The organism is Sphingomonas faeni, assembly GCF_040407495.1.
Taxonomy (GTDB): domain Bacteria; phylum Pseudomonadota; class Alphaproteobacteria; order Sphingomonadales; family Sphingomonadaceae; genus Sphingomonas; species Sphingomonas faeni_D.
Window position 1 is genome coordinate 57,672 of record NZ_JAPZPP010000007.1, and the last position, 95,470, is coordinate 153,141.

The following is a 95,470-nucleotide window of genomic DNA, read 5'->3' on the forward strand; positions in this document are numbered from 1 at the left end:
GGATCGAAGCGGACCACCACTCCTTCTGCCCAGGCATCGTCGGGTGCGGTCGATTGCAGGAAGCCTTGATTGACCTGGGAGACGCCGCGCAGGATTTGAAACACGCCTTCGGTGCACCAATGACACCCGCCGCCGAAGCCCGCCGTTTCCATGCTCACCTTCTTCACCCGGTCCGGCGAGATGCCCTTCCGCTTTCTGCGTTTAATGGCGGCAACGTATAGCGCTGGTCGGATCGCGGCCTAGCATCGGCCTGGCCGTCTTTCCGACTGAGCTTACACGCCGACGGTGCTAACCGATACCGGCCGGATTAAACCGCTAGACAACACCTGAACGAACGGCTGGTTTCGAGATACGCTCAAGCCGCTCTGAACGTCCACGACTGAGTCTATCTGACCGGGCTTTCACCCTCAGATGCCTCTCCTCGTACGTTGGCCACAAATTTGAAAGCTTAGCGTGGGTCAGTTAATCACGCGCCCCGCGTCGTTGTAAGCCGCAACAACCGGCCGCCAGTGCCGTCCTCGAGTATCCAGAGCGCGCCGTCGGGGCCAGTCATCACCGCACGAATCCGCGCGCCCATGTCCCACCGCTCGGCCTCACGTGGCGTCGTGCCGTCGAAGGCGATGCGGATCAGCGCGGTGCTGGCCAACCCGCCGACAAAGGCCGACCCGCGCCACTGAGGAAACATGTTGCCGGAGTAGAACGTGAAGCCAGCGGGCGCGATAACCGGGTTCCAGTACAGTGCGGGTTCTTGGAACTCGCGCCGGCCGGCGGGCGACGTGATGGGCGTATCGTCGTAGTTTTTGCCGTAGGACACGATCGGCCAGCCGTAGTTTTTGCCGGGTTCGATGAGGTTCAGTTCGTCTCCGCCCTGTGGTCCCATCTCGATCTCCCACAGATGTCCTTGTGCGTCGAAGGCGAGACCGTAGGCGTTGCGATGACCCGTCGACCAGGTTTCTGCCGGAGTCAGATTGGGGGCGGGGATCGTCATATTATGGGTTGGAGCTGTAGCGACCGATCCGGTATTGGCCGGTGGATCAAAGACGGGAATAGTCGTTCTGCCGGTCTTGCCCGCACCGGGATTGCCCGGTGCGGGCTTGCCGTCGAGTGTCAGGCGCAGGATCTTGCCAAGCGCCTGGTCCGGGTCCTGCGCAGGACTGAAGCGCTGGCGCTCGCCCGAGGTGAGGAACAGATATTGGCCGTCGGGCGAGAAGGCGATGTACCCGCCGAACTGGCCGCCCGCACCGCGAGGAAGCTGGCGCCAGATCACCTGAAGTCCTTGCAACACCGGCTTGCCAGCAACAGTTCCGAGCGTCGCGCGCGCAAGAGCGAGGCCGTCCCCGCCTTCGCCCGGCTCGGAATAGGTAAGGTAGACGTGGCGGTCCTGTCCAAAGGTCGGGGCGGCAGCGACGAAGAGCAGCCCGCCTTGGCCTTCGGCATGCACCGCCGGTACGCCGCCGACTTCGGTTTTGGTACCGGTGGCCTGAACCAGCCAAAGGTTTCCGGGCTTCTCGGTGACGAGCATCGCGCCGGCGGGTAGGAAGGTGAGCGCCCAGGGAGTGTCGAAGGTCGCGACCGATGTTGCCTTGAACGGCTTGACCTTGGCCGGCGTCGACCCGCCATAATTTACCGGCGGGGCAACCCGCTGCGCTTCGGGCGTCGCGGTCGTGGCGGACGAGCCGCACCCCGCGAGCGATACCAGGGCGAGGCCGATCAGAGTAGGACGGAGCATTATCAGCCTTTCGATAGGGGAGCTGTTTTGGCGATCGGGTTCGAGTGACGGGCAGGGGGTTCCGCGTGTGTTGCAGTATGCGTTCGTCGGCTAGCAAATTCCGACCGGTTCAGGAAATCGTCGGCCGGTCAGTACAGACGGCCAGTCTTGCATGAACCGCTCAAATGCACCCTTCCAGGCCGAATGCCACCGCGACAACGCCCGACGGTTCTCGATCAGTTCGGCGGCCGCCCAGGTGATACGCTTCGCAACCTGTTTGGGCGTGGTCTCATTGTTTGGCACAGGATGTAGAAATCAGCTGCCGCGACCCGCTCGAACAGCAGCGCCACGACCGGCTCCGGCGTCCATACTGCGTCGGGTTTATGGGCGAAATGCTTGGTGGCGCCACGCACAGTCATGCCGGTTGAGGTGAAACCGGGGATGAGTAGATGTGTGCTGAGCGACCAACGATCTCTTCCGACGTACCGTCCGAGTAGACGTTGGCGGTGTCAGTAATGTTGACCCCGCGTTGACGGCTGCCGGTAGGACGGGGCGACTGGTTTCCTCGTCGAGTGTCCAGGCGATTGCCGCGGCCGGGGATGCTGAAAGGTCATGCACCCGAGCCGCAACCGCAATACGTCAAGGCCGGTGGTACCGAGTTTGGTGTAGTCCATGATTGCGTACCTCGAGAAGTTCATGTGCCGGACGAACGGCGCGGTGATGCAGTCCGATTGATTGTCGTCTCGCGCTTGTGTCAGTGCCGGTTCGCGGTCATCCTATTGTAATGAAACGTTTGCTTCCCCTCGTCCTCCTCCTCACCGCTGCGACCGATCCGGCACCACCGATCCTGTCCGCCGCCCGGATCAAGGCCGATGTCCGCGCGCTCAGCGCCGATGATTTCCATGGCCGTGGACCGACGCAGGTGGGCGAAACAGTAACGCTCGCGTTCCTTGATGCGCGGTTCAAGCAGCTTGGTCTGAAGCCGGGCGGCGATGAGGGATATCGCCAGACGGTACCGATGCTCCGCTGGACACGCGATCGTGCCAGTTTCACGCTTGATCTGGGGGGCGCCAAGCGGGCGCTCACACCCGGCACCGACGTCGCGGCCAGTTCCCGGATCGTCGGTACCGCCGGGTTGGACCACGCAGCCATCGTCTTCGTTGGCTATGGCGTTGTCGAACCGCGCCTCGGCTATGATCCGTACCGCGGCGTGGATGTGCGCGGTAAGGTGGTCGTGGCGCTCGCGGGCGATCCGGATGTCGAGGCGGGGCGCGATCTCGGCTTTGGTGGCCGGGCTTCATCTCCCGCGGTACGCACAAAGCTCGCCGAGGCGCAGAAACGCGGTGCGGCCGCGTTCTTTCAGATCCACGACACGTTCCCGTCGAGTTACCCATGGCTTCAACTTGCAAAGGGCGATGCCGTCCCGGGATATGCGCTCGACACCGGCAGCCTGCCCGCTGCATTCGGTTTGCGTGGAACCGTGCGCAATGACATCGGCATCGCGCTGCTCAAACAGGGTGGTCTCGACTATGCCGCTGCAAAGCTCGCCGCCCAGAAGGCCGATTTTGAGGCAGTCGAACTCAAGGGCGCGTATCTCACCGCGGCGACGACTGTCTCTCTTGACCATGTCGTCAGCCACAACATCGTCGGTATCCTGCCCGGCACTGATCCTGCCGCCGGCAGTGTGCTGTACGGCGCGCACTGGGATGCGTATGGCGAGAACGCGTTCGATCCGCCCGCGGACCGCATCCGCAACGGCGCGATCGACAATGGTACTGGGACCGCGACGCTGTTGGAGATCGCCCGCACCTTCGTGAGTGCGAAGCGACCCCGGCGTTCGGTAGTGTTCGCCCTGTGGACGGCAGAAGAGAAGGGACTGCTCGGCGCAAGCTGGTATGCCGATCACCCCGTACTGCCGCTCGCAATCACGGCGGCGCAGTTCAATCTCGATCCGCATGTCGTCTTGGGCCGGACGCGTGATCTCGAGCTGATAGGTGTCGGCAGGACGCCGCTGGAAATCGACCTAGTGCGCGTCGCTGCTGCACAAGGGCTCAAGATCGTGCCCGAGGAGAATACCGAGGCAGGCTGGTACTACCGGTCTGATCACTACGCCTTGGCGCAGAAGGGCGTGCCCGGTGTGTATTTCCGTGCGGGCCGCGATCTCATCAATGGTGGTCTCGTTGCCGGGGAGCGGGAGCGCGCGCGCTACAACGCGGCATGCTATCATCAGACTTGCGACGAATTCGATCCCCGCTGGGACATGACGGGCGCCGCGCAGGAGGGCAGCGTTGCCTATGGTCTCGGTCGCGAGATCGCCACGGGACGTAGTTGGCCCAGCTGGTCCGCGGCCGAGCCGTTCGCTGCGGAACGAGCAAAGTCGCAGGCGGCCCGACACCCTTAATTAAAATGGGACTTCTCGCAGCCACTCGTGCTCGCGACGCATAACTGGCAAAATGAACGAGTGTCGGATATCGGAAGTTGCGCGAAGTCGCGTTAACTTCCGGTATTGGGTCTGACCGCCACCGCGGCATCGCACAGGTCGGCGAGATAACAGCATTGCTGCTTGTCGGCGCTAATGTCCAATTTACAACAGCGGTCGGCGCAATGTGTAGCAGTTGGTCGTTGGCCGGCCCGCATCGATCGGCACCCTCAAATCAGGATGCGATCTAGGTCTCGGCGCTTGGAGGATCTACTAGAAAGTGACGGGCGAAGTCGCTTGCCGATACCGGCCTGCCGTAGAAATAGCCTTGGCCAGAAGCGCAACCCCATTCGCGCAGACGGGCAATTTGCTCCTTTGTCTCAATCCCCTCGGCGATAACGTCGAGTCCGAGGCTGTGGCCTATGGTGATGACCCCACGTACGATCGCAGCGCTGTGACGATTGCTGCATACGTCGCGTACGAAGCTTCGATCGATTTTGAGGCGCGTGAGCGGAAAGTCCTTGAGTGTGCTGAGCGACGCGAAGCCCGTGCCGAAATCGTCGAACGCGATGCCGACCCCACGCTCACGGAGCTTTCGCAATGGCGCCAGGTCCTCGTCGTCATGCCGGAGCGCAATCGTTTCAGTTATTTCGAGCTCCAGATCGCCCGGCACGAGGCCATGGCGAGCGAGCGCTGCCTCGACCACCTGGCTTAGCGTCCCGGCACGCAGCTGTGCCGCGAACAGGTTCACGCTCATGCGCAACGGCGGGAGACCCTGGTTGCGCCAAGCCACAAGGGTCTGGCAGCTTTTATCAAGCACCCAGCAGCCGATCTCATAAGCGAGCGGATGCGTCTCGAGCACGGTGATAAACGCCGCAGGAGGAAGAAGACCGCGCACCGGATGATTCCAGCGAAGGAGCGCTTCGGCACCGATAAGCACCCCATCTGCGAGCCGCACTTGTGGCTGGAAATGAAGTTCGAACTGCTGCTCGCTGATTGCGAAACGCAACTCATCCTGAAAGGCGCGCACCGCTCCAAGTTGATCTTCGAGACCAGTGTCGAACAGGCAATAGCGCCGTCCGCCTTCGCTTTTCGCCTTAAATAAAGCAAGGTCCGCGCGGACGAGCAGTTCCTCGCTGTCCTCGGCATGGAGCGGCGCTATGGCAATGCCCACGCTTCCCGAGAGATGCAACTCGTGGCCCGACACGGAAAACGGGCGGCGGATTGTCTCGATGAGGGCGTTAGCCCGCACCGCCACTTCGTCGACACCGATTTCGATGGGAAGCAGAGTCGCGAACTCGTCGCCCCCAAGCCGCGCCAGGATTTCAGCCGGGTCGCTGGTCGCCGACAGACGCAGCGCGAGCGCCTGTAGCAAAGTGTCGCCGACCGCGTGACCAAGGCTATCGTTGATGTTTTTAAAGCCATCGAGATCGAGCACGAAGACCGCAGCCTTGCCGTCGCGTTCCAGCCGTTCCTCGATCCGCTTAAGGAAACTGTGGCGGTTTAGCAGACCGGTGAGCCCGTCATGGTTGGCCATATGGTGGAGCCGTTCCTCGCCGGCTCGCCGCTCGGAAATGTCCTGGATCTGAGCGCCCATGCCAACCCCGTAGGGACCGCGCCATACCGAAAGTGATAATTCTGCGGGAAACTCCGAGCCATCGCTTCGCCTCGCCAGTACTTCGACCGCCCGGCCGGTCATATGCGACGGCGCCCCGGAAGCCACGCGCGCCAGTCCTTCGCGGTGCGCCGCGCGCAGCCGTTCTGGAACAATCATATCGACGGTGCAGCCGATCGCCTCAATCTGGGGGCACCCGAACATCCTCTCGGCGCCCTCATTCCAAAAGGTGATGCGGCCCGCCGCGTCCGTCGTGATCAGCGCCTGGTGCGCCACATGAGCGAAAGGCACCAAGATATCCGAGATGCGATTGACGAAGCGCCGCTCGATTCTGTCCATGGCTAGCGCCGCGACCTGCTGTAGGAACGAAAGGTCTTTGCCGGCGAAGCTGGGTCGGGGCGCTCGATCGAACACGCACAAGGTGCCGATGCTTAAACCGTCCGGCGCCGTCAGCGGAGCCCCGGCGTAAAAGCGCATCCCGAGATCACGCACTATGGGATGATCGCGAAACCGCAAATCGGCGCCTGCGTCGGGGACGACCAAGGGCGTGCCAGTCGCGACCACGGCCAGACAGAATGAGTCCGCCCGCGGAAGCGAGGCGATGTCCATGCCGACCTGCGACTTAAGCCAAATATCAGTTTCGCCGACGATACTGAGAAGGCAGATGGGAGTTTGCAAAACATCGGCAGTCAGACACGTGATCTTGTCGAGATCGTTTTCGGGAAGCGATCCGAAGACCGCGTAGCGCTCTACAGACGCCAGCCGGCGACTTTCGTTACCGAAAATGTGCGGTGACTCGACGAACGACACTATAGCGGGACCTCAAGACATTAATCCAAAGGACAGTCTCCCTCGGGCACGGTTAATATCTAGCTTTCATGAGGCCGTGGCCATCTGCATGAACGAATGGCAGAAACGGGGAAGCCGCCAGGCCGTCTCGAATCCCCGCAAGCGGGTCTGGCCGGAAGCTGTAAGGCAGGGCGTGCTCGCCTAATATCAGACGCTCGGATGCCGTATCGGGGCTTCCGAAACTGCCATTCGTTCAGGACGATCTTTCTCACTACAGCACCGGACTAAACGGAACGCGTGAACGCCCCGTCAAAGCCAACGGTCAGCTTGCCCTTTTCTGGAACGTTGAACCAAGCTGCGCTCAGCTCATCAATCCTGACGCGTATCGCCTCGATCTCTTGCGTCGATACGGGAGCGACCGCATGCCCGCTGGCCGCACAGCCATGCTCATACATTGCGATGGCGTCGGAGGCGCTGACCCTTCCGCTCCACATTTCGGCTTGGAAGGTCTCGACAAGCCGCTCGATCGCGTCAGCCACCTCATCGCCTTGGGGCGAGAAGCTCGCCGGCTGGCCTTCCCGTAACAAAGAAAGGAAGCCGCGATGCGGCACGACGCTCTCGACCGCATAGTGGATCATATCGTGGGGGATGATGCCCTGTTTCGGGCATTGAATCATCTCTAGGGGTAAGCCGCTGCGCTCGATATGCAGATTATCGTACTTCCCAGTGCCTTTTGTAAACGTAAGATGCACGCACTAGTCTCCTTGCGTTTGCAATCCAGCAAAGTCCCGCGCGGGTGGCAAGACCGGTGGCTAACGCCCAAACATGGACATTCAATCAGGCCATACCTGCCGTCGAAAGCGGCCGATCGGTTCGCCCGACCTCATCCAGTATTTACAAATCCTAGATAATTTTGGTCCAATTTCCAGAATCTAAAATCTAATTTAGGGAATTCAGATGCGAAAAGATATTCTAGGATTTTGCATCGTAGCGTTATTAGTTTCGACCAGTGCAAATGCACAACTTGCGGGCCTACTCGGAAAAAGATTTGGACTTCCATCAGAGGGCGAAGTCGGCGGATCGTATCAATCAAATAACCAGATAAGAACGTACATTACGTCAGAGCCATATGATAATTCATTGTTATACGAAAAACTTATAACCAAGGCGTCTGAAATGGCGGCAGACCGAGGTTTTTCGCATATTGGTGTCACGAAGAACAGCTGCACAACCGCTATAATTGGGGGAACCCCCCGCTCAACAAGCTGCTACCTGATAGCGGTTATGCTAAATGAGCAGGAAACCGCTAAATCTCGTGGGGGCCGTGAGGTTCGGTACTATTCTGTAAAAACCGTTAGTAGCGGTGTGATAGCGCCGCTACCCGCATCAAGGTAATAGCGCGACAACTTGACTCCCGATCAACGGCCCTTTTCTGAAAAGCGGCTGCGCCACGCAGTGTCTGCTAACACTGGCCGCCTACCCAATAACGGCCAGTCCGATTTCCTTCCCATCATGACATTCGCGAGCGGATAGACGGGCTTCAAAATCGGTCATTCGCAAAGATGAACCAACGTCTGAAGTTGGGAAGCGAGGGAAGGGGCGTGAACGTCCGGTTCTGGGTCCGATGCCGCCCGAGGCGGTCCGCTGTTCAAGGTGATGGGTTACGGACGAACGGTTAGGCGGCTCCTGAAAAGGAGCTGCTGCGCACGATGCCTCCGCTTATCGAGAGCCGAGATCGGCTGCCTGCCACTGCTCGTCAGTGGTCAAGCCGAGCCGGCTAGATTCTTCCACCTGAGCTTAGCCCGTCGGTATTCGGGTGCGGCGAGACGGTCGTATGCCCCGCGGTTCCGAAGCAACCGCTGGCGCGAGTTCCGGCGAAGGCGTCGATGAGCCGCTCTTGCATATCCGCATCGCCCGCAAAGGCTGCCATCCACACGCTAAAGCCGCCTGTTGCGTTCGCCATCCTGACCGTGGAACGTTTTACTCCCTGGTTGGAAGGGTCGGCGGCGATTTCTGCCACCTGATCCAATGCAATAGCCATGATCTCGGCTCTCCCGCTGACCCTGTCCACCACGATCTGCTTGCCGTTCTCGTCCAGTACCGAGTTTAACTTCCTGTCCAGCCCGGTAAGAGTGAGGAGTGCCTGGGCCTTCGTGGCTAGGGGAGGCGCCAGCCCCGGGGTCACGCGGACCCTGCCATCGATCGTGTACTCGTAGGCTAGAAAGGTGTTGTCGCGATCCGGCAACAGGACGTCGTCCAGCAGGACGGGCTGATGCCCTTTCGTAGAATTGCAGTTCACGCAGGCGAGCAGGAAGTTCGTCCAATCGGTCTCAAGATGCGCGAACGCAGGCAGGCCTTTGGGCTGGATGTGCTCGACCGCCAAATTCGTGACGATCTTGCGCTCGCAGTAGCTGCAATACGACCCCAGTCTTCCGAGCAGATGGTTCTTCGCCGTTTCATAAGGATCAAAGGGATCGGTTTGAGGCGACGGCTGCTTTTGGACCGGTCTCATTCTGCCCCTGGGGGCGCCTTGGCGTACAGCTTCATCTCAAGGTAGGCCTGGTATGCAGGATTGTCGGCGTACGGCGCCGTTGCCTCCGCCAAATGCCGCTTGAACTCGTAGAAGCGCTGCCGCTCTGAGAGATCGCGACGGTCCATGTCCTCCAGGAGCGAACGAGCCGTGTTCTTCATGGTTCGGTAGCGCTCACCCGTCTCAGCGTGTCGAACTCCCATCAGCCCCTCGGCAACTTCCTCGAGCGAGAGGTTGGCGGTCTGGTTTGTCGGCTCACCGTCAAGCACGATGAGTTCCTCGCCCGATCGAAGAGATTGGACGATGAAAGGAGAGTGTGAGGTGCAGATGAACTGCACTTCGGGGAACGTGCGCCGCAAGTCGTTGCAGACCCTTCGTTGCCAAGTGGGATGGAGATGCAGATCGATCTCGTCAATTAGGACGACGCCAGGAGTGCGGAGCAACGCTTCAGGACCGAGGTGCGGGTTGAGCATTGTCATCTTGATCGCGAGATCGGCGGCCAGTGCTATGACATTGCGGTAGCCGTCGCTCATGTCCTCGAAAGCGAGGCCAGGCCGGTCCTTGTATTCCAGCACCATGGTGGAACGGCGCAGGTCGTAACGGACGCCAGCGATCTCCGGCAGTAGCGAGCGTATGGCTTGGAAAACTAGGAAAAGGGCGTCTGAGTCCTCGTCGGTGTCCAACTCGTTCCGACGCTCCTCACCCATCCAGCGCATGAGATCGGCTGGATTTGCGCGTTTACCGACGCTCATCCTGTAGCCGTAGAAGGGGTCGGAGAGGTCCCGGAAGTCGTCGGAGCGGCCGCCTGTTTCGGCAATATGGCTCCTGGTTTGCTTCCGTTTATTCTCTGTGCTTCGGACGGACTCCCAGAGCCGCCCCGCGCCGAAATAGCGGACTACCGGCAGGGTCACGTCCCCGGAAGAACGCAGCGCGCTTGAGGCGAGGCGTGCGATGGATCTAAGCTCTCGTGTGCCGGCGTTCGTGGTTCTGCCCTTCTCGTTCTCCAAGCTCCTGTGCCATCGGACGGTTTGCCACTCCTCAAATCCGAGCAGGTTATCAAAGCGTACGCTGCCGATGGCATCCACAACTACGGGAAACTGCGGATGTGCGCGAAACCGGCCACTGACGTTCTGTTCCACCCGCCGAACGTCGCGAGCACGGATGTGGCGCTGGTCCGTCCGAGGAAAACTCTGCAGCCATCCACCGAGGGCGACTGCGATCGCTTCTAGGATGGATGTCTTGCCCGCGCCATTTTCGCCGATGATCAGGTTGAAGCCAGGGTTGAGCTGCACCGTGTGGTGCTCGAACCCGCGGAAGTTGATCAACTCTAATCGCTGAAGACGCATTCAGTCACCCAATCCATATGTCGGTTACCATAGTAGGTCGGCGTGGAATCTCAACGTGGGATGCTCGTGCGTCCTGCATTCACTCCGACGTCTTGGAAGGCAAGACGACGGTGCGCGCGCCGTCTCCGATCTATATGCGAGAATGACATAGGGGGGCACCGGCCGTCACGCCTGCCCGAGAGTGAACGAACGACCGGAGTTGGGAAACGGCGTCATAGCGCTGAATGGCTGGTTCTGGGTCTCTGTAGTTGGTATAACCCGGTTTTAGGTTTGGCAGTTCGAAGACGCTAACCACGAATGCGCTGGTTAAGTCTGAGGTCGTCAGACGCCGTCATTTGCTTCACGCAGCGAATTGTACATTTAGATCGCTGACTAGATAACGTCGACATCTCGTCCTTTCGTTTCGCGACCCAGCCACGCCACGAGCACGAGAGAGGCGGCCGTCGGTACCAGAACTAAGCCCGCTACCGTCGCCAGCGGCGGGACCGCGCCCGCGATCGCGAGCCCTTGTGCGCCCAGGCCACCGGCTTTGGAACAGGCCGCCACCCATCCCGTGGCGCGCCCCCGAATGCGCGCCGGGAAGCTCTCAGCGACGTAGGGCAACAAGATGGCGATGATGGCGTTCACGCCGACGATCAGTGCGGCGACCGGCAGTACGGGGCTGACGATGCCGGACTGCCGCTCGACCCACAATACTCCGATGAGTCCCAAGGCGAGCATCGCGATGGCCGCGACGAGCGCACCCTTGCTGCTCCAGCGGCTGTAGAGCAGCGCCGCGACGAAGATCGTGGGGACCGCGATCAGCGAGGCCTTGGCGAGCAGTCCGCTAGCCACGCCGACGCTATAACCGCGAGCGACGAGGTCGGCGGGCAGCCACAGCAATAGGCCGAAATTCGCGCAGCCCCAGGCCAGCGCGGCGATGCTGAAGGCGACGAGTGCTCCAGCGTTGCGCAGGGTCGGCCGTGCCGCAACGTCCGCCCCATCATTCGACAGCGCGTCCTGCCTCGTCACGCGCCCGCCACCGAAGCGCGCGAGCACCATCTCCGCCTCGTGCGTGCGCCCCTGAACGACCAGGAACCGTGGCGATTCCGGTATCAGCCGACCAAGAAGGATCAGCAGCAGTCCGGTCGGCAGATTGGCCAGCCAGAGGATCCTCCAGCCGAAGATCGGTTGGAGGAGCGCCGACAGGCCACTGGCAGCGAAATAGCCTCCCGCCGCGCCCAGGCCGCCGATGAGCACGAGGCTCCAGCCGCGGTGTCGGTTCGGCATCATCTCCGCAAGCAGCGCATAGGTGACCGGCAGCATTCCGCCGGCGGCCGCGCCCATCATGAAACACATGGCGATGTTCCAGGCGAGGCTCGGCATCGCGCCGCAGATCGACGTGCCGACGAACATCACCGCCGAGAGCAGGATCGACGCCTTGCGCCCGTATATGTCCGCAACGAAGCCCCACAGGATCGATCCCGCGACCGTCCCCGACAGCGCTGCAAACGGCACCAGCGAGGCGGTGGCACGCGACACGCCATATTCGCTCGTCATGCCCGACAGGGTGAAGCCAAGCGCGGCGGGCTTCATGACGTCGATCACCAACGCCACGATCAGTGCGCCCATCATGACCCAGTGCGATGCGCGCAACGGTGCATCCTGCAGCCCGGTGACGGTCATATGCGTCAATTGCCGCCGCAACCGCATCGCATCGCCCGGCAGCAACCCATAGGCGGCGAGGCCGGTCCCGCCGACGATCAGCGCCATGCCGATCAGCATGCCGACGTCCATCGGCATGCCGGCCATCCGGTAGCCCATGCTGCGGGCCATCAGGAACATCGGCAGATGAAGCGCGACCCCGATCGTCACCCCGATACAGCCGACCACGAAGGCCCAAAGACCCCGCCTACCGGTCACCATCGTTCGAATTCCCCCCTCGTTACCCAGCGCTTCTTTGCGCAACAGCCAGCCATCCGCGTTTGCGTTACCTGGCATTTTAGATCGCGTTACGACAGAACCTTCCCGGCCGATATCGATGTTTCACCCAAATCGATCGAGCATCTCCGTAAGCATGGGGCGGAGGCGGGCGATCTCGTCGCGGTGGACCGACGACAGGCCCTCGAGCATGGTTTCTCCCTCGGGTGTCAGGCGCAGGAGCGAGCGGCGCTTGTCGCCATCGGAATTATAGCGGACGACGAGGTTCGACGCCTCCAACCGGTCGATCAGTCCCGAGGCACTGTGCGGCTTGAGGACGAGCCGCGTCGCGACATAGCCGATCGTGATGTCGTCGACCGGCGCGGCCCGGATCGCGAGCAGCGCCTGATGCTGTTGCGGCGCAAGCCCAGCCGCCGCCGCCGCAGTCTCACTGAAGGTCGTGAACAGCCGCAGCGCATGGCGAAAATCCGCCAGTGCCTGGTAATCGGCGTCATTCAATGCGTCCGTATCACTCATCGCAATCAGCCCGTGTTGATATATATCGCACTACGATATAATCGCCTGCCTTCCTCGGAGGCGAAAGACTCTCATCATGATCGCAGCGGTACGAGCAATCGAAAACCACCAGCTCGCGGACCATAGCGCCGACCGGCGGATGCTGATGCTGGCGGCGATGGCGATCGTCGTCGGGACCGGCGGGGCGCTTGCGGCATGGATGCTCATCAAACTCATCGCGCTCGCGACCAACCTCTTCTGGTTCGGTCGACTTTCCACGCGGTCAGCCGCAATCGTCGACACGCTCGTCGGGCCGTGGATGGTCGCCATTCCCGTTATTGGCGGTCTCATCATCGGCCTGATGGCGCGCTACGGCTCCGACAAGATCCGGGGGCATGGCATACCCGAGGCGATCGAGACGATCCTGTTCGGCGAAAGCCGGATGTCGGCCAAGGTCGCTCTGCTCAAGCCGCTATCCGCCGCGGTATCTATCGGCAGTGGCGGGCCGTTCGGGGCGGAAGGGCCGATCATCATGACCGGCGGGGCGATCGGATCGCTGTTCGCGCAACGCTTCCACATGAGTGCCGCCGAGCGCAAGACACTGCTCGTCGCGGGCGCGGCGGCGGGCATGACCGCGATCTTCGGAACTCCGCTCGCGGCAATCCTGCTGGCGATCGAGGTGCTGCTGTTCGAATGGAAGCCGCGCAGTTTCGTACCGGTCGTGGTCGCCGTCCTGGTCGCGTTCGCGTGGCGGCCGGTGCTGCTCGACGGCGGTGCGATGTTCCCGTTCCCGAGCACGACCCCGTCCGGCGCCTGGCCGCTCGCGATGGCCGCAGGAGTAGGCCTCGTCACCGGCGTGCTGGCAGCGGCGCTGTCGGTCGCGCTGTATGCGGTTGAGGACGCGTTTCATCGCCTGCCGGTGCATTGGATGTGGTGGCCTGCAATCGGCGGGGTCGTCGTCGGACTTGGCGGACTGGTCGACGCGCATGTCCTGGGGGCCGGCTATCCCAATATCCAGGCGCTACTCGACGGGTCCCTCGCGGTGCGTGTCATCCTCGCGCTGCTGGTCGTAAAGGCGGTCGTCTGGCTGGTTGCCCTGGGATCGGGAACGTCGGGCGGCATCCTCGCGCCGTTGCTGATCCTTGGTGGCGCCGCGGGCGCGCTGACCGGGCAGGTCCTGCCCGGCGGTCCTGGGTTCTGGGCGATGATTGGCATGGCCGGGATCATGAGCGGGGCGATGCGGGCGCCGATCACCGGGGCGCTGTTCGCGGCCGAACTGACGCGGCATTTCGATGCCTTGCCGCTGACCATTGCAGCGGCAGCGGCGGCCTATGCGGTCAGCGTATTGCTGATGCGGCGGTCGATCCTGACCGAGAAGATCGCACGCCGCGGCCGGCATATCCTGCAGGAATATAGCGTCGATCCGCTCGACCTGATGCAGGCGGACCAGTTGATGTCACGCGCGCCCGCGACGCTGCCGGGTTCGATGACGACCGCAGACGCGGCGATTTTTTTCGCGGATCGCGCCGAACATCGGAGCTATCCGGTCGTCGACGATGCGGGTCGCATACTTGGCCTCGTGTCGCGGACCGACGCGTTGCGCTGGCGGACTATGCAACCGGGCACCGACGTATCGCTGACCGAGACCTTGTCGGACGCTTCGCTGCTCGTCGCGTATCCCGATACGCCGATCGGAGTCGTGGCCGACATGATGGTCGAATCCGGTGTCGGACGCGTGCCGATCGTCGCGCGCGATACGCGACAGGTTGTCGGCATCCTCTCGCGACAGGATCTGCTCAAGGCTCGCCGGACCCAACGGCAGTCTGAAACCGGCCGGGCCAGCGCTCGTAAAACCAGCCAGATGTCAGAACTCGCGAATGACGCGTAAGCCGACCCTTGGGCGGAACGGACCAGTCGCGCTCCGTTCGGTACCCGCGCCGATCTGCGCCGACACCTTCTGCCCGATCGCGCGGTGCAACTGCGGCATCAGCAGCCAATACCGGCTCGCCCCCGTCTGGCGGTTCACTTCGAAGCCAAGCACGGTGTCTGGACCGACGTCCCAGAACGTCGTGTGATTGACGATCAGCCCGGTACCCTTCGTGCTCTTGAGCGTCACGTCGCCCGCGCCGACCATCGTCATCGTACTCAGTCGCTCGCCGAAGCGGTTGCCGAGCAGGTACAACAGGCTGCTCGACCAGCCGCCGTCGCGGCGGTTGTGGAGTCCCAGATACTGGACACCGTGGATGCTGCGGCCGCCGCGGAACGTGCCGAATGTGCCTTGCAGGCCGATCTTGTAATCGGTCGGGCGACTATTGGTGAACGGCAGTTCGATCTCGACCGCGAAGCCGTCGGCAACGGCGTATTCGACTTCCGGTGCCCATTCGACATGCCGGCCGGGGCCGCTGAGATTGACCTGCGCGAGCGCGTTGACTTCGAGTTCGCCGCGACGGGCGCCAAGCGGGCGCACCATGTCGAAGATCATCGGTTCGGGAATGGCGGGGATCGCAGCGGACGTCGCGCCCGGAATTGACGTTGGTATCGCCGATTGCGCGTCCGCGCCGGTGGCGACGACTACACCGAGGACGACCGATGCGCAGAACAGGGCGCGAATGGACATGTGAGGGTTCCGATAGACCGAGCAGATGGACACGCCCTCATCGCGTCTCCGACTTACGCGGACCTTACACGTGCGCCGCGTAGCTCATGGATGCCGAACAGCAGCATGCCGATCGCCAGCGGGATCAGGTAATAGACCACGCGATAGGCGAGCAATGCGGCGAACAGGCTTGCGCGGTCGATATCGGGCAGGCTGACGAGCATCACCGCCTCGAACACGCCGACCCCGCCGGGCGCGTGCGTAATGAGACCGGTGACGATCGCGACGAGATACCCGAGCAGCAGGGCGGGAAAAAGCGTTGCCTCCGCACCCGGCAGCAGCACGAACAACGCGGTGGCTGCCAAAACGATGTCGACACTCGCCAGCATGATCTGAGCGAGCGCCTGCGACACGCTGGGCAGCGGTATGGAGCGGCCGAATAGGACGAGCGTCCGTCCTGCGCGACGTTTCAGTCCAACCAGAACCGCAGCGAGAATGGCAAAGCTCGACCCGCCGATCGCAGCGTGCACTGGATAGGACAGCGCTACGCCGGCGACAGCCACCGTCCCTGGCTGGACGATCAGTCCGAACCCCAGCAATAGCAGGACGCCGGACCAGAAGGTTACGCCAGTCAGAACCATGATATGCGCTACTTCGCCGATCGTCAGGCCCGCCGGCTGGTAGATCCGCAATCGCGCGGTGCCGCCGGTCAGCAGCGCGAACCCAAAATTGTGGCTGAAGACATAGCTGGTGAACGACGCGAGTGCCGCGCGCGTATAGCGGACGCGCTTCCCAACGATCCGCAGCGCGACCACGTCATATCCGGTCAGTACCCCGTAGCTGATCGCGGTCACGACAGCGGCGGCGAACAGGCGTGGCCAATTGATCCGCGACAAGGCCGTGCGGATGTCGCTCCCATTGACGCCGTCCAGCAGGTGCGACAACGCCGACACGGCGATGCCGACGATCGCGAGCATCGCCACCACGGCAACGCCGGTACGAACCGACCGCGAGGAGGTAGCGCGACGCAACCCCGACCATGCCGGACCACGCCACCGTGCGATCACCGTGGTCAGCCCGAGATCGACCGGGTCAGCGGCCTGGCAGTCGGTACGGTCTCCCCATGCTCCTGGTTCAGGAGCGCGCGATACGCGTCCATGACCATCTTCGACGCCTTGTCCCAGCTATACTCTTCGCTCGCGGCACGCGCGGCGCGCGCCATGGTCGACCGCAGATCGGAGAAGACCGCGAGGCGGCGGACGGCCGCGACCGCGCCGTCGATATCGTCGGGGGCGTAGAACATGCCCGTTCCCTTGCGCAGGAGGTTGCGGCCGCTCGGGATGTCGACGCACACGCTGGGCAGGCCCGACGCCATCGCCTCCAGCGTGACGTTTCCGAACGCTTCGGTGATGCTCGGGTTGACGAAGATGTCCGCGCTGGCGACCGCGCGGCCGAGCTCGTCGCCCGACAGGCTGCCGGTCAGCCGCGCATTCGCCAGTCGCTTCGCGAGCCAGCGGCGTTCGGGACCGTCGCCGACGATCAGCGGCCGGATCGCGACGCCCGAGGTGGTGATCCGGTCGACGATATCGGCGAACAATGCGGTGCCCTTCTCGCGAACGAGGCGGCCGAAGAAGAGGACGACCACGTCGTCGTCCTGGAAGCCGTGCGATCGCCGCCAGGCGAGATTGCGATGGCGGCCCGAGAACTGGTCGCGGTCGACGCCGCGCCCCCATAGGCGCGTGCGGTCGGCAAAGCCCTGCTCGGCGAATTCGTCCGCAATTGGCGCGGTCGGAACGAGGATCATGTCGCTGCTCCGGTAGAAGCGATCGAGGTGTCGCTCCATCGCCGGCCGGATCAGCCCTGCGCCATAAAACTGCGCATAGGTCTCGAACCGCGTATGGAGGCTGGCAACGACCGGAACATCGATCGTCCTCGCGAGCCGCTGTGCTGCGACGCCGGTCCAGTCCGGAGCGGACACATGGACGATATCGGGCCGGAATGCCTGCACGTCGCGACGCAGTTCAGCGGACAATCCCAGGCCCAGTCGATACTCGCCGCGACCCGGGATGCGCACCGACGGAACAGAAACGAGCGTTCCCGCAGGCTCGAACGCCGGCGTATCCGAGGTCGGCGAATAGACCCGGACGTCGGTGCCGCGGCGTTCGAGATACGCCACCAAGCGGTTCAGCGCCTGGTTGGCGCCGTCGCGAAGATAGTTGTAGTTGCCGGAAAACAGCGCGACCCGTCGTGGCACATCGAATATCGCCGGGGCGGAAAGCGTAGCGGGTCGCCGGAACGGGCGAAGGGTATCGAACATGGAGACACTCTGATTTTTGCTGAGGGCGCATCGTGCGACATCGATTGGGATCAAGATCTGGATCGTGGATCGACCGGGCTACGCGGCCTGGCTTACGTGAGCCTTACAGACCGATCGCCCCGTGAAGCGCCGCGCAATCGGCGCGCCCAGAGCCGGGCCGAGCGATGAGAATCCTGATCGTTGAGGACCATGCCGAGCTGGTCACGATGCTGGTCCGTCTGCTCGATACGGCGGGCTATGCGTCAGATTGCACGACCACGGCCGAGGATGCGCTGATCGTGCTGTCCTACACGCGCTACGCCGTCGTTATCCTCGATCTGGGACTCCCGGATGCCGATGGGCTATCGGTCGTGCGTGCGATGCGCGAGCGGGACGATCGCACGCCGGTGATCGCCCTGACCGCACGGGCGAGCGTCGCACACCGGGTGACGGGTCTCGAAGCGGGCGCCGACGATTATCTCGCCAAGCCGTTCGCGCCCGAGGAACTGCTCGCCCGGATCCAGGCGCTGCTCCGGCGTAGCGGGACGATTGTCGATCGGACGATCGATTGCGGCAATGTAAGCTTCGATCCCGCCACGCGCGAGGTTGCGATCGGCGGCGTGCCGACGGTGCTGTCCGCGCGCGAACTGGAGGTGCTCGCCGCGCTGATCCGCCGGTCGAGCCGGGTCGTGACGAAGGCGCATATCGAGCAACTGCTGTTCGGGCTCGCTGACGATCTCGGCTCGAATGCGGTCGAGGTGTATATCCACCGGTTGCGAAGGCGGCTGACGTTGGCCGAGGCGGATGTCGAGATCGTCACCGTCCGCGGGGTGGGGTATATGATTATGGAGCGTGCCGCATGACAAGCCAGCCGCGGTCGCTGATGGCGCAGATCCTGCGGTGGCATGCGATCGCGGTGTTGATCACTGCCATCGCGGTCGCCGGCAGCGTGTACCTGTTCCTCGACACGACCGCGGCGCGGATTCAGCACCAGACGCTCCACGTCCACGCGCAAGCCTTGCGGCAGGCGCTATCGCACGACGGGACCGGCCGGCTCCGGTTGACGCAGGACAATACCAGCGCGGCGGTGTTCGCGCCCAGTGCAGGCTTCTCGTTCCGCATTCTCGATCAACGCGGCACGGTCCTGTTCCAATCGGCGTCAAAGATGGTCCTGCCGACCGCGGATATTCCGCTGGAGGACGAGGAAAGCTTCTTTCGTCGCCAGTCGCGCCGCACCTTCTATGCAGGGACGAGTAGCCCGGCTCAGGTTGGTAACGAACGGGTGTGGATCGCCGTGCTCCAGAACCTCACGCATCCGGATTATATCCTCGACGATCTGCTCGCGCAGTTCCTGCTCTACGGAATGGCGATCGTGGCGCCGCTGCTGTTGCTATTGCTCGCGATCGACGTGCTGATCATCCGCCGCGCGGTTTTGCCAGTGCGTAGGGCGTCGGCTTCGCTGGAGACCGCGGAAGGCGTGCCGCTTGATCTTCGATTGCATGACGAGCGGCTTCCTGCCGAAGTTCGCCCGCTCGCGCTAGCCGTCAACGCGCTGCTCGAACGGCTGACGTCGAGTTACCGCATGCAACGCGATTTCATCGCCGATGCCGCCCACGAGCTACGTACGCCGATCGCCGTCGCCCGGCTGCGTGTCGAGGCGGTCGACGACGCGGCGTTGCGGGCAAGGCTTTGCAGCGACCTGGACGCGCTCGGCCGGATCGTCGAGCAGGTCTTGGAACTCGCCGAGTTGGAGACCGTGGCACTGGATACCGCAGCATCGGTCGATCTCGTCCAGATCGCGACGGACGGCGTGGCATCGATCGCACCGCTGGCCTTCCGCTCGGACAAGTCGATCGCGTTGTCACCCGGTGCGGACAGCGTGATGGTCGCGGGGCACGCGGCCTGGATCGCCAAGGCGCTGGGGTGCCTGTTGGAGAATGCGGTCAAGCATAGCGGTACCAGCAGCAGGATCGACGTTTCGGTCGGCACGGACGGGACGCTGGCCGTCTGCGACGACGGCCCCGGGATCCGCGAACAGGACCATGCGGCGATCTTCCATCGGTTCTGGAAACGGGACCGTTCGGCAGGTAGCAGCGGTCTCGGCCTCGCGATCGTAGCGCAGGTTGCCGAAGCGCACGCTACGCAGGTGACACTGACATCGCACCCGGGACATACCAGGTTCGCGATCGCTTTTCGACTGCGGCCGGTTTCCTAGGAAAGACTATGCGGCAAGCGGTCGTTACTGATGGCCTATAAAAATTTTGGGCCAACAATTGACACTGAATGAACGACCGAAGCTGGGAAGCGAGCAGGGCGGCCTGAGCGTCCGCTTGTGGGTCAGTGCTACCCAACCCACCGGGAGCACATACTCCAACCACCTGCCGAGCAGGAAGCAGAGTACTACGCCGGCTCGTGATAGATCCCCCAATTCCGGAAGTGCCAGTCGCCAAGAGAGATCGTCAGTTCTCAGTGCAAACTGCCCTCGGGCAAGATTTGATCCGCACGATCTGCCACCGTTGATAGCAAGCCGGAATACCCCGTACGTTCGTCGCGTGCCGCGGCGACGGCTTCGCCGATCAGCAGCAGCGATGGATCGCTATCGCTTATCGTCTCGACCAGGAAGGCGAGCGCGGACAATCGGCCTCGGATGATGCGTTCGTCGGGGAGAGAGACGTTGACCGCGACCATTACCGCGGTGTCGGGCGCCCGACCGGCTGCGATCAGGTTGCGCGCGATCTCGCCGGCGGCCGCGCGGCCCATGTAGATGGCGAGCGTGGCATCGGGCGCCGCGAGGGCGGTCCAGTCGAGGTCGAGCGCTTCGCCGGCGCGGGCGTGGGCGGTAACGAAGGTGAGTTTGCGTGCGAGGCCGCGGAGCGTCAGCGAGGCGCCACCCGATGCTGCGGCGGCGCTAGCGGCGGTGATGCCGGGGCATATCTTCACCGCTATGTCGTTGGCCGCGAGATGTTCCATTTCCTCGGTCGAGCGGCCGAAGATCGAGGGGTCGCCGCCCTTGAGCCGCACGACGCGCTTGCCTGCGAGCGCTGCCCTGGCGAGCAAGACGTTGATCGAGACCTGGTCCTTCGAATGGCGGCCAGATCGCTTGCCGACGCTCACGCGCTCCGTGTCGTCAGGAATAAGCGCCAGAATGCCCGCACCGACCAGGGCGTCGTAAAACACGACGTCCGCTGCCGCGATCAGCCGCTCGGCCTTGCGCGTGAGAAGGTCGGGATCGCCGGGGCCGGCACCGACCAGCCAGACCGAACCGGGCGGGAAATCATGCGACATGAGCTGATCCTTTGGTGACGAGAAGCTTGGCGAGGGCAGGGCGGCACGATCCGCAATTGGTGCCGGCCTTCAACGCAGCCCCGATCGCCGGGACGTCGGCGAGATGCTGGTCGGCGATCGCAGCGAGGATGGTCTTCAGCCCGACGTCGAAGCACGCGCAGACGATCGGCCCGCGATCGACCTGAACGCCCGGCGCGCGGCCGGCGAGCAGGGTCGGCGCCGCGATGGTCTCGCTCAGTTGCGCGACGAGCCAGTCGCGGGGCGGGAGCATGCCGTCGCGGGTGACGAAGAGGACGGCGGCGAGCCTGCCGCTCTCCAATATCGCGATCCGGCGCGAGCCCCGAGCCGCATCGACCGCCTCGATCCGTTGCCCCTTGGGCAGTAGCGCGTCGAGTGCGGCGTCGGCGCCGTTGCCTGCCATGTCCCACGCCGTTCCACCCGGTACCGCGACGCGCGCCGCCCAGAGGCAGTCCGGGCGGCGCGTCAGTTCGCCGCGGACAACGACGAAGCCGCGCCACTCGGTCGCTACCGGCTCGATCCGCACGGGGGTCGATTTGAACCCCGGCTGGCCCGATATCGGATCGGCAAGCGGGCGAGGCAGCAGCCCGGCGCGGCCGCCGGTGGCGGTGCGGTCAGTCCAGTGGATCGGCACGAACAGTTCGCCCGCCCGCTGCGTCGCGACGACGGTCGCGCGGAACAGTGTGTCGCCCTGCGGCGTCGTCACGCGGGCCAAGCCACCATCGACGACTCCCAGTCTGGCCGCGTCGTCGGGATGGATCTCAACCAGCGGTTCCTCGCGGTGGCGCGCGAGCTTGGGCGACAGGCCGGTGCGGGTCATCGTATGCCACTGGTCGCGGTAACGCCCGGTATTGAGCGTCATCGGCCATTTGGCGAGCGGTGCTGCAACCGGTTTTTGCGCCACTGGCACGAGGCGCGCACGGCCATCGGGTGTCGAGAACCGACCCTCCGCGAAGGGTGCGCCACCCCAACGGAACGGCGTCATCGCATCGTATTCCGCATTGCCCTTAGCGGCATGACCGGGAAGCGCGAACAGCCGCGTGCCGTCGTTTTCATAGGCCGACAACCGGCAATGCTCGCGCCAGATCTCGGCCGGACGGTCGTAGGAGAACGCGGTCTTCCACCCCATCCGCCGCCCGACTTCGGAGACGATCCACCAATCCGACTTCGCCTCGCCGGGCGCGGCCATGAACGCGCGCTGGCGGCTGATCGTGCGGTCCGAATTGGTGACGGTGCCGTCCTTTTCGCCCCACGCGGCGGCCGGCAGGCGGACATGCGCGTGGACCGAAGTGTCGGTCGTCTTGATCACGTCGGAGACGACGACGAACGGGCAACCGGCCAGCGCCTCGCGCACGCGGCCGGCGTCGGGCATCGACACCGCGGGGTTGGTCGCCATTACCCACAGCGCCTTGATCCAGCCGTTGCCGAGTTCGCGGAACAGGTCGACCGCCTTCAACCCCGGCTTGGTCGCCATGTTGGGCGCGGCCCAGAACCGGCCGACACGCGCGACGTTCTCGGGCGCGAAGTCCATGTGCGCGGCGAGTGACGAAGCGAGCCCGCCGACCTCGCGCCCGCCCATCGCGTTGGGCTGGCCGGTGATCGAGAAGGGAGCCGCACCCAGCTTGCCGATGCGGCCAGTGGCGAGGTGCAGATTGGTGATCGCATTGACCTGATCGGTACCCGACAGCGACTGGTTCACGCCCTGGCTGAACATCGTCACCGTCTTCGGCGTCGCGACGAACAGTTCATAGAAGCGCCGAAGGTCCTGCGGCGGGACGTCGCAAATGCGCGCCACCGACCACAGATCTCCGCCCTCGCCGACTTGGTCCCAAAAATCGTCGGGCGTCGCGACGTGTGCGGCGAGATAGTCGTAGTCGACCACGCCCGCGTCGCGACACCACGCCAGCAAGCCATTCATCAGCGCGACGTCGGTGCCGGGCCGGATCGCGAGATGCAGGTTGGCCTCGTCCGCGGTCTCGGTCCGGCGCGGGTCGATCACCACCAGCTTCGCGCCCGCGTCGCAGCGCGCACGGATGCGTTGATAGACGATCGGGTGGCACCATGCGGTGTTCGATCCGACCAGCACGATCAGGTCGGCGGCGTCGAGATCGTCGTAGCTCGCGGGGACGATATCCTCGCCGAACGCGCGCATATGCCCGGCGACCGCGCTGGCCATGCAGAGCCGCGAGTTGGTGTCGATGTTCGCCGAGCCGATGAAGCCCTTCATCAGCTTGTTGGCGACGTAGTAATCCTCGGTGAGCAGTTGCCCGGAAACGTAGAAGGCGACGCTGTTGGGACCGTGCTGCGTGATCGTGTCGCGGAAACGTTTCGCGACGAGGTCGAGCGCCTTGTCCCAGGAGGCGCGGCGCTGGCCGATCATCGGGGTGAGCAGGCGACCTTCGAGCCCGATCGTCTCGCCGAGATGCGTGCCCTTCGAACACAGCTTGCCTGAGTTAGCGGGGTGATCGGGGTCGCCCTTTATAGTGACGCTGCGTTCGCCAGTCGGCGTCGCAAGGATACCGCAACCGACACCGCAATAGGCGCAGGTGGTGCGAACGGGCGCCATTAGCCATCTCCCCTTTGGGGAGAGGGTTGGGTGAGGGGCAGTTGGGAAGGGCAGTACGCGCCCCGACCCCTCACCCCGACCCTGTCCCCAAAGGGGAGAGGGAGCAGTGGCGGGATCACGCGGCGGCTTTCATGGTTGAGGTGCGGCAGAGCAACACCCGGCCCCCCGACACCTTCACCGGAATAACTGGCGTACACCCCTTGTCCTCGCCCAGCGCCTCGCCCGTATCCAGCGCGATCCGCCAGTTGTGCAGCGGGCATGCCACCGCGCCGCCGTGGACTATCCCCTGCGACAGTCGCCCGCCCTTGTGCGGACAGCGATCCGCCAGCGCGAAGACCTTGCCGTCGCCCGTACGGAATACCGCGATGTCGTCGCCGCCGGTGACCTGCACCGTGCGGCTGCCGCGGACCGGGATCTCGTCGACCCAGCCGATATCGAGCCATTCGCCGATCATGCCATTTCTCGCGCTGCATCTAGAGGCGTAAACCGCGCCATCGGCGCATGCTGCTCACGATGCTCCCCCGCCGCGCGTGCCGCCCACGGATCGTCCTGCGTAAACTGCTGCGAGAACAGGAACCGTGCCGCCAGCGCATCGCGGCCCTCCGGATCGTCGGCGATCCGCTCGCGGATATACTCGACGCCGATCCGCTCGATCCACGGCGCGGTTCGTTCCAGATAGCGCGCTTCCTCGCGGTACAACTGGATGAACGCGGCGCAATAATGCATCGCCTCCTCCTCGGTCGCGACCTTGCACAGGAAGTCGGTGGCGCGGACCTTGATCCCGCCATTGCCGCCGACCGACAGCTCGTAGCCGCTGTCGACGCAGACCACACCGAAATCCTTGATCGTCGCCTCGGCGCAGTTGCGCGGGCAGCCGCTGACCGCGATCTTGAACTTGTGCGGCATCCAACTGCCCCAGGTCATCCGCTCGACCTTCACGCCGAGCCCGGTCGAGTCCTGCGTCCCGAACCGGCACCAGTCGGAGCCGACGCAGGTCTTCACGGTGCGCAAGCTCTTGCCGTACGCATGCCCGCTGACCATCCCGGCGGCGTTGAGATCGGCCCAGACCGCGGGCAGATCCTCCTTCTTGATCCCGAAGATGTCGAGCCGCTGGCCGCCCGTCACCTTGACCATCGGCGCATCGTATTTCTCGACGACATCGGCGATCGCGCGCAACTCGCGCGGGTTGGTGAGCCCACCCCACATCCGCGGCACGACCGAATAGGTGCCGTCCTTCTGGATGTTGGCGTGCACGCGCTCATTGACGTAGCGGCTCTGCTGGTCGTCCTTGTAGTCGCCCGGCAATGCGCAGAGCAGATAGTAATTGAGAGCAGGCCGGCACGACGAACACCCGTCCGGCGTCGACCAGCTCATCTTCTGCATGACTTCGGGGATCGAGCGCATGCCCTGCGCGACGATCTCGCGGCGGACGTCGTCATGGCCGAAGCTGGTGCATTTGCACATCGTCTTCACCGAACGTTCGCCCGAATATTTGTCGCCCAGCGTGACCGCGAGCAGCGTCTCGACCAGCCCGGTACACGATCCGCACGATGCCGACGCCTTGCAGGTCGCGCGGACCGCGTCGAGCGTCGCGTTGCCGGCGCCGATGCATGCTACGACCTTGCCCTTGGTGACGCCGTTGCAGCCGCAAATCTCCGCATCGTCGGAGAGCGCCGCAACGGCCGCCTTAGGGTCCGCGGTGCCTCCTCCCGAGGCGAACGACTGGCCGAAGATCAGCATGTCGCGGATCGGCGCGATGTCTTCCGCCCGCTTGAGCAGGTCGAAATACCAGCCGCCGTCGGTGGTATCGCCGTACAGCACCGCGCCGACGATCCGGTCGTCCTTGACCACGACGCGCTTGTAGATGCCGCGCGACGCATCGCGCAGGACGATGTCCTCCGCGCCTGTACCGCCGGAGAAATCGCCCGCCGAGAACACGTCGAGCCCGGCGACCTTCAGCTTGGTCGAGGTCACCGATCCGCGATAGCCGCTGTGACTGTCGGTCAACCCGTCGGCCAATGCGCGGCACATGTCCCACAGCGGCGCGACGAGGCCGTAGACGTTGCCGTCATGCTCGACGCATTCGCCGACCGCGAGGATCGATGGATCGCTGGTGACCATATGGTCGTCGACCTTGATCCCGCGACCGATCTCAAGACCGGCGTCGCGCGCTAAGGCGACGGACGGGCGGATGCCGACCGCCATGACGACGAGGCTCGCGGGGATCAGCGTGCCGTCTTTCAGCAGCACGCCCTCGACGTGGGTATCGCCGACGATCTCGGCGGTGTTCGCCTCGGTGAGGATCACCTGACCGCGCGATTCCAGCGCCGACTTGAGCAGCCACCCCGCCGCCTCGTCGAGCTGCCGCTCCATCAGTGTCGGCATCAGGTGGATCACCGTGACCTTCATCCCGCGCAGCGTGAGCCCGTGTGCGGCCTCCAGCCCGAGCAGCCCGCCGCCGATGACGACCGCCGCTCCACCCTTGCCCGCAGCCTCCAGCATGTGGTCGACGTCCGCCATGTCGCGGAACGAGATCACGCCGGGCAGGTCGTTGCCGGGGACGGGGATGATGAACGGATCGGAGCCGGTCGCGATCAGAAGCCGGTCGTACGATACCGTCAGGCCGGAGCGCGCGGTGACGGTCTTGGCCACGCGGTCGATCGCCTGCACCGGGTCGCTGGTCACGAGTTCGATCGTGTTGGTCGCGTACCAGGCGTGATCGTTGATGACGATCTGCTCGAACGTCTTCTCGCCCGCCAGCACCGGCGACAGCATGATGCGGTTGTAATTCACATGCGGCTCGGCGCCGAAGATCGTCACGCGGTACCGGGTAGGGTCGCGTGCGATCAGTTCCTCGACCGCGCGACAGCCGGCCATGCCGTTGCCGATCACGACGAGGTGCTCGCGCCGCTTGGAAAAGGGGGTGTCGGGGCAGGGGGTTTGGTGTTCCATCAGATCGTCCAGTCGGGTTGGAGCCGGGGAAGGGAGGGTCATGCGGGGAGCGCGCCGTTGACCGAGCGGTCGCTGGTGCGGCGTGCGTCGAGCGCCGCGTCGAGTAGCGCGCGCTCGTTCGATTTGTGCGTGGCGGAGAAGCGGACGGCTAGCGCGCAGACCGCGGTGCCTGCGACGACGTAGCCGAGCACGATGAGGCATTGCTGCGGGGTCGCCGACGCCTTGTTGAGGAACCCCGCCGCGACCGCGCCGATGTTGCCGCCCGCCCCGATCAGCCCGGCAACACCGCCCAGCGCCTTGCGGTCGATGAACGGCACCAGCGCATAGGTCGCGCCGCACGCCATGTGCGTGAACAGCCCGAACATCGTCATCGCCAGGATCGCGAGCGTGACGCTGCCGGCATGACCGAACAGCACCAGCCCGACGCCTTCACCGAGCATCAGCGCGGACAACAGCAGCGCGCGGCCATCTAGGCCTTTGCTGAGCGCGATCCGGTCGCTCGCGATCCCGCCGAGCGCACGGGCGAACAGCGCGAGGCCACCGAAGATCCCTGCTGCCAGTCCCGCGTTGGTCAGCGAAAGCCCGAACCGATCGACGTAGTAACTCGCCGCGATGTTGTGGATGAAGATCTCAACCCCGAAGCACGCGCCATAGGTCGCAGCCAGCATCCAGGTGCGGTAATTGGCGGCGGCGCGGCGGAAGATCGCCATGCCCGTAGCCTTGCCGCCGTCGAGTTCGATGCCCGCGGCGCGGAGGTCGACGATGTCGCCCTGCGGCGTATCCTGCGTGTAGCGCGCGTAGACGAACGCCATCGCGACCATCGCGACACCCGGCACGAACATCGCCGCGCGCCAGCCGAACGCGTGCTCGACGCCTAGGCCGACCAGCGCCGCGACGACCAGCGGCATCAGGCTCTGCGCCGCGCCGCCACCGGCATTGCCCCAGCCGCCGACGGTCGCGTTCGCGGTACCAACTACGTTGGGCGCGAACATTACGCTGGTATGATATTGCGTGATCACGAACGATGCGCCGATCGCACCGATCGCGAGGCGGAAGAACAGGAACGTCTCGTAGGTCTGCGCGAACGCCAGCCCGAACACCGGGATCGCACCGATCAGCAGCAGCCACGTATAGGTGCGCCGGGGGCCGAACCGGTCGCAGAGCGGCCCGACCACCAGCCGCACCAGAATCGTTACCGCGACCGCGGCGATGTTGATGTTGGCAATCTGATCCTTGTTGAGGCCGAACTCGGCCTTGATCAGCGGCATCAACGGCGCGGCGGCGAACCATGCGAAGAAGCACACGAAGAACGCGAGCCACGTGACGTGGAACGCGCGCATCTGCGGCGTGGTGGCGCTGAACAGGTCGATCCTGGTGGCTTTCGGCGCGGCGGTGTCGATACCTGGTGATGCGAACAACATGGTCGGTTCCCCATCTGCGATGGACAAAGAAAAAGCCGCCCCGACGGCGACCTTGCGGACGCATCGGAGCGGCTTCGTTGCCTATGGACGATCGGTGGATCGTCCTACGCGGTCAGGTCCCGTCGTTGGAACCAGTCTCGCGATGATTTCGTGTCCGACTCCCTCGCCGGACAATGCGAAGATGACCGAAGTGGCCGTATCGCGCAAGCATCATTTCGCGGGTGCAGCAGATTTGGGTTTGGCGGGGCGATTGACCGCTAAAACACCCCTCCCTGAAAGGGAGGGGCAGGGGGTAGGTCGGCTTCCGCATGTCCGAACCGAAGCGGCTCAAGCCGTCCGACCCACCCCCAACCCCTCCCCAGGGAGGGGAGAAGAGAGTTTCAGGGCAATCCAGCCAGATACCCCTCGATATCATCCGGGTCGAACGCGCGACGATCGAAGAACGCATCGCGCCCCAGGATCAGCCGTCCTTGCGTAGAGCCCGCGCCAATGCTGTCAGCGCCGATCGCACCCTCCAGCTTCGAGCTCGCATTGGGCAGTGGCGCGCCTGAGCCCGCCAGCGCGGCGCGATACACGTCAGGACGAAAAACCCCTTGCGCGGCGTCCGCCTCCTCGGCCGAGAACGGCGTGCCATCCCAGCGTACCATCTGCGAATACAGCCACGCCGCCTGACTGCGCCATGGGAAGTTCGCCGCCTCGCGGTACTGGAACATGAAGTCGGGAACGTGGATGGGCACGGCATCCTTAACCAGCCGCACCCGGTCGCCGACCGCCCGCGCCACCGCATCGACCGGGGCATCGAGATACTCCGCGCGAGCAAGAATCGCCGCATTCTCCACAAGCGTGTCCGGATCGACGAACTGCGCGGCGGCAGCGTGCAGTGCACGGATCAGCCGGTGGACGACGTCGCCACGCTCGGCCAGCGTCGCGGCGCGCATCGCCAGCACCTTCTCGACGCCACGCTGCCAGACCTGCGCCGTTACCAGCGCGATCCGCCCGACGCCGCGATCGACCGCGACGCCATTCCACGGCTCGCCGACGCAGATGCCATCGACTTCGCCCGCCGCCAACGCATCGGCAGCGAAGGTCGGGCTGGTCGTGACGATCTCGACGTCGGTATCCGGGCGGATGCCGACCGCCGCGAGCCAGTAGCGCAGCATGTAGTTATGGCTAGAATAGCGATGCACCACGCCGAACCGCAACCGCCGCCCCGTCGCGGCACACTCGGTCGCGACTGCCTTCAGTCGCGCACCCAGCACCACCGGATCGCCGAGCGCGTCGCCGTCCATCACCTGCGCCGCGAGCGGCAGCGATAGCGTGATCGCGTTGCCGTTGAGCCCCAGCACGAACGGTACCGCCATCGCCACCGCCGGCCGCCCACGGCCCAAAGCCGTCGCGATCGCCAGCGGCGCGACCATGTGCGCGGCGTCGGTATGCCCGTACAACAGCCGATCGCGCACCGTCGCCCAGGTCATGTCGCGGACGAGTTCGATCTCCAGTCCTTCAGCCTCCGCGAACCCCCGTTCGCGCGCAAGGATCGGCAGCGCCGCATCGACCAGCGGGAGGAAACCGATGCGGACCCGGTCGAGCGCCATCACAAATCTCCCATGAGCGCATCGCTGGTGACGATCGCGTCGGCGATCTCGGCGATCCGGCGGTTGGATCGCATCGCCTGCGCGCGAAGCAGGCCGTACGCGGTCGGCTCGTCGATCCCGCGGCGTTTCATCAGGATCGCCTTGGCGCGGTCGATCGTGGTGCGATCGGCGAGAGCGCTGCGGGCTTCGTGCAGTTCGGCCTGCAACCTCGCGAACGCCTGGAACCGGCGGATCGCGAGGTCAATGACCGGCTTGATCCGCTGCTTGGCGAGCCCGTCGACGATATAGGCCGACACGCCTGCATCGACCGCGGCGTTCGTCGACTCCGCATCGCTCTGGTCGACGAACATCGCGATCGGGCGGGCGAGGGCGCGCGACACCGCGAAGAACTCCTCGAGCACGTCGCGACTGGGATTTTCGAGGTTGATCAGCACTACTTCGGGCGCTGCCTTCTCCAACGCCGCGACCATCCCGAGCATGCCGTCGATAACGACGATATCGTCGAGTCCGGCCTCACGCAGGCCTTCCGAAATGATCGCAGCACGCGTGGTGCTCGTGTCTATGATCGCGATCCGCATCACTCAGTCTTATGCTGCACCGATCCTCATGGCGAGGGCACACCCGCACAGAGATTAATGAGTGTCTGAAGTTGGGGAGCGGCAAACGGAGCCCGAATGGCCAGTTATGGGTCGTCGCTGACGCGGATCGATCGACGATTTTCCGCGGCGGTGGTCTCAGCTAGCCTAGTCGCGCCGAACCTGTATGCCAGTAAGTAGGTCGCTGACGGGAGTTGATAATGGATTTGGTGTCCAGGCGGACGATGCTCGCTGCCCCGTGCTTCGGGACGCTCGCCCTAGCCATGGCGGCAGAGGCAAAAACCGCGACGACACCCGGCATGCTTGCCAACATGTCCACCTGGATGGACCTGGCGTCCGTACCGGGCGCGAGCTGGGCAATGCTGGACCGCTCCGGCGCCATCTCGTCTGGTGCGGTCGGCTACGCAAAGGCTAATGCGGTGCCCGCGACACCCGATACATTGTTCGAAGCAGCATCGCTGTCGAAGGTGGTTCTGGCGGTCGCGGTTCATGACATGGTGCGGGAGGGCTTGATCGACCTCGACCGTCCGGTGGCGGAGCATTTCGCGTTCACGGATGATGCTGCGACGCGATCGATTACGCCTCGCCACCTGCTCTCCCACTCTAGTGGCTTGCCTAATTGGCGCGACGAAGCGGGCGAGTCACTAACAGCCGCGTTCGCTCCCGGCACACGATTCCGCTACTCTGGCGAAGGCTTCGTCCTGCTCGGCCGGTTGGTCGAGGCAGTTACAGGACAGGCCGCCGCTCAGGTGGTTGAAACGCGGGTCCTGCGACCGGCGGGGATGGGCCGAAGCATTTATGGATGGGCGCGAGGCACCGAGCCAGCGGTCGCCTGGGCGCACGACGGAGGCGGCGGTGTACTCGTGGACAAGGGCCCAGCGGGCTATGCGATGCGTCGCGATGCTGGCCCGCCGAAACCAGTCGACCGGTGGACGCTAGGCGAACGGGAGAAAGCGGTCATCGCACTTGGCAAACCGGCGATGCCAATATTCATGACGCCCAACATGGCAGCCGGATTGTGGACCACCGCCAGCGACTACGCGCGGTTCCTAGCTTTCGCACAGCGCTATCCGGGGCTCTCGTCGAAGACCACACGAGTGAAGGGAACACTCGACTGGGGGCTAGGCTGGGGAATGGAGAGTGACGGTGGGCGGCGTTTCGCTTGGCACTGGGGCACCAACGATGGCGTCGCGAACCTATTCGTGGTGGACCTCGTGTCGGGCCTGGCGATCGTGGTCCTTACCAATGGCGATGCTGGGCGTAAGGTATACGAGCGTGCTGCCCGCACTGTCTTCGCACGCGAGTTCGATGCGTTCGCCTGGCTGAAGTGACCTCTGGCGGCCCATCCGGCTCTGCTTGCGATATGGAGAGGGCTCCGCTTTCAAGTCGCAACCCTGTTACCCGGCGCATCTCAGTCGGATTCTGGAGTATGAACAAGACGCTCGCAATGGCAGGGGATGGGTCACGCTGATCGCAGATCGCGTATTGCAGCCTCCAAAATGTCGTCGCCCATGAGGACAGGTACATCGGGTTCCAGTTCCCATCTGGGTTTATCCTGGACGTCGTAAACTGGCTCTGCTGAGTATTGCAGCGCCAGACCAGTGCGGTCGAGCCGTAACGGAAAGACCGCGGCACCTACCCGCATCATTGGCGTTCCTACGATAGCTGCACGCCCGAGACCACGCATGCCCATGGGAAAGCCTTCCGCCATGCTGGCGCTCCACCGCGTTGTGAGGACAGCGACCTTACCGGTGTAGGTAAAGGGGCCCCGCGGCTCTACGGTCTCTGTCCAGGCAGCACTCAGTCGGTTGCCGTCGCGCCTGCGCATGCGGGCATAGGGCATCGTCCCGGTGATAAATCGCCCCATGATCGGGCGGGCGACCGCGGTGTCGCCGCCGCCATTCTGACGAACATCGATGATGAGTCCGGGTGCATTCCGGAAACTTGCCAGCGCCGCGTCGAAGGCCGTCACAACCGCATCGTCAGCAAAGCTGCGAACGACGATGCAACCAATGCCATGAGCTACCATCCGGCTCTCGACATTGGGGAGCGTAACAGGTTGCTTCACGCGGACAGGAACGACGTGTTCCGAACCTGGGGTCGACCGCACCGTTAACGTCCTTGGCATGCCGCGCCGCCCCGATACCGCCACGTTAAGCGCAAACGCCGTTGCCGCTGGATCTGGACGGCTAAGACAGCGCGGTATTATGTCCGAGGCGATCTGCCCAATCGGCCGGCCGTCGATCGCCAATACGCTGTACCCTGGCGTAATGCCCGCATCGGCTGCGGGCGACCCATCGCGAACGCTTGTGACAAACGCCGTACCATCGCGGTTGGGTTCGACCCACAAATCAAAATATGGCCCGCGCGCCGCATCCGGTGCCGGATCATTCAAGTGGGTGTGCGCGTCGTACAGTTCGCCGATTACCCGGCCAACAACGCCGGCGAACGCTTCGGACGATTGGGCGGCAGCGGCGAGCGGGCGATACATTCGCCTTACTGCTCTCCAGTCGGTGCGTTTCTCCCCGAAATAGCAGTAGCGCTCGTCCAGTGTCCGCCAGAGCTCGTCGAAGTCCTCGACATAGGTCACGTCATGAGCCGGCTCGCCCGCCTGGGCTATACCTGGCGGGAATGCCGCAGCCGTACCCAGGGCGATACCAGCATGAAGCAGTGAGCGACGGGTCATGGGGTGGTGCATGTGATCGGCTTTCGCTGGTGGTCTTCCATGCGGTTAGCTGAATGAAATCTCGCCGCCTTGAACGATATTGCTGTCGGGCAAACGGTGCGAGCTTACCTGTTTGCGTAGCGTGCCGGCGATACACCGACGATACGCTGGAATTGCCGTGTGAGATGGCTTTAATCGGCATAGCCGACATCAAGCGCAACCTCCGCGATTGGCTGACCTGCCAAAAGCAGGCGTCGTGCTGCGACGATGCGGCACTGATTGCGGTACGCAAGGGGGGTGATCCCGACTGCCTTGCGGAAGCTACGCGCAAGATGGAAGACGCTGATCCCGGATACGGTCGAGAGCGTGCCCAACCCAAAGCCGTCGGCGAAGTGGGCGTCGATGTAGCTTCGAGCGCGCGCAACGGCATCGCTGGATACGCGGGTGTCATCCGACGATTGTTTCACCTGGTCGGCGAACAGGACCCCAGCCAAATCGGCGAGCGCGCTTTCCTGTTCCAATCGCCCCGCGTCGTCGCGACACAATAAAGTGTGCCCATCAGCAACGATGGAGTGAGACTGATCGCCAGCCAACACGGGGGAGTCAAACCGCGGCGCGTTCAGGCGCGCGGCGATGTAGGGACGTATCGCTTCGTCGGGGATGTACGCGACGCGATAGCGTAAGGTCTCACCTCCCGTCGTTCGGTTGGCATGCGGCTGGTCGGGATGAAGACGCAGTACCTGACCTGCCTCGACGTTGTAGGTTCTGCCGCCAACAGCGAGGGCCTCACAGCCTGCCATGACCGCGCCGACTACCCATTCCGCATGGCTGTGCTCGGGAAAGGCTCGCTCGTTATACTCGACGGATACGAGTTCGACGCCTGGTAGGTAGGAGGGGCGGGAGAAGTGGGCATCATTTCTCACTGGCTCACTCATGTTAACGCGCCGCCTACCCAGAGCCGAACGCCGATCAGTCCAAGCAAGTATGTCATTGCGCCTTACCGATCCACGCGCGGCCGGATCCCAAATCGACCGTCAGATCGCGCCTGCCCATCAGTTGCATGCCGATATTGCCGTCCATTATCATATTCGGAAAGACGCGTGCTTGCCCGGTAAATACTACGTCGCGCCTAATCGTTGCGCTAACCGGCTGAGCCGTCCGAATGTCCGCGCGTAAGCCTAGATGCGGCGCGATCTGCGGCGACACGAAGATGGTCGGCCCTGCATTGGCAGAGTCCAGTTCCATCCAGGCACGGCCCCGGGGGGTGTTTACCCCGATGTTGACATCGAGGGCGGCACCTTCTGCTCCCCGCACCAGCCGAACCGGCACTTCGAGACCGGACTTCATACGCGCCGCGAGGGAGCCCGGTGTTTCGATCACGATCTGGCGACCAGCGAAGCGAATAGTGATGATACGGCCAGCAAAGAGGTCTAGCCCGATCGAGCCGTCCAGCCTGGCAGTGTCGGCATCGAGCTTGCCGAGATCGTAGACGATCGTTGTCGGTGCTATGAAGGCGTGGCTGCCCATTTTGAAAGCAACGTCATCGCAGCGTGGTAGATCCAGGCGCTCTCCGGTCATACGGAACGCCGTGACATTGCCCCAAGGTTCGCAGCCAAGGTCGCGGGCCAGGGCTGGCGTAATCATTGTCACCCCCTCGCCGGTGTCAAACAAGAAGGTCCGCTCGCGGCCGCCAACCGATGCCTGAACAGTGAACTGCTTACCTTGAAAAAGTTCGAGGCTTATCGTTTGTGGGCCGCGGTCTTGCGATGGTCCGGCGGGAAGGGCGGCGAGCAACGCGCCCATCATTAACATTTTCACTAGCATCCCCTTACCCCGCAGGCTTCACTGGCGGCGGGGTCCCCATGCCGGCGGGTGCTGCAACGGCACTGCGTTTGAGCCAAACCCGTCCTTGAGCAAGATCCATGGTGACCACCCAATCTTTGAGAAACGGCATGCCAAGGTTTCCATCGATCACGATGTCGGGGCTGAAGATCATCCCGGACGCTTCGACACCGGGAGCGATCTGGAAGTGGCCTTGTTGCGGTCCCTCGCCGGTAACCTTCTTCAAGCCGAGTAGAGGAAGAAGTTTTGGTGCAACCAGGATCGTGCCGCCATTGCCACTGTCCAGCTCGAGGCGCGCCGGTCCACGTTCGGTGGGGACGTCAATGAACACAGACAGCGCCAGGCCGCCTATTTCACGAGCCAGATGAGCAGGAAGCTCCACCGCGTTCGCCTTGCGCCCAGCCGCGCTTTCAGGTGTTTCCAACGTGAGTTCGCGACCTGCGAAATCGATGGTTACAGTGCGTCCGGCGAATGCGTCGAGGGCAAGCAGACCATCGATCGGTGTGTCGGGAGACCCCACGTCCATGACGATTGCAACAGGGCTCTGTAGGGTCTGGTTCTTCCAGTGGATTGCAACATTGTCGCAACGTGGGGCGGTGATCTTCGTGCCGGTCATATGAAACCCGGTGATTGATCCCCAGGGTTGGCAGTCCATCTCTTTCGCGAGCGCTGGTGAGATCACCGTCAGTCCGCCTGCAGTGTCGAGTTGAAAAAGCCGCTCCCGGCCGGCCACCTTCACTCGTGCCGCTACGCCTTTGCGGTAACTTTCCAACGGCAGCCGCACCGGACCCGTTGGGGCAGCATTCGCTCCAGACGCCAAACTAATGAGCAACCCAGCCGATAATAGCTTTTTCAAAAGAATGCCCATTTCATGGTGGGATGCGCGGGCATCGAAGTAGTCGAACAGACGATGCATTTTACTGTTTAAGGCTAAAGGGCAGTGATCCAGCGCTCGAGCTGATCGGTATTGCGCATGTCGCCGGTGTAAGCATGTACCGGCCTGGCCGGGACGTTCGAACCGCGTTTCCTGCCGCGATACACCTTCATCGGAATGACGGCCCGGGCAAAACCGCTGGGCAGAGCGACTTGCCGTACGTCCATGTAGAGCGAGTCAGCGCTCGTCTCCTGCCCGACGTGAATGCCGCCTAACGCGGTCCATCGATCGACCGCATCAAGGCATGCCGATCCGCATCCCCAGTCCGTCAGCACGAATACCCGCGCTTTCAGCATGTGAGCAGCGCCGGTTGCCGCTGGCTTAGCTTCGTCGGCATCCACTTCACGCCAGAGCGCTTGGCCGAGGGCGCGGGCAGATGTCATGCCCTTCGCGGTACGCGCGGCCCAGTCTTTCACCGCCTGCGAGACATCGGCGGAATTCTGCCAGGCGGTACGATAGCCTTCAAGCGTGGCGATGTTTCCCGCCGAAGCGCGCCAGTCGACGCCTTCCGATCCTGATGGCAGCGCGTTCACTGCAGCCTGGCCCCAGAGGATCGCCGCAATCTGATACGACCAGTCGGACGATCCACCGCCATTGCCTCGAAGGTCGAGCACGATGCGCTGTGCCGCTGCGATCGCGAGGGCGTCCTTCCTCATCGATTTGATGATTGGCGTTAGGGACTTGGCATCAGCGCTGTCGGGGTCACCGTTGAAGCTGGGGAGCGAGAACCAGCGCGTGCCGTCAGCAAGGGTTCGAGCCGCGAACTCTGGACGTGCCCGCGGTGCGGTAGCGGCAAAACGTGCGTCGAAGTCTGCATCAGGCAGATCGCGCCAGCTGAGCGTCACGTCCTTTAGCTTGCCATCGACCTTGAAGCGGCAGCGGACTGGGCGCTTGATGTAAGGGTTGGCGGCGTCGAGGAACAACCGACCACCATTGGTCGCTCGTTGGCTGACCAGTTCCCACCTGCCTCGGAAGGCGCCGACGTTGCGGGCAGCCAGGTGTTCGGCATCAATGCCATCGCAGCTTGCGAGCATTGCACCGAGCGGTAGGGGGGCGTCATTGGCTCGGGTCATCACGACCTGACGTCCGGTGCCGTCGAAGCCGGTCAGGAAGCCGGGCCAGCGGATCGGCAGGGCGGCTGGCTGATCGAGGTCGAGCGCGACATGCCCATCGTTGAAGCTCGCCACGTAACCGCGCATCGCCCATAGATATCCTGGGTAGTCTCCAGCGGTTGCCGCACGACGCAGGGCCAACGCCAGACCGGCATCGTTGCGACGCGCAAAGCCGGGGTCGAGTTTGTTGTAGGGACCAGGGTGATTGTCGGCGATCTGGTCGTGATAAGCCTTGGCGTCCATTCGCAAGGTCGCTGCCCAGTCGCGATGTACGTTGGTCGCACCGATCAGCAGAACCGCCGCTGGTATGGCAAGGAGCGACTGGTTCATCTCGGCGCGGCCAGTTTGCTGGCTGCCTTCTCAAGATAGGGCCTGACATCAACCGAACTGTAGCCCGGCATCGTCGAGGCGAAGTGTCGCAGCCAGTACCCGTGGCCAGCCCCGTACACGACGAGGATGCGATCGCCCGGTTTGGCCACATTGATGAGCTTTGCGAAGATCTTCGCATTGCGCAGGTACCACATGGCATTCAGATCTGCGCCGGGCTGCTCGTTACCGTCACCAAGTCGGAGCAGGGAGTAGTATGAATCCTGTCCACCCATGGGCGTAGCGGGGTCGTTATAGCGGATCAGCATCCGCGGTATGCTGGTGGTTGCCTGCTCTGCCTCAAACTTCTTGGCAGACGCCTGGACCGTTTCAAAGGCGGCGTCGAGATAGGCCTGCTGCCCGTGAGCTTTTGCATAAGCTTCGACCCGGCCGATCGGGAAATAGTCCGGTTCACCCTTGTCGGGTTGCTCGTCAATACCTTGAACGGACCGAAGGCCGGCGCGAGCAGCGATGCGGTAGCCGATCTGGGTTGTCTCGTCCCGGTCGGTCTTGAGCATTTTTGGGGAAAACCTTGCGAAGTCCGTCACATCGTAGGTCGGGCCCGGGCGTTGCGCCTCGACCATGACCCGCGTCGGTTCAAACTCAGCGATGGCATCAGCCAGTGCTTCCAGTTCGCGCTGGCGCTGCGGCGTGGTGACATCGTCGACGTGGGCATTCACCTTGTCACGACCAGGGTTGCCGAAATGATAGCTACCCAGCACCATCACTTGGACAGGTTGCTGTTGTGCAGCGGTCACAGCAGGCGTTGCTGCCGCAGCGAGTATGGGTAGCAGCATGCAGGAGGCCTCCTTGGTGTGGTGCTCAAACAATACACGTCGAACGGCAGCTGTCTATCTGGATTTGCTGCATTGGACGCCGCTGTAGATGAGGTTGGTCCGACAGCTGGCAACGACACCAGTCCCGGAATCGGTACGTTTGCGAGCAGGCCGAGTTAATCATATCCCCTGTTGATCTCATGCCCTAACAATCCGCCAAGTCAGATTATGATGGGGCGAGGGCAGTTGAGAAGACGTAGCTTCCTCGTGGGTGCAGCGGGGGCCGCTTTATCAGGCGCTGTGCGTGGAGCGGACGTCATACCCAATGGAGCGGTGGGCCTCACATGTTCGAAGGCGGGCGTATCGGGAATTATCTCGCAGGGCGAAGATGGCGCAATTCTCGATCCGTCGTTCCGTTGGCACATCGGTTCCAATACCAAGGCAATGACAGCCGCCCTATACGCTCGCTTGGTCGATCGCGGACGGTGCCGATGGGGCGCAAGCGTACCTAGTCTCTTCCCCGCAATCGCATCGCATCATGCTTGGGTCGACATACGTGTCGAGGAACTATTAAGTCATTCAGCAGGCCTAACCGATACCTTCGTTGACCCTCGGTGGTTGGACGCGAGGCGCGCCGATCCAAAATCTGCCAATGAACAACGGCGCGATCTGGTTGAGCGCGTTCTTAGCAGTGCTCCGCCGGAAAGGCGGGGTGTCTATCGCTACGGCAATCTGAACTACGTGATGGTGGGCGCAGCTATTGAAGAGGCGGTCAACGTTACATGGGAGGAGGCACTGCGGGGCGAAGTTTTCAGAGCTTTGCGTATTGCCGAAGCGGGGTTTTGGGCACCTCCTCGAACAGGGCCGTGGGGGCGGGAAGCTAATGGTGGCATATCGAAACCCATTGACCCGGCCCTTGGTGAGGCTGACAATCCGGCGGTACTATGGCCATCCGGCGGCGTACACATCAGCGCCTCGGATTACGCGCAATTCCTGGCCAGTTATTTGGGCGGCGGGCCACCTTTTCTTCGTACAACGACGCTAAAGCACTTGCTTACCCCAGCCCAGCCGGATTTGGGCTATGCCGGGGGCTGGAGCCTCAACGGACCATCCGACTCTCCGGCCAGCAGACTAACGCACGATGGGTCGAACACCCTATGGTTTGCGAGTGCGATTATCGACCGCAAGTCCGGTCATGGGTACGGGGCGCTTACCAACTGCGGCGGCGAACGAGGGGTCGCAATTACATCGCAGATCCTCGAACGCAACTCCCTCAGATCACCAAGCACCTAGCCAGATCAAAGGGCGGGCTGATGAATGAGTGTCCGAAGATGGGAACCGTCTTAGTACCGTTGAATGGCGGCTTGTGGGTCGCTTTGTCCAAACCGTCAGTTTTGTCTAAAGTTGTTATTTATGCCGGTAATGCGATCCACAATCGTCCGAATGGAATCTTCCTCAAGCGGCTCGGTGTCGATTGAATTGTGGATGCCGATGCCCTCGACCAGCGCGTCTAGCGCCCTTGCCGTCAACGGATCAAAGAAGCGCTCGAGCGCCACGCGACTATTGCTCATCCATCGCTGCATCACCGCGGCGACGGGCGGATGGCGTGCGGCAAAGGCATAGAGTTCGTAGCTGAGCAGCAAGGTGCGCGGTGTCGCCCATATCGATCCCGCGATGATGGCGACGATCGCCGCCTTGGCGCTGTCCCGATCGCCTGCCATTGCCATCCGCTTCGCAAATTCCTCCGACGATTGCTCGGCCAGTTGCAGAAATGCCGCTGCGATAAGGTCGTCCAGTGTCGCGAAATAATAGGTGACGGACCCGAGCGGCACGGCTGCAGCCGCCGCGATGCGGCGATGCGTGGTGCCGGTCACGCCGTATTCGGCGACGACATCCAGCGTCACTTCGACGATCCGCTGTCGGCGTTCAGGATCTTTCCGCTTCGTCCCGCCGCTCACGGCACCCCCTTTGCAAAGCACATGTACATTTGTACAAATTGTTCGTCAGCGGGCGTCGCTCCGCTGTCGTAGCGTATAGGGAGGACGGGGGGCATGCAGGAAGCAATAGTATCGCGGCGCACGATCATTGGTGGTGCAACGGCGCTCGCGGTGCCGTCGATCGCACGCGGCAGCGGGACCGTGGCACATACCGTGTTGGGGCGAAGCGACGGCGTCTGGTTGAATGCGCCCCGTCGCTGGAACGTGGATGCGAGGGGAGAAGTGACACTGGTCACCGATCGGGCCACCGATTTCTGGCGCGAGACGCATTATGGCTTCACACGGGATTCCGGTCATTTCCTTGGTTTCGCCACTCCTGCCGCGTTCACGGCGCAGCTGCGCATTCGCGGGGAGTATCGACAGCTTTATGATCAGGCAGGTATCATGATCCGGATCGACGAGCGTCGCTGGATCAAGGCCGGAATCGAACTGTCCGATAGCCGCGCGATGTTGAGCAGCGTCCTGACCGATGATCGCTCGGACTGGGCGACCAGCCCTTACGCACACGATCCACGCGATTTCTGGATGCGTGCCACGGTCGCCAACGGTGTGTTGCGGTTGCAAGTGTCGGCGGATGGCATAACGTGGCCTCTTGTTCGATTGGCACCGTTTCCCGTGATGTCTTCATATCGCGTCGGCCCCATGGCCTGCACGCCCGAGCGGGAGGGGCTGGGCGTACGGTTTTCCGATCTGCGGATTACCCCGCCGCTCGGCAAAGACCTGCATGATCTGAGCTGAATGTGATGAGCGAGAAGACTAGGATGCTGGCGGGCGAGCTTTACACCGCCGACGATCCCGAACTGGCGGCCGACGCGGCGCGCAGTGCGGCGTGGATGGCTCGGTACAACGGCATGGCTGACGCCTCAGCGGCCGCTCGCGATCGGTTGCTACGCGAGGCAATGGGGGACGTCGGAGAAAGGGTAACCGTCCGAGCGCCATTTTACTGCGATTACGGTTATAACATCCATCTCGGCGCAGGAGCGTTCCTCAACTTCGGCTGCGTCGTGCTCGACGTCGTGCGCGTCGATATCGGTGCCGGTACGCAGATCGGGCCGGGCGTGCAGATCCTGACCGCCGACCATCCCCGCGACCCCGCTCTGCGGGCGCGGCTGCTGGAGTTCGGACGGCCAATCTGGATCGGCGCGAACGTTTGGATCGGCGGTGGCGCATTGATCTTACCCGGCGTGTCGATTGGTGACGATGCGATTGTCGGCGCCGGCAGCGTGGTCACCCGTGATGTCGCAGTTGGAGAGACGGTCGTGGGTAACCCCGCACGAGCGGCACGGCGATGATTGCGCAGGGTCCACTGGATGCCGTGGTGCCGATCCGGGACGGCAAGACTCATTTCGGGGTTCTCGACGGGCTGCGCGGCACCGCAGCGCTGCTGGTTGTGGCGTTCCATATCCAGGGCATCACGGTGCTGTTCGATGCGCCACGACTGCTACTGCCGCATGCGTATCTGGCTGTCGATTTCTTCTTCGCGCTGTCGGGCTTCGTCGTCGGCTATGCCTATGACGATCGTTGGGGAACGATGTCGACACGCCAGTTCCTAATCCGCCGGCTGATCCGGCTGCACCCCCTCGTCGTGCTGGGCGCGGTGCTGGGGCTGCTCAGCTATGTGGCCGACCCGTTCGCGGGCAATCGGCAGAATGCGCCGGGAATACTCATCGTGTTCGCGTTCGTCATGGCGTTGTTCGCTTTGCCATCCGCGCCGCTGGCCAACCGCTTGGGGGACAGTCATCCGCTGAATGCCCCCGCCTGGACGCTTTTACAGGAATATATCGGCAATCTGGCCTATGCGCTGGTGCTCCGGCGGCTCGGAACGCAAGCGCTGGCGATAACAGCGCTTATCGCCGGACTGGTGTCCGCGGCGATGGCGCTGTCGCTGGGGTCTTACGATACCGGTTGGGGGCTTGCCAATTTCTGGGGCGCGCCTGTGCGGCTTGCCTATCCGTTCATCACCGGTCTGCTGATCTTCCGCCTGCATGACCGGCTGCCGCGATGGCGCATCGGCTTCGTGCCGCTCAGCCTGAGCCTCGGCGTCGTCTTCGCCGCCCCCGTGCTGCCCAGCTACGGTGGCCTCAAGTTGAACGGCCTGTATCAGGCATTCTGCGTGCTGCTGTTGTTTCCAGCGATCATCGTGTTGGGGCGGCATTCTGGCGGCGGTCGGATGGTGAGCCGCCTATGCCGTGCGGCAGGGCAGCTATCCTACCCGCTGTACATCACGCATTATCCCTTTGTGTACCTGTACATGAATCGAATCGCTGCCGGTGGCACGACGACATGGGCCACGGTGGCGGTTGCGGCGGCCCTCTATGGTTTCACGATAGCCTTCGCCTTTGCCGCTTACCGCTGGTGGGACCTGCCGCTTCGTCTGGCCTTGCAACGGCGACGGGTCGAGCAAAGGGGCCGCTACTGACATGTCATCGTTGGCCAGAGCGGTTCCGGCGAATGACCTGATGCGGATATCCATGGCATCCCACCTGAATGAATGGCCGGAGTTGGGAACGAACCGGGGGGCTCTGAATGTCCGGAAATGGGTCTAGCGGGAAGCCGGAGGGCAGCGCGTGTTTCGCCAGCTATCGATCATCCATTGGGTGCTTCCCTGTCCCAACTTCGGCAGTTTGTTCTTTTTGCTTCATGATGGGGCAGACCGCGATAAGTTCAGCCATTTGAACGGCTCAAATTGGTCGATCCACGTCGTTACCGCATCGCTCATAGTTTGGCGCTGTGTGACATGCCCGTTCGCTGACCGCCAGCAGGCAGGCACCACCGTCGGAACGGCGGATAGCAGGTCCATACTGCCAGCTGGGCAGTTGACAGATAACTCTACTTAGGTTGAGTAGGAGCATGGGCCGTAATCGTCGACCATCGAAGCAAATGCTGATCTTGTTGGAAGCGCTGGCGGCGCATACGCAGCAGTGGCGCCACGGCTACGATCTGATGAAAGAAACGGGGCTTCTGTCTGGAACGCTGTACCCGCTACTGATCCGCATGACCGACCAGGGGCTTGTTGAGGCCGAGTGGCGCGAACCAGAACAACCCGGCCGTCCTGCTCGACATGCGTACCGTTTGACGAATGCTGGAGTGGCATTTGCGCGGACGGCAACATCCGCCGGCCCAATGACCTTCACCAAAGCCGCCTTCGCGTGACAGCAGCTGTGTCGCGGGCTTTGCTGGCATTGGCCAGTCGGTCTCTCGGCTCGGATCGCCGAACGTGGGCGATGGCCATGGAAGCGGAGTTCGAAGCCGCGGTGGAGGATCGGCGTCCATTCCTGTTCGCTCTCGGCTGCCTGTTCGCAGCATGGCGCGAAATCGGGAAGCACAGCGAAGGGCGACTAATCGTTGCGACCTACGCGCTCGCTTTGGGAGTACTCATCCCGATGGCAGCTATGCAGTTCCAGCAGGCGGTCGGCTTCCTGTCCTCGGCGGAAGGTCCGCCTTTCGGCAACCCAAGCGCCAGCGACGGGCCGAACCTCTATTTGATCTGGTCCCAGAACAGCGCCATCCCGGTCTTGCTGATCACGTGGCTTCTGCTCGGCATGGCGCACCTATTTCTTGCTTGGATGCTCGTGGAGGGTGACTGGCCGCGCATCGTGAAGTGCGGCACGCTGATTGGAGCGGCAATGATCACGCTGTCGTTATTCATGGGCGTATTGATGCTCGATTTGTCGTCCTTGAGGGCGCAAGTCGCCGAGCTGGCGATCGAATTTGTGGCGGTGGTATCTATTTCGCGGTGGCACACGCGAATTCTTGCAGACGCCTCGCGCGATTTGCTTGCCCGGTAGTTGTAGGAACCCTTCAACAACCCACGCGACTGGCTGGGCCTCTGCAGACCTACTTGACTCATAAATCTACATATGTTGTTGTGGGTCTAGTACTAGCAGCGTGAGGCTCAAAGCGGAGGGGCGACGAAACGCCGAACCGTGTACGGGCCGAGAGGAAGAGCGTCCGACACGCAAAGGGGGGAGCGAAGATGAGACGTGTAATTAGCATAGGTGTCGTTGCAACCGGTACTGTATTGCTTGTTGCTTTATTTATTTATCTTCGTAAGCCTGTTGTTGATGCCAGCGCGAACGGCTTGTTCGCAAACGACTTCTGCGGCACGATAAAGCTCGTCGACGGCGAGATGCTGCTGAACAATCGGCAAACCATATCATACATTGTCGGTAGAGATGCAGAGGGGCCGTACATCCTCCCACGCTTTGACGTCGGCGCCGTATCCGATCAGGGGCTCGACGTGGACGGAACGCGCTCGGTGCGCAAGCTGAGGCTCGACAGGCTACCTTCAGCGACAAAGCTTACGCTTCATGAGGGTTTGACACCCTATGTCTTTAAAAGGCTGGCGTCTGTTAATTCGCATGAATGATCTGGTCCCAACCAACATAGTTTGACTCTTAAATCTACATATGTTCCGATAGCGCGGAGCGAGGGCTGCCGAATGCCACCAGCGGTAGTTCGGCAGCGAACGGTGGAAAGACTTCGGCATGGCATACCGGCCGTGCTGCACAGTGAGGAGGTGGAGCAACGATGAAAGCCATGACTGATATGTTCTGGGTGTCCCCCATACGGCTATTAACAGCCCTGCTTTTGCTTCCCGCGACAGGCATCGTGGGCGGCATAGACGCGCAGTCACAGGCAGCTGTCGGCAAACCTTCACCGAACCGCCTTGGCTTGGCTGTGCCCGGGCCGATGGCCATCAATGTTCGCATTTCATCCGAACCGGACGTTGTTCTGGCGGGAACGCTGTACCTCCCGGCAGGCCACGGGAAAGGTCCCTATCCCTTGGCCGTGATGATTCAGGGGAATGGACCCAATAAACGTGGCGGCTTCTCCGAGCTAATCAAGCGGCTTTCGGCCGACGGTATAGCTGCTCTGGAATATGACAAGCGCGGGGTCGGGCAGTCGACCGGCACCTATGAGGAGGATCCCGAGCGGCTGACCGCAGACGCTGCCGCCGCTGTTGCGGCGATGCGCCATCGCTCAGATATCGCTGGCAGCCGCATTGCATTGGTCGGCCATAGCGGGGGCGGTGTAATCGCGCCCGCGGCGGCGGCTGCCGATCCAAACATTGCGGCCGTGGTGACGCTCGCGGGCAATGTTGGCGACGGGCTGCCTTACGTTAGGAAGGGGCTTTACAGGCAGATGATGAAGATGGTTGTCGGCGGCCGTGACACCCTCGTCGGCCCGGCGGCGGATGCGGCTATGACTTTGCTCCAGGCTCGCGTGGACAGCAGAGATGCGACTACGATCTCACGCCTTCGCGCAAACGCTATCGACCGGTTCGAGGCAGCGGGGTTCCCGCTGGCGCAGGCGGAACAAGCGCTCACGATGATCGACGTTCCAGATGCCTGGAAAGGGAGCAAATTACGCTCGGCCTCTGATCTCAAGGCCCTGCATATACCCGTTCTAGCGGTCTACGGGACCAAGGATACGGTGGTGGATGACGCACCTGCGGCACGTGCCGCTTTGGCGAGCAACCACCTCGCTCGAGTTGTGATGCTGGACGGACTTGGGCACTCGTTCCAGGAAGGCGCAGTCACAGGCGCGCCGGATGAGGCGTCGAAGTTAGGCCCGTACCTCGGATCACCTCGCGTTGTGGCAGTCGTTGGCGACTGGCTTCGAGATGCGCTGTCGTCGAAAAGTCCCAGGGGGATGGGAAAAGCGCGATAACGCGCACCTTCTCGCCGCTCGACGACTAATCGCCTGCTGCTTCTGGGCGCCGGTTCTCAGCCTTTTAAGGGCACTTGACGGCGCTAAATCGCCATCCGCTCTACACGAACGATCATCGGCTATTGTGCCTATTCTGACTCGAACAGCAGGCGGTTTGCTTTCCTATCCCATTACGACAGTCGCGAGCGGATAACCCGGTGTGAAAATCGGTCATTCGTAACGATGAACCAGCGTCGGAAGTTGGGAAGCGAAGGAAGAGGCGTTAGCGTCCGTTTGTGGGTCTGGGCGGAAGGTGTCGGACGGGGCGCGTCCGTACAGTTTCGAACATTCGCTGATATCCGCAGCATCAGATAGCCAGTTCAACACCTATGTAGTATACCGCCCGATTTATTAAGTGTATATGCTTTTGAAGCGAATTGGCACCGATAGTATCGGACTAGTAATGGTAGACTCCGCCACTAGGCTCTGCCCAACGTTGCGATAAACCGTCATTCGCTCATATCCGTCGCCAATACACCTTACCTCAACATTGTCACCAGCTAGCTTTGCTGATACGTCGAGAACTTGTCCATCATTTATCTTCCATTTCATTGATCCATCGTCTGAAAAAACGTGAATTATCGGCCTGGGGCTGTCGTCGCTGATCGAAATTTGACCTGCTACGATTGTAATCCTGAAATTGTCCGTGGGCAGACTGGACTTGTATATTTTCCTACGAAGTTCTGGCCAATTAATGTTGAGCGGGCTGGGAGCAGCGTTCGCGATCATTCGCGCAGCGTCATCGCTTTTTTTGCGGTCTAGGATGTATTTTTTTGAGATTAGACTTTGCGCCGAACTTGCAGGGCTATGGGCAACAACGGCGATTACGACCACAACGGGAAAGTCCAACGACTCATCATACTTTCCTAACGCTTCGCTGCTTGCAGAAAGGGTGTAGTGCTGATCCGACCAGCCGTATAGGTCGCTTCGGCTGTCGGGCCGACCGCCAACATCCTTCCCATCCATGACGGACGATCATTCGCCAGGCTTAGCCAGTGCTGTAATGAACGAATGTCTGGAGTTGGGTAGTGGGGAAGGGCGCGTGAACGTCCGGTTCTGGGTCGTCTAAGATAAGGCTCCGCGTTTCAACGTACCGCGCGGCGTTGGGCGAGGCGCCTGTACCAGACCGTCCAAAGTGCGAGCGCGCCCATCGAACCGTAGCCGACGAACGGGCTGACGAGCATGTAATCATGGATGCTGAGTACGAAGACGAGCGTGCAGGCAAGCGCCGACGATGCGAGCAGGCCGATCCCCCAAACCAACGTCATGATCGTCATGACGCGGCGGAAGCGGGGCGTGTCACGCTTTGCCTCGAACGCGGCGACCTCGTCCGGCGATTTCCGCGCAAGTCCGGCACGGGCAAGCTGATAGATTAGCGGGCGACCAATCGCGGCCGAGCCGAGGAACACCAGGCCGATCAGTGCCGAGACGAGGTTCTCGCGCAACTGGAGAAAGCGGACGGACCCGCCCCCGAGCATGGCGAGCAACGACAGAGCGATGCCTGCCAGGACCAGGATCGACAGCGCATCGACGCGACGACGGCGGGCGAACTCGACGAGCGACCAGATCAGTGGTGGAAGCGAGGACGCCATCAACGCGACCACGTCGCCCGATTGCGGCGCCACGCGATCGTAGATCAGCAGCGGCAATCCGAAATTGATGCCCGCTTCGATGGCGATGAGGCCGATGCGACTGCCGGTCTGGCGGTTCATTTCAATGCTGTCCTTCATGGTCGTGACGATCGTGTTCATTGTGCGCCTCCTCCGTTGATCCAGTTGCCGTGAAAGCCCGGCGGAATGCGGTGCGGCAAGCGTATCGTGGCGACCGGACCGCTCTCGAACTTGCGCGCGTCGAGGATCACCAGCTCGGTAGTGTCGCTCGGCTCGTCGATGACGAAGCCGATCAGCCATCCCTCGTCTTCACCCGCATTCTCGTGCGCGGGCACGAACACGAATTCGCCGGGATGGTGGCCGGCACCGAAGTCGTGCACCTCCCGTCCGCCCTCGACGAGATCGTGTTTGTAGAGCCGGCTCGCGCTCTGGAACCGACGGTCCGATTGCGTTGCCACGACATAGGCGTAGCGGTAGGCCTGGCCGAACCGGCGCTCGTTCATGCGGGGAAACTCCTGTGGCGCGCCATCGATCGTCCGGATCGTGGTTGTGCGGGCAGCAGGATCGAGCGTCCAGCGCTCCAGCCCGCGCGAGGTCGCATCGGGCCCACCGGGCGCTCCGGCGAACATCGTCGGATAGGCACAGACGTCGAGCACCACTCGACCATCAGGCAGGTCGAAGGCATTGGCGACGTGGAAGACATACGCCGGATCGACGTCACACCAGATGATGGCGTGCTGATCGCCGTCGCGCGGCATCAGCCCGACACGGGCACGATGCGCGGGGTTCCAGGCATAGGGTAGCGGCTGACCGGAAAGATGGGCCGCCAGCGAGAAGGTCACAGGAAGGTCAAGGATGACGACGTAACGCGCGGTGATCGCACAATCGTGGATCATCGGGCCATGTTCGACCGCGATCGGCGCCTCGCGCACCACTCTGCCCGTGGCATCGAGGACGACGTGACGGATCTCGTTGGGGCATCGCCCTTCGTAGCAGATGCCATGATGCTCGCCGTTCAGCGGATCGCGGTGGGGATGCGCGGTGAACGAGCCGACAAGCGATCCACCGAAATTATCGTAGCGCTGCTCGTCGAGCGTCTCGGACAGTTCGACGGGGTAGCTGCCGCCTTCCACGACCGCAAAGGCGCGCCCGCCCAGATCGACGACGTTGGTGTTCACGGTGTCGCTGGAGCCGTGCCGCGGCCCCGGTGCCGGCGCTGTTCCACGGGCAGCCGCGTTGCTACGCGATCCGATCCAGCGATTTCGATACCACAATGCCTTGCCATCGCGGATCGCCAGGCCATGCACCATGCCGTCACCAGTGAACCAGTGGTAAGAGGCGGAATCGGCGGCGACCGGGTTCGGCCCGGTTCGCAGGTAGCGACCGCGTAGTGCCTGCGGGATGGCGCCACGGACCTCCAACTCGGTAAGCGTCAGTTCGTCCTCCATCGGCCGGTGAATGCCCCACAGGAAGGGGTGCGCCGCCTGCTTGGCTTCCCCGGTCCCCTCATTAATCCGCGTCAGAACGCTAGCCATGCCCGCCTCCAATGTTTACACCGTGATCATAGGCGAGAAGGTAACAGTGTCAACATGGAAAAACGGTACCATCATGGCCATCTTCGCGCGGCGCTGATCGAGGTAGGGCTGCGGCTTCTGGCCGAACGTGACGTGGAAGGCGTGTCGTTGCGCGAGATGGCCCGCGAGGTCGGTGTCAGCGCGACCTCGGTGTACCGGCATTTTCCCGACAAGGCGGCGCTGATGCGCGCGTTTGCCTTGGAAGGGTTGGACCGGCTCGCCATCGCCCAGCGAAACGCGGCAAGCGGCAAGGACGGCGCCGCTGCGTTTGCGGCAACCGGTCGGGCCTATGTGCGGTTTGCGCTCGCCAATCCGGCAATCTTTCGACTGATCTTCACGTCTTCAGCGCAGTTGCAGGCGACAGGAGAAATAGAGGCATTACGGATGTTACATGCCAATGCGGCAGCGGCATCGCCGACTGACGCCGGGTCGGATCAAGTGGAGACTGGCGCGCTGCGATCCTGGTCGCTCGTTCATGGCCTCGCCATGCTGATGCTCGATGGGCAACTACCCGCCGAGGACCACCTTATCGATATGCTTGTTCAAGGATGACAAGAGCACCTGACGTTCTCTCATTGAGACGGCCGTCGGTGGGGGCTAGGCAGCTGTATCCCACATCAGCATTCTGACCGAGATGAACGAGCGGCCGAAATTGGGAAGCATGAAGTAGTCCGCGACTGTCTGCTTGTCGGTCTCGCTCCCTCCGTTAGGCAATGGTCTTGGCACCGAGATGTTGCACTCGTCGCCAGAGTCATCGGAACGCATTCGTCATGGGACACTAACACTGTACCGTAAGAGCATGGCCTCCCATGCGCACTTCATCATCAAGCCGGACCGAAGGGCGACGATTTCGCTCTCTCATCAAGTGTGCGACAACATCCGAACGGCGATCGACGACGGGCGGCTGGAGATTGGCGCGCGCCTGCCATCAGTCCGCGATCTGGCAAGCCAGCTGGGTGTAGCTCGAGGAACCGTGCAGGCTGCTTACGATGCGCTGGTGTCTGAATTGCTGCTGAGCACCGCCGGTTCGGGCGGCACCCGCGTGATCGCCAAGCCTCCCCGCCATGCTTCCACGCCGAGCGAGCCGATCGTCCGGCCGCTCTCGACGATGCTGCGCGGCTTTTCGCTAACGGCGTTGCCCTTTCAGACCGGCGTGCCGGCGCAGGATGCGTTTCCGACAAAGCTCTGGGCCAGCCTGCTCGGACGCGCGGTCCGAGATGATGCGATGACGCCGACGACCTATCCCGATCCGCGCGGGCACCCTGCACTGCGCGCCCAGATTGCCGCCTACCTGGCGATCGCGCGAGGTCTCCGTTGCGTGCCCGACCAAGTCATCGTCACTGTATGCTATCGCGGTGGGCTCGCGCTGGCGTTGCAGGTGCTGGGCGCATCGGGGCAGCGCGCCTGGATGGAGGAGCCGGGCTACCCCATAACCCGCATGGGACTGGAGATGGCGCGCGTCGGCCCGGTCGCCGTGCCCGTTGACGGGGAGGGGATCGACGTTGCTGCAGGAATAGCGCTCGCGCCCGACGCCAGGGTCGCGATCGTCACGCCAGGGCAGCATTCCCCGCTGGGCGCGACCATGAGCCATGCCCGGCGACGGACGTTGCTGGACTGGGCCGAGGCGGCCGACGGTTGGATCATCGAGGATGACTATCTGGGGGAGCTCCAACTTGGCGCGCGCGCCGCGCCGGCGCTGGCAAGCGGCGATACCACGGGGCGCGTGATCCATGTGGGCAGCTTCAGCAAGACGTTGAAGCCCGGGGTCGGAATCGGCTTCGTCGTCGCGCCGATGGCGCTCGCCACGCGCTTCGGGCAAGCGGCGGCAACCTTGGGGCCGAGCTTCTTCGCGCCGTCGCAGCTTGCGATCGCTCAGCTGCTCGCCGAGGGTCATTACCTGCGTCACCTGCGCAATATGAAGCGGCTCTATGCCGAACGGCTTTCCGCGCTGCACCGTGCGCTCGAGGCGGATTATCCGCTAGAGACCGTCGCCGGCCCGATCGCACTCCTGAGATTGCCACAGGGGATCGACGATATGGCGCTGGCGCGGCGCGCGCCCGAACTCGGGATCGCGCCGTCGCCGCTGTCGCCTTGGTATCAGGATCCCGAGCGCCGTATGCCGGGGTTGTTGCTGAGCGCAACGAACCTTCGCCCGAACAGGGTCGACGAGGCGGTCGCCGCCTTACGACGACTGCTGGCCGACCGAGTATGATGATCTTGGCCTAGTCGCTTTCGCGGTTCTTGGCTCTACGAGCCTGGGCCAACGCCCTGCTACCTCCCGTCCTACAGTGAGCCGATGCCGATCCGGCGGGCCGCTTTGCAAAAGGTATCGGGACATGAAGATCGTCGTTATCGGGGGCTCTGGCCTCATCGGTTCGAAGCTCGTTTCGCGTTTGGAGGCAGCGGGACACGAGGCCGTCGCCGCGTCGCCGAACAGCGGCGTGAACACGCTGACGGGGGAGGGCCTCGCCGAGGCGCTGGCCGGGGCGGAAGTGGTCGTCGATGTCGCGAACTCACCATCGTTCGAAAATGCCGCGGTGCTCGCATTCTTCGAAACCTCGAGCCGCAACATCCTTGCTGCCGAAGCAGGCGCGGGCGTCCGGCACCATGTCGCGCTGTCGGTCGTCGGGACTGAGCGCCTTGCCGACAGCGGCTATATGCGCGCGAAGGTCGCGCAAGAGACGCTGATCCGCGCGTCGGGCGTGCCCTATACGATACTGCATTCGACGCAGTTCTTCGAATTCCTCGGCGGCATCGCGCATTCGGCCGCAGCGGGCGAAGCGATCCACCTGTCGACCGCCTTGTTCCAGCCGATTGCGGCCGATGACGTCGCGGACGCGCTCGCCACGATCGTCGTCGCGCCGCCTGCGAACGGGACGATCGAGGTGGCGGGCCCGACGGCGTTCCGGATGGATGCGCTAGTGCGTCGCTATCTCGAGGCGACCGGTGATGCGCGCGGCGTAGTGGGGGAGGCCGACGCGCTCTATTTTGGCGCGAAGATCGACGACATCTCGCTCATGCCCGCGGCCGGAGCGCATATCGGCGCGACTGACTACGACACATGGTTCGCAGGCCGGTGAGCCGCGTCGTCCTGGGCATCGCGATCCTGCTGGGAGTGGGCGCGGCCGCAAACGGCGTCTTCATGCTCGCCTCGCCCGTGAGATGGTATTTCGCGGTTCCCGGCGTCACCACGACCGGACCATTCAACCAGCATTTCGTACGCGACATCGGGTTGATCTTCCTCGGCGTCGGCACGGCGTTCCTGTTGGGTGCAGCACGTCCGATCCATCGTTCGGTTTCCTGGGGGGCGGCCGCGATCTGGCTCTCGGGGCATGCGCTCTTCCACATCTGGGAAGTGGCAGTCGGGATCTGTGGTCCGTCCGCGCTGCTTCGTGATTTTCCTGCCGTGACGCTGCCCGCTGTGTTGGCAATCGCGATCACCGTCCATGCCGTGTCTCACAAGGAGTCTATTCGATGAAGCTCTATTACAGCCCGCTCGCTTGCAGCCTGGCCGACCACATCGCGCTTCGAGAGGCGGGGATGGCGTTTGAAGCCGAACGCGTCGATTTGCGCACGTTCCGCACGGCTGGCGGCGAAGACTTCACACGGATCAATCCGAAGAAATACGTGCCGGCGCTCATTCTCGACGACGGCACGATGATCACCGAGAATCTAGCGGTTCTCGACTGGATCGCTGGCGAGACGCCTGCGTTGCAGATCGGCGGCGCGATGGGGCGGACGCGGGTTATCGAGGCGCTGACATATATCACGACTGAGATTCATCGGGCGTACAAGCCGATGTGGCACGCCGGTAGCGCTGCCGACAAAGCGAGGGCAGGCGATACGGTGCTCCGCCTGATGCAACCTCTTTCCGATGGCTTGCAGGGCGACTATCTGTTCGGGGCCACGCCGAGCGTCGCCGACTTCTACCTGTTCGTCATGCTGCTCTGGGCGGATCGGTTTGCGCTAGATCTGCCATTGCCGCTACTCGGCTTGCGGGAGCACATGAAGGCGCGGCCCGCCGTCCAGGCGGCCATGGCCGCGGAGGGGATAGGTTGATCCGACCGTCATCACTTAGCGATAGCTGAGGTCTCAGCAGCTCACCATTCCTCGACCTCTCGTATCGCCCGTACGTGAAAAAATGTCCGATTGCGGGAAGCGAGTTGAGGGGCGTGAATGGCCGGAACTGGGTCTTCTAGAGGGACGTACCGAAAGTCCCCTACCCAAGCCTGAGTGTACTCCCAAATTCCCGTTCCGCAACAAACTCGGGTAATCATCTCTTGGGCGGGGGCTGATAAAAGGTTGCGGGAAATGGTGCCTGCTTTGCTCCTGAAGGGGCTCGCAGCCGGGCTTGGAAACCTGCATCAGCGCTCAGTGGAATCTGCATTCCATTCGTTCCCTCCAGCAGCGCGAACAGCTTCGTGCTCAACCGCGCGGCCAGATCCTCGTGCCCCGGCTTCGCCAGAAGGTTGTCGTTCTCATGCGGATCCGCCGCCAGATCGTAGAGTTCGTCCAAGTCCCAGATGCCATGGAAGTGCATGTACTTGTACTGCTCCTCGCGCACGGCGTGCACGGTGGGCGTCTGCGGGAAATTGCGTTCCCAGTAATATTCGTACAGCAACTCATCGCGCCACGGGGCCGCCTTGTTCTTGGCGAGGGGTAACATGTCGGCGCCGGCCATGTGCGCGGGGGCCTGCAGCCCGGCAGCGGCGAGCATGGTCGGTGCGATGTCGATATTGGCGACGACGGCCTCGACCTTGCTACCGGCTGGAAACAGCGATGGGCACCGCGCGATCATCGGGATCCGCATCGACTCTTCGTACGCCGCCCGCTTGTCGATCAGGCCATGTTCGCCGAACATGAATCCGTTGTCGCCCAGATACAGGATCAGCGTGTCGTCGAGCTCGCCGCGCTGTTCCAGCAGCTTCAGTATACGTGCCAATCCCTCGTCGACCGCCAGCAGCGTCTCCATGTAGCGCTTGTAGTAGTCCGCGATGTCTAGGTTGCCGTGATAGGCGTAGTCCACGCCGTGCCAGCTGTTGCGCTGGTTCTCGACCCACATGGGACGCCCCGGCATGCCCGGCTTCATGTTTTCCGGGTAGCGGAACGTCTCTTTGTCGTAGCGGCCCTTGTGACGGTCCGCCGGGATGAATTCCGAATGGACCGCCTTGTGCGCGAGGTGCATCATCCAGGGCCGGTTGCCGTCGCGCTTGCCGATCCAGTCGAGTGCGTAGTCGGTCAGTTCGTCGGTGATGTAGCCCTTCTGCGGGACGTGACGGCCATCGACGTTCAGGCCATCCGCACTGGGGAGATACGTGCCTTGGCCCTTGAAGCTGACCCAGTGATCGAACCCCGGCTGGGGTGCGTCACCCTCGGTCCCCATGTGCCACTTGCCGATGAACGCCGTGTCGTAGCCCGCCTGCTTCAGATATTGCGGGTAGAAGACCAGCCCTGGCGGGATTGGATGGTTGTTGTCGACCACCTTGTGCTGGTGCGCATACAGGCCGGTGAAGATCGATGCGCGGCTCGGCGAGCACAGCGCGGTCGTCACGAAGGCGTTGGTGAAATGGGTGCCCTCGCGCGCAAGCCGATCAAGTGTCGGCGTGTCGCCGAAATCCTGGGCCTTCATGAACCCCATCGCGTCGTAGCGGTGATCGTCGGTGAGTACGACGAGGATGTTCTTCGGCTTCGATCCAGGGCGTCGCGCAAGCCGGAGGTCGGGCTTCGTCTGCGGCGTCGCCGCCTGGGCCGCGGCGGCCCACGAGTAGAGGCTGAAGGCGCTACCAGTGCCTGCCAACAGTACGCCGCGCCGATTGATCGAGTCAGTCATGGTCTTGTCCTGCTTGGGCGCCCCGGTCTTGGGAGCCGCCGATTGTCGGGCGTGTTAGAAATTGACGCGAACACCACCGAAGAGGCGTCGACCGGAGTCGAGATAGTTTGCTGGAAGGCCGGTCGTGTATTCGACGATCTCGTCGCGATCGAGGAGGTTCACCGCCTCCACCACCACCGACACCTGGGGCGTCACCTTCAGGCTGACGCTGCCGTCGAGCGTGCCAAACGCGCGGTTGACCCGCCCCATCACCGGCGCCACGGCTGCAGCGGCAAGGTAGCTGCTGCGCCAGGAATAGGAGACGCGCGCACCGATGGGACCCTTCTCGTAGTAGCCGATCAGATTGTAGTTGTGCTTGGACGCGGCCGTCAGCTGGGTTGGGTCGCTGTTGTCGATGTACGTGTAGTTCAGGATAGTGCCGAACCCGTCAAACGGCTTGGGCAACCAGGTGAAGGCCTGCTGGAAATACAGTTCCACCCCCTTCAGATCGACACCGGAGCCGTTGACCAGCTGACTGACGGTGAAATCGGTCTGCAGCGTCGTGCTGCCTGTAGTCCGGATATAGGTCACTGGCAGGGACTGGATGCTGATTTCGCGGCGGATCAGACTTTCCAGGTTCTTGTAGAAGAAAGAGGCGCCGACGAGCGCGTCACGACCGAAATAATATTCGATCGTCGCGTCCGCGTTGTTGGCTCGAAAGGGATCGAGATACGGATTGTTCTTCGTGACCGTGAGACCGGTGCCGTTCGCCGTGGTGGTCGGTGATATGTCGCCCAGGTTGGGTCGCGATATGGTCCGTGACGCCGAAACGCGGAGCTGCAGTTTGTCGGTCGCCTCATATTTGAGGTTTAGGCTCGGCAGATAGTCCCAATAGGTGCGGTGCACCGCGAGCGGCCCAGCCGCCGGCACGCGCGTGATCATGCCGGTCTCGACCTCCACGGTGATGCCGTTGAGATCGGGACTGACGCCGCGCGTGGTCTGTTCCGTTCGGACCGCGCGGAAGCCGATATTGCCGGTCAACTTGCCAAATGCGATGTCGCCGCGCGCGTAGAGTGCCAGGGTTTTTTCCGCGACGTCGAGGATACCCGTCGCGTCGTTGGTATACGTGCCGGCCGCGATAAGCTGGTCCTCGGTGAATCCTTTAACGAACGACTTCGCGTCCGACCCCAGCCACTGCCGCGGGAAGGAGGCGTCCCCCGAATAGCTGCCCAGGAACGATCCGGACCCGGGTTTGATCAGGATCATGAACGGCGCGGCGCTGAACGAACCGGCCACCGGCCCAGCGGGGAGGCCACCGTAGAGCTGGGATACGCCTGCAGCGGAGATCGTCAGCGTCTTGTTGTCTTGGTAGAGTGCGCGATCGACGTATTTCGCGCCAGCGCGCAGCGATGTGATGCCCCGGTCGCCGAAGTCGCGCCGGATATCCAGCTTGGCATCCCATAGGCGATCGCGGGTGACGCGGTTCAGTTCGCCGTTGAGGCTCAACAACCTAAAATTGTTCGGGTCGAGCCGTCGCTGGTCGAAGCCGTCAAGATAGGTGATGCTCGGAATGTCATCGCCGGGATTGGCGACGACGCGCGCGGTACCGTTGATGCTGTCGGCGATGTTGAGCGTGTTACGTCGCTGGCGTGAGTTCTGGGCGGAGCCTTCGAGGACGACCGTCCAGTCGTCGTTGTGAAACTTGGCTCCCCCCACGAGCGAGCGGATGTAGCCGCTGCGATCCTGGTAACGGCCACCGTTGCGCAGATCGAGGCCGCTTACGGTGAAGTCGGTTGCTGTCTCGACGCCGTCGAGCACCTGCGTTGAGGACGCCACGACGCCCGACGACCCGGCGAAGTTCTGCAAGTTCTCTTGACGCACGGCCTCGACGTCGACGCGCGTGTAGAAGCCGTCGACGTACAGATCGACCGTGTCGGTGGGTCGATACTGCAGCGATGCGAGGCCGCTGAGGCGACGGTTGTTCTCGGTGAACATGTCGTGGATTATCAGACCTGGAATGCGCACGAGCCGGTTCGGCGTGATCACGCCATCGCCGTTCAGGTCGTCTCCGCCTCCGCCAAGCGGCACGCCCTGAGCTTCGGTGACGGTGTTCCAGCCGGTTTCGACCTGATGCGTCTGCGGGCGACGTTGCGTGTAGGATCCGCCGAGAGTTACGCCCAATCGTCCATCGAGAAAGCTATTGGCGAACAGACCTGAAATCCGCGGCGACGCCTTCCCCGAATTGCTTTCGTGTTCCGCCTGGGCGGAAAGCGCGAACACGCGTTTTCCAAGGTCGAGCGCACGTGGCGTACGGATGTTGACCGTTCCAGCGAGACCGCCGTCATCGAGATCCGCAGTTGGCGACTTGTAGACCTCGAGCGTGCTTACGAACTCTGAGGGAAGCGCGGAAAAGTCGAACGAGCGTGAGAAAGGTGTGAATAGGTCGTTCAACGCATTCGGGACGCTTCGACCGTTCAGCGTCACGAGCGTGAACGTGTCGGGCAATCCGCGGATGTTGACGCTGCGGCCTTCGCCACGAGTCCGATTGATCTGAACGCCGCTGATGCGCTGCACGGACTCCGCGACGTTCACGTCCGGAAACCTGCCGATGTCTTCGGCACTGATTACGTCGACGATACTGTCCGCATCGCGTTTGATCTTCACCGCCCGCTCGATGCCGCTACGTATCCCAGTGACGACGATATCCTGGCTGCCCGTCTCCGTTACTAGGTCGCCTGCCGAAATTCCTGAACCGGTCTCTCCACCCGGTTGGGGTGCAACTTGGGCAAGGGAACCGGTTGGAAGAAGGAACGCGGCTAGAGTGCTGGCTTCTAGAAGCCACTTTGTTCGAACTGGCATATGATCCCCCGTTGGGGCCATAATCCTACCAGCGGACTAGGAAATGCGAGAAAGGTTTCCTTCGCAGAGTCCAACTGGCGGTTCGTACTCAAAAGATTTAGGCGGTCGGGTCGACTAACTGTCTAAAGTCGCTTCAAAAAAGATGAATATCCGAAGCTGGAGAGCGCTCATGGGATTGCAAACGTCCGGAGATGAATTGACCCAGGGGTCGGCGTCGCGACCCTCTTAAAACGAGTCCTAATGCGTAACTGCAGGAATGACCGCCTATGGGCTCGTAAGCGTGACGAGGCCGCCCGAAGCTGCCACGAGAGACTCCTACCGCCGGACCGGAACGATCGATGCTAATTCAGCTTGAGAAACGACCTCGATTTATTTTGCTCGAGGGGCCCACGCCGATCCAGCGTCTGACCAGGCTGGAACAAGCGCTCGGATGCTCGGTCTGCCCTCCAATCTACGTCAAGCGCGACGACCTGATGGGTGTCGGTGGGGGCGGCAACAAGCTTAGGAAACTGGAGTTCCTGATCGGCGAGGCACTGGACCAAGGCTGCGATACGTTCATCACCACAGGCGCGCGGCAATCGAACCATGCCCGACTGAGCGCGGCCGCAGCAGCACGCGCAGGACTCTTCTGCGAGTTGATCCTGACCGATACCGTCGCGCGCGACGACGAGGCCTACCGTCGCAATGGCAATGTCCTGCTCGACGATCTGTTCGGCGCAACTGTCCATCGAAGACCAGGTGACGTTGATGCTTTAGCGGTCGCTCACGATCGCGCCGAGCAGTTGTCTGCCCAAGAGCGCCGCGCCTATGTCGTTGGTTCTGGTGGCTCTTCGCCGCTTGGTTGCCTCGGCTACGCTTTGTGCGCAGAGGAGATCATGGCTCAGGAGCAGGACCTAGGGCTTCGCTTCGGCCGGATCATCGTGCCGAACGGCAGCTCCGGCACACACGCCGGCTTGGCTGCGGGTATGAAGGCGGCGGGAGACGAGCCCGGTCGGATCGAATCTTTCACGGTCCTTGCCCCAATCCGGAAGGCGCGGGCGATCACCACCGAACTTGCAATGAGAACCCTGGCACTCATCGATCCGGCCAACGTGTTTATAGATGGCGACATCGTGGTCACGGACGGCCAACTTGGCGAGGGCTACGGCGTGCCGACTGAAGCAATGTTCGAAGCAGTACGATTGGTTGCCCGGTCTGAGGGGTTGCTGCTTGATCCGGTCTATGGCGGGAAGGCTTTTGCTGGCCTCATCGCTGCTATCCGAGAAGGCGCGTGGCGCAATGAGGAACCGCTGTTGTTCGTCATGACGGGCGGCTTGCCAGGCCTATTCGCTTACGAGCCGGCGTTCCGGTGCAATTAGTCCCGCTGACTTTTGACAACGTTAAGTTCCTGACCTGAACGAATGTCTGAACTTCGGAAGCGGGAAGGGCGGGCTGAACGTCCAGATGTGGGTCCGATGGCCCGCCGGTCGCCAAGGATAGATCCTCGGTATAAAAGCAAGCCGCGATCACGGCAAAAAGGACACCGTCGTCATAATCGAACATTTCGCACCTGACGCTTATGGCCTCCTTATCCTAGCACCTGAGATTGCGCTTGGCAGTGGCTGGCTTGGCGGCGACAGGGTCGTCGGTCGCGCAGCCATCCGTGACCTGTTAAAAAAGGCCGCTCGTTTTAACGAAGACGAACGGCAGAGACTAACTATTCATTTGCCCAGCAGAGCGCTCACGCTCCGGCTGGGTGAGGTCGAACGATACTACGGAGCGTAACACTCCTCTGCGGTGGCAGCTGAATGGATGCCCGGTTCCGAATAGCGCTTTAGTAGGCTCAGTGGCCGGAATCAGGTCAGAGCGTAACGACGACCTTGCCGATTTGCTCGTTGGACTCCAGGAAGCGATGAGCGTTTTGAATGTCGGCGAAAGCGAAGGCACGCGCGATCAGGGGTTTAAGGGCACCCGATACCAAACCGTCCGTGATGAACGTCTTAGCGCGCTCGAGGATGGCATCGTCGGATACCACTTCGGTGTAAAGGTATCCCTTCAACGTTAGGGACTTGCTGAGGACGGTAAGCAACGGGAACGGCGTGGGATTGGCGCTGAGCACCCCATACTCCAGCAGGATCCCGCCTCGCGCCATGCTGGCCGTCAGTGGCTCGAACGAAGGGCCGCCGACCGGGTCGAATACGACGCGAGCGCCGATCCCGTCCGTGATTTCGAGAACCCTCGCTACAAGGTCCTCTTCGTCCGTCGCTACGACATGGTCGGCGCCGGCATCTAAAAGAGCTTGGCGCTTAGCGCCGGTTCGCGTCGTTGCGATGACGGTAGCGCCGACAAGTTTAGCGACCTGGAACGCGGCAATGCCGACACTGCTGGACGCCGCCGAGATGATGACGGCCTCACCTTGGGACAGCTTTGCCTGTTCGATAAGCGCGCCCCAAGCCGTGACATAAGGCATCCAAACCGCTGCGGCCTCCTCGAAAGACAATGTCTCCGGATGCTTTACGACCAAGCGTGATTGCACGTTGACCAGTTCGCCATAGGTGCCGCCGTTAGTGATATCCTGTGAGGGAATGACGCTGACCACATCGCCGATGGCGAAACCTTCGACTGCTTCACCGACGAGCTCGATGACGCCCGAAGCTTCGTAGCCAAGGCGGCTTGGAAAGTGTGCCTCCTGTAGATAAGCGTGATTGCGGAACATCACTTCGGCACGGTTAATTCCGATCGCCTTGACCTTGATCTGAACCTCGTTGGCTGCCGGCGCCGGCACGTCTACGTCATCAATTCGGAGAACGCTGGCGTCACCGTATTCGTGAATTCGGACTACTCGGGTCATCAGGAATCTCCGTGCGCATCGCTTTAGGGAGCGCGTGCTCCAAAAACCGATAAGCGACGTTCCGCCAAGCGTCAACACAATATGGAGTCAGAACTCCATTTAGGGTTGTCATGCTGCTTCAGTTTCTTTCGGGGGCCGGGTGGCCCGTCACGTTGAGACTGATGCCAACGCTAGCGTAGGAATGTCTGGGACAAGGTCATCCTCCGCTATGATCTGGAGGCTTGGCTCCAAAACTCGTTGACGATCCTGCAAATCGCAAGCAGAGCAAGTTTGTGGAGCCTCTACTCCAAATACACACGCTTCATGTAAGCACTATGCAATGAGGATCACGTCATGCCCTTTTTTAACGTCCATGTGCCCAAGGACCTGTTTTCCCTGGATCAGCGTAAGGCCATTGCGGACGCCCTCGCGCACTCGCTTCAGGCCAGCTTCGGCCTGCCTCCCGAGGACAAGTTTGTCGTGATCAACGAGCATGCCGAAGGTTATCTGTTTCTCCATCCTACCTACGGGGACGTGGATCGCTCAGCGGGCGCGATCATCATCTCTGTGCACATCCCTGCATCGCGCCCCATGTCGCAAAAGCGAGTGTTGCTAAAAGAGATCGTCCAGCGCCTTCACGACAATGTCGGAATCAGGCCGGACGATGTGTTCGTAACTCTCATTCCCCTACCATCAGAGAACTTCTCGTTCGGGCGAGGTGTCAGTCCATTCGACAAGGGCGACGACTAGGCCCGGCCGCCTGGCCAGGCGTCAAGCGCCATGACACCAGTCTTTTCAAGCATCTCGCGATCTGCGCCGTCACGCGCACGGACCGCCATGCCCCTGAACACTGTCTCGAAGAAGTCGGCGATCTGGGCGACGTCAGTCCCCTTAGGCAGGTCGCCGTTTCGGACGCCCTCGTCGAGGCGTTCTACCATCAACGCAAGCGACCGGCCTCTGACCTCACGCATGAAGTCGCGGAGGTCGGCGCGTTCGGGGGCGTCGTGCAACCCGGCCAGTGAGATCATACAGCCCGCAGGACCGGTATCGTCAGTATACGCGGCAGCCGTAGCTATCATCAGCCGCGCGAACGCATCGCGTGCCGAGCCCTCGCCAGCGAGCGCCTTGGGGAAGAAGCCACCCGGCCCCGTGAGGTATGCACCGACCGCCTCGCGATAGAGGGCCTCCTTGTTTCCGAACGCGTTGTAGAAGCTCGAGGGGCTCAGCCCCATCGCGGTAATCAGTTCGTCGAACGTCGTGCCCTCGTAACCCCTGTCCCAAAACACGCGCATTGCCCGGTCGAGCGCCGCTGTCCGATCAAACAGACGTGGTCGTCCGCGCCCGCGAGGGGTCTGGCTCTCAACCTTAGTCGTCATCGCGTTTCTTCCTGCCTGCGACGTGAACGGACATCGCTCAGGTCTTCTAATCTGCGACCTAACATATTCGGAGCGACGGCTCCACTTTTACGTTGACTGCGGCAAATTCGCGGACCAGGGCCTGTTTATGGAGCCACCGCTCCACTAACCAACCGCTGCGGCCATGCCGCTCGATCAAGGAGTATCCTGATGAAAGCGATCCAGATTTCCGCCTTCGGCGAGCCTCGTGACGTGTTGCGCTTCACCGATCTGCCGGAGCCAGCCGCGCCCGGCGTGAACGAGGTGCTGGTCCAACTCGAGGCCTCGCCACTCAATCCCCATGACCTCTACGTGATCAAAGGCGGATTTCCCGTTCTGCCAACCGCTCCTGGGCCTGTTGGAAACGAAGGGGTTGGCCGCGTCATTGGCCTAGGCGAGGACGTCGATCATCTCGCCATCGGTGACCGCGTGCTTCTTCCAGTCTTTACCTGGCTATGGCGCGAACGGATGACCATTCCTGCAGAGGGACTGTTCGCTCTTCCCGACGCCGACCTGCATCAGTTGTCGATGCTGGGAATCAACCCGCCGACTGCGGCCCTTTTGCTCAGCGAATATACGACACTGAAACCAGGTGACTGGGTTGTCCAGAACGCCGCAAATTCGGGGGTGGGCCGATCGGTGATCGGGGTCGCGAAAGCTCGCGGTTTGAAGACGCTCAACATTGTCCGGCGTCCCGAACTCGTCGACGAATTGAAGGCCGCCGGCGCCGACGTGGTCTTGGTCGCTGGCGACGACACCAAAGCTGAGGCAGAGAGGGCGGTCGAGGGCGGTCGCATTGGTTTGGGTATCGATGCGATCGGCGGCGAGGCGATTGGCCTTATCGCCGACATCGTCTCGCCCCGCGCGGCCGTCGTCGCCTACTCCATTCTGGGCAGCGCGACGATGTCGATCCCGGCCTGGTTGCCAATCTTCAAGCAGGTGACCGTCCACGGTTTCTTCCTTGGCAACCCGGACTCCGCCGCTGCCGCTCCTGCCGCGGTCAAAGACGTCTTGCCGCTTGTCGTCAGCGGGACGTTGCACACACCGATCAGCGGCATCTACCCGCCGTCCGCAATCGTCGAAGCCGCCATCCATGCTGAGCGCGGCGGCAAGGTCATTATCGACTTCACGATTACCTAAGTGCGTTGAGCCGCCCTGCCGATGACCTGATCAACTGAGCGGCTCAATGCCTGAGCCGGAATCACTTCGTACAGATTGTCTTCAAGGGCGTCGTTCTCGAGCCGGTCATTACATGTCCGCTCAGACTCGCGCTTTCTCAAGGCTACCGGACGTCAGTCGCGAACTGGCGTTCGGGTAGCGCGGGCGGATCACCCGCAACCCTCAATCACTAGGCAAAACTCTTATGACTGCCCTTGTCCTCATCGATCTCACAGTACGTGATCTGCAGGCTATGACCCACTACGAGGGCGCTGCGATCGCCCTAGCCGCGCAGTTCGGTGGCAAACCGCTCGTCAAAGACGTCCAGCCTGAGATCATCGAGGGACACTGGTCCCCGACGTGGCTAGTCGTGCTGGAGTTTCCGAACCGCCAGGCTGTTCGCGACTTTTACGACGCGCCGGAATACCAGCCGCTAAAGGCCGTCCGACAGGCGGCAGCGACTTCAAACGGTCTGATCGTCGTCGGACAGTAGCTATGCAAGATGCACGGGTTCCGGGCTAAACTCCGCGCCGACGGCGTCATCCAGTCGATAAGCAGATAGCGGCTCCGAGAAGCCCTATTTAAGCCGCGGATATCTGCGACCGGGGGTTAGCGTCTTGTGACCGCAGCAATCTCCCGGGCGAGATCGATGAACGCTTTGAACGCGGCCGATGAATGGCGCCTGCTCGGGTAGTAGAGGCATAGCGGTGCAAGGGGCGGGGTCCAGTCTTCCAACATCTGGACAAGCCTGCCCGATGCGACATCGTCGCGGACATCCGCTTCCATGAAGAACCCAATCCCAACACCATCCAGCGCGGCAATTCGAGACAGGCTGGCCTCGTCCAATGTGATTGGGCCTTGTACATCGATCTGCATCGACTCGCCGTTCTTCGCGAAATGCCAACGATACGGCGCGCCATTGGGCAACCGCACGCGAATGCAGGCGTGCGCCAGGAGATCATGCGGCACCTGCGGCGTCTCGCGCTTCTCAAGATATGCCGGCGACGCCACGACGGAGAAGCGCCGAGGAGCGCCGAGCGGGATCGCGATCGTATCACTTGGGATCAGGTCGGCGGTGCGAATGCCAAAATCAAAGCCCTCCGCCACAACGTCGACAAGACGTCCTTCGGTGACGAGATCGATGTGAACCTGCGGGTACCGACGTATAAATTCCAGAACCAGTGGAGACAGGATTTCTCGGGCGGCGGTTGCGAAGGAATTGATGCGCAGGATACCCGACGGCGTACTCTGCTGCGATCGCGCCGTGTTCATGGCGTCTTGGATGTTTTGAACCGCCGGCGCGATCTGGCCGACAAAAGTTCTTCCGGCGTCTGTCAGCGAGACGCTGCGCGTAGTCCGATTGAGCAGACGAACGCCGAGCTGCTGCTCAAGCTTGCCGACTGCGTTGCTTAGCGCGGTTGTGGACATGCCGAGATCAACGGCAGCCGCGCGGAATGAGCCGCGATGGACAATGGCGAGGATCGCCTCCAGCTCAATCAGTCCCGACCGTGACATTGTCCCGCTTTCCGTGACGTCTCATCCCTATCTATCCTGATTATCCTACAGGCCGTCCATCCATAGTTTGGTTCGGGAGAGCGGAGCGAGCGCTTCGCTGCGAAATGGAGGACGTCATGGCCATCGATCTGTTACCTGGGATTGCGAGATACTTCGACGCGGACAGGAGACGCGATGCGGTGGCTATCGCTGAATGTTTCACCGCCGATGCGACCGTGCAGGACGAGGGACACACCTACACTGGTCGCGATGGAATCCAGGCGTGGGCCGTGGGCTATCTCGCGAAATACCTCTGCGCCACTGAGCCGTTCGCCATTACCGACAAAGGCAATAAAGCCGTCGTGACAAGCCATGTAGTTGGGAACTTCCCGGGCAGTCCCGTCGACCTGCGATACGAGTTTACGCTTGCCGATGGCGCGATTGCCGGTCTGGAGATCGCGCTGTGATTCCGTTCCTTTCGCTGGAAGGCAAGCGCGCCCTCATCACCTCAGGAACCCGTGGCGCTGGCGCTGCGACGGTTTCTCTGTTTCGTGAGCTGGGTGCTCACGTTTTGACGACTGCTCGGAGCAAGCCAGAAACACTACCTGAGGAGCTTTTCTTCGCGGCCGACCTTACCACCGTGGAGGGCTGCGCAACTCTTGCCGACGCGGTCCGCGAGCGGATGGGCGGGGTCGACATTATCGTTCACATGCTAGGCGGTTCCTCGGCGCCAGCAGGCGGGTTTGCCGCTCTTGGCGAAGAGGAATGGGCGAAGGAGCTCGACCTCAACCTGATGCCGGCCATCCGGCTCGATCGGGGGCTGGTTCCGGAAATGGTTTCGCGGGGCGCGGGGGTGGTCATCCATGTGACTTCGATCCAGCACGTTATGCCATTGCCGGAAGCGACAACCGCCTACGCCGCTGCAAAGGCGGCGCTCTCGAACTATAGCAAGAGCCTATCAAAAGAGGTGTCGCCAGCAGGGGTAAGGGTTGTGCGCGTGTCGCCTGGCTGGATTGAAACCGAGGCCTCCGTCGCACTGGCCAAACGTCTCGGCGGTGAGGACGGCGCTGAGAAGGGAAAGCAGATGATCATGGCCTCACTGGGCGGCATACCGCTCGGCCGACCAGCAACTCCTGACGAGGTGGCGAACCTGGTCGCGTTCGTCGCTTCTGATCGGGCAGGCAGCATAACCGGAACCGAATTCGTGATTGATGGCGGCACCGTCCCGACGGCGTAAGGTCGCTAAGCGGCCTGGACGCGAAGCCTTGATCGGACTGCTAGCAGAAGTCGAAAGCGGCTAATGAATGAATGGCCGAAGTTGGGAGGCGAGAAAGGGCGCCTGAATGACCGTTTGTGGGTCACACACCCGGTCGCCAAGCCTAGATTATCAGTATAACACTCAGCCGTGAACACGGTTCAAGGATACCATTGACATAATTGAGCACTTCGTACCTGACGCCTATGGTCTACTCATTTTGGCTCCAGAGATCGCACTTGCCAGTGGCTGGCTTGGCGGCGACAGGGTTGTCGGTCGCGCAGCCATCCGAGACCTGTTAGTTAAGGCTGATCGGTTTAACGAAGATGAACGGCAGAGACTAACCATCCATTTGCCCGGGAGAGAACTCACGCTAAGGTTGAGTGAGATCGAACGGTCTTACGAAGCCAAACACCGACTCGAGGCATCCACCTCTGGCTAAAAGTTTATTCAGCTGAGCCATCGAAATCAGGTCAAATACATGCCCGGTGGCCCCAAAGACGGCGATGGCAAGGTCAATATAACTGTAACGCATCAGCGCATGAGACCGCACCGGAGCGGTTTTAGGGGGCGATCAGTTCTTTGATGCGCGAGGCCAGTGTCTCCATAGCGAACGGCTTTGTGATGACGTGCATGCCCGGTTCGAGGTGCCCGTGATTCAACACCGCGCTTTCTGCGTAGCCGGTGATGAATAGCACCTTGAGATCAGGTCGGCTGGAGCGAAGCGCGTCCGCGAGTTGACGGCCGTTCATGCCTGGCAAGCCAACATCGGTGACGAGCAGGTCGATATGCCGCTCAGGTGTCATCATGCTCAGCGCGGAGGGGCCATCAGATGCTTCAAGCGCGGCGTAGCCAAGGTCAACGAGCGTTTCTGTGACGAGCATTCGTACTGTTGCTTCATCGTCCACCACGAGTACCGTCTCGCCACCTACCGCCCGGGGCGCGTCAGAAAGCGAAGCAGGCAATCCTTCCTCTGTAGGTGTCTGCTCGCTGCGCGGCAGGTAGATCACGACTGTTGTGCCGGCCCCCACGCTGGAATGAATGCGGACCTGTCCACCTGACTGACGAGCAAAGCCGTAGATCATCGAAAGGCCGAGGCCTGTGCCACTACCGATCGGCTTGGTAGTAAAAAACGGCTCGAATGCCTTGGCGATCGTGTCGGGCATCATCCCAGTGCCGGTGTCACTGACTGAAAGGCATACATACGGGCCGGGTTCGATATCCCGCTCACGCCCGGCGCGTGCGTCTACATTGCGGTCCCGCGTCTCGATCATGATCCGTCCGCCATCAGGCATGGCGTCTCGGGCATTGATGCACAGATTGAGCAACGCGTTTTCGAGCTGGCTTGGATCAACCAGTGTGGAGCCGAGATTTGGCGCCAGTGACGTTTCTACGACAACTGACGGCCCGACGGTGCGTTGTATAAGCTCCTCCATGCCGGTTACGAGGGTGTTCGTGTCCGTTGGACGAGGATCGAGTGTCTGGCGGCGACTGAAGGCAAGTAGCCGGTGCGTGAGCGCGGCAGCCCGACGGGCGGCGCCCTGGGCTGCATCTACGTAGCGATCGACATCCGCTTCTCGCCCCTGCGCGAGGCGAAGCTGGATCATCTCCAGGCTGCCGCTGATGCCGGTCAGGAGGTTGTTGAAGTCATGCGCTATGCCGCCAGTCAGCTGGCCGACCGCTTCCATCTTTTGCGACTGGCGCAAGGCATCCTCGGCGGACATCAACTCAGCCGTTCGCTGGACGACCTGCTGCTCGAGCGAAGCCGCTAGATCGGCCAGTTCACGTTCAGCGCGACGACGCTCAGTCGCATCTCGGGTTCGCACCGCCACTTCGCGCACGAAGTCGAGGTCCTCGGTCGACCAATGCCGGGCTCCTTTGTGGTTCAGGTAAAGCAAAGCGACCAGCCCGCCCTGCTCGGTCAGCGGCATGTTGATGAACGAGCGGGCGCTAATTGCTTCCAGCACAGCGGATGTTGAAGCTGTGCGCGGATCGAGGCGGGAATCTTCTACGATTACGGTATCGCCGCGTTTAAGATCCTCGATGTAAGATCCATAATCGCGAAAAAGGAGCGTTCCGGCGAGCGTGGTAACGCCAGGGGCATTCCAATCCCGTTCGATGATGATCGTCTCATCGGTGCGGTTGACCAAGCCATAACCGGCACGGCTGACGCCCAACGTTTCACCCAAAATTGCGGCCGCAAGATACGAGATGTCGGCGGCATCATTGAGGTCGCGAAGGTGGTCGTTGAGGCGGACCAACGCCTCTCGCTTCATCTCCGCCCGTTTCGCGTTGGTAACGTCCATCGATACGCCAGCTACCCTCACCAAACGCCCTTCCGCGTCATAGAAAGGCTGCCCCCGCGTCGATATCCAGCGCATGCTGCCGTCCGGGCAGAAAATCCGATAATCCTCGCGGCGATCACGGCCACGGTCACCGCCTCTTTCCATGCCTTCGATCGCGCGCTCGCGATCGTCCGGATGGATGGCGGCGATCCGGTCCTCATACGTGAACGGCCTGTCGGGGCGACGACCGAACAACGCCTTGCATTCTTCCGATGCGGTCAGCGTTCGGCTGGCAAGCTCGAAACTCCAGGTGCCGAACCCGCCAGCTCGCAGCGCCAAAGCCAACTCGCGCTCACGTTCCTGCTGAGTACGCAGCCGGCTGGTGACCTCCGCCATCAACGCGGCGTTGTCACGCTCGAGGCCCGTCAACCGCTCGCGTTCGATCGTCACGTCAACTTGGCTAGCAAAGAAATAGGCTAGCTTCTGATCGGCATCGAATACCGGAGCCATCAGCAACCGGTTCCAGAACGGCTCGCCCTCCTTTCGGTAATTCCGGATGTCGACCTCAATGGGCTTCATCTGCTCAACGGCGTCGTGCAAGGCCTTGCGTGTTACCGGATCGGTGTCCGCCCCTTGTAGGAACCGGCAATTGTGTCCGACAATTTCCTCGCGCTCATAACCAGTCAAACGGCAGAACGCGTCATTGGCGAAGACCACGGGATTGTCTGGAAGCCGCGGATTGGTGATGATCATCGGCATGCGTGTCGCGTGAACTGCCGCGACAAATGGGTCGGTATGACGGTCGACGCCGGCTACCTGGCTTGCGATCCGCTCGTCGTCCGCCACGCTCTGACCAGAACGATCTCCAGTGTCATATAGGTCAGGCACAGCCACCCCTTAGTCGGGCGCTCCGCCCTCTTGGAAAATATGGTCTAGACCAACCAGTTCAGCGGGTAAGCCCCTTTTCGACCTGATCCTGAACAACAATCGTTGAGCTGGGAGTATCGGTAAGTGACGCTGCTGGACCATGACGTAACGCCCGGGGTCGCCCTGACAAACCACGGCGATATGGGGCGGTGAGGCTTGCCCGTGGTTGGGCCAGGACAAATAGGGTTATTTGAATGGACGCTCTCTAGTGAAAAGCGGAGAGGTCGATACGAGCGACGGCTTATTGATTCCGCCTAGCCGAGTAACTGCGATACTTTGGTCGGAGGCAAAGGGTCGATGAGCAGTCGCCGTTGCGATCTCATGGGGTTTCGCGCTACGATAGATAGCAAAAGGGCACCCAAGTTGCCTCGGATGCCCTCCCAGTTCGAGCTGTGCTTGGGAGCGGCCCGTTCTGTCTCGCTAAACTAAATACCGTTCGACAGGTTCGTGTCGGGATCGTTCGTCCGCATGTCCTCGGCCTGATCCTGGCCAGTTGCCCGGACGGCGTCGGCCTTGTTCTCGAGGCTGGCTTCTGCGGCGTCGTTGCCGACGTTATCTGCGGCGTCTTCCAGATTGTCCGCAACGGCCTCCGTGTTGGACTCGATATTATCGGCTGCCTGCTCGGTTGGGCTGGAGTTGCATGCGGACAGCGAGACGAGCCCCGCCGCCATCGCGATAACGAATGCCTTCTTCATGTAAAGTCCCCTGTCTACTGAGTAACGAATGGATTAAATGGTTGTTGCTGCTATCAGTTCCACGTTAAATACCGCAGTCAACGTTACAAGTCTAAGATTTTGGCCTTCCAAGTCTGGTCATCCATTACGTTGCCCTATGGGACACCATTGTGACTACCCGACAGATGCTCACCCCCTAGTACTAATCGCGCTGCAAAGGGCGCCGATCGACGCGACAAAATCTCTTTCCGCCTGTTGTATGACCTGACCTTCGACCCGCACAACGCCTACCATAATGGTCGCACCGGTGGTCTCGGTTTCCAGCTTCGCAATCACCGGCTGCATTCGTCGGAAGCTCCGATCATCAAACAGGCCAAGGATGCAGATGAAGTTTGCCTTGGCCGCTACAGGGGTGACTGTGCCATCCCGCCCGTTCATGCGCTGCTGTTCCTGCACTTGGTATCCACAGCGGCGCAGTAATTGTGCCGCCATTCGCGCCACCGCCGCGTCCAGTGGGCCGCGTCCCGGCACGCACAACACGACGCTACCATTTCCGCCGTTGGCGATCTCGGATCCGCGCCATACGGGAGCGTCGATCCCATCAGAAAGGCTAGAGGTGGCCACCGGGTCAGGGTGGTGCTCTAACGCCTCCAGCACTTCGAGTGTGGTCTCGCATATAGCCCGAAGCGCGGTGCGTTCCACGGCACCACGGTCGACATCGGCAACTGCAAGCCGCAGGCCGCCAAGTATGACCTCGTCATAATAGGCAGCGAGCGACAGCGTATCGAGATGAGTTTCGGCTTGCTCGATGGCCTCTTCGGGATGACCTGCGAGCACGCGTTGGTAGAAGGTCTCGGCCGGCGAGAGCGGGGGGCGGTCGCCGAACACGACGTCGAAGATTTCGAAAGCCGGAATGTAACGACCGAGCACGACGAGCATCAGCGTTAGCGGCATCGATAGCACCAGACCGAGCGGTCCCCAGATCCACGTCCAGAACAGTGCCGCGACGACGACTGACACCGGTGAGAGGCCAGTTGAGTGGCCGTAGAGCAGGGGCTCGACCACATAGCCGACGAGGGGCTCCACGATCAGGAACAGCAAGGCGACATAGCCGACCATCAGCCAGCCTGGGTCGACGGCCGCAGCCAATGCCAGGGGGCCGACCCCTGCAACCAGCACGCCCACATAGGGAATGAAACGAAGTAGTCCTGCCAACACGCCCCAAAGACCTGGCGATGGTACGCCGATTAGGAACAGACCGCCCCAGATCACAGCGCCGAACCCGACATTGACGACGAACTGCGATAGGAAATATCGACTGAGCCGCTTTGCGCCCTCATCGAGCGCTACAGTCGTCCGGTGGAGATCGGCAGTACCCATAAGGCGGATCAGACGATCACGTAGATCCTCCTTCTGAAAAAGGATGAAGATCGCAACGATGAGAACGATCAGCGTCGTTTCAACAGGTGCCAGCGCAGGTAAGACATAGCTGCGGATCTCGTCCATCGCGCTTGCTGGCGGTGCCCGGATCTCCACGGGGATCGCGGCGTCGTCTCGCGGCCGGGCCATGGACGCTGTGCCTGCTCGGCGCGCATTTTGGGCGTTCTGGCGGCTACCGCCCCCATTCGTCTGCAGTATCGAGCCAAAGCGGTCGTGGAGTGCGATGCGGACTACGGCCGCTTTCGCAGTGATACGCTCCGCGTACGCAGGCGCGTCCTTCGTCAGCGTCGCTGCCTGACTAACGAGGATGGCGCTAGTCACGCCGATCGTGCCCAGTGCCATCAGTATCGCAAGGAGTACGGCCGGGGCTCGGGGCACGCGCAATCGGCGGAAGCCGGCGACGATCGGCGCCAGCAGGAAAGACAGCAGAATGGCAAGGATGATGGGCAGCAGGACCGATCGACCCGCGTAAAGTGCAAACGTGACGATCGAGGCGATGATCCAGGGCGCCGTCACGTCAATCGCGCGATGCGACTTCCATGTCCCATGGGCTCGTCGAACAGTAGTTGGCGTATTCCCTACGGTCACCGGTGCGCTTTCATCAGAGGCTTCAGCAAGCTCCCCTCGCGGCTACCCCTTTTGGATTAAGAATGTCGCCTCAGGCCGTTGTCTTACGACTGCTCGGTCGGGAGCAGTCGACATGCGGCGGTTCACGCGTGGGCGTTCATCGGACTGCAGATTGCGTGACGTGTTTGGCGCATTAAAGAAGGGGCGGCCCCTTCAAGGGACGGGCCGCCCACTCAATCAGATCCTCGGCGTGGTGCCGTACCGGTTGCGCTCGGTCACGACCTCGTCGTCGGTGTAGGCAGGAGCCTTGTCGTCGAACCCGTTCCAGCCGGACTGACGATACGCCGAACCGCGCTCGGCAGCGTCCACCGACTTGTTGCGCTGCAAGACGGCTTCTGCCTCCATCGCGAGCGTATCGTCGACACGCGCGCTGACAAGGGTACCGCCGCGACGTACGCCTTCCGAATAGACGTTTGCTTCCTCATCCGTGTGGCCGGCTTCCTTCAAGGCGCCAACGATCCCACCCGTTGCGGCGCCGCCCGCTGCGCCGATGCCGGCGCCGACTGCCGTGGAAGCGAGCCAGCCAGCCGCGACGATCGGACCTAGGCCCGGGATTGCAAGCAGGCCAAGACCGGCGAGCAAACCGCCGACGCCACCTAGAACCGCACCAGTCGAGGCACCGCGCGACACGTCGCCATCATCGTTGACGTCGTCGATGCCGGTGGTGCCGTCATGATCTCCGTGATCACGCTTGTTAGCCATGATGCTGAGATCGTCGCGCGGTATGCCCAGGCGTTCGAGCTCGCTTACCGCATTGTTCGCGTCGGAATAGCTGTCGAACAGTCGCGTGATGGTCTTCGTCATAGTATCTCTCCTAGTATCGTTATTCAGCGGCTCGTGACGTTGCCTTTGTAGTCCAGACCGACATGAACCTTCTTGCCGCGGTGCATTGCAGTCCCCTGCCAGACGCCGTTGTCGTCCTTCGCCAGCTTCGACACGCCCGAGTAGCCGGCCTTGGCCATCCGACCACGTGCCTGCGCCTCGGTGAACGAATTGCGACCGTCCGCCGGTGCGGCGACGTGGCCGACCGAGTTGTCCTTGACCGCTGGGTTGTGGGATCCGGCATGACCCGTTTGCGCCATTGCGCCGGTCGTAAGCAGGGCTGCGGCGCCCATGCCGATGATAAAGTGCTTCATGATGTTTCTCCTGGGAGATGATGCCGGCTTCGCCGCGCGCCACCGAATGATGCGGCGGGCCGAACAGAGCCCGCCGCATAGTCAGTCAGCGGACAGAACCGCGACGAACAAGGTTCACGATCGCGAGCAGAACGATGGCACCGACCAGTGAGATCAGGATCGACTGGATGTTGATCGCGCCGTCCATGATCGAGGCACCGCCGATAAGCGGGGTGATGATGAAACCGGCAAGCAGTGCGCCGACGATGCCAACAACGACGTTGAGAATAACGCCCTGCTGTCCATCGGTCCGCATGATCATACTGGCTACCCAGCCAATGATGCCGCCGACGACGAGAAGAATGATAAGGTTCATGTTGCAGCCTCCCTTTTGACCAGTGTGCGGCGATTAACCGTATCCCCAAAGCAATGTTCCGGTTTTTCCATTTTTACCACGCCGAGACATAGTACTCCTGCATCAACCCCGCTGGTGCATAACTGATACATCAGGTGGAACTTGCAAGCCCTCGCCGCGCTTCACTCAGAGATCGGCCACTCACAGCACTATCCCGAGCCCATCAATCCACCATCTCGAGCAGTTGATGGAGAGCCTGCTCGAAGGCGTCATCCTGATGGACCCGGCGGGGATCATTCTTGGCGCGAACGCTGCTGCGCTGACGATGCACGGCATTGCCAAGGTGGAGGAACTGGGCGAGACCGCGGAGCAGTATGTCCAGCGCTTCTGCCTGCGCTACCGCGACCATCGTCGCCTTACCCACCGCGAGTATCCGCTGATGCGGCTCTTGGCGGGAGAGGCTTTCCCCGATCTGATCGTCGAAGTCGCGCCGCTGGGCACAAATACGCCGCGTTGGGTCCACCAGGTTCGCGACGTCGCAATGGATGACGACGGGGGCGAACCCGACTGCCTGGCGCTCGTCATTCACGACGTATCCGAACGCTTCGATGCCGAAGATCGGTTCGAGGCCATGTTTCAAGCGAACCCTGCACCAGCCCTTATCGTGCGTGTATCTGACCAACGCTACGTCCGGATAAACCAGGGCTTCATCGACTTGAGCGGGTATGGGCGGGGTGATCTGGTCGGACGCACTTTGTTCGAGGTCGATCTGTTTTCCCAGGTCGATCGCCGCGACTTTGTTCGGGAATGTGTCGCAGCTGGTGCCGTGGTGCCGCAGGTAGAGGCCGAACTGCCTCTAGCGGGCGGTGACACGAAGCTTGTCATTCTCGCCGGTCAGCCAATCGAGGTCGGGAACGATCCGTGTCTGCTATTCACGTTCGCCGATCTCGAACCCCGGCGTCGCGCGGAACGCGCGCTTGAGACGAACGAACGCCACTTCGCCACAGTGTTCGACATGGCGCCTGTCGCGATGGTGATCACGACCGGTGAGGATCACCGGATCATAAACGTCAACGACGCATTCCGACGTCTCACGGGATATTCAGGGCACGACGCGATAGGCCGGGTGGCAGACGATCTGCAGCTTTGGAACGACGGCGAGCAACGCCAGGGTCTCGAAGATGAGATACGTCGGCGTGGCGGGTTTCGCGGTCACGATGTTCGAGTCATTCGAAAGGACGGCAACCCAGTCGACTGCATCGCCTCCGCCGAACGCATCAGCGTTCGCAGCGATGAATGCGTCCTCTGGCTCTATCAGGACATCTCCGCACGCAGACGCGGGGAGTTGGAACTGGTCGAGGCCATCGAGGCGGTGATGAAGGATGCCAACTGGCTCAGCCGCTCGATCATGGACAAGCTGGCCACGCTGCGAAATCCGCGAGGGGAAAATCCGGCCAACTTATCGACAGCGGAGATCAGCCCACGCGAACGCGAAGTGCTCGAGTTGATATGCCAAGGGCTTGAGGACAGCGCTATCGCCGAAAAGCTAGGGCTTTCTCGAAACACCGTCCGCAACCACGTCGCGCGGCTGTACGGCAAAATCGGCGTGAACCGCCGCAGCGCGGCAGTCGTTTGGGCGCGAGAACGGGGGGTGGGCGGCTGACCGGTGGATGTGCTTTGTTGAATAATAGGTAAGTATCTTGATAAGGCCCTGCCCGAAGGCAGGGCCATAAAGTAGCTAGCCTTTACTTCTCGCCGTTGTCCTTAACGCCAACCGTCGGGACGTCGATCGTCTTTGTTTCAGTCTCGACCTTTGGCACTTCCACCTTGGTCTTCGAGGTTCCAACGACGACTTCCTTCGAATCCATGTCGACCTTGGGCAGCGCGCCTCCCTTGACCGAAACCTGTGGTAGCGCGCCGTCCTTGGTAACGTTCGCGCTCCAAAAGCCCGTGGCGAACAGAAGGCCAACGATCACGGCGATCACAACCAGCACAATTGCGATCGTCGCTCCACCGCTACGGCGCTTTTCCCGGATCGGCTCACCGCTTCGATAATCAGACATACTACTCTCCCTGTCTTTATGACGGGTAAGTAACGATGGTGTATGTCTCTAGTTCCAATCGTTGCATTACCCGAACAAGAAATCATTAAATCCGCGAAAACCAAAAACGTTTTACGTCATGTCGTCTTGGTCATTAAGGATTTGTCGTACGCATAACATGCGGGTCACAACCTGATCGAATCAGCAGTCGGCTCTATTCCACCTTGCCAAACCTGGGATTTGGTAGACGGCCGACCCATTTATGTATCGCTAAGTGCAGCTTGGGTAATGATTTTGCTGGGGCGGATAGTGCCAAGGCCGACTTGTCTAAGTCGTTTTTCGAACCTGCATGTCTTTGTGCGTCCGGCCTCACAGGTGGAACATGACTCAGTATCAGCATGAGACGAGTCATATCCGGACTGATATCGTCGATCTCGTTGCCAAAGCAGCCTTCGAGATCGGACCCGAGCGCTTGAAGGCGGTCATCGTCATATCCGCCCTCGGTTCCCATGCCCGTCTCATCCCATTGCTGTCGTGCGGTACGCGCAGGAGATATAAGATTTGATTTACGTTACAGCTGTTTACCTTATAAATACTTTGCAAGGTCGGTGAGGCGTGACAGCTTCTGTCGAGCCTCACGTGACAAAGGTCCTACGACGTCTTCCAGATGATGCTCGATATGGTCGGCCACGAGAAGCGTCTTCGTTTTGTCGAGTGCGCTCACAACGGCCTGGAGCTGCTGTGCTGTTTCAAGGCCGTCGCGGCTTTCCTCAATCATCTTGATGATCGTCGCCAGATGGCCCTGCGCCCGCTTGAGGCGGTTGAGTAGATCGGGGTTAGAAGCATGGCTCACGGTAGTTCCGATCCAAAGTTCAGGGCGTTGGCAGGTGCATCCATCCGCTAATACCGAGGTACAGCCCGATCACCATAATAACGGCCCCTGAGATATAGGGCGCCTTGCGGACGATCTCGCCAAACCCATTAAACCGCTTGGATACGTGCTTCACGCTCATGGCGGCGATCACGCCCGACGTAACCATCGTCAGCGCAAGCCCGATACTGAAGCATAGCACCAACGCGGCGCCCAGCGTGAACGCCTTCAACTGCAGGCAAAGCAACAGGACCGTAATAGCTCCCGGGCAGGGGATAAGTCCTCCGGTTAATCCGAAGATGACGATCTGGGCGGTCGTAACTTCGCGGTCCGAAAAGCGCCGGCGGATGTCATTGGCATGCGCGAGCTCGTGCGCGTCTTGATAGCCGGCGGTCTCGTTCAGGCCGGCTAGCTCTTCGTGAATATGGTTATGCCCGTGATCGTGTTCGGTGAACGCGACATCGTAGCTGTGCGCGTGGCCACCATGCGCCAGGCCAAGGCGCGCGATGAACTCGTGAGGCTCCGGTATCTCTTCGCGAGACTCCAGATAGCCCGCTTGTTGTGTAAAGCTGTAGGCATGGCGGGTGCCGTCAGGACGTTCCGTTTCAATCGCCACGTCACTAGCAGGCCAAGTATCGCCACGCTCGGTTGTGAGGCGGAACCGGGGCGGCACGCCGTCCTCGAAAACGTCCAGTCGCAAGATGCCGTGGCCGGTGTCGATCCGAGTTGAGGTATCATGCCCGTGATCGGCATGACAATGATCGTGATCGTTCAGGGCAGACAAGCTTTGCTCGTGACGCGTTCGCCACAGCATCCACCCGCCCATGCCGATAATGATGGCGGCCGACGCAACCTGCAAATAGGGTTCAATCGTCTCAGGAGCGAGGCCGCGCCAGAGGTACATTCCGCCTAGCGCGATCACCCATACGATGGCCGTATGGGAGAGCGTCGCACAAAGGCCAAGCAACACTGCCTGCTTCACCGTGCCGCGCACCGCAATGATGAAAGCCGCCATCATTGTTTTGGAATGGCCGGGTTCGAGCCCGTGAAGCGCGCCCAGCAGGATCGCTGTGGGAACGAACAGCCAGGCGTGCGTCGTGCCTTGCGCGAGGAGATCTGAAAGAGACGTCATAGAACATCCTATCCCCTAGGGGGGGATGCGTCCAGCGTGGTGATGACCGAAAAGAGTTCGATTTCTCCAACGTAATCAAGTTGATTGCCGGCGTACCCGATCAACATTTGCCATTCTCAAGCGAAGCGCTTTCAGGCGACCAGACCGAGAAAGTGAAGGACGATCCCGGCAGCCGAGGTCGCAAGCAGCGTGACGATAACGTTAGCGCGCAGAACGAACACTGCCACCGCCGCCCCTACGGCGAGCGACGCTGCCCACGGATCGATGCTGGCAAGTATCGGCGCATCGAAGAGCACAGGCCCAATCGCCACTACCGCCGTCTCGCGAAACAAGGTGTGCAGCGCGAACCAGACCGCGAGGTTCAGGACCACACCGACCACCGCGGCGGTAATCGCTGACAGGGCAGCGGCGACCGCGGCGTTTCCGCGCAGGCGTTCGATAAAGGGGGCGCCAAGGAAGATCCAAAGGAAGCAGGGTACGAACGTCACCCACGTCGCGAGAAGCCCGCCCAGCGTCCCCGCCAACAGCGGCGAGAGCGTACCCGGCGCGCGGTAGGCGCCCAGGAAGCCGACAAACTGCAGGACCATGATCAGCGGCCCCGGCGTGGTCTCTGCCATGCCGAGCCCATCGAGCATCTCTTTCAGCCCGAGCCAGCCATAGTTCTCGACAGCCTGCTGCGCGACATAGGCGAGGACCGCATAGGCCCCGCCAAACGTCACCATTGCCATTGTCGAGAAGAAGGTCGCGATGCGGCTGAACACGTCGTCGGGGCCGAGTGCGATGAGCAACGCCGCCACCGGCAGCAGCCATAAGGCAAGCCAGACCAGTGCGGTCCGTACTGTCTCTCGCCAAGTCGGCCGGGCATGTGCGGGCAAGTCTTCGCCAAGCAGCGTATCGGCATCGGCGACGGTCGCCCCCTTGGACGCGCCATGTCCGCCGCCTCGAAACGCCGTATGGCCCTGGCGACCGGACCACCATCCGATCAGGCCGGCGCCGAGCACGATGAGGGGAAACGGCGCGCCAAGAAAGAAGATCAGGATGAACGCGAGAGCGGCAAGTAACCGGGAAGCCGTTGATTTCAACGCGCGTCCGCCGATCCGAACCACCGCTTGTAGCACGACGGCCAGAACCGTCGCTTTCAGGCCGAAGAATAGCGCGGAGACGATGCCGACCCGTCCATAGAGGACGTAGACCCAGCTTAGCGCCATGATCGCGAATGCGCCGGGAATGACGAACAGGACACCGGCAACGATACCGCCCTTCGTCTTGTGCATCAGCCAGCCGATGTACGTGGCAAGCTGCTGCGCTTCCGGTCCCGGCAACAGCATGCAGTAGTTCAGCGCATGCAGGAACCGCTGCTCGCCAATCCACCGTTTCTCATCGACGAGGATGCGGTGCATCACGGCAATCTGTCCGGCCGGGCCTCCGAACGACAGCATGGCAATGCGCAACCAGACCCAGAAAGCCTGACGAAGCGTCACCGGTTCGGGGCGGGCTGGCAAAGCGGCTTCCATCGTCGCCGCGCTCATAGCTGCACCTTGGCGCGCGCAGGCTGGTGTGATGTCCAATTATGCTTTTCGCTCTGTGCGTCGCGGCACCAGCGGTAAAGCGCGTCATAGATCGTCATGCCGGCTTCGAGCTGTTCGTGATCGTCGCTGTAGATGCGGGATAGGCCGAGCGAGATCGCCAGCAGGCCAGCGGCTTCCGGCGCTACGTCGGGGCGATCGGTATCCGCACCGCGGACGATCGATGCCAGCCTTACCAGTGGTTCATGCATGCCAAGGCCAAAGGCCTCCACCATCATGTCGAAGGTGCAGCGTTCGCCGCGATGGCTCCAGAACACGCCCTCATCGACAACGTCGAAGGGCTCGGCGCTCTGCTGTTCGGCAACGGCCAACACTTCCCCCGGTGCTACGAACAGGAAGCGCGCGTCCGGATCGACGAAGCGGCGGATCAACCACGGGCAAGCGATACGATCGACTTTGGGTCGGGCGCGGGTGACCCACCAGGTTCGCCCGTCTGCGTGACGTTCCGGCAAATGAGCCAGTGATACCGTCGGCAATCTGGCCGCCGTCCAGGCGGCAAACCCGCCTTCGAGCACTTCGGCCGGTTTGCCATCGCTTCGCAAGATCGCTGCAGCCGACACGGCTTTGCCTCTGCCATCTGCGTCCACGACAACCATGGTACGCCCACTGTCATCGATCCAGCGGCTCGGATCGTCATCAACGCGGAAAAGAGAGCCGGGTATTGCTTCGGGCGGGGTATCGCGAAGGTCGATGATGCGCGGAGATCCAGGCAGCGCAACGAGGCGGGATAGCTTATCTGGAGTAATAGCGTTGTGAGCAGGCATGACGCGTCCTTGGCATGTTGAGCTGGACGCGATTCTTCAGCTGACGCCTCGTGGGGAGATCGCGATCCCCATGCCTGTAATCAGCCATGCCGTGCAGCACTTGTCAATCGCAGGTGCGCCGTCTGGTTCAGACACGCGGCTAACGATCGTCATCTGTCCTTCCGTAAGCAGACGGTTCCATCTCCTCTGCATCACGACGTTTCATGCTGGAAAATCGGACGTTGATAGCGGTCCGCGCGAAGATGAATGAGTGTCTGAAGTTGGGAAGTGGGGAAGGGTGGTCGAATGTCCGGGTATGGGTCTTCAAGCCAAAGTAGCATCAAAACGCCTATCTACAGTCGGCCTTGCTCGGAAATTTCAGCGATGCGATCACGAACAGTCTGAAGGCATTCATCCGCTCGAATACCAATCAAAAGCTCATTGCATTGATCAGCAACATAAACGGCGTTCTGGGCGGCTTGCTCGATCAAGGCCAGCTGCTGCAAACGGGCTTTCACTTCTGGCATATTTTTACCTCCGTCATCTCAGCAGATTTCGCGATGCCCTCTGGCGAACTCGATGTTCGCCGCCTCGTTTGAGATCTGTTTTCCAGCCATATTCGGGTTTCTTCCCGAAACTCCGCGGGAACCCGCGTGGCGGCATGATCAGCCATGTCGCGAAGTGTTCTCGCTTTCAGAACATCCTTCATCCGCGCGTCGGCTTCCAGCATCACGGCGTGGATCCCGCATACGCCGGACGTCGCCCAGGCAGGGGGCGTTTGACCGTACAAGGGGCATGCATGCCTAACATTGCGGCAGTCGAAGAGCGCTTTTTGGCCGTCGACTGCGACCACGACGTCATAAAACGATATTTCTTCAGCCGATCGGGCGAGGCGAATGCCGCCCCGCATACCCTCGGTCGCGACGACTATCCCCGCCTTGTTAAGCTTGGTCGTCACGCCTGCCATGAACTTCACTGGCAGTGCGCGCAGCGTAGCCAGATCCTTGGAACTTGGCGCCGCTGCGTCGTCAGGCAAGTCAATGATGTAGAGCAGGGTATGGAGTGCATACTCGACTGCCGTACTAATATGGCTCACGTGAAACTCCGACCCAGCGAGTGGTAGTTAAACCAATCGCTCGCTCACGGCAAACGCTGAGTTTCTCACGCTACCGAGCACCTGAGCGTTCACCTCCGCCCACGCTTTGACGCAAGCGGCAAAGGGTCTCACCGCGGTCGATTGCCAACAGCATCGAACCCCAGCATCTTTGTGCGTTTTCGATCGTCTTTTAGTTGTGCTAGATGGGGGGGTAACAACCGGTAGCAGTCACGTGCCAAGCATACGAAGTAAGCCGATCCCGCAAACCTTGAGAAAATTAACTTAAATTATTCGAAAGGCGCTGAATGCCCGTCGCTCATTGTGTATCCAGCATGGCAGGGATCATTCTAGATTTTGATGACGGGTTCTGTCGACTAGTTCAGCGCAGGCCTGATCGGTTAATTGGTATATCATACAAAGCTATTACCGCTCCTGCTGATCTCTCCAGAAGCAGTAAAATGCTTACGGGGCTGATAGATAAGGCCGCTCCCACCCATCTGCGCAAAGCATATGTACGTCCCGATGGCAGCCTTATAAAAGCGGATCTGTTGGTATCCAAGTTCGGCGACGAAGGACGTTTGATAACGACATTGTCTTGGATTGACGGGAGGCAGGAACCGTCACCGTCACGGCTTTGGAAAGCAGCCCTTCGGGTCAAGCATGTTTATGACGCGCGGCTCATCGAGTTAGGAAAAGATCTTTTTAGCGATCATGTGGGCCTGATTCTACTTCACATGTATCTGGCAGAGGCGGAAGGTCGTGTGGTGACAGCTTCACAAGTTGCAAAATTAATTAATCTTCCAGAACAATCTATGGATCGATGGTTAAAAGCTCTAGTTCATCGTGGCCTCGTAGAAATCCCGGTCAGTAATTTGGGATACATTCAGCTCAGCCAGGATGGAATTATAAGGCTTGAACGCCTTTTTTTCGCGACGTTAGCGCCTGAGCCGCTGGCAGTTGCCTAGGCGGACCTTCCTTTTTCGCGTTTTCGCCGCAAGTAACAGTTAGATGGCTCTCTCACCCGACTATTATTCTGTTTTAGGTGTGCGCTCGACGGCAAGTCGCGAAACTATTCACGCCGCGTGGAAAGCGCTTCTCCGTCAATATCACCCCGATGCCAATCATGGTACGGATGTCTCTGCTCGTGCGAAAGAGATCAACGAGGCGTATTCCGTTTTGGGGAAGAAGGAAGCACGCGCCGCCTATGATCGGTCGCAGATCAGGCCGTCTGCCCACCGAGCGACCGCGGACCGCCCGTTTCACCCTAGGAAAGCCGGCAGGCGCTCGACGCGACCTAGCCCGTCGATGCAGCCCAACGGTGGCTTCTCGCAGCCGCTACAGCCCAACGAATGGCTGATAGCCTTTTCCTGCTGATCCTCACCGCCGCACCGATCGCTACAATCCTGGTTCTGTGGAACGAGGAATCCGGATTGGCACCTACGGTTCGACGTAGCGTCGCCGCTCATCCCGTGCGTGAGCCTCTCGCAAAAGCCGTCGGAAGCTCATCGCGCACAAAACTTCGACCTGGACAGCCTGCTCCTTAAACTATTGCCCTGTCACGACATTCCAGTTCGCAGGGTCAGGCTCCCAAAGCGGTCGTAACCCCGGGATGAACGAGCGGCCGAAGCTGGGAAGGGGGCGGGGACGTCTGCTTGTGGGTCAACGTGGCCTGGTCAGTTTTTGTTCGTGCTGGCGCGGCGTCATGCCCGCGTTGCACGGTTCGGTCATGCATCCCAGAAACCGCTTTTTCGTGGGTGACGCCGTTTGAGGTCTTCCACATAATTAGCGTGGGTTGAATGCCCCGCAAAATTGTCGATGCGCCGGGCAAGATGCTCGCAAGTCTGGAGATGTCGGGCGGCGTGGCCGTAGCGCTTGTACTTGGCGGCATCTAGCGACAGATCGATCATCGCCCTGAGCACAAGCGTAGCAGCGAGCGGATGTCGCTGCTCAAGCGCGTCGGCTGCCGGGGTTAGCAGACCATAATCGTTGCCATCAAGTTCGTCGATCCGCGTCATGATGAGGCTGGCGGCACGGTCGAGAGCGGGCCAGTCGATCAGGAAGGCGAGTGCTTGGTGAACGGATGGATGGCGTGAGACAACGCCGAGCGCCCGCTCCTCTGCTTCTATGTCGTCGAAGTCCGGCAGCCGTTTGAGGTGCGCCCGGAGGTATCCCGCATCGAGACCGCGCTCGAACGCCTGCCAGCGTTCTTCCTGGGCGTCGCTGGAGCGCCCTAGTGCGTCGAGCACCTCGATCCGCACACGCTGCCAGTTGGGCCAGTAGCCGCCCTGTCGGAAGGCACTGTCCGCTTCGTCAAGCGTCACTAGTGCCTCCTGGCTGCGATCGGCGGCCAGCAGCCGCTCCGCAATCGCTGCCGCAATCGCGGGGTTGGCCCGCTCTGCTTCCGAATAGCGGCGCACGAACCCATCGACGTCGCCGAGCGCATCGGCGATCTCGGTCATCGCCGAGCGGACAAGACGTCCACGATAACCGCGCTCGTAATCGTCTTGGTAGATCGGCGCGCGCGTACTCAAACCGATTACCCTGCGTTCGCCGCCTGCGCCCGTGGGTGCGTTCGCCTCCAACTCCTCGAACTGCGCCTTGAGCCGGCTCAGCCCATCAGCCCCAAGCGCCTGCGCTGTCAGGCTGATCAGGTCGTCGAACTGGCCATAGTCGTTCGCGCAGACAGCCGCGAACACCCGATTTGCCAAGGCGCCCACTGGCTGTCGGGCTTCAACGGCGATAGCGCCGAGATCTTCCCGCGCATCTGCGATGATACTGCCGATCGTGCCGTTGCTATCATCGCACCGCTCGTAGAGCGAGGGTGCCATCTCCAGCATGCGCCAAAGAAGGTCGAACGCCTGATCGGGGTTCGTCGCCGTGACGTGGACTGCGATGGCCTCGCGCTGCGCCTCGAGGTCGCGAGCGAGTTCCTTAACCTTGCGCCAGTCGACGAACGAGCGCGACTTAGCGATGGAGATCAGCCGTTTGCGGATCTCGCTCGTGACGTCACCGCCTCCGCAGCTCGCCAGCTCGAGCCGCAACCTGCGCTTGGCCACCGCGTCACCGGCGGTTACATCGAGCAACAGCTCCGCCAAGCGTTCGGCTCCAAGGGCGGCGAGGTTCTTAGCATTCAACGTCGTCTCGGACGGCATGTCCTTCCGTCGCGATCAGAGCTTGATTCGTCAAGCAGCGCGACAAGTTGGAGAACGGCGAAAGCCGTGCGATGCCGCTAGATTGAACAACGCAGATCGACCGCCCCGTGCGGTTCAGCCGCCTCAGCTAAAACCCCCACACCATCTGCTTTGCCGAGGTGAACGAAGGACCGGAGTTGAGAGAGGGTAAGCTCGCTCTGAATGTCGCTTTATGGGTCTTCCTCAACTTGAACCGCGCCTAGCGGCCTCTCTGGCCTTACCCAGCTCGGCTGTCGGTTCGCCTAGGGTCTCTAGCTCGAAAAAGCGTGCAGCGAGCACGGCTACGATTCCTAACCATAAGGTAACGCTTTAACGTCAAACGAGTTTCGGGGGAGAAGCCTGTGCGACTATCGATATCGGCCCGCGTATCTATAGCTTGCACCTCTGTCATCGTCATGGCTCTAGCGGTGCTGGCTGTCGGCCTCTCGGTTGGCAACAAGATCCATCAGGCCGACCTAAACATTACGTTGTTGAGCGAAGCGTTGGGGCGAGAGGATCGGCTGGATCAAGCACAACGGGAGCTGCGTCAAGATGTTGGCCGCCTGACCCGGGATGCCGAACATGGGGTGAGGGTACCCGATGCATGGTGGAAGGACCTGCATAAGCGGATCGCGCAGTTCAAACTGGAATCCATTCAAAGGGGCCAATCAAACAATCGTAGATCGAAAGCGGGATGGGCTCATGAGGGGCAGGCGGCCGCAACTGTATTTGCCACGGCTTCCGACCAGTTGATTGAAACGAGCCGGCTTAGACCCTCTGACATCAAAGCGGCCATGCCACGATTTCTGAGCGCGCTGACCTCCTTGGAAGTGAGCCGTAGTCAGGCGCGACAGGCACTGACGTCGGCGATTGCGAGGGCGGCGGACAAGAATCGCCGTGAGAGCCGGCGAGATATCATATCGGTGCTTCTCGGTGGGCTCGGCATCGTAGCCATCATATTCAGCATGACCATCTGGCTTCGTCGGAAGCTGGTTTTGCCCATCACAATCATGGCGGCGCGACTGCGAGATTTCCGGACGGGCGAACGTGACGGGGACGTACCTGGACTTGAGCGGGCCGACGAGCTCGGCGATCTCGCGCGTGGACTGCATGAATACCGTAAGGCTGTCGAGAGCCGTCGGACCGCCGAGCACCGCGCCGAGTTCCTGGCCAACCATGACATGCTGACCGGGCTCGCGAACCGCCTTCTATTCGAGAACCGTCTTGCTCACGAACTCGCTCGCAGCGTCCGCACAGGCGACGTCGTAGCGGTGTTCGCCGTCGATCTGGACGCGTTCAAGGCGATCAACGATCGACTGGGTCATGCGGGCGGAGACCGGGTGCTAAAGCGAACCGCAAAACTACTGACTTCGTGCGTCCGCGGCGATGACTTGGTCGCGCGTATCGGCGGTGACGAATTTGCTGTCATTCAGGTAGCGCGATCACAACCAGCGTCCACGGAAGCACTGATCTCGCGCATCTTCAAGATGGCGTCTGCGCCGTCTGACGAAGGTGTAGCGATCAAAATGAGTATCGGAGTAGCCATTTCCGAACCGGGTCAGACGGGAGACGAATTGCACGAGCTTGCGGATCTTGCATTGTATCGTGCTAAGGCAGACGGCAGGAACACGGCCCGCATCTACAACGTGGATCTAAAGGAAGAGGAGAGCCGGCGCGTGCGGCTCTCGAGAGACCTTGAGAATGCGATCTCTTCGAACGAGTTCCGTCTGGTTTTCCAGCCGATCGCCGACGCGGTCTCGCTCGAGATCGTCGCGTATGAGGCGCTACTTCGCTGGCACCACCCAAGCCTAGGCGAGATACCGCCGGACGTTTTCATACCCATCGCCGAGTCCAGCGGACTTATCGGCACTATTGGCTCATGGATAATCGATCACGCGCTTCGTACTGCATCGACCTGGGATCCGAAGGTGTCACTAGCAGTGAACCTGTCGGCAATTCAGTTTCGTTCCGTCGGCCTTGCGGCTGAAATCTACGATGCGGCACGGAGTTGGCAGGTCGCGTTCGACCGACTGGAACTAGAAGTTACCGAGAGCGCAACGCTCCTTGGTTTCCAACGGGACAACGTCCTTGCGACCCTCCGAGACCTGCGAAAATCCGGCGCAAAGGTCGTCATGGACGACTTTGGAACAGGGCACTCCTCACTCAGCAACCTTAGGGAATTCACTTTCGACAAGATCAAGATCGATCGGAGCTTTGTGGCTACCATGCACAACAACCCGTCGTCGGCATCAATCGTCAAGGCGACGATCGGGCTAGGAAAAAGCTTGGGGCTCGTCATTGTAGCCGAAGGGGTGGAAACCGAAGATCAGCTGTCTATACTGCGGCAATGGGGGTGCGATCAGGTTCAGGGGTTTCTGATAGGGAAGCCATCGGACCTTCGTAATTTGGTCGCTTTCGAAGCCGCGAATTAAACCCCCAACGCCTTAATCAGCTTACCTGCACGTCCTGACGCGGGGGTCGCTACGGCGCGCGCTCGCTGTCCACAGGCTCGCTGGCGTTGATGATCGCTGGCGCTATGCCGTCCGCCATTGCCTGAACAGCTTCGGGAGGAACGCGGGTCGTCGACGGGCATGCTCCGCGACGACCCGCTGTCGCTAGATCGTCAGTTCAGGCGCGAGCGTCGAGTTCCGGAACACCACTCTGACCATCGGCATAAGCGGCCAGGAAGGTCGGCCGGGTTTGCCAGCGCCGCCAGAACGCGTCGAGAAACTCGAAGCGTTCATCTAGCGGGGTGGCGTTGATTGGGAACTTCGAGAAGGCAATCGCCGTCGCCAACGTGATGTCCGAGAACGTCGGCTCGTCTCCGCTCAGCAGCCAGGGGCGCCCGTCCGAGAGGTGTCGGTCGACCAGCGCCGCATGCGCCAGCGCCACCTTGCGCGAATGCTCGCCCCAGGCGGGGTTGTGCGTCAGCTCCAACTTGGGACCGAGACCCTGGTGAAGCACATGGAATGCGGTGACGATCGGGTAGAGGATGTGCACCCAGACCCGGTTGTCCCACATCTGGTCGAGCCCACGCTCGTGGGCCGTTTCGCCCATGACCTTGCGGCCCTCGAAGCTGTCGTCGAGGTAGCGTGCGATGGCGGAGGTTTCGCTCAGAAACGTGCCGTCGGCCAGCGCCAGCGTCGGCGTCTCGCCCCAGGGATTCATCTTTAGGTGCGGCCACCCGCGTTGCTCGCCTACGGGCGACATGTCGTACACCGTTTCGGCGAAGCGGTCGGCGATGCCCTTCTCATGCATGAAGATGCGTAGCCGCTGTGGATTGGGGAAGGCTGAGGGAGAGGTGAAGAGCGTCAGCTTGTCGGCCATCAGATGTCTCGCTTATATCGTATCAGTCACCTGCCTGCCAGATGACAGGCAGATGACAGGCAGATGACTGCCGTCACGGACTTGCGATGTCAACCCCTGCCTGCCATATGGCAGGTGGAGGTTCGATAATGGCGACGATCAAGGGAAATGCTCGGGAAGCGATCCTGCTGGCGGCGCGTGAGGCGGCGATGGCTCGCGGTTATGGCGGTATCAATTTTCGCGATCTGGCGACGACGGTTGGCATCAAAGCGGCCAGCATCAATTATTACTTCGCCAACAAGGCGCTGCTCGGAGAGGCGGTCGCCCGTCGCTACTGGGAGGACATCGCCCGCGATCTCGAGGCGATCTCAGAAAAGGCCAAGTCGCCTGCGGAAGCGTTGCGGCAATACCCTGGCATCTTTCGGGCATCTCTGGAGCGTGGCAACCGAATGTGCCTGAGCAGCTTCATGGCGGCGGAGCATGATGGTCTTCCCGCGCCGGTCCTAAAGGAGGTCCAGGCCTTCGCCGATGTCAATGTCGCATGGCTGAGCCGTCAGCTCGCCGCCGCAGGATTGGGGGATGCCGAAAGCGTGGGTGCCAGAGCCCACGCGATCTACGGTGCGGTTGCTGGCGCGCAGATCCTGGCACGAAGCAGGTCTGACGTGTCCGTTTTTGATGCTTTAATCGAAAGCTACCGTAAGGCCGGGCCGCTGCCGAGCTAGAGGATTTTGAGGCTCGACGGGCAGAGGGAATAGTGGTCCAATTTCAATCAGATCTCCGGACTGCGAGGCGATCTTTCGGCTTTAGAGGATGTGCTGTGGGTATTTGTGATTGGCTCCAAGCAATCTGAACAAATGTGAATTTGGTTTTTGGGAAACGCGCTCCAAGTTGCTGAATGGCGGTCAGAAAGGCACAGCGATTTCCTATTAGGAACGGTTCAAGTCGCGCACATGCTCCCATACGTTTGAGATAACGACTGATCCTTCTCCGACCGAAGACGCCACGCGTTTCACCGACCCAGCGCGAACGTCGCCGACGGCATAAATGCCTGCACACGACGTGGCGAAAGGAGACGTAGCCCCGGCCGCTTCACCTGTTAGCACGAAGCCCTTGCCGTCGAGAGCGACCAGTTCGGAGAGCCAGCCCGTATTGGGTGCCGCGCCGACCATCACAAAGACAGCGCAACTCGCCACGGTGCGGTCGCCGTCTGCATTGCGGATCGTCACTGCCTCCAGACTGTCCCTGCCATGAAGCTCAACGGCATGGGCGCCGTATTCGATAGTGATTGCGGGGTCTGCCTCAAGCCTGCTGGACAGGTAATTAGACATGGACGAGGCCAGGGTATCGCCACGTACCAGCAGGCGAACGTGCCGCGCTGTTCGGCTGAGGAACATCGCCGCCTGTCCAGCCGAATTACCGCCGCCAATGACCAACACTTCCGTATCCCGACAGAAACGCGCCTCATTTTCCGTCGCGGCATAGTAAATGCCCGCGCCCTCGAACTCGGCCAGACGCGCGATCGGCAGGCGTCTGTACTGGACCCCGGTGGCGACTACCACGCATGTGGCGCGAACGCGCTGACCATTGGCGAAGGTTGCACAGTAGGCACCGTCGTCGAGCTGATCCAATGTTTCGATCCGCCGGGGCATGACAAAGCGCGTGCCGAATTTCATCGCCTGCACCTCGCCGCGCCATACGAGATCGGCACCGGAGATGCCGGTGGGAAAGCCCATGTAATTCTCTATACGGCTGGAGGTGCCCGCCTGGCCCCCGATGGCGGTCTCGTCGACCACGAGTGCGCGCAATCCTTCGGCTCCCGCGTAGACGCCGGCTGACACGCCGGCGGGGCCGGCTCCAACGATCAGCACATCAAATGCCTCGTCTTCGGGAACGTCCTGATCGAGTCCGAGTAGCCGTGCCACTTTCTCCGGCGTCGGATCGCTCACCACCAGGTCGCGGCCGAAAACCACGACGGGCTCACGCGGCGCGGTTCCGCAACTGCTGGCGACATGGGCGGCCTCGGCGCTGCCAAGCGCGTAGGAACGATAGGGCAGACGATTGCGGGCGGCGAACTCGGCCACCTTCCTGACCGCTTTGTCCTCCGCCTCGCCAACCAACACCAGCATGCCGTCGCCGGCTTCCAGCTGCCGCCGACGGCGTGCCGCCAAGACCGTGATGACGATGTCAGACAGCTCCGGTATTTCCGCCATCAGCCGAAGCATCTCGGATCGCGGTACTTCGACAACGTCCGTGTCGCTTGCTGCTCGCATTGGTAGCGACCACGTGCCTCCCGACAGGAGCGATATTTCGCTCATAAACTGGGTGGGGCCCAGCGTTGAGGGCACCAGCCGATCGCCCGTGAACGGGTTGACGACCTCGATCTCCCCATCTTCCACAAACACGAAGCGGTCGGCCGGAGCGCCGATTTCAGCCAGCATCGTCCCCTTGCGATAATGGGTGCGTGTCCCCGCCGCCCGGATCGCGGCAATGTGGGCAGGCTGCAGCGGAACCCTCTGCATCTCCCGCAGGTCACGGCCGATCGTTTCCATGAGCGCTGTCCCCTTTGAGCACCAACATTAGCCTGGCCACCGTAGCGACGGCAATCGCCGGGTAACGGCCTCGGCCAGAGCAGCCGCGCCAGGTTACGCTTTCCGGTGGCATTGACGATGTTCGGGACAGATTGCAGGACGACCGGACGAGCAGGAAAGAAGGGCGGCTTTGTGCATCCAGCGGCGAACTTCGAGCTGATCATCCTGATGTTCCTGGTAGTACTGGCGCTTCACTATCTGGCCCGGCGCCTGTCGCTACCGCCGGCAGCTGCGCTGATCGTCGGCGGGTGTGCGGTCGCCTTCGTGCCCGGTGCGCACGGGATCGCGATCGATCCGGAACTGGTCCTTGTCCTGTTTCTCCCGCCCCTCCTGATGGACGGCGCATGGTTCACCGCCGTTGCCCCGTTCCGGCGTCACATGGCCGGCATTCTTTCGCTGGCAGTCGGCGCTGTCTTCTTTACGACTGCGATTGTGGCGATCGTGACTCGGTTGCTGATGCCGCAGCTACCCTGGGCCGCCTGCGTTGCGCTTGGCGCGATCCTGTCACCGCCCGATGCCGTATCCGCCCGTGCCGTGTTGCAGCGGGTCAGATTGCCACGCCGGCTGACGACGTTGCTCGAGGGCGAAAGTCTGCTGAACGACGCTGCCGGGCTGGTCCTGTTCCGGTTCGCAGTGGCGGCGGTGCTGACCGGCAGCTTCGATATGGGTGCGGCGACGGGAACCTTCCTTGTACTGGTAGTGGGTGGCATCGCGGTAGGCGCGGCGATCGGCGGGCTTTGGGTAGTTCTGCTTCGCCGGCTTGGCGATGATACGCTGATGGTTGCAGCGACCGTGCTGGTGTGTTGGAGCGCCTATATCGGTGGCGAACTGCTGCACGTCTCCGGCGTCATTGCCGTCGTTACCGCGGGCCTGACCTGTGGCTGGTATCAACACGTCGTCTTCGACGCGCGCGTCCGTATCCGAGCGCTGGCGTTTTGGCAGGTGCTCGTGTTTCTTCTCGAAGCCGCTGTCTTTCTGCTCATCGGTCTGTCGTTGCGAGGGTTGCTGGACCGGGTCGGCGGGCTCGGCGTGGTCGTGGATACGATGGCGCAGCTCGTGCTGCTCATCGTCCTGGCAGTTGTCGTCGCGCGGTTCCTATGGATTTTCGGCGTCGACGCCGGCGTCTCGGCCGTTCGGCGCATCGGTTGGACGCGACAGCAACCGCTCGGCGCGCGTGCGGCGGTGGTGATGAGTTGGGCAGGGATGCGCGGTGTGGTGACGCTGGCGGTCGCACTCTCTTTGCCCGAGGCGATGCCAGGGCGGGATCTAATGCTTGTCACTGCCTTTGCGGTGATCCTAGTCACCGTCTTGGTGCAGGGCACGTCGCTGGGCTGGGTCATCCGGACCGTGAAGCCCCACGATGACGCCAGCGCGCGACCGCCGCTCGATTTGCACGCGGCCGAGATGATGCTGTTCCAGGCGCAGTTGGCCCTCGTTGAGCGCGAGGCCGTGGCGGCCGATGGTACGGTCATCCATCCACAGCTCCTGCGTCGCTATCGGACCCGTGCCACAGCAGCGGATGCCTTCGACGGTACGGCGGAGGAGCGCAACGCAGCGATCGCTAGCCATTTCGATGTCATCATCGCCGCAGTCACAGCCGGCCGCGCCGAATTGGTCCGCCTGCACCGTGCCGGTCGTATCGATGACGAAACGCTTCACGATCTCGAACATGATCTCGACCTCGAGGAGCTTGCCGCAGCGGCAGCGAAGGGATGAACGGACGAGTGGCACCGAGCGCGATCCGGCGTTCGGTGCTAATAAGAGGACGCCAGTCCGTCGTCCGCCTCAATAGGGCGGTGCGAGCCGCTCTCGCTGGGCGCAGCCAGCTTGCGTCCACCACGCAAGATCGTCCGCAAAGCGGGGGAAAGCACGAGTGAGAGCAAGGCCTCCATCACCTGTCAGCGCACCGGTTGCATCAAGGCATGGCCGATCTCGCCCACCGCGATCGTGCTGGAGACCACCACCATGCCCATCTCGGACAGGATGCCAACATTGCAGGAATGATATCAGCGCGACAGGCGCTCGCCCGGTTAGCCGACCAGTGCGGATCAGGATCGGCGGAACCGTACCCTATACTGACCGCATTCGAGGTTCCCTAGCGCTCTAGGAAATGCCACTTACCACCACTCATACCTTGGCGGGTGGAAGTGGGTCAGAATATTAAGATGAACGGACGTCCGAAGTTGGGAGGCGGGAATGGCAAGCTGAGCGTCCAGTTGTGGGTCCTGGCGGCCAAGGATCTGGCCACCTGTCGATGCTCACGAGCAGTCGTCTTGATTATAAGAGCCGAGCCAAGAGGTGCAATTCAGTCAGCCAGGTTTCTGCGGTGCCGTCGCGATGCTCGACAGGTCGGTCGCCACGTTGATCGGGACGCCAGCGTCCTTCCGCTCCGAATACCGGTCGACCAGTTGGGCCGCGTGCGGTCGCAGCAGGATCGTGAAGCGGACCAGTTCCTCCATCACGTCGACGATGCGATCGTAGTAGCTGGACGGCTTCATCCGGCCGGCGTCATCGAACTCCTCGAACGCCTTGGCGACGCTGGACTGGTTGGGGATGGTCACCATCCGCATCCAGCGGCCGAGTACGCGCAGGGTATTTACGCTGTTGAACGACTGCGACCCTGCTGACACCTGCATGACGGCAAGGGTGCGACCCTGCGTCGGGCGCATTCCGCCCATCGACAGCGGCAGGTGATCGACCTGCAGCTTCATAATGCCGGTGATCTGGCCATGCCGCTCGGGGCTGCACCACACATGCCCCTCCGACCACATCGATAGTTCGCGCAGTTCGTGGACGGCCGGATGGTCGTCGCCGGCCACCTGGTCGGGCAGCGGCAGGGTCGAGGGGTCAAAGATGCGCGTCTCGGCACCGAAGAACCGCAGCAGGCGCGCCGCCTCCTCAACGCACAGCCGGGAATACGACCGCTCCCGCAGGGAGCCGTAGAGCAGCAGGATGCGCGGGGCTGAATCTCCCGCACCCAGCCCGACGGCTGGCCGATCGAGAGCGAAGCGCCGATCGAGCGCGGGCAGGTGGTCGGGGTCGGAGAGCGTGCGTAGGGGCATCAGCGGGTGTGTCCTGTAGAGTCTCTTCGATTCCGCGGCATCAGGCGGCACCGAGCCGCAGCGCCAGCGCGGCGAGCGTAACCAGCAGCACCGGGACGGTCAGGGTCGCGCCGATCCTGAAGTAGTAGCCCCAACCGATCCGGATGCCCTTCTGCCCGAGGACGTGCAGCCACAGCAGCGTCGCGAGCGAGCCAATCGGCGTGATCTTGGGGCCGAGGTCGCAGCCAATCACGTTGGCGTAGATCATCGCTTCCTTGACCGTGCCCGTTGCATGAGTCGCGTCGATCGACAGCGCGCCGACTAGGACCGTCGGCATGTTGTTCATCACGGACGACAGCAGCGCGGCGATGATGCCGGTGCCGAACGCCGCGCCCCAGACGCCGCCCTGGGCGGCGCGATCGAGGAGACCGGCGAGGTGATCGGTCAGGCCGGCGTTCCGCAGGCCGTAGACGACCAGATACATGCCCAGCGAGAAGATCACCACCTGCCACGGCGCTCCGCGCAGGACCTTGCGGGTCTCGATGACGTCGCCGCGTGCGGCGACGACGAGCAGCAGGACCGCGCCGGCAGCGGCGACCGCGCTGACCGGGACGCCGATGGGTTCGAGCAGGAAGAAGCCGGTCAGGAGGGCGGCGAGGACGACCCAGCCGGCCCGGAACGTGGCCCGATCGCGGATCGCGTCGGCTGGCGCGCGCAGCTGCGCCACGTCGTAGCCGGTCGGCACGTCACGGCGGAAGGACAGCAGCAGCACGACCAGCGTCGCGGCGATCGACGCGAGATCCACCGGCACCATCACGGACGCGTAGTCGGCGAAGCCGATGCGGAAGAAGTCGGCCGACACGATGTTGACCAGGTTGGAGACGATCAGCGGCAGGCTGGCCGTGTCCGCCACGAATCCGGCCGCCATGACGAACGCGAGCGTCGCCCTGTCACGGTAGCCGAGCGCCCGAAGCATCGCGATGACGATTGGAGTCAGGATCAGCGCCGCGCCGTCGTTGGCGAACAGCGCCGAAACGGCCGCGCCGAGGAGGACGATCAGGACGAACAGCCGTCGACCGTGCCCGCCGCCCCAGCGGGCGACGTGCAGCGCCGCCCATTCGAAGAACCCGGCTTCGTCCAGCAGCAGGCTGACGATAATGATCGCGACGAACGTCGCGGTCGCGTTCCAGACGATGCCCCACACCACCGGGACGTCGGAAAGCGAGACCACCCCCACGAGCAGCGCCACGGCCGCGCCGCCTAGCGCGCTCCATCCGATGCCGAGACCTCGAGGTTGCGAGATGACGAGCGCGATCGTGACGGCGAAGATGGCGAGGGCGAGGAGCATCAGGCGATGCGCTGCCCGAAGGCATCCACCACCTGTTCGCCGTCCTCCTTGGCGAACGCGCCCCGCTGCACCTCGGGCAGCAGATCGAGGACGGCTTCGGATGGACGGCAGAGCCTGACGCCCAAGGGCGAGACGACCAGCGGCCGGTTGATGAGGACCGGGTGGGCGATCATGGCGTCGAGCAGCGCATTGTCGGTCAGCGAGGGGTCACCGAGACCGAGCTCAGCGTAGGGCGTGCCCTTCTCGCGCAGCAGATCCCGGGGCGTGATGCCTGCGCGGTCGATCAGGTCGACCAGTAGGGCGCGGGAGGCCGGGGTCTTCAGATACTCCACGACGTGCGGCTCGATGCCGGCGTTGCGGATCATCGCCAGCGTGTTGCGCGACGTGCCGCAGGCGGGGTTGTGGTAGATCACGATGTCGACGGCCATCGCGCGTCCTTTCAGCAGCATGGGGAGAGTTCGGCGAGGAGCGGCGCGCACAGCTCAGCCGAGCCGGCGCAGCAGTCCTTGATCAGGAACAGGGTAAGCGCCCGCAGACCGTCGAGGTCGGCGCGGTAGATGATCGACCGGCTATGCCGCTCGGATCGGACGATGCCGGCTCGAGCGAGGATTCCGAGATGCGCGGACATGGTGTTCTGCGGCACGTCGAGCTGACGGGCGATCTCGCCCGCCGCCATGCCAGTCGGCTCGAACCGGACCAAGAGGCGAAACACGTCTAGGCGGGTGCCTTGCGCAAGCGCGCCCAGGGCGGCAATGGCCGAATCATTATCCATATATCCGGCATAGCCGATATATCTGTGTCGCTACTACCCTACGTGTATTAAGCGGCAACTTGGCAATTTAGGTGCGCAAAAGCGGACCGTCCGCTGACCTTCCCCTTTACGACGTCCATGCCGGAAAATCAGACCTAGATAGCGGTCAACGCGGAGATGAATGAGTGTCTGAAGTTGGGAATCAGCAAAGGGCGCGCGAATGGCCGGGTATCGGTCTGGCGGATTGCGATCTACCGGTTGATAATTGCAGTGTCCGGCATCAGCCAACAGCTATTTGCGGTTCAACGCTCGCTTGGCCTCAAACACGGCATCCGCAGCTTGGCCACCAACCCGGTCCACGTCGCGGTTAAACTGATCGACGACACGCGGCGCCGTCAGACCGTCGAGCCCCTTGCGCAGTAGATGCTGATACTCCTGCCGAGAGTTGGCCTTGGCAAATGTCCGCGCCTTGAATTCTGAGAGCGCGGCTTCGAATTTGAGGCGATCCTTCGGGCCAAGGTCGGCCTTTGCCGCGCCTAAGGTCTGATTGAAGGTCGCAGCGCTGCTCCCGTCTATAACGGTCGGCGCGCTGGCGCCGACGCCGCAGGCAGAAGCAAGGAAGCAGACGGATAGCAGGATCAACGGTCGCATATGATCACTCTCTATAATCAAACTATGGTCGGGCGATGCTTTCAGAGCGGCTCGATCCAGTACGGTTGTCACGAACTGCCTCTTCTCGCGCGGTGGAGACCACCCATGCGCATGACGTGATTAGCGGATGACTGAGGTGGTCCCGGTTGTCTGAACAGGCTCGCGGCCTGGATAAGTGGATCACCGCTGGTTGATCATGCCGCTGCGAG

84 protein-coding genes (1 of these 84 running past the window's edge) are annotated in these 95,470 nt (G+C 61.9%); 30 read left to right on the forward strand and 54 right to left on the reverse strand.

The features are described from left to right. Both O6W96_RS18400 and O6W96_RS18405 read right to left on the reverse strand, forming a co-directional pair. Positions 1 to 152, reverse strand: partial view of a peptide-methionine (S)-S-oxide reductase gene (locus O6W96_RS18400; protein ID WP_353470876.1) — the 5' portion only. 349 nt of this gene lie to the left of the window's left edge; 152 of the gene's 501 nt are visible here — the first part of the coding sequence; the start codon lies at positions 150 to 152; the stop codon falls past the left edge of the window. 314 nt (positions 153 to 466) lie between these two features. After that, positions 467 to 1,729 carry a PQQ-dependent sugar dehydrogenase gene (locus O6W96_RS18405; RefSeq protein WP_353470877.1) on the reverse strand — a complete coding sequence of 421 codons (1,263 nt, stop codon included), beginning with the start codon at positions 1,727 to 1,729 and terminating at the stop codon, positions 467 to 469. Positions 1,730 to 2,492: 763 nt separating this feature from the next. On the opposite strand from O6W96_RS18405, the gene O6W96_RS18410 reads away from it, so the two are divergent. Next, the gene (locus O6W96_RS18410) at positions 2,493 to 4,109 is read left to right on the forward strand and encodes a M28 family peptidase (protein WP_353470878.1); all 1,617 of its coding nucleotides are present in this window, start codon (positions 2,493 to 2,495) and stop codon (positions 4,107 to 4,109) included. 265 nt (positions 4,110 to 4,374) lie between these two features. Here the strand turns inward: O6W96_RS18410 and O6W96_RS18415 are convergent, their stop codons facing one another. The 6 genes from O6W96_RS18415 to O6W96_RS18440 all read right to left on the reverse strand — a co-directional run bounded on the left by O6W96_RS18415 (position 4,375) and on the right by O6W96_RS18440 (position 12,843). Beyond that, entirely contained in the window at positions 4,375 to 6,552 is a 2,178-nt protein-coding gene (locus O6W96_RS18415) for a putative bifunctional diguanylate cyclase/phosphodiesterase (protein WP_353470879.1), read from the reverse strand. Positions 6,553 to 6,815: 263 nt separating this feature from the next. Further along, on the reverse strand, positions 6,816 to 7,283 hold the full coding sequence (locus O6W96_RS18420) for a hypothetical protein (RefSeq protein WP_353470880.1): 468 nt from the start codon (positions 7,281 to 7,283) through the stop codon (positions 6,816 to 6,818). A gap of 1,025 nt (positions 7,284 to 8,308) precedes the next feature. Beyond that, positions 8,309 to 9,043, reverse strand: a complete 735-nt coding sequence (locus O6W96_RS18425; protein ID WP_353470881.1) for an HNH endonuclease — start codon at positions 9,041 to 9,043, stop codon at positions 8,309 to 8,311. Beyond that, on the reverse strand, positions 9,040 to 10,407 hold the full coding sequence (locus tag O6W96_RS18430) for an AAA family ATPase (RefSeq protein WP_353470882.1): 1,368 nt from the start codon (positions 10,405 to 10,407) through the stop codon (positions 9,040 to 9,042). The genes O6W96_RS18425 and O6W96_RS18430 overlap by 4 nt, the downstream gene beginning before the upstream one ends. Before the next feature lie 372 nt (positions 10,408 to 10,779). Next, on the reverse strand, positions 10,780 to 12,312 hold the full coding sequence (locus tag O6W96_RS18435) for an MFS transporter (protein ID WP_353470883.1): 1,533 nt from the start codon (positions 12,310 to 12,312) through the stop codon (positions 10,780 to 10,782). Between the two features lie 120 nt (positions 12,313 to 12,432). After that, positions 12,433 to 12,843: a MarR family winged helix-turn-helix transcriptional regulator gene (locus O6W96_RS18440; protein WP_353470884.1), complete on the reverse strand. Its 411-nt coding sequence runs from the start codon at positions 12,841 to 12,843 to the stop codon at positions 12,433 to 12,435. Between the two features lie 76 nt (positions 12,844 to 12,919). Here O6W96_RS18440 and O6W96_RS18445 point away from each other — a divergent pair, with 76 nt between their 5' ends. After that, the gene (locus O6W96_RS18445; protein WP_353470885.1) at positions 12,920 to 14,710 is read left to right on the forward strand and encodes a chloride channel protein; all 1,791 of its coding nucleotides are present in this window, start codon (positions 12,920 to 12,922) and stop codon (positions 14,708 to 14,710) included. Here the strand turns inward: O6W96_RS18445 and O6W96_RS18450 are convergent. The 3 genes from O6W96_RS18450 to O6W96_RS18460 are packed head-to-tail and all read right to left on the reverse strand — an operon-like array spanning position 14,687 to position 17,735. Further along, entirely contained in the window at positions 14,687 to 15,439 is a 753-nt protein-coding gene (locus O6W96_RS18450) for a hypothetical protein (protein WP_197983150.1), read from the reverse strand. The two genes, O6W96_RS18445 and O6W96_RS18450, sit on opposite strands and share 24 nt — an antisense overlap. A gap of 53 nt (positions 15,440 to 15,492) precedes the next feature. Beyond that, on the reverse strand, positions 15,493 to 16,485 hold the full coding sequence (locus O6W96_RS18455; protein WP_192239493.1) for a lysylphosphatidylglycerol synthase domain-containing protein: 993 nt from the start codon (positions 16,483 to 16,485) through the stop codon (positions 15,493 to 15,495). Between the two features lie 5 nt (positions 16,486 to 16,490). After that, on the reverse strand, positions 16,491 to 17,735 hold the full coding sequence (locus tag O6W96_RS18460) for a glycosyltransferase family 4 protein (RefSeq protein WP_353470886.1): 1,245 nt from the start codon (positions 17,733 to 17,735) through the stop codon (positions 16,491 to 16,493). A gap of 164 nt (positions 17,736 to 17,899) precedes the next feature. Between O6W96_RS18460 and O6W96_RS18465 the strand changes: the two genes are divergently transcribed. Together O6W96_RS18465 and O6W96_RS18470 are read left to right on the forward strand one after the other, a co-directional pair. Then, positions 17,900 to 18,577, forward strand: coding sequence for a response regulator (locus tag O6W96_RS18465; protein WP_056059971.1), 678 nt, complete (start codon positions 17,900 to 17,902; stop codon positions 18,575 to 18,577). Then, positions 18,574 to 19,929 carry a sensor histidine kinase gene (locus O6W96_RS18470; RefSeq protein ID WP_056059973.1) on the forward strand — a complete coding sequence of 452 codons (1,356 nt, stop codon included), beginning with the start codon at positions 18,574 to 18,576 and terminating at the stop codon, positions 19,927 to 19,929. The genes O6W96_RS18465 and O6W96_RS18470 overlap by 4 nt, the downstream gene beginning before the upstream one ends. A gap of 251 nt (positions 19,930 to 20,180) precedes the next feature. On the opposite strand, the gene cobA is transcribed toward O6W96_RS18470, so the two are convergent. The 7 genes from cobA to O6W96_RS18505 form a co-directional block, all read right to left on the reverse strand. Continuing rightward, positions 20,181 to 20,999, reverse strand: coding sequence for a uroporphyrinogen-III C-methyltransferase (cobA, locus tag O6W96_RS18475; protein ID WP_353470887.1), 819 nt, complete (start codon positions 20,997 to 20,999; stop codon positions 20,181 to 20,183). Next, positions 20,989 to 23,583 (reverse strand): molybdopterin-dependent oxidoreductase, encoded by a 2,595-nt coding sequence (locus tag O6W96_RS18480; RefSeq protein ID WP_353470888.1) that lies wholly within the window; start codon positions 23,581 to 23,583, stop codon positions 20,989 to 20,991. Before O6W96_RS18480 ends, cobA begins: the two co-directional genes overlap by 11 nt. A gap of 115 nt (positions 23,584 to 23,698) precedes the next feature. After that, positions 23,699 to 24,037 carry a nitrite reductase small subunit NirD gene (gene nirD / locus O6W96_RS18485; RefSeq protein WP_175518279.1) on the reverse strand — a complete coding sequence of 113 codons (339 nt, stop codon included), beginning with the start codon at positions 24,035 to 24,037 and terminating at the stop codon, positions 23,699 to 23,701. Beyond that, on the reverse strand, positions 24,034 to 26,535 hold the full coding sequence (nirB, locus tag O6W96_RS18490) for a nitrite reductase large subunit NirB (protein WP_353470889.1): 2,502 nt from the start codon (positions 26,533 to 26,535) through the stop codon (positions 24,034 to 24,036). Before nirB ends, nirD begins: the two co-directional genes overlap by 4 nt. 38 nt (positions 26,536 to 26,573) lie before the next feature. Next, complete coding sequence (locus tag O6W96_RS18495; RefSeq protein ID WP_353470890.1) at positions 26,574 to 27,956, reverse strand: MFS transporter; 1,383 nt, start codon at positions 27,954 to 27,956, stop codon at positions 26,574 to 26,576. Between the two features lie 380 nt (positions 27,957 to 28,336). Further along, positions 28,337 to 29,551, reverse strand: coding sequence for a CmpA/NrtA family ABC transporter substrate-binding protein (locus O6W96_RS18500; protein ID WP_107955968.1), 1,215 nt, complete (start codon positions 29,549 to 29,551; stop codon positions 28,337 to 28,339). Continuing rightward, complete coding sequence (locus tag O6W96_RS18505; protein WP_353470891.1) at positions 29,551 to 30,129, reverse strand: ANTAR domain-containing response regulator; 579 nt, start codon at positions 30,127 to 30,129, stop codon at positions 29,551 to 29,553. Before O6W96_RS18505 ends, O6W96_RS18500 begins: the two co-directional genes overlap by 1 nt. Before the next feature lie 218 nt (positions 30,130 to 30,347). On the opposite strand from O6W96_RS18505, the gene O6W96_RS18510 reads away from it, so the two are divergent. Then, positions 30,348 to 31,478: a serine hydrolase domain-containing protein gene (locus O6W96_RS18510; RefSeq protein ID WP_353470892.1), complete on the forward strand. Its 1,131-nt coding sequence runs from the start codon at positions 30,348 to 30,350 to the stop codon at positions 31,476 to 31,478. Positions 31,479 to 31,609: 131 nt separating this feature from the next. Here O6W96_RS18510 and O6W96_RS18515 read toward each other — a convergent pair whose 3' ends face one another. The 6 genes from O6W96_RS18515 to O6W96_RS18540 form a co-directional block, all read right to left on the reverse strand. Further along, a complete protein-coding gene (locus O6W96_RS18515) occupies positions 31,610 to 32,845 on the reverse strand; it encodes a S41 family peptidase (RefSeq protein WP_353470893.1) in 1,236 nt (411 codons plus the stop codon). Between the two features lie 158 nt (positions 32,846 to 33,003). Next, a complete protein-coding gene (locus tag O6W96_RS18520) occupies positions 33,004 to 33,747 on the reverse strand; it encodes an AraC family transcriptional regulator (protein WP_353470894.1) in 744 nt (247 codons plus the stop codon). A 52-nt stretch (positions 33,748 to 33,799) separates the two neighbouring features. Further along, positions 33,800 to 34,624, reverse strand: a complete 825-nt coding sequence (locus O6W96_RS18525; RefSeq protein WP_353470947.1) for a retropepsin-like aspartic protease — start codon at positions 34,622 to 34,624, stop codon at positions 33,800 to 33,802. Between the two features lie 16 nt (positions 34,625 to 34,640). Then, entirely contained in the window at positions 34,641 to 35,570 is a 930-nt protein-coding gene (locus tag O6W96_RS18530) for an aspartyl protease family protein (RefSeq protein ID WP_353470895.1), read from the reverse strand. Positions 35,571 to 35,584: 14 nt separating this feature from the next. After that, a complete protein-coding gene (locus tag O6W96_RS18535; protein WP_353470896.1) occupies positions 35,585 to 36,943 on the reverse strand; it encodes a hypothetical protein in 1,359 nt (452 codons plus the stop codon). Positions 36,944 to 37,026: 83 nt separating this feature from the next. After that, positions 37,027 to 37,863: a DUF5694 domain-containing protein gene (locus tag O6W96_RS18540; RefSeq protein WP_353470897.1), complete on the reverse strand. Its 837-nt coding sequence runs from the start codon at positions 37,861 to 37,863 to the stop codon at positions 37,027 to 37,029. A gap of 210 nt (positions 37,864 to 38,073) precedes the next feature. Between O6W96_RS18540 and O6W96_RS18545 the strand changes: the two genes are divergently transcribed. Next, positions 38,074 to 39,135 (forward strand): serine hydrolase domain-containing protein, encoded by a 1,062-nt coding sequence (locus O6W96_RS18545; protein ID WP_353470898.1) that lies wholly within the window; start codon positions 38,074 to 38,076, stop codon positions 39,133 to 39,135. A gap of 95 nt (positions 39,136 to 39,230) precedes the next feature. Here O6W96_RS18545 and O6W96_RS18550 read toward each other — a convergent pair whose 3' ends face one another. Beyond that, entirely contained in the window at positions 39,231 to 39,746 is a 516-nt protein-coding gene (locus tag O6W96_RS18550; RefSeq protein ID WP_353470899.1) for a TetR/AcrR family transcriptional regulator, read from the reverse strand. A gap of 147 nt (positions 39,747 to 39,893) precedes the next feature. Here O6W96_RS18550 and O6W96_RS18555 point away from each other — a divergent pair, with 147 nt between their 5' ends. The 7 genes from O6W96_RS18555 to O6W96_RS18585 all read left to right on the forward strand — a co-directional run bounded on the left by O6W96_RS18555 (position 39,894) and on the right by O6W96_RS18585 (position 45,512). Beyond that, positions 39,894 to 40,577, forward strand: coding sequence for a DUF1349 domain-containing protein (locus O6W96_RS18555; RefSeq protein ID WP_353470900.1), 684 nt, complete (start codon positions 39,894 to 39,896; stop codon positions 40,575 to 40,577). Positions 40,578 to 40,582: 5 nt separating this feature from the next. Continuing rightward, the gene (locus O6W96_RS18560) at positions 40,583 to 41,131 is read left to right on the forward strand and encodes a sugar O-acetyltransferase (protein WP_435372246.1); all 549 of its coding nucleotides are present in this window, start codon (positions 40,583 to 40,585) and stop codon (positions 41,129 to 41,131) included. Beyond that, on the forward strand, positions 41,128 to 42,258 hold the full coding sequence (locus tag O6W96_RS18565; protein ID WP_353470901.1) for an acyltransferase family protein: 1,131 nt from the start codon (positions 41,128 to 41,130) through the stop codon (positions 42,256 to 42,258). The genes O6W96_RS18560 and O6W96_RS18565 overlap by 4 nt, the downstream gene beginning before the upstream one ends. Before the next feature lie 461 nt (positions 42,259 to 42,719). Continuing rightward, positions 42,720 to 42,992, forward strand: a complete 273-nt coding sequence (locus O6W96_RS18570; protein WP_082452890.1) for a PadR family transcriptional regulator — start codon at positions 42,720 to 42,722, stop codon at positions 42,990 to 42,992. 77 nt (positions 42,993 to 43,069) lie between these two features. Then, positions 43,070 to 43,627 carry a hypothetical protein gene (locus tag O6W96_RS18575; protein ID WP_353470902.1) on the forward strand — a complete coding sequence of 186 codons (558 nt, stop codon included), beginning with the start codon at positions 43,070 to 43,072 and terminating at the stop codon, positions 43,625 to 43,627. 188 nt (positions 43,628 to 43,815) lie between these two features. Further along, a complete protein-coding gene (locus tag O6W96_RS18580) occupies positions 43,816 to 44,208 on the forward strand; it encodes a hypothetical protein (RefSeq protein WP_353470903.1) in 393 nt (130 codons plus the stop codon). Between the two features lie 161 nt (positions 44,209 to 44,369). Continuing rightward, on the forward strand, positions 44,370 to 45,512 hold the full coding sequence (locus O6W96_RS18585; protein ID WP_353470904.1) for an alpha/beta hydrolase: 1,143 nt from the start codon (positions 44,370 to 44,372) through the stop codon (positions 45,510 to 45,512). 390 nt (positions 45,513 to 45,902) lie between these two features. Here the strand turns inward: O6W96_RS18585 and O6W96_RS18590 are convergent, their stop codons facing one another. The 3 genes from O6W96_RS18590 to O6W96_RS18600 form a co-directional block, all read right to left on the reverse strand. Then, complete coding sequence (locus tag O6W96_RS18590) at positions 45,903 to 46,517, reverse strand: hypothetical protein (protein WP_353470905.1); 615 nt, start codon at positions 46,515 to 46,517, stop codon at positions 45,903 to 45,905. 119 nt (positions 46,518 to 46,636) lie between these two features. Then, entirely contained in the window at positions 46,637 to 47,302 is a 666-nt protein-coding gene (locus O6W96_RS18595; RefSeq protein WP_244647673.1) for a VC0807 family protein, read from the reverse strand. Beyond that, positions 47,299 to 48,696 carry a carotenoid oxygenase family protein gene (locus O6W96_RS18600; RefSeq protein ID WP_353470906.1) on the reverse strand — a complete coding sequence of 466 codons (1,398 nt, stop codon included), beginning with the start codon at positions 48,694 to 48,696 and terminating at the stop codon, positions 47,299 to 47,301. Before O6W96_RS18600 ends, O6W96_RS18595 begins: the two co-directional genes overlap by 4 nt. Positions 48,697 to 48,750: 54 nt before the next feature. Between O6W96_RS18600 and O6W96_RS18605 the strand changes: the two genes are divergently transcribed. The 5 genes from O6W96_RS18605 to O6W96_RS18625 all read left to right on the forward strand — a co-directional run bounded on the left by O6W96_RS18605 (position 48,751) and on the right by O6W96_RS18625 (position 52,794). Next, positions 48,751 to 49,287, forward strand: a complete 537-nt coding sequence (locus O6W96_RS18605; RefSeq protein WP_353470907.1) for a TetR/AcrR family transcriptional regulator — start codon at positions 48,751 to 48,753, stop codon at positions 49,285 to 49,287. Positions 49,288 to 49,534: 247 nt separating this feature from the next. Then, on the forward strand, positions 49,535 to 50,947 hold the full coding sequence (locus O6W96_RS18610; RefSeq protein WP_353470908.1) for a PLP-dependent aminotransferase family protein: 1,413 nt from the start codon (positions 49,535 to 49,537) through the stop codon (positions 50,945 to 50,947). Between the two features lie 124 nt (positions 50,948 to 51,071). Next, positions 51,072 to 51,815, forward strand: a complete 744-nt coding sequence (locus O6W96_RS18615; protein ID WP_353470909.1) for an SDR family oxidoreductase — start codon at positions 51,072 to 51,074, stop codon at positions 51,813 to 51,815. Beyond that, positions 51,812 to 52,213, forward strand: a complete 402-nt coding sequence (locus tag O6W96_RS18620; RefSeq protein WP_353470910.1) for a hypothetical protein — start codon at positions 51,812 to 51,814, stop codon at positions 52,211 to 52,213. The genes O6W96_RS18615 and O6W96_RS18620 overlap by 4 nt, the downstream gene beginning before the upstream one ends. Then, positions 52,210 to 52,794, forward strand: a complete 585-nt coding sequence (locus O6W96_RS18625) for a glutathione S-transferase C-terminal domain-containing protein (protein WP_353470911.1) — start codon at positions 52,210 to 52,212, stop codon at positions 52,792 to 52,794. The genes O6W96_RS18620 and O6W96_RS18625 overlap by 4 nt, the downstream gene beginning before the upstream one ends. Before the next feature lie 214 nt (positions 52,795 to 53,008). Here the strand turns inward: O6W96_RS18625 and O6W96_RS18630 are convergent, their stop codons facing one another. Further along, positions 53,009 to 54,565 carry a sulfatase family protein gene (locus O6W96_RS18630; RefSeq protein WP_353470912.1) on the reverse strand — a complete coding sequence of 519 codons (1,557 nt, stop codon included), beginning with the start codon at positions 54,563 to 54,565 and terminating at the stop codon, positions 53,009 to 53,011. A gap of 54 nt (positions 54,566 to 54,619) precedes the next feature. Next, positions 54,620 to 57,424, reverse strand: a complete 2,805-nt coding sequence (locus O6W96_RS18635) for a TonB-dependent receptor (protein ID WP_353470913.1) — start codon at positions 57,422 to 57,424, stop codon at positions 54,620 to 54,622. Positions 57,425 to 57,741: 317 nt separating this feature from the next. Here O6W96_RS18635 and O6W96_RS18640 point away from each other — a divergent pair, with 317 nt between their 5' ends. Then, a complete protein-coding gene (locus tag O6W96_RS18640) occupies positions 57,742 to 58,761 on the forward strand; it encodes a D-cysteine desulfhydrase family protein (protein WP_353470914.1) in 1,020 nt (339 codons plus the stop codon). Positions 58,762 to 59,243: 482 nt separating this feature from the next. Here O6W96_RS18640 and O6W96_RS18645 read toward each other — a convergent pair whose 3' ends face one another. Further along, positions 59,244 to 60,233 (reverse strand): zinc-dependent alcohol dehydrogenase family protein, encoded by a 990-nt coding sequence (locus tag O6W96_RS18645; protein WP_353464954.1) that lies wholly within the window; start codon positions 60,231 to 60,233, stop codon positions 59,244 to 59,246. 333 nt (positions 60,234 to 60,566) lie between these two features. Between O6W96_RS18645 and O6W96_RS18650 the strand changes: the two genes are divergently transcribed. Beyond that, entirely contained in the window at positions 60,567 to 60,962 is a 396-nt protein-coding gene (locus O6W96_RS18650) for a tautomerase family protein (protein ID WP_056678355.1), read from the forward strand. Here the strand turns inward: O6W96_RS18650 and O6W96_RS18655 are convergent. Further along, positions 60,959 to 61,588: a TetR/AcrR family transcriptional regulator gene (locus O6W96_RS18655; RefSeq protein WP_056678353.1), complete on the reverse strand. Its 630-nt coding sequence runs from the start codon at positions 61,586 to 61,588 to the stop codon at positions 60,959 to 60,961. The genes O6W96_RS18650 and O6W96_RS18655 overlap by 4 nt on opposite strands. Positions 61,589 to 61,777: 189 nt before the next feature. Here O6W96_RS18655 and O6W96_RS18660 point away from each other — a divergent pair, with 189 nt between their 5' ends. Together O6W96_RS18660 and O6W96_RS18665 are read left to right on the forward strand one after the other, a co-directional pair. Further along, positions 61,778 to 62,746, forward strand: coding sequence for a zinc-dependent alcohol dehydrogenase family protein (locus O6W96_RS18660; RefSeq protein ID WP_353470915.1), 969 nt, complete (start codon positions 61,778 to 61,780; stop codon positions 62,744 to 62,746). Positions 62,747 to 62,969: 223 nt separating this feature from the next. Beyond that, positions 62,970 to 63,257, forward strand: coding sequence for a DUF1330 domain-containing protein (locus tag O6W96_RS18665; protein WP_056678348.1), 288 nt, complete (start codon positions 62,970 to 62,972; stop codon positions 63,255 to 63,257). A 116-nt stretch (positions 63,258 to 63,373) separates the two neighbouring features. On the opposite strand, the gene O6W96_RS18670 is transcribed toward O6W96_RS18665, so the two are convergent. Then, positions 63,374 to 64,279, reverse strand: coding sequence for a LysR family transcriptional regulator (locus O6W96_RS18670; protein ID WP_353470916.1), 906 nt, complete (start codon positions 64,277 to 64,279; stop codon positions 63,374 to 63,376). 116 nt (positions 64,280 to 64,395) lie between these two features. On the opposite strand from O6W96_RS18670, the gene O6W96_RS18675 reads away from it, so the two are divergent. Together O6W96_RS18675 and O6W96_RS18680 are read left to right on the forward strand one after the other, a co-directional pair. Then, positions 64,396 to 64,725 (forward strand): nuclear transport factor 2 family protein, encoded by a 330-nt coding sequence (locus O6W96_RS18675; RefSeq protein ID WP_353470917.1) that lies wholly within the window; start codon positions 64,396 to 64,398, stop codon positions 64,723 to 64,725. Then, positions 64,722 to 65,495: an SDR family oxidoreductase gene (locus O6W96_RS18680; RefSeq protein WP_353470918.1), complete on the forward strand. Its 774-nt coding sequence runs from the start codon at positions 64,722 to 64,724 to the stop codon at positions 65,493 to 65,495. The genes O6W96_RS18675 and O6W96_RS18680 overlap by 4 nt, the downstream gene beginning before the upstream one ends. Positions 65,496 to 66,076: 581 nt before the next feature. On the opposite strand, the gene O6W96_RS18685 is transcribed toward O6W96_RS18680, so the two are convergent. The 6 genes from O6W96_RS18685 to O6W96_RS18710 form a co-directional block, all read right to left on the reverse strand. Further along, positions 66,077 to 68,644, reverse strand: a complete 2,568-nt coding sequence (locus tag O6W96_RS18685) for a PAS domain-containing protein (RefSeq protein WP_353470919.1) — start codon at positions 68,642 to 68,644, stop codon at positions 66,077 to 66,079. Between the two features lie 506 nt (positions 68,645 to 69,150). Continuing rightward, positions 69,151 to 69,420, reverse strand: a complete 270-nt coding sequence (locus tag O6W96_RS18690; protein ID WP_353470920.1) for a hypothetical protein — start codon at positions 69,418 to 69,420, stop codon at positions 69,151 to 69,153. Between the two features lie 168 nt (positions 69,421 to 69,588). Next, positions 69,589 to 71,355 carry an AI-2E family transporter gene (locus tag O6W96_RS18695; RefSeq protein ID WP_353470921.1) on the reverse strand — a complete coding sequence of 589 codons (1,767 nt, stop codon included), beginning with the start codon at positions 71,353 to 71,355 and terminating at the stop codon, positions 69,589 to 69,591. Between the two features lie 288 nt (positions 71,356 to 71,643). Then, entirely contained in the window at positions 71,644 to 72,270 is a 627-nt protein-coding gene (locus O6W96_RS18700) for a general stress protein (protein WP_353470922.1), read from the reverse strand. A gap of 23 nt (positions 72,271 to 72,293) precedes the next feature. Further along, positions 72,294 to 72,602, reverse strand: coding sequence for a hypothetical protein (locus O6W96_RS18705; protein ID WP_353470923.1), 309 nt, complete (start codon positions 72,600 to 72,602; stop codon positions 72,294 to 72,296). A gap of 85 nt (positions 72,603 to 72,687) precedes the next feature. Further along, a complete protein-coding gene (locus O6W96_RS18710; protein ID WP_353470924.1) occupies positions 72,688 to 72,957 on the reverse strand; it encodes a GlsB/YeaQ/YmgE family stress response membrane protein in 270 nt (89 codons plus the stop codon). Positions 72,958 to 73,183: 226 nt separating this feature from the next. Here O6W96_RS18710 and O6W96_RS18715 point away from each other — a divergent pair, with 226 nt between their 5' ends. Then, positions 73,184 to 74,599, forward strand: coding sequence for a PAS domain S-box protein (locus tag O6W96_RS18715; protein WP_435372247.1), 1,416 nt, complete (start codon positions 73,184 to 73,186; stop codon positions 74,597 to 74,599). A gap of 82 nt (positions 74,600 to 74,681) precedes the next feature. Here O6W96_RS18715 and O6W96_RS18720 read toward each other — a convergent pair whose 3' ends face one another. The 7 genes from O6W96_RS18720 to O6W96_RS18750 form a co-directional block, all read right to left on the reverse strand. Beyond that, on the reverse strand, positions 74,682 to 74,999 hold the full coding sequence (locus tag O6W96_RS18720) for a hypothetical protein (RefSeq protein WP_353470925.1): 318 nt from the start codon (positions 74,997 to 74,999) through the stop codon (positions 74,682 to 74,684). Between the two features lie 565 nt (positions 75,000 to 75,564). After that, positions 75,565 to 75,831, reverse strand: coding sequence for a metal-sensing transcriptional repressor (locus tag O6W96_RS18725; protein WP_333996523.1), 267 nt, complete (start codon positions 75,829 to 75,831; stop codon positions 75,565 to 75,567). Positions 75,832 to 75,850: 19 nt separating this feature from the next. After that, complete coding sequence (locus O6W96_RS18730; RefSeq protein WP_353470926.1) at positions 75,851 to 76,981, reverse strand: nickel/cobalt efflux transporter; 1,131 nt, start codon at positions 76,979 to 76,981, stop codon at positions 75,851 to 75,853. A gap of 131 nt (positions 76,982 to 77,112) precedes the next feature. Next, positions 77,113 to 78,510 carry a chromate efflux transporter gene (chrA, locus tag O6W96_RS18735; protein WP_353470927.1) on the reverse strand — a complete coding sequence of 466 codons (1,398 nt, stop codon included), beginning with the start codon at positions 78,508 to 78,510 and terminating at the stop codon, positions 77,113 to 77,115. Then, complete coding sequence (locus tag O6W96_RS18740; protein WP_353470928.1) at positions 78,507 to 79,331, reverse strand: sulfurtransferase/chromate resistance protein; 825 nt, start codon at positions 79,329 to 79,331, stop codon at positions 78,507 to 78,509. Before O6W96_RS18740 ends, chrA begins: the two co-directional genes overlap by 4 nt. A gap of 332 nt (positions 79,332 to 79,663) precedes the next feature. Next, positions 79,664 to 79,837, reverse strand: coding sequence for a hypothetical protein (locus O6W96_RS18745; protein ID WP_353470929.1), 174 nt, complete (start codon positions 79,835 to 79,837; stop codon positions 79,664 to 79,666). After that, a complete protein-coding gene (locus O6W96_RS18750) occupies positions 79,825 to 80,406 on the reverse strand; it encodes an RrF2 family transcriptional regulator (RefSeq protein ID WP_353470930.1) in 582 nt (193 codons plus the stop codon). Before O6W96_RS18750 ends, O6W96_RS18745 begins: the two co-directional genes overlap by 13 nt. Positions 80,407 to 80,738: 332 nt before the next feature. On the opposite strand from O6W96_RS18750, the gene O6W96_RS18755 reads away from it, so the two are divergent. Continuing rightward, positions 80,739 to 81,371, forward strand: coding sequence for a PAS domain S-box protein (locus O6W96_RS18755; protein ID WP_353470931.1), 633 nt, complete (start codon positions 80,739 to 80,741; stop codon positions 81,369 to 81,371). Between the two features lie 43 nt (positions 81,372 to 81,414). Next, a complete protein-coding gene (locus O6W96_RS18760) occupies positions 81,415 to 81,780 on the forward strand; it encodes a DnaJ domain-containing protein (RefSeq protein ID WP_353470932.1) in 366 nt (121 codons plus the stop codon). Between the two features lie 350 nt (positions 81,781 to 82,130). On the opposite strand, the gene O6W96_RS18765 is transcribed toward O6W96_RS18760, so the two are convergent. Continuing rightward, the gene (locus O6W96_RS18765; protein ID WP_353470933.1) at positions 82,131 to 83,558 is read right to left on the reverse strand and encodes a DUF6880 family protein; all 1,428 of its coding nucleotides are present in this window, start codon (positions 83,556 to 83,558) and stop codon (positions 82,131 to 82,133) included. A gap of 434 nt (positions 83,559 to 83,992) precedes the next feature. Between O6W96_RS18765 and O6W96_RS18770 the strand changes: the two genes are divergently transcribed. After that, complete coding sequence (locus O6W96_RS18770) at positions 83,993 to 86,008, forward strand: putative bifunctional diguanylate cyclase/phosphodiesterase (RefSeq protein WP_353470934.1); 2,016 nt, start codon at positions 83,993 to 83,995, stop codon at positions 86,006 to 86,008. A 196-nt stretch (positions 86,009 to 86,204) separates the two neighbouring features. Here O6W96_RS18770 and O6W96_RS18775 read toward each other — a convergent pair whose 3' ends face one another. After that, positions 86,205 to 86,903, reverse strand: a complete 699-nt coding sequence (locus O6W96_RS18775) for a glutathione S-transferase family protein (protein ID WP_056485357.1) — start codon at positions 86,901 to 86,903, stop codon at positions 86,205 to 86,207. Between the two features lie 128 nt (positions 86,904 to 87,031). On the opposite strand from O6W96_RS18775, the gene O6W96_RS18780 reads away from it, so the two are divergent. Beyond that, positions 87,032 to 87,604, forward strand: coding sequence for a TetR/AcrR family transcriptional regulator (locus O6W96_RS18780; RefSeq protein ID WP_353470935.1), 573 nt, complete (start codon positions 87,032 to 87,034; stop codon positions 87,602 to 87,604). A 204-nt stretch (positions 87,605 to 87,808) separates the two neighbouring features. On the opposite strand, the gene O6W96_RS18785 is transcribed toward O6W96_RS18780, so the two are convergent. Next, positions 87,809 to 89,431: an FAD-dependent oxidoreductase gene (locus tag O6W96_RS18785; RefSeq protein WP_353470936.1), complete on the reverse strand. Its 1,623-nt coding sequence runs from the start codon at positions 89,429 to 89,431 to the stop codon at positions 87,809 to 87,811. 171 nt (positions 89,432 to 89,602) lie between these two features. Here O6W96_RS18785 and O6W96_RS18790 point away from each other — a divergent pair, with 171 nt between their 5' ends. Then, positions 89,603 to 91,186, forward strand: coding sequence for a Na+/H+ antiporter (locus O6W96_RS18790; protein WP_353470937.1), 1,584 nt, complete (start codon positions 89,603 to 89,605; stop codon positions 91,184 to 91,186). A gap of 593 nt (positions 91,187 to 91,779) precedes the next feature. Here O6W96_RS18790 and arsH read toward each other — a convergent pair. The 5 genes from arsH to O6W96_RS18815 form a co-directional block, all read right to left on the reverse strand. Then, complete coding sequence (gene arsH, locus O6W96_RS18795; protein WP_353470938.1) at positions 91,780 to 92,532, reverse strand: arsenical resistance protein ArsH; 753 nt, start codon at positions 92,530 to 92,532, stop codon at positions 91,780 to 91,782. A 40-nt stretch (positions 92,533 to 92,572) separates the two neighbouring features. Further along, positions 92,573 to 93,859, reverse strand: a complete 1,287-nt coding sequence (locus O6W96_RS18800) for an arsenic transporter (RefSeq protein ID WP_353470939.1) — start codon at positions 93,857 to 93,859, stop codon at positions 92,573 to 92,575. After that, on the reverse strand, positions 93,859 to 94,287 hold the full coding sequence (arsC, locus tag O6W96_RS18805) for an arsenate reductase (glutaredoxin) (protein ID WP_353470940.1): 429 nt from the start codon (positions 94,285 to 94,287) through the stop codon (positions 93,859 to 93,861). Before arsC ends, O6W96_RS18800 begins: the two co-directional genes overlap by 1 nt. Before the next feature lie 11 nt (positions 94,288 to 94,298). Next, complete coding sequence (locus O6W96_RS18810) at positions 94,299 to 94,631, reverse strand: ArsR/SmtB family transcription factor (protein ID WP_353470941.1); 333 nt, start codon at positions 94,629 to 94,631, stop codon at positions 94,299 to 94,301. 270 nt (positions 94,632 to 94,901) lie between these two features. Continuing rightward, positions 94,902 to 95,333 carry a hypothetical protein gene (locus O6W96_RS18815; protein ID WP_353470943.1) on the reverse strand — a complete coding sequence of 144 codons (432 nt, stop codon included), beginning with the start codon at positions 95,331 to 95,333 and terminating at the stop codon, positions 94,902 to 94,904. Between the last annotated feature and the right edge of the window lie 137 nt (positions 95,334 to 95,470).

Bases quoted from the DNA above. Each gene is read 5' to 3' on its own strand.
- O6W96_RS18405 (WP_353470877.1), bottom strand. From the start codon at position 1,729: ATGCTCCGTCCTACTCTGATCGGCCTCGCCCTGGTATCGCTCGCGGGG.
- O6W96_RS18410 (WP_353470878.1), top strand. From the start codon at position 2,493: ATGAAACGTTTGCTTCCCCTCGTCCTCCTCCTCACCGCTGCGACCGAT.
- O6W96_RS18425 (WP_353470881.1), bottom strand. From the start codon at position 9,043: ATGAGACCGGTCCAAAAGCAGCCGTCGCCTCAAACCGATCCCTTTGAT.
- O6W96_RS18430 (WP_353470882.1), bottom strand. From the start codon at position 10,407: ATGCGTCTTCAGCGATTAGAGTTGATCAACTTCCGCGGGTTCGAGCAC.
- O6W96_RS18435 (WP_353470883.1), bottom strand. From the start codon at position 12,312: ATGGTGACCGGTAGGCGGGGTCTTTGGGCCTTCGTGGTCGGCTGTATC.
- O6W96_RS18440 (WP_353470884.1), bottom strand. From the start codon at position 12,843: ATGAGTGATACGGACGCATTGAATGACGCCGATTACCAGGCACTGGCG.
- O6W96_RS18445 (WP_353470885.1), top strand. From the start codon at position 12,920: ATGATCGCAGCGGTACGAGCAATCGAAAACCACCAGCTCGCGGACCAT.
- O6W96_RS18450 (WP_197983150.1), bottom strand. From the start codon at position 15,439: ATGTCCATTCGCGCCCTGTTCTGCGCATCGGTCGTCCTCGGTGTAGTC.
- O6W96_RS18460 (WP_353470886.1), bottom strand. From the start codon at position 17,735: ATGTTCGATACCCTTCGCCCGTTCCGGCGACCCGCTACGCTTTCCGCC.
- O6W96_RS18465 (WP_056059971.1), top strand. From the start codon at position 17,900: ATGAGAATCCTGATCGTTGAGGACCATGCCGAGCTGGTCACGATGCTG.
- O6W96_RS18470 (WP_056059973.1), top strand. From the start codon at position 18,574: ATGACAAGCCAGCCGCGGTCGCTGATGGCGCAGATCCTGCGGTGGCAT.
- cobA (WP_353470887.1), bottom strand. From the start codon at position 20,999: ATGTCGCATGATTTCCCGCCCGGTTCGGTCTGGCTGGTCGGTGCCGGC.
- O6W96_RS18480 (WP_353470888.1), bottom strand. From the start codon at position 23,583: ATGGCGCCCGTTCGCACCACCTGCGCCTATTGCGGTGTCGGTTGCGGT.
- nirD (WP_175518279.1), bottom strand. From the start codon at position 24,037: ATGATCGGCGAATGGCTCGATATCGGCTGGGTCGACGAGATCCCGGTC.
- nirB (WP_353470889.1), bottom strand. From the start codon at position 26,535: ATGGAACACCAAACCCCCTGCCCCGACACCCCCTTTTCCAAGCGGCGC.
- O6W96_RS18495 (WP_353470890.1), bottom strand. From the start codon at position 27,956: ATGTTGTTCGCATCACCAGGTATCGACACCGCCGCGCCGAAAGCCACC.
- O6W96_RS18500 (WP_107955968.1), bottom strand. From the start codon at position 29,551: ATGGCGCTCGACCGGGTCCGCATCGGTTTCCTCCCGCTGGTCGATGCG.
- O6W96_RS18505 (WP_353470891.1), bottom strand. From the start codon at position 30,129: ATGCGGATCGCGATCATAGACACGAGCACCACGCGTGCTGCGATCATT.
- O6W96_RS18510 (WP_353470892.1), top strand. From the start codon at position 30,348: ATGGATTTGGTGTCCAGGCGGACGATGCTCGCTGCCCCGTGCTTCGGG.
- O6W96_RS18515 (WP_353470893.1), bottom strand. From the start codon at position 32,845: ATGCACCACCCCATGACCCGTCGCTCACTGCTTCATGCTGGTATCGCC.
- O6W96_RS18520 (WP_353470894.1), bottom strand. From the start codon at position 33,747: ATGAGTGAGCCAGTGAGAAATGATGCCCACTTCTCCCGCCCCTCCTAC.
- O6W96_RS18525 (WP_353470947.1), bottom strand. From the start codon at position 34,624: ATGTTAATGATGGGCGCGTTGCTCGCCGCCCTTCCCGCCGGACCATCG.
- O6W96_RS18530 (WP_353470895.1), bottom strand. From the start codon at position 35,570: ATGCATCGTCTGTTCGACTACTTCGATGCCCGCGCATCCCACCATGAA.
- O6W96_RS18535 (WP_353470896.1), bottom strand. From the start codon at position 36,943: ATGGACGCCAAGGCTTATCACGACCAGATCGCCGACAATCACCCTGGT.
- O6W96_RS18540 (WP_353470897.1), bottom strand. From the start codon at position 37,863: ATGCTGCTACCCATACTCGCTGCGGCAGCAACGCCTGCTGTGACCGCT.
- O6W96_RS18545 (WP_353470898.1), top strand. From the start codon at position 38,074: ATGGGGCGAGGGCAGTTGAGAAGACGTAGCTTCCTCGTGGGTGCAGCG.
- O6W96_RS18555 (WP_353470900.1), top strand. From the start codon at position 39,894: ATGCAGGAAGCAATAGTATCGCGGCGCACGATCATTGGTGGTGCAACG.
- O6W96_RS18560 (WP_435372246.1), top strand. From the start codon at position 40,583: ATGAGCGAGAAGACTAGGATGCTGGCGGGCGAGCTTTACACCGCCGAC.
- O6W96_RS18565 (WP_353470901.1), top strand. From the start codon at position 41,128: ATGATTGCGCAGGGTCCACTGGATGCCGTGGTGCCGATCCGGGACGGC.
- O6W96_RS18570 (WP_082452890.1), top strand. From the start codon at position 42,720: ATGCTGATCTTGTTGGAAGCGCTGGCGGCGCATACGCAGCAGTGGCGC.
- O6W96_RS18575 (WP_353470902.1), top strand. From the start codon at position 43,070: ATGGAAGCGGAGTTCGAAGCCGCGGTGGAGGATCGGCGTCCATTCCTG.
- O6W96_RS18580 (WP_353470903.1), top strand. From the start codon at position 43,816: ATGAGACGTGTAATTAGCATAGGTGTCGTTGCAACCGGTACTGTATTG.
- O6W96_RS18585 (WP_353470904.1), top strand. From the start codon at position 44,370: ATGAAAGCCATGACTGATATGTTCTGGGTGTCCCCCATACGGCTATTA.
- O6W96_RS18590 (WP_353470905.1), bottom strand. From the start codon at position 46,517: ATGGATGGGAAGGATGTTGGCGGTCGGCCCGACAGCCGAAGCGACCTA.
- O6W96_RS18595 (WP_244647673.1), bottom strand. From the start codon at position 47,302: ATGAACACGATCGTCACGACCATGAAGGACAGCATTGAAATGAACCGC.
- O6W96_RS18600 (WP_353470906.1), bottom strand. From the start codon at position 48,696: ATGGCTAGCGTTCTGACGCGGATTAATGAGGGGACCGGGGAAGCCAAG.
- O6W96_RS18605 (WP_353470907.1), top strand. From the start codon at position 48,751: ATGGAAAAACGGTACCATCATGGCCATCTTCGCGCGGCGCTGATCGAG.
- O6W96_RS18610 (WP_353470908.1), top strand. From the start codon at position 49,535: ATGGCCTCCCATGCGCACTTCATCATCAAGCCGGACCGAAGGGCGACG.
- O6W96_RS18615 (WP_353470909.1), top strand. From the start codon at position 51,072: ATGAAGATCGTCGTTATCGGGGGCTCTGGCCTCATCGGTTCGAAGCTC.
- O6W96_RS18625 (WP_353470911.1), top strand. From the start codon at position 52,210: ATGAAGCTCTATTACAGCCCGCTCGCTTGCAGCCTGGCCGACCACATC.
- O6W96_RS18630 (WP_353470912.1), bottom strand. From the start codon at position 54,565: ATGACTGACTCGATCAATCGGCGCGGCGTACTGTTGGCAGGCACTGGT.
- O6W96_RS18635 (WP_353470913.1), bottom strand. From the start codon at position 57,424: ATGGCCCCAACGGGGGATCATATGCCAGTTCGAACAAAGTGGCTTCTA.
- O6W96_RS18640 (WP_353470914.1), top strand. From the start codon at position 57,742: ATGCTAATTCAGCTTGAGAAACGACCTCGATTTATTTTGCTCGAGGGG.
- O6W96_RS18645 (WP_353464954.1), bottom strand. From the start codon at position 60,233: ATGACCCGAGTAGTCCGAATTCACGAATACGGTGACGCCAGCGTTCTC.
- O6W96_RS18650 (WP_056678355.1), top strand. From the start codon at position 60,567: ATGCCCTTTTTTAACGTCCATGTGCCCAAGGACCTGTTTTCCCTGGAT.
- O6W96_RS18655 (WP_056678353.1), bottom strand. From the start codon at position 61,588: ATGACGACTAAGGTTGAGAGCCAGACCCCTCGCGGGCGCGGACGACCA.
- O6W96_RS18660 (WP_353470915.1), top strand. From the start codon at position 61,778: ATGAAAGCGATCCAGATTTCCGCCTTCGGCGAGCCTCGTGACGTGTTG.
- O6W96_RS18665 (WP_056678348.1), top strand. From the start codon at position 62,970: ATGACTGCCCTTGTCCTCATCGATCTCACAGTACGTGATCTGCAGGCT.
- O6W96_RS18670 (WP_353470916.1), bottom strand. From the start codon at position 64,279: ATGTCACGGTCGGGACTGATTGAGCTGGAGGCGATCCTCGCCATTGTC.
- O6W96_RS18675 (WP_353470917.1), top strand. From the start codon at position 64,396: ATGGCCATCGATCTGTTACCTGGGATTGCGAGATACTTCGACGCGGAC.
- O6W96_RS18690 (WP_353470920.1), bottom strand. From the start codon at position 69,420: ATGAAGAAGGCATTCGTTATCGCGATGGCGGCGGGGCTCGTCTCGCTG.
- O6W96_RS18700 (WP_353470922.1), bottom strand. From the start codon at position 72,270: ATGACGAAGACCATCACGCGACTGTTCGACAGCTATTCCGACGCGAAC.
- O6W96_RS18705 (WP_353470923.1), bottom strand. From the start codon at position 72,602: ATGAAGCACTTTATCATCGGCATGGGCGCCGCAGCCCTGCTTACGACC.
- O6W96_RS18710 (WP_353470924.1), bottom strand. From the start codon at position 72,957: ATGAACCTTATCATTCTTCTCGTCGTCGGCGGCATCATTGGCTGGGTA.
- O6W96_RS18715 (WP_435372247.1), top strand. From the start codon at position 73,184: ATGGAGAGCCTGCTCGAAGGCGTCATCCTGATGGACCCGGCGGGGATC.
- O6W96_RS18720 (WP_353470925.1), bottom strand. From the start codon at position 74,999: ATGTCTGATTATCGAAGCGGTGAGCCGATCCGGGAAAAGCGCCGTAGC.
- O6W96_RS18730 (WP_353470926.1), bottom strand. From the start codon at position 76,981: ATGACGTCTCTTTCAGATCTCCTCGCGCAAGGCACGACGCACGCCTGG.
- chrA (WP_353470927.1), bottom strand. From the start codon at position 78,510: ATGAGCGCGGCGACGATGGAAGCCGCTTTGCCAGCCCGCCCCGAACCG.
- O6W96_RS18740 (WP_353470928.1), bottom strand. From the start codon at position 79,331: ATGCCTGCTCACAACGCTATTACTCCAGATAAGCTATCCCGCCTCGTT.
- O6W96_RS18745 (WP_353470929.1), bottom strand. From the start codon at position 79,837: ATGCCAGAAGTGAAAGCCCGTTTGCAGCAGCTGGCCTTGATCGAGCAA.
- O6W96_RS18755 (WP_353470931.1), top strand. From the start codon at position 80,739: ATGGCAGGGATCATTCTAGATTTTGATGACGGGTTCTGTCGACTAGTT.
- O6W96_RS18760 (WP_353470932.1), top strand. From the start codon at position 81,415: ATGGCTCTCTCACCCGACTATTATTCTGTTTTAGGTGTGCGCTCGACG.
- O6W96_RS18765 (WP_353470933.1), bottom strand. From the start codon at position 83,558: ATGCCGTCCGAGACGACGTTGAATGCTAAGAACCTCGCCGCCCTTGGA.
- O6W96_RS18770 (WP_353470934.1), top strand. From the start codon at position 83,993: ATGGCTCTAGCGGTGCTGGCTGTCGGCCTCTCGGTTGGCAACAAGATC.
- O6W96_RS18775 (WP_056485357.1), bottom strand. From the start codon at position 86,903: ATGGCCGACAAGCTGACGCTCTTCACCTCTCCCTCAGCCTTCCCCAAT.
- O6W96_RS18780 (WP_353470935.1), top strand. From the start codon at position 87,032: ATGGCGACGATCAAGGGAAATGCTCGGGAAGCGATCCTGCTGGCGGCG.
- O6W96_RS18785 (WP_353470936.1), bottom strand. From the start codon at position 89,431: ATGGAAACGATCGGCCGTGACCTGCGGGAGATGCAGAGGGTTCCGCTG.
- arsH (WP_353470938.1), bottom strand. From the start codon at position 92,532: ATGCCCCTACGCACGCTCTCCGACCCCGACCACCTGCCCGCGCTCGAT.
- O6W96_RS18800 (WP_353470939.1), bottom strand. From the start codon at position 93,859: ATGCTCCTCGCCCTCGCCATCTTCGCCGTCACGATCGCGCTCGTCATC.
- arsC (WP_353470940.1), bottom strand. From the start codon at position 94,287: ATGGCCGTCGACATCGTGATCTACCACAACCCCGCCTGCGGCACGTCG.
- O6W96_RS18810 (WP_353470941.1), bottom strand. From the start codon at position 94,631: ATGGATAATGATTCGGCCATTGCCGCCCTGGGCGCGCTTGCGCAAGGC.